The 115,343-nt window shown below is 45.6% G+C and carries 110 protein-coding genes, 8 tRNA genes and 1 riboswitch (1 of these 119 only partly in view); of the genes, 75 read left to right on the forward strand and 43 right to left on the reverse strand.

Annotated features, from left to right (window positions below; all coding sequences use genetic code 11):
* Positions 1-947: the 5' portion of a cupin domain-containing protein gene (locus B0G85_RS00325; protein ID WP_100378468.1), read on the reverse strand. Its footprint begins 307 nt before the window's first position; only the first 947 of its 1,254 coding nucleotides appear in the window; it begins with the start codon at positions 945-947; its stop codon lies beyond the left edge, outside the window.
* A 44-nt stretch (positions 948-991) separates the two neighbouring features.
* Here B0G85_RS00325 and B0G85_RS00330 point away from each other — a divergent pair, with 44 nt between their 5' ends.
* Positions 992-1,633 carry an FKBP-type peptidyl-prolyl cis-trans isomerase gene (locus B0G85_RS00330; RefSeq protein WP_232725875.1) on the forward strand — a complete coding sequence of 214 codons (642 nt, stop codon included), beginning with the start codon at positions 992-994 and terminating at the stop codon, positions 1,631-1,633.
* Positions 1,634-1,707: 74 nt separating this feature from the next.
* Here the strand turns inward: B0G85_RS00330 and cysE are convergent, their stop codons facing one another.
* Positions 1,708-2,472: a serine O-acetyltransferase gene (gene cysE / locus B0G85_RS00335; RefSeq protein WP_100378470.1), complete on the reverse strand. Its 765-nt coding sequence runs from the start codon at positions 2,470-2,472 to the stop codon at positions 1,708-1,710.
* 24 nt (positions 2,473-2,496) lie between these two features.
* Complete coding sequence (locus B0G85_RS00340) at positions 2,497-3,246, reverse strand: RNA methyltransferase (protein WP_100378471.1); 750 nt, start codon at positions 3,244-3,246, stop codon at positions 2,497-2,499.
* A gap of 129 nt (positions 3,247-3,375) precedes the next feature.
* Between B0G85_RS00340 and B0G85_RS00345 the strand changes: the two genes are divergently transcribed.
* Complete coding sequence (locus B0G85_RS00345; protein ID WP_100379117.1) at positions 3,376-4,164, forward strand: inositol monophosphatase family protein; 789 nt, start codon at positions 3,376-3,378, stop codon at positions 4,162-4,164.
* Between the two features lie 24 nt (positions 4,165-4,188).
* Here the strand turns inward: B0G85_RS00345 and B0G85_RS00350 are convergent, their stop codons facing one another.
* From B0G85_RS00350 to B0G85_RS00360, 3 genes are all read right to left on the reverse strand, one after another.
* On the reverse strand, positions 4,189-4,977 hold the full coding sequence (locus tag B0G85_RS00350) for a UDP-2,3-diacylglucosamine diphosphatase (protein WP_100378472.1): 789 nt from the start codon (positions 4,975-4,977) through the stop codon (positions 4,189-4,191).
* Positions 4,974-5,477 carry a peptidylprolyl isomerase gene (locus B0G85_RS00355; RefSeq protein ID WP_100378473.1) on the reverse strand — a complete coding sequence of 168 codons (504 nt, stop codon included), beginning with the start codon at positions 5,475-5,477 and terminating at the stop codon, positions 4,974-4,976. The genes B0G85_RS00350 and B0G85_RS00355 overlap by 4 nt, the downstream gene beginning before the upstream one ends.
* A 78-nt stretch (positions 5,478-5,555) precedes the next feature.
* Positions 5,556-6,338, reverse strand: coding sequence for a tetratricopeptide repeat protein (locus B0G85_RS00360; RefSeq protein WP_198508659.1), 783 nt, complete (start codon positions 6,336-6,338; stop codon positions 5,556-5,558).
* Positions 6,339-6,494: 156 nt separating this feature from the next.
* On the opposite strand from B0G85_RS00360, the gene cysS reads away from it, so the two are divergent.
* From cysS to B0G85_RS00425, 13 genes are all read left to right on the forward strand, one after another.
* On the forward strand, positions 6,495-7,919 hold the full coding sequence (gene cysS / locus B0G85_RS00365; RefSeq protein WP_100378475.1) for a cysteine--tRNA ligase: 1,425 nt from the start codon (positions 6,495-6,497) through the stop codon (positions 7,917-7,919).
* A 104-nt stretch (positions 7,920-8,023) separates the two neighbouring features.
* A complete protein-coding gene (locus B0G85_RS00370) occupies positions 8,024-8,698 on the forward strand; it encodes a DNA-3-methyladenine glycosylase family protein (protein WP_232725876.1) in 675 nt (224 codons plus the stop codon).
* 9 nt (positions 8,699-8,707) lie between these two features.
* A complete protein-coding gene (locus tag B0G85_RS00375; protein WP_100378476.1) occupies positions 8,708-9,679 on the forward strand; it encodes an acetyl-CoA carboxylase carboxyltransferase subunit alpha in 972 nt (323 codons plus the stop codon).
* Positions 9,645-10,970, forward strand: a complete 1,326-nt coding sequence (tilS, locus tag B0G85_RS00380) for a tRNA lysidine(34) synthetase TilS (RefSeq protein ID WP_100378477.1) — start codon at positions 9,645-9,647, stop codon at positions 10,968-10,970. Before B0G85_RS00375 ends, tilS begins: the two co-directional genes overlap by 35 nt.
* An 89-nt stretch (positions 10,971-11,059) precedes the next feature.
* The gene (locus B0G85_RS00385) at positions 11,060-12,310 is read left to right on the forward strand and encodes an aspartate kinase (RefSeq protein ID WP_100378478.1); all 1,251 of its coding nucleotides are present in this window, start codon (positions 11,060-11,062) and stop codon (positions 12,308-12,310) included.
* A gap of 76 nt (positions 12,311-12,386) precedes the next feature.
* Positions 12,387-12,479, forward strand: a tRNA-Ser gene (locus B0G85_RS00390).
* Positions 12,480-12,576: 97 nt separating this feature from the next.
* Positions 12,577-13,188, forward strand: a complete 612-nt coding sequence (locus B0G85_RS00395; RefSeq protein WP_100378479.1) for a glutathione S-transferase — start codon at positions 12,577-12,579, stop codon at positions 13,186-13,188.
* Between the two features lie 230 nt (positions 13,189-13,418).
* A complete protein-coding gene (locus B0G85_RS00400) occupies positions 13,419-14,570 on the forward strand; it encodes a branched-chain amino acid ABC transporter substrate-binding protein (protein WP_100378480.1) in 1,152 nt (383 codons plus the stop codon).
* A gap of 62 nt (positions 14,571-14,632) precedes the next feature.
* Complete coding sequence (locus B0G85_RS00405; RefSeq protein WP_100378481.1) at positions 14,633-15,565, forward strand: branched-chain amino acid ABC transporter permease; 933 nt, start codon at positions 14,633-14,635, stop codon at positions 15,563-15,565.
* A gap of 2 nt (positions 15,566-15,567) precedes the next feature.
* Positions 15,568-16,716: a branched-chain amino acid ABC transporter permease gene (locus B0G85_RS00410; RefSeq protein WP_100378482.1), complete on the forward strand. Its 1,149-nt coding sequence runs from the start codon at positions 15,568-15,570 to the stop codon at positions 16,714-16,716.
* Positions 16,713-17,498 carry an ABC transporter ATP-binding protein gene (locus B0G85_RS00415; RefSeq protein ID WP_100378483.1) on the forward strand — a complete coding sequence of 262 codons (786 nt, stop codon included), beginning with the start codon at positions 16,713-16,715 and terminating at the stop codon, positions 17,496-17,498. The genes B0G85_RS00410 and B0G85_RS00415 overlap by 4 nt, the downstream gene beginning before the upstream one ends.
* Before the next feature lie 2 nt (positions 17,499-17,500).
* The gene (locus B0G85_RS00420; protein ID WP_100378484.1) at positions 17,501-18,208 is read left to right on the forward strand and encodes an ABC transporter ATP-binding protein; all 708 of its coding nucleotides are present in this window, start codon (positions 17,501-17,503) and stop codon (positions 18,206-18,208) included.
* A 3-nt stretch (positions 18,209-18,211) separates the two neighbouring features.
* On the forward strand, positions 18,212-19,357 hold the full coding sequence (locus B0G85_RS00425) for a M20 family metallopeptidase (protein WP_100378485.1): 1,146 nt from the start codon (positions 18,212-18,214) through the stop codon (positions 19,355-19,357).
* Between the two features lies 1 nt (position 19,358).
* Here B0G85_RS00425 and B0G85_RS00430 read toward each other — a convergent pair whose 3' ends face one another.
* Positions 19,359-20,672, reverse strand: coding sequence for an amidase (locus B0G85_RS00430; protein ID WP_198508660.1), 1,314 nt, complete (start codon positions 20,670-20,672; stop codon positions 19,359-19,361).
* A 250-nt stretch (positions 20,673-20,922) separates the two neighbouring features.
* Between B0G85_RS00430 and B0G85_RS00435 the strand changes: the two genes are divergently transcribed.
* From B0G85_RS00435 to B0G85_RS00460, 6 genes are read left to right on the forward strand one after another with little or no spacing between them, the layout of a single operon-like run.
* Positions 20,923-21,102, forward strand: a complete 180-nt coding sequence (locus B0G85_RS00435; RefSeq protein ID WP_100378487.1) for a helix-turn-helix transcriptional regulator — start codon at positions 20,923-20,925, stop codon at positions 21,100-21,102.
* A 3-nt stretch (positions 21,103-21,105) separates the two neighbouring features.
* Positions 21,106-21,405 carry a hypothetical protein gene (locus B0G85_RS00440; RefSeq protein WP_100378488.1) on the forward strand — a complete coding sequence of 100 codons (300 nt, stop codon included), beginning with the start codon at positions 21,106-21,108 and terminating at the stop codon, positions 21,403-21,405.
* Positions 21,406-21,443: 38 nt separating this feature from the next.
* Positions 21,444-21,905, forward strand: a complete 462-nt coding sequence (locus B0G85_RS00445; protein ID WP_100378489.1) for a Smr/MutS family protein — start codon at positions 21,444-21,446, stop codon at positions 21,903-21,905.
* Between the two features lie 45 nt (positions 21,906-21,950).
* Positions 21,951-22,289 carry an ElaB/YgaM/YqjD family protein gene (locus B0G85_RS00450; protein ID WP_100378490.1) on the forward strand — a complete coding sequence of 113 codons (339 nt, stop codon included), beginning with the start codon at positions 21,951-21,953 and terminating at the stop codon, positions 22,287-22,289.
* A gap of 6 nt (positions 22,290-22,295) precedes the next feature.
* Complete coding sequence (locus B0G85_RS00455) at positions 22,296-22,664, forward strand: phage holin family protein (protein WP_100378491.1); 369 nt, start codon at positions 22,296-22,298, stop codon at positions 22,662-22,664.
* The gene (locus tag B0G85_RS00460; RefSeq protein WP_100378492.1) at positions 22,661-22,945 is read left to right on the forward strand and encodes a YqjK family protein; all 285 of its coding nucleotides are present in this window, start codon (positions 22,661-22,663) and stop codon (positions 22,943-22,945) included. Before B0G85_RS00455 ends, B0G85_RS00460 begins: the two co-directional genes overlap by 4 nt.
* Positions 22,946-22,964: 19 nt before the next feature.
* Here B0G85_RS00460 and B0G85_RS00465 read toward each other — a convergent pair whose 3' ends face one another.
* Entirely contained in the window at positions 22,965-23,483 is a 519-nt protein-coding gene (locus B0G85_RS00465; protein ID WP_100378493.1) for an adenine phosphoribosyltransferase, read from the reverse strand.
* Between the two features lie 11 nt (positions 23,484-23,494).
* Between B0G85_RS00465 and B0G85_RS00470 the strand changes: the two genes are divergently transcribed.
* Both B0G85_RS00470 and B0G85_RS00475 read left to right on the forward strand, forming a co-directional pair.
* On the forward strand, positions 23,495-24,052 hold the full coding sequence (locus B0G85_RS00470) for a 5'-methylthioadenosine/S-adenosylhomocysteine nucleosidase family protein (RefSeq protein ID WP_100379119.1): 558 nt from the start codon (positions 23,495-23,497) through the stop codon (positions 24,050-24,052).
* Positions 24,053-24,128: 76 nt separating this feature from the next.
* A complete protein-coding gene (locus tag B0G85_RS00475; protein WP_100379120.1) occupies positions 24,129-25,745 on the forward strand; it encodes an AMP-binding protein in 1,617 nt (538 codons plus the stop codon).
* Between the two features lie 13 nt (positions 25,746-25,758).
* Here the strand turns inward: B0G85_RS00475 and B0G85_RS00480 are convergent, their stop codons facing one another.
* A complete protein-coding gene (locus B0G85_RS00480; protein ID WP_198508661.1) occupies positions 25,759-26,649 on the reverse strand; it encodes a transporter in 891 nt (296 codons plus the stop codon).
* Positions 26,649-27,161: a hypothetical protein gene (locus B0G85_RS00485; protein WP_100378494.1), complete on the reverse strand. Its 513-nt coding sequence runs from the start codon at positions 27,159-27,161 to the stop codon at positions 26,649-26,651. Before B0G85_RS00485 ends, B0G85_RS00480 begins: the two co-directional genes overlap by 1 nt.
* Positions 27,162-27,515: 354 nt before the next feature.
* Here B0G85_RS00485 and B0G85_RS00490 point away from each other — a divergent pair, with 354 nt between their 5' ends.
* Positions 27,516-28,100 (forward strand): hypothetical protein, encoded by a 585-nt coding sequence (locus B0G85_RS00490; protein WP_100378495.1) that lies wholly within the window; start codon positions 27,516-27,518, stop codon positions 28,098-28,100.
* Positions 28,101-28,185: 85 nt separating this feature from the next.
* On the opposite strand, the gene B0G85_RS00495 is transcribed toward B0G85_RS00490, so the two are convergent.
* Positions 28,186-28,261: transfer RNA gene (locus B0G85_RS00495), tRNA-Asn, on the reverse strand.
* Positions 28,262-28,282: 21 nt separating this feature from the next.
* Between B0G85_RS00495 and thiD the strand changes: the two genes are divergently transcribed.
* Positions 28,283-29,167, forward strand: a complete 885-nt coding sequence (gene thiD, locus B0G85_RS00500; protein ID WP_100378496.1) for a bifunctional hydroxymethylpyrimidine kinase/phosphomethylpyrimidine kinase — start codon at positions 28,283-28,285, stop codon at positions 29,165-29,167.
* 22 nt (positions 29,168-29,189) lie between these two features.
* On the opposite strand, the gene B0G85_RS00505 is transcribed toward thiD, so the two are convergent.
* The 10 genes from B0G85_RS00505 to B0G85_RS00545 all read right to left on the reverse strand — a co-directional run bounded on the left by B0G85_RS00505 (position 29,190) and on the right by B0G85_RS00545 (position 38,315).
* Positions 29,190-30,122: a thiamine phosphate synthase gene (locus tag B0G85_RS00505; RefSeq protein WP_100378497.1), complete on the reverse strand. Its 933-nt coding sequence runs from the start codon at positions 30,120-30,122 to the stop codon at positions 29,190-29,192.
* A 10-nt stretch (positions 30,123-30,132) separates the two neighbouring features.
* Entirely contained in the window at positions 30,133-30,951 is an 819-nt protein-coding gene (locus B0G85_RS00510) for a thiazole synthase (RefSeq protein ID WP_100379121.1), read from the reverse strand.
* 32 nt (positions 30,952-30,983) lie between these two features.
* Entirely contained in the window at positions 30,984-31,181 is a 198-nt protein-coding gene (thiS, locus tag B0G85_RS00515; RefSeq protein ID WP_100378498.1) for a sulfur carrier protein ThiS, read from the reverse strand.
* The gene (locus B0G85_RS00520; RefSeq protein ID WP_100378499.1) at positions 31,172-32,335 is read right to left on the reverse strand and encodes an FAD-dependent oxidoreductase; all 1,164 of its coding nucleotides are present in this window, start codon (positions 32,333-32,335) and stop codon (positions 31,172-31,174) included. The genes thiS and B0G85_RS00520 overlap by 10 nt, the downstream gene beginning before the upstream one ends.
* 23 nt (positions 32,336-32,358) lie before the next feature.
* A complete protein-coding gene (gene thiC / locus B0G85_RS00525; protein WP_100379122.1) occupies positions 32,359-34,320 on the reverse strand; it encodes a phosphomethylpyrimidine synthase ThiC in 1,962 nt (653 codons plus the stop codon).
* A 39-nt stretch (positions 34,321-34,359) separates the two neighbouring features.
* A riboswitch (TPP riboswitch) is annotated at positions 34,360-34,466 on the reverse strand.
* Between the two features lie 55 nt (positions 34,467-34,521).
* Positions 34,522-35,358, reverse strand: a complete 837-nt coding sequence (locus tag B0G85_RS00530; RefSeq protein ID WP_100378500.1) for an NUDIX hydrolase — start codon at positions 35,356-35,358, stop codon at positions 34,522-34,524.
* A 168-nt stretch (positions 35,359-35,526) separates the two neighbouring features.
* A tRNA-Arg gene (locus tag B0G85_RS00535) sits at positions 35,527-35,601 on the reverse strand.
* Positions 35,602-35,712: 111 nt separating this feature from the next.
* Positions 35,713-35,850 carry a hypothetical protein gene (locus tag B0G85_RS10225; RefSeq protein ID WP_157799260.1) on the reverse strand — a complete coding sequence of 46 codons (138 nt, stop codon included), beginning with the start codon at positions 35,848-35,850 and terminating at the stop codon, positions 35,713-35,715.
* A 7-nt stretch (positions 35,851-35,857) separates the two neighbouring features.
* On the reverse strand, positions 35,858-37,090 hold the full coding sequence (locus tag B0G85_RS00540; RefSeq protein ID WP_100379123.1) for an MFS transporter: 1,233 nt from the start codon (positions 37,088-37,090) through the stop codon (positions 35,858-35,860).
* Positions 37,091-37,094: 4 nt separating this feature from the next.
* Complete coding sequence (locus B0G85_RS00545; protein ID WP_100378501.1) at positions 37,095-38,315, reverse strand: CaiB/BaiF CoA transferase family protein; 1,221 nt, start codon at positions 38,313-38,315, stop codon at positions 37,095-37,097.
* Between the two features lie 88 nt (positions 38,316-38,403).
* Here B0G85_RS00545 and B0G85_RS00550 point away from each other — a divergent pair, with 88 nt between their 5' ends.
* Positions 38,404-40,392 (forward strand): DNA topoisomerase IV subunit B, encoded by a 1,989-nt coding sequence (locus tag B0G85_RS00550; RefSeq protein WP_100378502.1) that lies wholly within the window; start codon positions 38,404-38,406, stop codon positions 40,390-40,392.
* A complete protein-coding gene (gene parC / locus B0G85_RS00555) occupies positions 40,392-42,854 on the forward strand; it encodes a DNA topoisomerase IV subunit A (RefSeq protein ID WP_100378503.1) in 2,463 nt (820 codons plus the stop codon). Before B0G85_RS00550 ends, parC begins: the two co-directional genes overlap by 1 nt.
* A gap of 66 nt (positions 42,855-42,920) precedes the next feature.
* Here the strand turns inward: parC and B0G85_RS00560 are convergent, their stop codons facing one another.
* Positions 42,921-43,886, reverse strand: coding sequence for an XdhC family protein (locus tag B0G85_RS00560; RefSeq protein WP_100378504.1), 966 nt, complete (start codon positions 43,884-43,886; stop codon positions 42,921-42,923).
* Between the two features lie 64 nt (positions 43,887-43,950).
* On the opposite strand from B0G85_RS00560, the gene B0G85_RS00565 reads away from it, so the two are divergent.
* On the forward strand, positions 43,951-44,601 hold the full coding sequence (locus B0G85_RS00565; protein WP_100378505.1) for a nucleotidyltransferase family protein: 651 nt from the start codon (positions 43,951-43,953) through the stop codon (positions 44,599-44,601).
* Positions 44,602-44,672: 71 nt separating this feature from the next.
* On the opposite strand, the gene B0G85_RS00570 is transcribed toward B0G85_RS00565, so the two are convergent.
* The 3 genes from B0G85_RS00570 to B0G85_RS00580 form a co-directional block, all read right to left on the reverse strand.
* A complete protein-coding gene (locus B0G85_RS00570) occupies positions 44,673-45,134 on the reverse strand; it encodes a RidA family protein (protein WP_100379124.1) in 462 nt (153 codons plus the stop codon).
* A gap of 94 nt (positions 45,135-45,228) precedes the next feature.
* Positions 45,229-46,404: a vWA domain-containing protein gene (locus B0G85_RS00575; RefSeq protein WP_100378506.1), complete on the reverse strand. Its 1,176-nt coding sequence runs from the start codon at positions 46,402-46,404 to the stop codon at positions 45,229-45,231.
* Between the two features lie 27 nt (positions 46,405-46,431).
* Positions 46,432-47,283 (reverse strand): AAA family ATPase, encoded by an 852-nt coding sequence (locus tag B0G85_RS00580; RefSeq protein WP_100378507.1) that lies wholly within the window; start codon positions 47,281-47,283, stop codon positions 46,432-46,434.
* A 168-nt stretch (positions 47,284-47,451) separates the two neighbouring features.
* On the opposite strand from B0G85_RS00580, the gene B0G85_RS00585 reads away from it, so the two are divergent.
* Together B0G85_RS00585 and B0G85_RS00590 are read left to right on the forward strand one after the other, a co-directional pair.
* Complete coding sequence (locus tag B0G85_RS00585) at positions 47,452-47,817, forward strand: c-type cytochrome (RefSeq protein ID WP_100378508.1); 366 nt, start codon at positions 47,452-47,454, stop codon at positions 47,815-47,817.
* Between the two features lie 17 nt (positions 47,818-47,834).
* Positions 47,835-48,188 (forward strand): c-type cytochrome, encoded by a 354-nt coding sequence (locus tag B0G85_RS00590; protein ID WP_100378509.1) that lies wholly within the window; start codon positions 47,835-47,837, stop codon positions 48,186-48,188.
* A gap of 83 nt (positions 48,189-48,271) precedes the next feature.
* Here the strand turns inward: B0G85_RS00590 and B0G85_RS00595 are convergent, their stop codons facing one another.
* The gene (locus B0G85_RS00595; protein WP_100378510.1) at positions 48,272-48,910 is read right to left on the reverse strand and encodes a GntR family transcriptional regulator; all 639 of its coding nucleotides are present in this window, start codon (positions 48,908-48,910) and stop codon (positions 48,272-48,274) included.
* Between the two features lie 103 nt (positions 48,911-49,013).
* On the opposite strand from B0G85_RS00595, the gene scpA reads away from it, so the two are divergent.
* From scpA to B0G85_RS00635, 8 genes are read left to right on the forward strand one after another with little or no spacing between them, the layout of a single operon-like run.
* Positions 49,014-51,227, forward strand: a complete 2,214-nt coding sequence (scpA, locus tag B0G85_RS00600) for a methylmalonyl-CoA mutase (protein WP_100378511.1) — start codon at positions 49,014-49,016, stop codon at positions 51,225-51,227.
* Between the two features lie 15 nt (positions 51,228-51,242).
* Complete coding sequence (gene meaB, locus B0G85_RS00605) at positions 51,243-52,268, forward strand: methylmalonyl Co-A mutase-associated GTPase MeaB (RefSeq protein WP_100378512.1); 1,026 nt, start codon at positions 51,243-51,245, stop codon at positions 52,266-52,268.
* 9 nt (positions 52,269-52,277) lie between these two features.
* On the forward strand, positions 52,278-53,810 hold the full coding sequence (locus tag B0G85_RS00610) for an acyl-CoA carboxylase subunit beta (RefSeq protein WP_100378513.1): 1,533 nt from the start codon (positions 52,278-52,280) through the stop codon (positions 53,808-53,810).
* A 25-nt stretch (positions 53,811-53,835) separates the two neighbouring features.
* The gene (accC, locus tag B0G85_RS00615) at positions 53,836-55,860 is read left to right on the forward strand and encodes an acetyl-CoA carboxylase biotin carboxylase subunit (RefSeq protein ID WP_198508698.1); all 2,025 of its coding nucleotides are present in this window, start codon (positions 53,836-53,838) and stop codon (positions 55,858-55,860) included.
* Positions 55,861-55,867: 7 nt separating this feature from the next.
* Positions 55,868-56,332: a VOC family protein gene (locus B0G85_RS00620; RefSeq protein WP_100378515.1), complete on the forward strand. Its 465-nt coding sequence runs from the start codon at positions 55,868-55,870 to the stop codon at positions 56,330-56,332.
* Positions 56,333-56,382: 50 nt separating this feature from the next.
* The gene (gene tsaB, locus B0G85_RS00625; RefSeq protein WP_100378516.1) at positions 56,383-57,123 is read left to right on the forward strand and encodes a tRNA (adenosine(37)-N6)-threonylcarbamoyltransferase complex dimerization subunit type 1 TsaB; all 741 of its coding nucleotides are present in this window, start codon (positions 56,383-56,385) and stop codon (positions 57,121-57,123) included.
* The gene (locus B0G85_RS00630; protein WP_100378517.1) at positions 57,120-57,635 is read left to right on the forward strand and encodes a GNAT family N-acetyltransferase; all 516 of its coding nucleotides are present in this window, start codon (positions 57,120-57,122) and stop codon (positions 57,633-57,635) included. Before tsaB ends, B0G85_RS00630 begins: the two co-directional genes overlap by 4 nt.
* Positions 57,632-58,171, forward strand: a complete 540-nt coding sequence (locus B0G85_RS00635) for a DNA polymerase III subunit psi (protein ID WP_100378518.1) — start codon at positions 57,632-57,634, stop codon at positions 58,169-58,171. Before B0G85_RS00630 ends, B0G85_RS00635 begins: the two co-directional genes overlap by 4 nt.
* On the opposite strand, the gene lplT is transcribed toward B0G85_RS00635, so the two are convergent.
* Positions 58,168-59,487, reverse strand: a complete 1,320-nt coding sequence (gene lplT / locus B0G85_RS00640; RefSeq protein WP_100378519.1) for a lysophospholipid transporter LplT — start codon at positions 59,485-59,487, stop codon at positions 58,168-58,170. The genes B0G85_RS00635 and lplT overlap by 4 nt on opposite strands.
* Positions 59,488-59,562: 75 nt before the next feature.
* Here lplT and alr point away from each other — a divergent pair, with 75 nt between their 5' ends.
* Positions 59,563-60,660 (forward strand): alanine racemase, encoded by a 1,098-nt coding sequence (gene alr, locus B0G85_RS00645; protein ID WP_100379125.1) that lies wholly within the window; start codon positions 59,563-59,565, stop codon positions 60,658-60,660.
* A gap of 23 nt (positions 60,661-60,683) precedes the next feature.
* Here alr and B0G85_RS00650 read toward each other — a convergent pair whose 3' ends face one another.
* On the reverse strand, positions 60,684-61,577 hold the full coding sequence (locus tag B0G85_RS00650) for an outer membrane protein assembly factor BamD (protein WP_100378520.1): 894 nt from the start codon (positions 61,575-61,577) through the stop codon (positions 60,684-60,686).
* Between the two features lie 20 nt (positions 61,578-61,597).
* Here B0G85_RS00650 and B0G85_RS00655 point away from each other — a divergent pair, with 20 nt between their 5' ends.
* The 7 genes from B0G85_RS00655 to B0G85_RS00685 all read left to right on the forward strand — a co-directional run bounded on the left by B0G85_RS00655 (position 61,598) and on the right by B0G85_RS00685 (position 69,201).
* Entirely contained in the window at positions 61,598-62,638 is a 1,041-nt protein-coding gene (locus tag B0G85_RS00655; protein WP_100378521.1) for an RluA family pseudouridine synthase, read from the forward strand.
* A complete protein-coding gene (gene pgeF / locus B0G85_RS00660) occupies positions 62,625-63,410 on the forward strand; it encodes a peptidoglycan editing factor PgeF (protein ID WP_100378522.1) in 786 nt (261 codons plus the stop codon). The genes B0G85_RS00655 and pgeF overlap by 14 nt, the downstream gene beginning before the upstream one ends.
* Before the next feature lie 100 nt (positions 63,411-63,510).
* The gene (gene phaC, locus B0G85_RS00665; RefSeq protein ID WP_100378523.1) at positions 63,511-65,142 is read left to right on the forward strand and encodes a class I poly(R)-hydroxyalkanoic acid synthase; all 1,632 of its coding nucleotides are present in this window, start codon (positions 63,511-63,513) and stop codon (positions 65,140-65,142) included.
* A gap of 22 nt (positions 65,143-65,164) precedes the next feature.
* On the forward strand, positions 65,165-65,905 hold the full coding sequence (locus tag B0G85_RS00670; RefSeq protein ID WP_100378524.1) for a 3-ketoacyl-ACP reductase: 741 nt from the start codon (positions 65,165-65,167) through the stop codon (positions 65,903-65,905).
* Positions 65,906-66,013: 108 nt separating this feature from the next.
* The gene (gene phaR, locus B0G85_RS00675) at positions 66,014-66,574 is read left to right on the forward strand and encodes a polyhydroxyalkanoate synthesis repressor PhaR (protein ID WP_100378525.1); all 561 of its coding nucleotides are present in this window, start codon (positions 66,014-66,016) and stop codon (positions 66,572-66,574) included.
* Between the two features lie 2 nt (positions 66,575-66,576).
* Positions 66,577-67,935 (forward strand): 30S ribosomal protein S12 methylthiotransferase RimO, encoded by a 1,359-nt coding sequence (gene rimO, locus B0G85_RS00680; protein WP_100378526.1) that lies wholly within the window; start codon positions 66,577-66,579, stop codon positions 67,933-67,935.
* Between the two features lie 81 nt (positions 67,936-68,016).
* A complete protein-coding gene (locus tag B0G85_RS00685) occupies positions 68,017-69,201 on the forward strand; it encodes an acetyl-CoA C-acyltransferase family protein (protein WP_100378527.1) in 1,185 nt (394 codons plus the stop codon).
* A 37-nt stretch (positions 69,202-69,238) separates the two neighbouring features.
* On the opposite strand, the gene serB is transcribed toward B0G85_RS00685, so the two are convergent.
* On the reverse strand, positions 69,239-70,129 hold the full coding sequence (serB, locus tag B0G85_RS00690; protein ID WP_100378528.1) for a phosphoserine phosphatase SerB: 891 nt from the start codon (positions 70,127-70,129) through the stop codon (positions 69,239-69,241).
* 5 nt (positions 70,130-70,134) lie between these two features.
* Entirely contained in the window at positions 70,135-73,692 is a 3,558-nt protein-coding gene (gene mfd / locus B0G85_RS00695; protein WP_100378529.1) for a transcription-repair coupling factor, read from the reverse strand.
* Between the two features lie 23 nt (positions 73,693-73,715).
* Between mfd and ispD the strand changes: the two genes are divergently transcribed.
* The 9 genes from ispD (at position 73,716) to B0G85_RS00740 (ending at position 83,038) form a co-directional block, all read left to right on the forward strand.
* The gene (gene ispD / locus B0G85_RS00700; RefSeq protein WP_198508662.1) at positions 73,716-74,468 is read left to right on the forward strand and encodes a 2-C-methyl-D-erythritol 4-phosphate cytidylyltransferase; all 753 of its coding nucleotides are present in this window, start codon (positions 73,716-73,718) and stop codon (positions 74,466-74,468) included.
* A gap of 19 nt (positions 74,469-74,487) precedes the next feature.
* Positions 74,488-74,991, forward strand: a complete 504-nt coding sequence (gene ispF, locus B0G85_RS00705) for a 2-C-methyl-D-erythritol 2,4-cyclodiphosphate synthase (RefSeq protein WP_100378531.1) — start codon at positions 74,488-74,490, stop codon at positions 74,989-74,991.
* Positions 74,992-75,073: 82 nt separating this feature from the next.
* Positions 75,074-75,160 (forward strand) — tRNA-Leu (locus tag B0G85_RS00710).
* Between the two features lie 56 nt (positions 75,161-75,216).
* The gene (gene tig / locus B0G85_RS00715) at positions 75,217-76,554 is read left to right on the forward strand and encodes a trigger factor (RefSeq protein WP_100378532.1); all 1,338 of its coding nucleotides are present in this window, start codon (positions 75,217-75,219) and stop codon (positions 76,552-76,554) included.
* Positions 76,555-76,612: 58 nt separating this feature from the next.
* Complete coding sequence (gene clpP / locus B0G85_RS00720) at positions 76,613-77,242, forward strand: ATP-dependent Clp endopeptidase proteolytic subunit ClpP (RefSeq protein WP_100378533.1); 630 nt, start codon at positions 76,613-76,615, stop codon at positions 77,240-77,242.
* A 61-nt stretch (positions 77,243-77,303) separates the two neighbouring features.
* A complete protein-coding gene (clpX, locus tag B0G85_RS00725; RefSeq protein WP_100378534.1) occupies positions 77,304-78,665 on the forward strand; it encodes an ATP-dependent Clp protease ATP-binding subunit ClpX in 1,362 nt (453 codons plus the stop codon).
* Positions 78,666-78,843: 178 nt separating this feature from the next.
* Positions 78,844-81,276 carry an endopeptidase La gene (lon, locus tag B0G85_RS00730; protein ID WP_100378535.1) on the forward strand — a complete coding sequence of 811 codons (2,433 nt, stop codon included), beginning with the start codon at positions 78,844-78,846 and terminating at the stop codon, positions 81,274-81,276.
* A 106-nt stretch (positions 81,277-81,382) separates the two neighbouring features.
* Positions 81,383-81,458 (forward strand) — tRNA-Val (locus tag B0G85_RS00735).
* Positions 81,459-81,571: 113 nt separating this feature from the next.
* On the forward strand, positions 81,572-83,038 hold the full coding sequence (locus B0G85_RS00740; RefSeq protein WP_100378536.1) for a peptidylprolyl isomerase: 1,467 nt from the start codon (positions 81,572-81,574) through the stop codon (positions 83,036-83,038).
* Here the strand turns inward: B0G85_RS00740 and B0G85_RS00745 are convergent.
* The gene (locus B0G85_RS00745) at positions 83,035-83,637 is read right to left on the reverse strand and encodes an arylesterase (protein WP_232725877.1); all 603 of its coding nucleotides are present in this window, start codon (positions 83,635-83,637) and stop codon (positions 83,035-83,037) included. The genes B0G85_RS00740 and B0G85_RS00745 overlap by 4 nt on opposite strands.
* A gap of 77 nt (positions 83,638-83,714) precedes the next feature.
* Between B0G85_RS00745 and B0G85_RS00750 the strand changes: the two genes are divergently transcribed.
* From B0G85_RS00750 to B0G85_RS00760, 3 genes are read left to right on the forward strand one after another with little or no spacing between them, the layout of a single operon-like run.
* Positions 83,715-84,395 (forward strand): ABC transporter ATP-binding protein, encoded by a 681-nt coding sequence (locus B0G85_RS00750; protein ID WP_100378538.1) that lies wholly within the window; start codon positions 83,715-83,717, stop codon positions 84,393-84,395.
* Between the two features lie 21 nt (positions 84,396-84,416).
* Positions 84,417-88,451 carry a phosphoribosylformylglycinamidine synthase gene (purL, locus tag B0G85_RS00755; RefSeq protein WP_100378539.1) on the forward strand — a complete coding sequence of 1,345 codons (4,035 nt, stop codon included), beginning with the start codon at positions 84,417-84,419 and terminating at the stop codon, positions 88,449-88,451.
* A 12-nt stretch (positions 88,452-88,463) separates the two neighbouring features.
* Positions 88,464-89,219: a spermine/spermidine synthase domain-containing protein gene (locus tag B0G85_RS00760; RefSeq protein WP_198508663.1), complete on the forward strand. Its 756-nt coding sequence runs from the start codon at positions 88,464-88,466 to the stop codon at positions 89,217-89,219.
* A gap of 80 nt (positions 89,220-89,299) precedes the next feature.
* Here B0G85_RS00760 and B0G85_RS00765 read toward each other — a convergent pair whose 3' ends face one another.
* On the reverse strand, positions 89,300-91,885 hold the full coding sequence (locus B0G85_RS00765) for a bifunctional aconitate hydratase 2/2-methylisocitrate dehydratase (protein WP_100378541.1): 2,586 nt from the start codon (positions 91,883-91,885) through the stop codon (positions 89,300-89,302).
* A 302-nt stretch (positions 91,886-92,187) separates the two neighbouring features.
* On the opposite strand from B0G85_RS00765, the gene pyrG reads away from it, so the two are divergent.
* From pyrG to ftsB, 4 genes are read left to right on the forward strand one after another with little or no spacing between them, the layout of a single operon-like run.
* Positions 92,188-93,849, forward strand: coding sequence for a CTP synthase (gene pyrG, locus B0G85_RS00775; RefSeq protein WP_100378543.1), 1,662 nt, complete (start codon positions 92,188-92,190; stop codon positions 93,847-93,849).
* A 23-nt stretch (positions 93,850-93,872) separates the two neighbouring features.
* Entirely contained in the window at positions 93,873-94,736 is an 864-nt protein-coding gene (kdsA, locus tag B0G85_RS00780) for a 3-deoxy-8-phosphooctulonate synthase (RefSeq protein WP_100378544.1), read from the forward strand.
* Between the two features lie 56 nt (positions 94,737-94,792).
* A complete protein-coding gene (gene eno, locus B0G85_RS00785) occupies positions 94,793-96,079 on the forward strand; it encodes a phosphopyruvate hydratase (RefSeq protein ID WP_100378545.1) in 1,287 nt (428 codons plus the stop codon).
* A 37-nt stretch (positions 96,080-96,116) separates the two neighbouring features.
* Positions 96,117-96,440 (forward strand): cell division protein FtsB, encoded by a 324-nt coding sequence (ftsB, locus tag B0G85_RS00790; protein ID WP_100378546.1) that lies wholly within the window; start codon positions 96,117-96,119, stop codon positions 96,438-96,440.
* 14 nt (positions 96,441-96,454) lie between these two features.
* Here ftsB and hslO read toward each other — a convergent pair whose 3' ends face one another.
* Positions 96,455-97,420, reverse strand: a complete 966-nt coding sequence (gene hslO / locus B0G85_RS00795) for an Hsp33 family molecular chaperone HslO (protein ID WP_100378547.1) — start codon at positions 97,418-97,420, stop codon at positions 96,455-96,457.
* A gap of 90 nt (positions 97,421-97,510) precedes the next feature.
* On the opposite strand from hslO, the gene gltX reads away from it, so the two are divergent.
* From gltX to B0G85_RS00820, 5 genes are all read left to right on the forward strand, one after another.
* Positions 97,511-98,905, forward strand: a complete 1,395-nt coding sequence (gltX, locus tag B0G85_RS00800) for a glutamate--tRNA ligase (protein WP_100378548.1) — start codon at positions 97,511-97,513, stop codon at positions 98,903-98,905.
* Between the two features lie 81 nt (positions 98,906-98,986).
* Positions 98,987-99,062: transfer RNA gene (locus tag B0G85_RS00805), tRNA-Ala, on the forward strand.
* Between the two features lie 41 nt (positions 99,063-99,103).
* Positions 99,104-99,179 (forward strand) — tRNA-Glu (locus B0G85_RS00810).
* A gap of 76 nt (positions 99,180-99,255) precedes the next feature.
* A tRNA-Asp gene (locus tag B0G85_RS00815) sits at positions 99,256-99,332 on the forward strand.
* 425 nt (positions 99,333-99,757) lie between these two features.
* Positions 99,758-100,291 carry a hypothetical protein gene (locus B0G85_RS00820; protein ID WP_100378549.1) on the forward strand — a complete coding sequence of 178 codons (534 nt, stop codon included), beginning with the start codon at positions 99,758-99,760 and terminating at the stop codon, positions 100,289-100,291.
* Here B0G85_RS00820 and B0G85_RS00825 read toward each other — a convergent pair.
* A protein-coding gene (locus B0G85_RS00825; RefSeq protein ID WP_100378550.1) for an IS3 family transposase occupies positions 100,288-101,375 on the reverse strand; the annotation gives its coding sequence in 2 pieces (ribosomal slippage) (positions 100,288-101,123 and positions 101,123-101,375; 1,089 coding nt in all). The genes B0G85_RS00820 and B0G85_RS00825 overlap by 4 nt on opposite strands.
* Positions 101,376-101,398: 23 nt before the next feature.
* On the opposite strand from B0G85_RS00825, the gene B0G85_RS00830 reads away from it, so the two are divergent.
* Together B0G85_RS00830 and B0G85_RS00835 are read left to right on the forward strand one after the other, a co-directional pair.
* Entirely contained in the window at positions 101,399-102,265 is an 867-nt protein-coding gene (locus tag B0G85_RS00830) for an anthranilate synthase component I family protein (protein ID WP_100378551.1), read from the forward strand.
* Positions 102,250-102,861, forward strand: a complete 612-nt coding sequence (locus tag B0G85_RS00835; RefSeq protein WP_100378552.1) for an anthranilate synthase component II — start codon at positions 102,250-102,252, stop codon at positions 102,859-102,861. The genes B0G85_RS00830 and B0G85_RS00835 overlap by 16 nt, the downstream gene beginning before the upstream one ends.
* 88 nt (positions 102,862-102,949) lie before the next feature.
* Here the strand turns inward: B0G85_RS00835 and B0G85_RS00840 are convergent, their stop codons facing one another.
* Positions 102,950-103,795 carry a M48 family metallopeptidase gene (locus B0G85_RS00840; RefSeq protein ID WP_232725878.1) on the reverse strand — a complete coding sequence of 282 codons (846 nt, stop codon included), beginning with the start codon at positions 103,793-103,795 and terminating at the stop codon, positions 102,950-102,952.
* Between the two features lies 1 nt (position 103,796).
* The gene (locus B0G85_RS00845) at positions 103,797-104,396 is read right to left on the reverse strand and encodes a hypothetical protein (protein ID WP_100378553.1); all 600 of its coding nucleotides are present in this window, start codon (positions 104,394-104,396) and stop codon (positions 103,797-103,799) included.
* A gap of 153 nt (positions 104,397-104,549) precedes the next feature.
* Between B0G85_RS00845 and hyi the strand changes: the two genes are divergently transcribed.
* From hyi to B0G85_RS00865, 4 genes are all read left to right on the forward strand, one after another.
* On the forward strand, positions 104,550-105,326 hold the full coding sequence (hyi, locus tag B0G85_RS00850) for a hydroxypyruvate isomerase (protein WP_100378554.1): 777 nt from the start codon (positions 104,550-104,552) through the stop codon (positions 105,324-105,326).
* Between the two features lie 62 nt (positions 105,327-105,388).
* Positions 105,389-106,291, forward strand: coding sequence for a 2-hydroxy-3-oxopropionate reductase (locus tag B0G85_RS00855; RefSeq protein WP_198508705.1), 903 nt, complete (start codon positions 105,389-105,391; stop codon positions 106,289-106,291).
* 14 nt (positions 106,292-106,305) lie between these two features.
* A complete protein-coding gene (locus B0G85_RS00860) occupies positions 106,306-106,896 on the forward strand; it encodes a YqiA/YcfP family alpha/beta fold hydrolase (protein ID WP_100378556.1) in 591 nt (196 codons plus the stop codon).
* 40 nt (positions 106,897-106,936) lie between these two features.
* Positions 106,937-107,905: a DUF3108 domain-containing protein gene (locus B0G85_RS00865; RefSeq protein WP_100378557.1), complete on the forward strand. Its 969-nt coding sequence runs from the start codon at positions 106,937-106,939 to the stop codon at positions 107,903-107,905.
* Here B0G85_RS00865 and B0G85_RS00870 read toward each other — a convergent pair.
* From B0G85_RS00870 to mltG, 6 genes are read right to left on the reverse strand one after another with little or no spacing between them, the layout of a single operon-like run.
* Positions 107,902-108,414: an ion channel gene (locus B0G85_RS00870; protein WP_100378558.1), complete on the reverse strand. Its 513-nt coding sequence runs from the start codon at positions 108,412-108,414 to the stop codon at positions 107,902-107,904. The two genes, B0G85_RS00865 and B0G85_RS00870, sit on opposite strands and share 4 nt — an antisense overlap.
* A 54-nt stretch (positions 108,415-108,468) precedes the next feature.
* Positions 108,469-109,170 carry an ankyrin repeat domain-containing protein gene (locus B0G85_RS00875; protein WP_100378559.1) on the reverse strand — a complete coding sequence of 234 codons (702 nt, stop codon included), beginning with the start codon at positions 109,168-109,170 and terminating at the stop codon, positions 108,469-108,471.
* Entirely contained in the window at positions 109,170-109,955 is a 786-nt protein-coding gene (locus B0G85_RS00880; RefSeq protein ID WP_100378560.1) for a TatD family hydrolase, read from the reverse strand. Before B0G85_RS00880 ends, B0G85_RS00875 begins: the two co-directional genes overlap by 1 nt.
* A gap of 10 nt (positions 109,956-109,965) precedes the next feature.
* Positions 109,966-111,114: a DNA polymerase III delta subunit-related protein gene (locus tag B0G85_RS00885; RefSeq protein WP_100378561.1), complete on the reverse strand. Its 1,149-nt coding sequence runs from the start codon at positions 111,112-111,114 to the stop codon at positions 109,966-109,968.
* Positions 111,115-111,753: a dTMP kinase gene (tmk, locus tag B0G85_RS00890; RefSeq protein ID WP_100379127.1), complete on the reverse strand. Its 639-nt coding sequence runs from the start codon at positions 111,751-111,753 to the stop codon at positions 111,115-111,117. It lies immediately after the preceding gene.
* Between the two features lie 3 nt (positions 111,754-111,756).
* A complete protein-coding gene (gene mltG / locus B0G85_RS00895) occupies positions 111,757-112,824 on the reverse strand; it encodes an endolytic transglycosylase MltG (RefSeq protein ID WP_232725879.1) in 1,068 nt (355 codons plus the stop codon).
* A gap of 70 nt (positions 112,825-112,894) precedes the next feature.
* On the opposite strand from mltG, the gene ygfZ reads away from it, so the two are divergent.
* Positions 112,895-113,899 (forward strand): CAF17-like 4Fe-4S cluster assembly/insertion protein YgfZ, encoded by a 1,005-nt coding sequence (ygfZ, locus tag B0G85_RS00900; protein ID WP_100378562.1) that lies wholly within the window; start codon positions 112,895-112,897, stop codon positions 113,897-113,899.
* Positions 113,900-113,962: 63 nt separating this feature from the next.
* The gene (locus B0G85_RS00905; RefSeq protein WP_100378563.1) at positions 113,963-114,820 is read left to right on the forward strand and encodes an NRDE family protein; all 858 of its coding nucleotides are present in this window, start codon (positions 113,963-113,965) and stop codon (positions 114,818-114,820) included.
* A 35-nt stretch (positions 114,821-114,855) separates the two neighbouring features.
* Here the strand turns inward: B0G85_RS00905 and B0G85_RS00910 are convergent, their stop codons facing one another.
* Positions 114,856-115,338 carry a PaaI family thioesterase gene (locus tag B0G85_RS00910; RefSeq protein ID WP_100378564.1) on the reverse strand — a complete coding sequence of 161 codons (483 nt, stop codon included), beginning with the start codon at positions 115,336-115,338 and terminating at the stop codon, positions 114,856-114,858.
* Positions 115,339-115,343 lie beyond the last annotated feature (5 nt).

A 115,343-nucleotide genomic window follows, 5' to 3' on the forward strand; every position in this document is an offset into this window, starting at 1 on the left:
GGTTTTGGTTCGCTTAAGTAGGCAGTGATTCCGGGTAGGAATGTATCAATCTGATCTAACCGTAACTCTTTAAGTTTGCGCCCGAGTTGCTCTGTCATTTCATGGGGAAGCTCCTGGGCTTTATTGCTTGCCGCTTGTTTTGGATCGGCAAAGTGTTTAGCTAGCCCAGGGATCTCTTCGAGTGACTCCGCAAGACGCCACAAGCCCTCTTGTAAGAGCTCTTTATAACTTGGTGAGCGGAACCCCACCGACCAGGTTTGACATCCTGCGTCTAACGCGATGCCATCGTGGGCAACTTGAGGCGGAAGATACAGCATGTCTCCCGGCTCTAAATCCCATTCTTGCTGAGCCTGAAAGTTTTGTAATATTTTAAGGGGCATTTTTGGCTTGAGGCTCAAGTCAGATTGATCTGAGATGCGCCAGCGCCTTCGTCCAGACATTTGAATTAAAAATACATCGTAAGAGTCGAAGTGTGGGCCAACGCCACCGCCTATGCTGGCAAGACTAATCATGAGATCGTCTAAACGGGCATCTGGGATAAATCGAAACCATGACAAGACTGTTGCAGCGGCAGGATGCTGTGCCTCCATGCCCTGAAGTAGGAGGGTCCAGTGACGCGCCTTCGAAGTGGGGATATCTTTTTTCTTAAATGGGCCCTCAATAAAGCGCCAGGGTTTAGCTTGGATTAGCCTGGATTGGACGGCATCATCGCCCGCCAATTTAATGAGTGTCTCAGCTGAAATGGGGCTTTGCAGCGGATTACCAGCTATGTTGGCTAGCTTGAAAGCGGGGATGGCGCCACGAACCAGCAAGGGCTTTTTATGCCAGTGGGTTTTCATGAACTGTACTGGGCTCATATTGCCCAATAAAGCCCAGGGCAGCTCTAGCGGAAGGGTTTGTGGTGCCTGAGGCGGCTGATAGGGATTGCTCAAGTAAAATGCAGTCATAAATGTAAAAAGCTATCTAAAACACTATGTTGAATGAATTGCGCATGAAGATCGAAAAAAACACTGTTGTATCTCTACGTTATAAATTAACGGATGCCCAGAATAATGTTATCGAGGAGCCGGACTCCCCGATGGTATACCTGCACGGCGGTTACGAGGGTACTTTTCCGAAGATTGAGTCCTTGTTGGATGGTCAGGATATTGGATATGAAGCCAGTATTCAGTTGGAGCCTAGTGAAGCCTTTGGTGAATACGACCCTGAATTACTCAAGATTGAACCCCGCGGCCGCTTCCCTGAGCCACTCGAGGTGGGCATGCAATTTGAGGGCGTTCCCGACGCTCAAGAGGGGGATGCGGACGAAGACGGGGAGAGGCAAGAGAGCACTCTGGATGATGATGCCTTGATTTACACCGTAACGGATGTTGCTGATAGCCAAGTGATTTTGGATGGCAACCATCCACTCGCAGGCATGGCCTTACGCTTCTGGGTGCAGGTAGAAGATATCCGTGCGGCAACAGAAGAAGAGATTGAAAATCGCTATCCCGAAAGTGGCCAGGGGTTTGCGTTTGGTATGCCTCATCTCGATGATGATGATGATGGTGATGGTGACGAGGGTGATGAAGTTGGTGGAGATAGCTGTGCTCATCAAACGCATTTAGGTGGCGCTAACCCAACATTGCATTGAATTGGTCTGTAGAGCTAACTATAGATCGATTTCTTTATTCCTTGATTATTTTTTGTAATCCCTAGTAATTCTCATCATTCCTTAAGCCATTCCTTCAAGGCGCCCAGATCACGTTGGGTGTCGCTGGTAACCCCTATATTTTGTGGTGTATTGCTTAATCTAGCCAACGCTTTTTCAAGTGCTACGATCTTTGCCTCTTGCTCGAGGGTGGCATCAATCAAACCTTTCAGAGCCATCGATACTGGGTCATCTACATTGGGCGTCACACCATAAGCAGAGAAATATTCTTTTGCCTTGCTATCAGCGCTGGCAATCTGCGGTAAATCTGGGTGCAAGACACGGGCTGGTATTCCAACAGCAGTAGCCCCAGCAGGGATTTCTTTGAGCACGACTGCATTGGATCCAACCCTGGCACCATCGCCGACAGTAAATCCACCTAATACTTTTGCACCAGCGCTGATCACAACACCTTTGCCTAATGTGGGGTGACGTTTGACGCCTTTGTAAAGGGAGGTTCCGCCCAGCGTAACGCCCTGATAGATGGTGCAGTCATCACCGATTTCAGTGGTTTCACCAATGACGATACCTAAGCCATGATCTAAAAAAACGCGACGACCGATGATCGCACCTGGATGAATTTCAATGCCTGTAATAAAGCGGGCCAGCATTGACAGTAAACGAGCAATCCATTTAAGACCGGCATTCCAAAGGGCATGTGAAATCCGGTGAATCCAAACAGCATGTAAACCTGGGTAGCAGGTAATGACCTCAAGACGATTGCGGGCCGCAGGATCACGAACAATGATGGAGTCGACTTGGTCGAAAAGTGAATTAAACATATACCCAATTTTAACGGCAAACGTCTAGGCAGATTTCTTAAGGAGCATTTGCTTGGCAATACCGCGTAGTAGGTCAATCTCTTCCTTATGAAGACGACTTCTAGCGAATAGGGCTTGCAGGCGTGGCATGAGCTTTTTAGGGTTGGCAGGGTCAAGATAGCCAATGGACTCAAGACCCTCTTTCAGGTGATCTAGCATCGCAGCTACAGCTGCAGGGTCTGCATAACCCTTTAAATCTACGCTGATATCGCTTTCAGTGAGTTTATTGCCCAAGGTCTCCCTTAGGGTGTAGGCGCAGACCATGACCGCTTGAGCGAGATTTAAAGAGGGGTAGAGCGGATTGGCATCTAGCCAAACTCTGTGCGTGCACAGCGATAAATGCTGGTTGTCTAGCCCAGTCCGCTCTGGGCCAAATAGTAAGGCTACCTTTTGCCCACCCTGAATTGCGGCCCCGACCAACAGGCGTGCTGCATTCCAGTCTAGGGCGGGCGGACCAAATTCACGATCACGGCTAGTAAGCCCCAATACTAGGGAGCATTCTTGAACACTGGATTCCAGTGATAGAGATTCTTGACAGGCCCCTAAAACATCGCCTGCACCACTGGCAAGCGCAATTGCTTCTGCTTGATGGGCAACACCCGGTATCTTGGGGTCAACTAGACGTAGATCACCAAATCCCATTGTTTTTAATGCACGCGCTGCTGAACCCACATTTCCGGGATGACTAGTCTGGACAAGGACCCAGCGTAAGAGTTGAGCTTGGTTTGCATTCATAGAGGGCGAGCTTATCGTATTTAGTGAGGACTTGGGAGACGATCGTTTAGAATCAGGGTGTTAGCTCCATATTGTCACGCAGTTCGCAATCTGGTGAGCTTGTTCTTATTTAATTTGTCCATCAAAACTATGCATCCCATGTTAAATGTGGCCGTTAAGGCTGCCCGTCGTGCCGGAACCGTGATTAATAGAGCTTCTCTTAATTTAGAGCGCCTTCAGGTTGACCGTAAACAACATAATGATTTCGTAACTGAGGTGGACAGACAGGCTGAAGCAGCCATCATCGAGACGTTGAGCGAAGCTTATCCTACGCACGGATTTTTAGCAGAAGAGACGGGCGCTCAAAACATTGAGGCGGAGAATGTTTGGATTATTGATCCGCTAGATGGCACCACCAACTTCATTCATGGCTTTCCGCAGTATGCAGTGTCCATTGCACTGTCCGTTAATGGCGTAACTCAACAGGCAGTTGTTTACGATCCAACCCGTGATGAGTTGTTTACAGCCACTCGTGGTGCTGGCGCCTACTTAGATCGTCGGCGTTTACGTGTAGCCACTCAAGACCGTTTATTTAATTGCTTGCTTGGCACAGGCTTCCCCTATCGTGAAGATCAAGACTTAGAGAAATATTTAGAGATCTTCGCCGATATGTCGCGCCAGTGTGCTGGCTTACGCCGCCCTGGTGCAGCATCTTTGGACTTAGCCTATGTTGCGGCTGGTCGCTACGATGGATTTTTTGAGAGTGATCTTAAGCCATGGGATATGGCGGCGGGCGCGCTGTTGCTCACGGAAGCTGGCGGATTGATTGGCAACTACCGCGGCGAAGAGGGGTTCTTGCAAAGCGGCGAAGTGATGTGCGCTAATCCGCGTATTTTTGCTCAGATGGTGCAATGCCTATCCAAATACTCTAATTGCTAGAGATTCATTAGACCCTAAACTAGATTAGGCTTTGACAAGGCTCACGTAGCGCAAACCTGCCTTGTCAATCTGCAGAGCACTTGCTCTAGGGAGCGTACTTTCTGGGTGATCTAGATCCCAATCCGATAATACCCAACGTTGCCACGTTTGGGCATCTAGGTTTTCTTGATGATGCGCAGGTAAGTGGGTATGGCCATGTATCAACCGGTCTGTATTTTGGTCTCTCAAAACCGCAGCGCAGGCCGCGAGCGTTACATTAGTTTTCATTCGCGCAAACTCTGAAGACTGTTGAGCGCTACGTTGGTACTGTATGCCGCTATTACTGCGTAAGTGATTGGCGATTGAGCGACGCCAATTCAGTGGCATTGCTAAAAATAACTTCTGAACCCATGGCTTACGAACCCAGGTTCTAAATACTTGATAGCCTACATCCGCAGTGCACAGAGAGTCCCCATGACACAAAACGTAGTCATGTCCAGCAATCTTTACCTTGCTAGGGTCTGATAGTAGAGTCAAACCCGTTCTACTGAGAAATTGCTTACCAATCAAAAAGTCACGGTTGCCGTGGAGGTAATACGTTTTCACTTTAGTCGAAAGCGTTGCGAGCGCACGCTGCACCTCTAATTGAAACGGAGAGTGCAACGCTGCATCATCGCCAACCCAATACTCAAATAAATCACCCATAATAAACACCGCCTCTACTTTTGGCGCCTCTTTTTCACAAAAGTCGAAAAAGCGTTGCGCCGTTAAAGGCATCGATGGAGTGAGGTGTAGATCAGAGATGAGCAGAGCGCTCGCGTATTGCGCGATCATTCTTCGAGAACAGTTGCCTTCTCAATCAGTACATCTTCCGCTGGAACATCCTGATGAAAACCAGAGCTAGCAGTTTTTACTTTGCGGATCTTATCAACGATGTCCAAGCCATCAGTTACTTTGCCAAAAACAGCATAGCCCCAACCCTGGGCATTTGGTGCCGTATGGTTTAGAAAGTCATTGTCATTGACGTTAATAAAGAACTGAGCTGTTGCTGAATGCGGGTCGCTAGTACGTGCCATTGCTACTGTACCGCGCTCATTTTTGAGGCCATTGTTAGCCTCATTTTCAATAGAGGCGCCAGAAGATTTTTCTTTCATACCTGGGCTCATACCGCCACCCTGAATCATAAAATTATCAATAACGCGATGGAAGATAGTCCCATCATAGTGGCCACTTTTAACGTACTGTAAAAAATTAGCAACACTTTTAGGTGCTTTGACAGCATCTAAAGTAAGGGTGATATCACCATGATTGGTTTTGAGTAAGACTTTAGCCATGATTGAATTTACTTTCTGATTGGTTGGGAGTTGGTGAGTAGTTAGCAGTAAGTGCTGTATGGAGTTTAGTTTCAATATTTATTTTGCAATAGGGGCAATATTCGTTTGCACAGGCTTCTTAGGAGGCTTGAGAATTTCCAATAGGGCTTTTGCTTTGTTGCTGTATTGGCGTTGATTAATTGGCGCGTCTTTTGCAGCATTGTCATATGCCTGTGCACCAAGGCGTATGTACACCTCACCTAAATTTGCAGACGCAATTACATAGCTGGGCCTTAATTTGAGGGCAAGCTCTAAATAGTCTCGTGCCTCAATCCAATTCTTTTGATTTGCGGCCAAAGCCGCTAAATTGTTGTAAGGCTCTGGTAATTCAGGAAATTGCTGAGTAATTTCAATTAATGTTTTTTTCGCTGGTTCCCACTGCTGCATTTCAATTTGCATGCGGGCTTTTACATAGCGTAACTGCACATTACCAGGAGTCTTTTTAAGGCGTTGATTGATGAGCTCTATAGCCTCAGGGTATTGCTTGGCTTTGACTAGCCTTTCAATGTCTGCTGGAACGCCATTCTTGGTCACTGGATCAGGTTCTATGATCAAAAAGGACAAAAAGGGGACGCCAATAGAGTCCGAAAGCTCGGAGTTGAATGGGTCATACCCAGAGCTATTTGACGTCATTCTGGGCGGGTCATTCGGTCCATATGAGCCAATATAGGGAGCTGGGCGCTCCACTTGTGCCCCAGCAGTGCTGGAAGTATTGGCTGCAGAAGTTGCAGAAGCCACATTCATACTATTGAGCGCCTTAATTTCCGCATCCGCCAGCTGCTGGCCTGGAGTACTGCAAGCACCAAGTAGAAAAGTCAGCATGGCGTAGCTTAAGACCCTCAATAGGGTGGTACGGCTAGTTAGAGTCTTAGCAAGGGGGTTGGCTGGCATAGGAGATGGGGTAAGAAACGGACTCATTAGATATACTCAGCGCTCAGTCTAACAAATTAGCAACACTTGCCCCTTTAAAGCCCCCCTATGCTGCAAATCTATAACACTCTGAGTCGTTCAAAACAGGTCTTTAAGCCTATCGAGCCTGGCAAGGTCAAGATTTACGTCTGTGGCATGACGGTTTATGACTTTTGTCACATAGGTCACGCCCGGGTGATGATCGTATTTGATATGGTGGTACGGTGGCTTAGGGCTACCGGCTTTGAGGTAACGTATGTTCGCAACATTACGGATATAGACGATAAGATCATTAAGCGGGCAATTGAAAATGGGGAGCCCATTGCCGCCCTAACGCAGCGTTTTATTGATGCCATGCATGCCGATTCAGATGCGTTAGGCCTCATCTACCCCGATGAGGAGCCTCGGGCTACTGACTTTATTGCGCAAATGCAGGGCATGATTGGCAAGCTCATCGAAAAAGAGCTGGCCTACCAAGCGGAGGATGGCGATGTGAACTTTGCCGTGCGTTTATTTCCAGAATATGGTCGTCTGTCTGGTAAATCGATTGATGAGTTAAATGCCGGTGAGCGGGTTGCGGTTGGTGGTGTCAAAAGAGACCCGCTGGACTTTGTTCTTTGGAAAAGTGCCAAGCCAGAAGAGCCAGCAGATACGCGCTGGAATTCTCCTTGGGGTGAGGGTCGCCCGGGCTGGCATATTGAGTGTTCTGCGATGTCATGTGACTTGCTTGGTAAGCATTTTGATATTCATGGCGGTGGCGCTGATTTACAGTTCCCTCATCACGAAAATGAAATTGCGCAAAGCGAAGGTGCCCTATATGGTCAACAACATACTGCTGCGGACCAGCCCTTTGTAAATTACTGGATGCACAACGGCCACATCCGAGTCAATGAAGAAAAGATGTCCAAATCATTGGGTAATTTTTTCTTAATTCGGGATGTTTTAACGCGCTTTGATCCAGAGGTACTCCGCTTTTTTATATTGCGCGCCCATTATCGCAGCCCTATTAACTATAGCGATGTACAGTTAGAAGAAGCGCGTGCCGGCTTAGTTCGCTTGTATACCGCTTTGCTACAAGCTTCACCAGCTCAGGTTATCCTTTTGGATCCTAACTCTGCCTTAGTAAAACGTTTTTCTAGTGCGATGAATGATGACTTCAATACTTCTGAAGCCATTGCAGCCTTGTTTGACCTTGCTACTGAAGTGAATCGTGCAGAGGGTGCGGAAAAAATTCAACTAGCAAGTACCTTAAAAACATTAGCAGCGACCTTAAATTTTCTTCAGCGAGACCCAACATCGTTTTTACAATCTACCGTTCCCAGCCACGAGAGTGGCCTAACAAATGAATTGATTGAAGAGCAGATTGCAGCACGGTTAGCGGCTAAGCAAGCGAAAGATTTTTCGAAGTCAGACCTCATTCGAAAGACTTTGCTAGAGCAGGGTGTAGTACTGGAGGATAAGCCTGGTGGCGTCACTGAGTGGCGCAGAAGCTAATAAATCGCTATGGGTGGTGAGTAATAAATGAAAAGACAATAACAAACAATAAACAATAAACAACAAACAAAAACAAACGACTAACGACAAACAATGAATTTATTTTGACTCAAGTAGCAATCATCGATATTGGGGCAGCTACTGCATTCTTGGAGGAAATCGCCCCAGAATATTGGGAGCAGGCCTGTACTGAGCTAATGAAGCAAGACCGCATCCTTAAAAAGTTAATTCCTAAAATTGGCCCTGGATTTTTGAGGACTCGTGGCGACGCTTTTTTGACATTAGCCAGATCTATTGTTGGACAGCAAATTTCAGTGGTGGCGGCTCAATCGGTTTGGAATAAAGTGCTCATTGCCCTGAAAAACAAAGTCAGCCCCAAGACGATTCTTGCATTGCCTATTGAGAATTTGCGTGCCTGTGGTCTGTCTGGCCGTAAGGTGGAATACATACGTGATTTGGCTGCGCATTTTGATTCTGGCCAGTTGCATGCCGGTCAATGGAAGGGCATGGAGGACGAGGCCATCATTAAGGAGTTAAGCGCCATTCGGGGGGTAGGTCGCTGGACAGCAGAAATGTTCCTCATTTTTAATCTAGTACGGCCCAATATTCTCCCTTTAGATGATGCGGGCTTAATTAAGGCTATTTCTCTCAATTACTTCAGTGGGGAGCCTGTTAGTAGGCATGAGGCTCGTGAAGTAGCGGCAAATTGGGCTCCTTGGCGCACGGTTGCCACATGGTATATGTGGAGAAGTCTCGACCCCGTGCCCGTAGACCATTAAAATCAAGCAATGAAAACGACTTTCCTGGATTTTGAGCAATCAATCGCTGAATTAGAGGCAAAGATTGAAGAGCTACAGTTTGTACAAGATGAATCATCCGTGGATATTTCAGATGAAATTAAAACGCTGTCTGAAAAAAGTCAGCAACTGACTAAGGATGTCTATGCCAATCTGACTCCTTGGCAAGTCTCCCAAGTGGCTCGTCATCCGCAACGACCTTACACCCTAGACTACATTAATGCACTCTTTACTGATTTCCATGAATTGCATGGCGATCGTAATTTTGCCGATGACCAATCTATTGTGGCCGGCCTAGCCCGATTCGATGCCAAGCCTTGTATTGTCATTGGGCATCAAAAAGGCCGTGATACTAAAGAGCGTGCTCTTAGAAATTTTGGTATGAGTCGTCCCGAGGGCTATCGCAAGGCGATGCGCTTAATGCGTTTGGCGGAGAAATTCACAATACCGGTATTTACATTTGTGGATACACCGGGAGCATTTCCTGGAATTGATGCGGAAGAGCGCAATCAATCTGAGGCGATTGGCCATAACCTGTATGTTCAGGCAGAATTAGAGGTTCCCATTATTGCCACCATCATTGGTGAAGGTGGCTCGGGTGGTGCATTAGCGATTGCCATGGGTGATGTAGTGCTGATGCTGCAAAATTCCACCTACTCGGTCATCTCCCCTGAAGGCTGCGCCTCCATTCTTTGGAAAACAGCTGAAAAAGCGCCTGAAGCAGCAGAGCAACTTGGCTTAACTGCGCAACGCCTAAAGACACTAGGCTTAATTGACAAGATTGTGGCCGAACCTACTGGTGGAGCACACCGGGACTACGAAGTGATGATGAGTAACCTGCGTAAGGCTTTAGCGGACTCTCTAAAGACTTTTGAAGGCATGAGGGTGGAAGCATTACTCGAGCGACGTCACGAGCGCCTGATGGGCTATGGTAAGTTCAAGGAAATCGAAGCCAAGTCCTGAGGCGGGCAAACGAATTGCAGTTGCCTTAAGTGGCGGCCTCGATTCGGTTGTTCTTCTCGACACCGTCTGTAGGGCCAGCAGAAATACGGGTATTCAAAACACCGCTATTGCCCCTGAAATCTGGGTATTTCACATCCACCATGGTCTGCAAAAGCAAGCCGACCAATGGCTAGTCTTTTGTGAAAAAATAGCTAAAAAATATCAAGTGCATTTTGATTTTCGTCTGCTGCATTTTCAAAAAGCCAACGAGGGTAATGTTGAGGCGAGAGCCAGAGCAGGGCGTTATGAGGCATTGACTGAGCTATGTCTTGAGTATGGTATTGAGGATTTGCTTTTAGCGCATCATCAAAACGATCAAGCAGAAACAGTATTGCTGCAGTTATTACGTGGCGCTGGTGTTGCAGGCCTATCGGCCATGCCTGATAAGCGCCCTCTCAATGGGTCCAACAAGGTGAAGACGGTTACTTTAAAGCGCCCACTACTGAATCAAACCAGGGCCGAGCTTGAAGCGTACGCAAAAAAATATCGGCTTCAATGGATTGAGGACCCTAGTAATCAAAGTAGGCGTTTTAGACGTAACGCAATTCGTCAGGAAATCATTCCCCGGCTTGCTAAAATACAGCCTGAGGCTATTGCTAATTTAGCGCGTAGTGCAGAGCTCCTGGCTCAATCCCAACAATTATTAGATCGCTTGGCTGTTCAGGACGGTAAGTCAGTCTTGCAAAAAGAGAATTTAAAGCTGGCACCACTTTTAGCTCTAGCAAAAAAAGACTTACCAGCAGCCAACAATCTGATGCGCTATTGGCTAAAAAATAACTGCTTATCAATGCCCTCACAAGAGCGTTTGGATTCTTGGTGGCGTGACTTAATAAAGGTCGGGCTTGATGCCTCTTTGGAGTGGCAGCACGATGAAGCCAGCATTTACCTTTGGCGTGGTCTTTTGCGGGTGGCTAGAGTGGAGTCTGGTAGATGGATTTTTAAAACAATTCCGATAAAAAGTAAAAAACAGGGGTTCGCATTTGCCTGGGTAGATGAGGCGAGACAAAAAGGCCTTATTCAACAAGTCGATCGTAAGGGTGCCGAGAAGATTCAAATCAAGGCGAATACCCCGCGTAAAACGCTTAAAAACCTCTTCCAAGAATCTAACGTGCCTCCTTGGGAGAGAAATGCCCCCTTACTCTTTATTGATGACCAACTTGTTGCTGTTGCTGGTGTGGGCGTCAGTTATCCACATCTAACGGCTATGGGAATGCGGGTGCTTCCAGAGTGGTCAGTGTACAAAAACCTGTAAAATAAGCTCCTTTGAGGGTCTGGTAGCTTCCTTTGCCGCATCATCGATAGAAAAATCAAAATAATCAGAATAAATAGAAGATTGCTCGTATGGCTTTAATCGTTCATAAATATGGCGGCACCTCAATGGGCTCAGTAGAGCGCATTCAAAATGTGGCCAAACGCGTCGCTAAGTGGATGCGTGCTGGCCATCAAGTTGTTGTCGTTCCGTCAGCGATGTCTGGAGAGACCAATCGATTACTCGGCTTAGCTAAAGAAATTAATCCTGACGCTAATCCGCGAGAGCTTGACCAAATTGCCTCAACAGGTGAGCAAGTGAGCTCTGGATTGTTGGCTTTGGCTTTACTCCGCGAAGGAATTGATGCTGTGAGTTACGCTGGGTGGCAGGTCACGGTGCATACCGATTCTGCATTCACCAAAGCCCGGATTAAGAGTATTGATGATCAGAAAATTCTGGCGGATCTTAACGCTGGCCGTGCTGTAGTAGTAACTGGTTTTCAAGGGGTCGACCCCAATGGAAATATTACAACCTTAGGCCGTGGTGGCTCAGATACTTCAGCAGTGGCTATGGCTGCGGCCCTCAAGGCGGATGAGTGCCTAATTTATACCGACGTAGATGGTGTTTACACCACGGATCCCCGTGTCTGTGAGGATGCCCGCCGCTTGGACAAGATTACCTTTGAAGAAATGCTGGAAATGGCTAGCTTGGGTTCTAAGGTATTACAGATTCGCTCGGTTGAGTTTGCCGGGAAGTACAAAGTTAAAACCCGTGTTCTGTCATCCTTGACAGATCCACTGATGCCCCTCGACGTTGAGATGAAGTCGGGCACCTTGATTACATTTGAAGAGGACAGCACCATGGAAGCCGCCGTTATTTCCGGTATCGCCTTTGCGCGCGATGAAGCCAAAATTACCGTATTGGGTGTTCCTGATCGCCCTGGAATCGCTTATCAAATTCTGGGTCCGATTGCTGATGCCAATATTGATGTTGACATCATTATCCAGAATCAATCTTTTGAAGGCAAGACAGACTTTACCTTTACAGTGCCACGGGCTGACTATCAGAAAGCACTAGATTTACTGAAAAAGAATGTGCAGACCCACATAGAGGCAAAAGAGATTACTGGTGATCCAAAGGTTTCTAAAGTCTCTGTTGTTGGTGTTGGCATGCGCTCTCACGTTGGCGTTGCTAGCAAAATGTTCCGCACCTTATCAGAGGAGGGCATCAATATCTTGATGATCTCCACTAGTGAAATTAAGATTTCAGTCGTGATTGACGAGAAATATATGGAATTGGCTGTACGTGCCCTGCACAAGGCCTTTGAGCTAGACCAGAAGTAAATACCGCTTTATATGCCCCCATCAAACGGAATCCGTTAAACTGTGGGTCGTAGTTTGTAATACAAAGAATGAATACGGAGACGTGGCCGAGTGGTCGAAGGCACTCCCCTGCTAAGGGAGCATTTGCTCAAAAAGCGAATCGGAGGTTCGAATCCTCTCGTCTTCGCCAGGAAATACCTAAAATAAGGGTTTGTAGAGATACAAACCCTTATTGCTTAGTTTTTCTGGCATAGTTTTTTGCACCTTCAGCCCTAGCAAGAAAATCCATGTCTCTGCCCATCTTGTACTCTTATCGTAGATGCCCCTTCGCTATGCGGGCTCGCATGGCTTTGCAGTATGCAGGTATTGCAGTTGAGCATCGAGAGATTTCATTAAGGGATAAGCCACAGTCTATGCTCCTGGTTTCTCCAAAAGGAACGGTTCCAGTGCTGTGGATTGACGACATAGTCTTGGATCAAAGTCTGGACATCATGCAGTGGGCACTCGAAAAATCAGATCCAGATGACTGGAATATGGTTGATCAACTAATATCGCAAAGCTGGATTGAAAAGAATGACGGGCCTTTTAAAAAGATTCTGGATCAGTACAAATACCCCAATCGATATCCAGACTTTAGCCATGCAGAAGTTTTGAGAGCTGCAATGGAGTTGATGTTACGGCCAATGGAGTTAACGCTTCAGTCCAGTCAGTTTCTATTGGGAAATAAAACATCCTGGGTAGATATCGCCATATTCCCATTTATTCGGCAGTTTTCGATGGTGAACCCATCAGAGTTTTCAGGCTTGCCATTATCAAGAACTAAAGAATGGCTTGCTCATTTTTTGCAATCCGAACTTTTTGGCTTGGTGATGCATCAACATCCTGTCTGGGTAGAGTAGTAATCTTTCCAGGAGTGATGGAATTTTTAGCTTCAATTTAGTGCATATTTGTAGATAAATAGTACTTACGTACAAATTACTGGATTTTTGTTGAAAATAATGGGCAATCTTCCTTCGACACCATATTTTTTACAGCATCGTTGTGAGTGATCTAAATCAACATTCTCTAAATGAAATATTGCTACACTGTTTTCAGGTAGTAGTTTAGATAACGTAACGGGAGATTAGTCATGAAATTCATTGTTTCCGCTTTAGCCCTTGTTTTATGTTCAGGCATATCTGTAGGCGTATCCGCTAAAGATACTGTCAAAATTGCTTATATCGGGCCTTTGACTGGTGGAGTTTCTGCCAACGGTATCGGCGGTCGAAATTCTGCAGATCTTGCAGTCCGGCTTAAAAATCAAGATCCGAATGCAAAATATAAGTATGAATTAGTGTCTGCTGATGATGAGTGCAAGCCTAACGTTGGCGTGCAGGTAGCTACAAAGATAGCTGCTGACAGCTCTATTATCGCTGGTGTTACTCATTACTGTTCAGCAGTGGCTATGAGTACTGTTGATGTTTATCACAAGTTTGGCTTGCCAGTAATGGTGTGGGGTGCTGTTTTGCCTGAGATTACTTATGGCAATGACTATAAAGAGGTGCATAGAGTGAATGGCACCATGATTAATCAAAACGAAGTTGCTGCTAAATTTTTGACTGGTTTAGGTTACAAGAAGTGGGTGATTATTCACGACACAACTGACTACGGCAAGGGACACAACAAGTACTTTACTCAATACCTAACCAAGAATGGCGGCCAAATTTTGGGCACATTCGGAGTAACGGCGGATCAGCAAGACTTTACTGCTGAGCTGACTAAGATTAAGGAGCTTAAGCCTGAGGTTGTTTACTTTGGCGGACTAACTCCTATTGGTATCCGTATTCGCACGCAAATGGATCGTTTAGGCATCAAAGCGGTTTTCGAAGGTACGTCTGGTATTAAGTCTGACGCTTACATTGAGGGCCTCGGTAAATTATCAGAGGGGTCTTTGTCTTTTATTGAGGGCGCTCCATGGGAGAAGTTGCCAGGCGGCTTAGCATTTACAGCTAAATACAGTCAGCAAAAATATCCTGATGCACCTGAGGCATATGGTCCATTTGCCTATGCTGCTGCCAATCTTATTATGGATGCGATTGAAAAGGCGGGGCCTAATCGCAAGAAGGTCATGGAAGTGTTAAATAAAACGAATAACGTTGAAACAATTATTGGTACCGTAACCTTTGATGATCGTCGCCAAAACATCGTTCCTTTGATCTCTAAATATGTTGCCCAGGATGGAAAATGGGTTGTCTGGGAAGATAGCCTGTATGCCAAAAAACAGCGTAAATTAGGTCAATAAATAGCGTAGCTTGTACCCATTTATTAATTTATTTTTAACTAAAGTAATGAGAGTGATAGTGCATGTCGTTTGATATCCTTTTGCAGTATCTGCTTAACGGTTTGATGTTGGGCGTTATCTACGCGATTGTTGCGGTAGGTTTCACTCTCTACTTTGGTGTGTTAGATGTCATCAAGTTCTCTCATGGCGATATTTTGATGGTGGGGGCCTTTGCTGGCCTCACTGCTTATATCGGCATTGCTGAGACATTTCAATCTCCCTGGTTGCAGCTTTTGATGATTGTCATCATTAGTCTTTCTGTTGCAGCTTTTTTGGGCGCCGTTATAGCGCGCTATTTAATTCTCCCATTACAAAAAGCGCCGCCGATCAACACATTGTTGGTTACGTTAATGCTTGGATTAGCATTGCGAGAGGCGGTACGCCTGTTTTATCCTAATGGCTCAAATCCAAAGCCTTTTCCAAGGTTGTTACCAACTGAGGGTATTACCCTAGGCGATTTTATATTGAGGGCGGATAGCTTAATTTTGTTGTTAACCGGGATTATTAGTATTGTTGCCGTTCAACGTTTAATTACTCGCACCAAAATTGGCTTGGCCATCAGAGCGGTCGCTCAAGACAGTGAAACCGCTCGCATTATGGGCATTAATTTTCAGAAAATTGTATTGATCACCTTTATGTTGGGCTCAGCGTTGGCAGCTTTGGCCGGAGTTATGAATGGCCTCTACTACAACGAAGTGAACTTTGGTATGGGTTTGTTGCTCGGTGTTATTGGATTTTCTGCTGCGGTAGTTGGTGGCCTAGGGAACTTCTACGGCGCTATTGTGGGCGGCTTTCTATTTGCGGCCCTGCAAACAATTGGTGCAGTGTTATTGCCCGCAATTTTGCCCAGTGTTCCCAGTGCATACAAAGACGTATTTGCATTTGCAGTGATTATTATCATTATGGGATTAAAGCCAACAGGCTTAATTTCTGAAAAATCTAGCGAACGGGTGTAATCATGAAGTTACTATTAACAACGTTTGCTGTGTGTTTAATTTATAGCAACTTATTGCTGGGCTCTGAAAATCAGATCGAAGTAGGAGCTTTGGTTGTCTTGGCGTTTGTAATTAGTATCATCGGGAAAAAGATGGGGTTAATGGAGCGTCTTGCAGCTGCGGTGCGACAGCATCCCCAGTTTCCAGCTTACGCCTCTATTGCTGGGGTATTAATTACCATGGTGGTATTTCATGATGCACATTTTGCGTTACTAATGCTCGCAACCGTATTGATTTATTCCATAGTATGTCTTGGCTTAAACATCCAATTTGGTTACGTCGGTATCGTGAACTTTGCTGGGGCTGCATTTTTTGGTATTGGTAGTTATACGGCTGCAGTGTTGGCAATGCATACTAATGTGCCCCACATAGCGATCTTATTTTTGGCTGCCGGTATCTCAGCTTTGATTGGTTGTATTGTTATTTATCCTGTCCTCAGGACTCGGGGTCACTATGCCGCTTTAGTGACGATTGCTTTTGGTATCTTATTCAGGAATTTTCTTGAGGTAAACGATACTCTCGGCGGTCCTCAAGGCTTAAAGATTCCTGCTTTTAATCTTTTTGGTTGGAATTTATCCGACGGATTTGATATTGGTGGATTTGAGTTTTCATTCTATATTCCATATTTATTGATTGCCTTAGTCTTGCTGATCTTTAGTTTCAAAATTACCCGAAATTTAGAGCGCTCTTGGGTTGGCTTAAGCATGGACATGGTTCGTACTGATGAGATTGCAGCCTCAACCTTTGGGGTCAACATTGCACGTTGGAAGATAGTGGCGTTTACTTTGGGTAATTTTATGGCTGGAATGGCCGGAGCGTTATACGGAATGATGACGGCTTACGTTGCCCCTAATAATTTCACCTTTGCCGATTCACTAATTCTAGTTTCCATCGTCATTTTGGGTGGCATTGGTAATCCCTGGGGGATTATTCCTGCAGCTGCGATTGTGGTGATCCTTCCGGAAAAATTGCAATTTATACAAGAATATCGTTTTCTACTTTACGCAATTGTTGTTATTCTCATTTTGCTATTCCGCCCTGATGGCTTGCTACCTCGCCGTATCCGCGCATATTTTCCAGATAAAAATAAGAGTGTGGGGGGTTCAAAATGAACCATCCTGCAAAAAAGATTTTAGAGGCTCATAACCTGACAATGCGTTTTGGTGGAGTCACTGCATTAGATTCTCTGAACCTGCATGTGAATGAAGGTGAGATTCTTGGTTTACTAGGTCCGAATGGCTCAGGTAAAACAACCTTTTTTAACGTGATAACAGGCCTTTATCGCCCCAGTTCTGGATCAGCTATATTTCGAGGCAAGGATATTACTGGTGCCTCTGCTCAGGATGTTTATCGCGAGGCAATAACGCGTACTTTTCAGCGCTCACGATTATCTTTACCATTAACGGTCTTTGATAATATTGCCATTGGAGACAACCGTCGTTTGGATACGGGTTTGTTTTTTAATCTTTTTCAACGCAAGCAATTTAAGTCAGAATATGACCAGGTTGTTGAGCAAGTAAATCAACTCCTACTGACTTTCAATCCAAACTTAGCTGCAAAAATATTTGAACCTGTTGCTAGTCTTCCTATGATTGATCGTCGTCGTATTGAGATATGTCGCGCCTTAATCAGTGAACCAGATCTCCTATTGCTCGATGAGCCATCGGCGGGCATGACTCATGACGAAACTGCTGAGGTTATGAACGATATCTTGCAGGTGCGAAGCAAAGTAAAGCCTTTTACGATTGTCTTAATTGAGCATGAAATGGGCCTAATTCAGCGCATGACTGAGCGCTGTATTGTTCTTAATTACGGTAAAAAAATTGCCGAGGGCACTTATGATGAGATTGTCAATAATCCTGAGGTACAAGTTGCTTATTTGGGCCAGGAATAATCATGAATTTATTAAAAATCCAGCACCTTTACACGGCCTATGATCGTATTGATGTTTTAGAGGATGTCTCTATTGAAGTTAGGCAAGGTGAAATTACCTGTATCTTAGGCGCGAATGGTGCTGGTAAGTCCACTTTAATTCGCTCAATATTAGGTTTAACGCCTGCAAATCGTGGGGAGATTCTTTTTAAAGATGAGGATATCTGCCGCCTTCCCTCGCACCAAATCATTGAGCGTGGAATTGCTTGTGTTCCTGAGGGGCGTAAAGTATTTCCGCGCATGACGGTCGATGAAAATTTATCGGCTGGCGCTTATCTTGTGAAAGATAAGCGGATTATTGAAGAGAGGCGTGCTCACGTTAAAGCTCTTTTTCCGAGAATGGCAGAGCGATCGACCCAGCTAGCCGGAACTCTATCTGGGGGAGAGCAAGCCATGCTTGCTATTAGCCGTAGCCTGATGAGCTCTCCTGATTTATTGATCTTTGATGAACCTTCTTTGGGGTTATCCCCCCTCTTTGTAAAAGAGAATTTTAAAATTATTAAAGAGATTAATCAGATGGGGACTACCGTTTTATTGGTCGAACAGAACGTTCGTCAAACGCTCGCTATTGCTCATCGTGGCTATGTTATTTCTAAGGGCTCTGTAGTGGCGCAAGGAAATGCTGAAGAGTTGATAGCAAATGCCGAAGTACAGGCCGCTTATTTTGGATAATTTATGCTGACATCAAGATTAAATCCCGTCGAACTTACTCAAGAGTTAGTTCGGTTCAACACAATTAATCCTCCTGGTAACGAAGATCAGATTTGTGAATATCTGCAGGGTATCTTGGAGACTGCTGGATTTGAATGCAAGAAAATTGAATTTGCCCCGCGCCGCACAAGTTTGGTAGCCAGAATTGGGGCCTGCAGCTCATCCAGCCCCAGCATTTGTTTTACTGGTCACGTTGATGTCGTTCCCTTAGGGGCTCGTGCATGGCAGTTTGAACCATTTGCTGGTTTGATTGAAGACGGTAAGTTATATGGTCGCGGCTCTAGTGATATGAAAAGTGGTGTTGCTGCCTTTGTTGTAGCAGCCGTTCAAACTGCTCAAATGACAAAATCAGGCGCTGGTGTCACTATGATCATTACTGCTGGTGAAGAGACTGGTTGCGAGGGCGCTTTTCATTTAGCCGCCAGTAAAGAGATTGTGGATTTTCTTGGTCCAGCAGGGTGCTTTGTTGTAGCTGAGCCGACGGCGAATGAACCGCTTTTGGGTCATAAAGGCGCTTACTGGCTCAAAGCTAAAACGGAAGGCATTACCGCTCATGGCTCGATGCCCGAAAGAGGTGATAACGCTTTTTATAAATTAGCCAAAGCAGCGCTGACTCTTGAGAAATTTACTTTTGATACTCCAGTTCACCCCTTAATGGGTCAGGGTACGTTAAATATAGGTACAGCAAAATCAGGAATTAATATTAATTCTGTTCCCGATGCTGCGGAAATGACGCTGGATATTAGGACGGTTGCAGGCCAAAGCCATTCCCATATTTATGGATGTCTATGCAAAGCTTTAGGATCGGCGGTGCAGCTCGATACGATTATTGATATCGAGGGCGTGTTCACGCCGGCCAATGATCCATGGATGGAAAAGGTTTTTGAGTGCTGCACTGCTATTAATGGGGTTCGACCAACAGAAAAGACCGTTTCATACTTTACTGATGCATCTGCTCTGAAGTCCGCTATTGGTAATCCACCAACAGTCATTCTTGGCCCTGGTCAGCCCGAGATGGCTCATCAAACTGACGAATTTTGCTATGTCAATAAAATTGAAGACGCTACAAAGCTGTTCAGTAATTTAATTTTAGATTGGCAGCAGTCTTAACTTAATTGCTCCTCTTTTCAATAGAGGCCTCCACAAAGGCGGCGATATTTAATAGCTTTTCATCATCCCGGTAATTTCCGATCAACTGAATGCCTAATGGTAGCCCTTTAGCGGATTTAGTAACGGGCAATGCAATAGCTGGCGTACCTATAAAAGACCATAAGGCGCAAAAGATAGGATTGCCAGTGAAATCTAAGCCCTTAGGGGCCTCGCCAGTTGCGGGCGCAGAGAGAATTACATCAAAGCGCTCAAAAATTTCACCAATAGATTGTCGTAATCGTTGTTGTAGTTTTTTTGCTTTGATATATTCGCTGGCGGTGTGATTATTTCCTTTTTGGGCTAACTCTTTCATATGAGTACTCATTAGCTCGGGGTATTTTTCAAAATGATGCTCGTGGATGACTGCAGCCTCACATGCCATTAATATATGTAGCGCTTGAATTCCATCCCAATAACCATCGGGCAAAGTGTAATCCTCAACAGATGCCCCCTCCGACTTCAGATTGCTTGCGACTGATTGAAGAACATCACTTTGCTCTTGGCTTAGTAAATCATCAAACGGTGTTTTCAATAAAGCAATGCGAAGCCTTCTGTTATCAGTATATTTCTCAAGTGGTTTTAGTGAGACATCCTCAATGACGATGGCATCCTCCTCACTAGGAGATATATTTTTTAATAGATTAAATGCGTAAACAATATCCTTAACGGATCGAGTAAAAAATCCGATATGGTCTAGCGAGCCTGATACAGGGTGTGCTCCGGCACGAGGTACGGCCCCAAAGCTAGCTTTAAATCCGACCACGCCACAAAATGATGCGGGTCGCACTATGGACCCTACGGTTTGAGAGCCGATTGCCAATGGAACAATTCCGCTTGCTACTGCCGCTGCAGAGCCACTAGATGAGCCCCCGGGTGTGTGTCCTCTGTTCCAAGGGTTGGTAGTTGCACCCGGGTGCTTCCAAGCAAACTCTGTTGTGACTGTCTTTCCAAAAACAACGCCACCAAGTGCCCGAATCTTTTGAACGATAGGGGCATCTTCCATAGGTATGTAGTTGCCGTAAATAGGCGAGCCATTCGTCGTTACAAAATCCTTTGTAGCAAGAATATCCTTTATTGCTACTGGTATACCCTTCAATGGGCCAGCGCCAGATTCATGAAGCATTTTTAGCAGGGGGCTGCGTACAGTAAATGCCTTGAGCGTTGACTCTAAGTCATCCGCGCGTCCCACGCACTGAGACAGATATGTTTGGATCGTAAGCTGTTTCCGCTCAATGAGTTCACAGGCCTCTACTAGTCCAATAAAAGGTTTCTTCATGAGAGTCATTGGTAGATATAAGTTTATAGAGTCTTCACTTTATCACTTTTAGTGCATCCGAAGTAGTTCGGCGTTGAGAGCGTGAGCTACCTATTTCCCACTGTGATTCTGGCGCAAAACGGAACTTTTTAATAATTTATAGATTTTATATCGCTAACTAGTAGATTTCCCTAGTATTCTATTTAACTATAAAGTTCACAACCTCACAACTTCACAACTTGTGTAGTATAGTAATGCCATGGGAGGTGAAATGAGAAAAGTAATACCAAAAACGCATCAAGCTTTGGATTGGATAGGGAAGGGTATGTCAGCTGCACAAGCTGCTAGAAAGATGGAAATATCAGAATCTAGCGTCTATGCCGCCCTAAGAAAGATGAAGGCAAAAGATTTAGGTTGCTGTCCAACATGTGGTCATAAAGTGAAGAGATAAAAAATGAAAAAGATTCTATTAGCCCTAGTTACTGCCTCAGTAGCTGCATTTGCGTATGCCAACAGTGCTTCTGATTCCTCGGAGTTATTAAGCCAGCAATGCAAGATTTCAGCCCAGGCCGTATCTTCCTTGAAAGAACTGCGCTATGGCAACACCTCAATCCGAAAAGATGTAACTGGGTTGATTAATATGAGTTTAAAAGTGCAGGAAAATAGAGATGCTGCTCAACAAACCCTCAATAAAATGGTGGACGATCGCATCAATACCATTTCCGCTTTAGAAGAAAAGTATTGCTCGGTTTAATTATTAGCAATTCAGCAATCAAATAATTAAGCGATCTAATGCCCAATTCATTTGAGTGCTCTGAGTGCGGTAATCCAAGGGTGATGTTAGATGACTGCCAGCACTGTGGCAGCAGCACACTTCCGGCAGTATTGATGGATACCCTCGTGCTTAACCTCAAGTTTGGTAGCCCCAGTGCCGAGGAGGCATTGGAGCGCTTGACTATTAGCTTAAGAAGAGCATCGGAAGTCGGTGTCAAAGTGATTATGTTGATACATGGCTATGGCGCCAGTGGAGAGGGTGGCTTTATCAAGCATGCCGTACATGCTGCGCTGGAGAGCAACTATTTCTCTGATCGTGTGAGCGAATACCATTATGGTGAAGAGACGGCATTTGGAAGTGAGGCCTATCACGCACTACTCAAGAGAAGACCTTCACTAAAGGGGTATCTGAAGCACTTTAAGCAGGGTAATGCCGGTATGACTGTACTCATATTAGGTATGTATGCGATCAATGCTTAGAATAGAGTAGTTAAATCCTTTTAATATAGGCTTTGGGAGAGAAAAATGACTACCAAAAAAGCAGCATTAGAGTCACACAAAGATATTGATCAAAGTTCTGAGCATTTAGTAGATGACTTTAAGGCCTTGATGGCTGATGCGGAAGCGTTGATTAAAGCAACTGCGCAACACGAAGAGGGGCCATTAAATGCTATTCGGGCTCGGGCGATCGAGACCTTATCAAGTGCTAAACAGAATTTAGCAACGCTGGAAGATGGCTTAATGGATAAAGCTAAGGTAGCTGCTGAAGGTGCAGATGATTTTGTTCATCACAAGCCATGGCAAGCTGTTGGTATTGCTGCTGGTGTTGGTGTTTTGATCGGCTTACTCATGAGTCGTCGATAGCTCGCCATGTCACAAGAAAATATGCTTTCTGCAGTCAAAAATCTGGTCTCCACTGCAGCCGCTATCACCCAGACCCGTTTAGAGCTTCTCTCAATCGATGTGCAGATTGCCCGTTCTCAATTTATGCGGCTGCTGGTTTTTATTAGCCTAGCCTTATTCTTTCTGTTTTTTGGCCTAGTCATGCTTGCCTTACTCATTGTGATTTATAGTTGGGAAACGAATCGTATGATGGCCCTAGGCCTTCTCAGTGGTGGATTTTTATCAGTGGGTTTAATCTTGGCTTTAGTAGTACTGCGCTCTTTAAAGACTATGCCCAAATTGTTTGAGTCATCTATTGCCGAGCTTGCTAAAGATCGCCAGGCGCTATCGAAATGAAGCATCCATCCTTAGCTGAGCTCACAGCTCGTCAACAATTGCTGCAGGCAAGGGCCGCCCAAGAACGCTCTGATTTTGCGCTACACTTTGAGCCTCTTGAGATGCCACTTTCTTGGGCGGATAAAGGGGTTGATGCCTTTCATTTCATTTCAAGCAATCCTTTTTTATGGAGCAGTGCATTTGCAGTGCTCGCGCACTACCGACCCAAATTAGCCACTAAGGCACTAGCAGTCGGTTGGGGCGCTATCAAATTATTCAAAACTGCCAAAAATCTCATCTAGATTTTTTCGTTGCTTTTATTTAGGCAATTAGTAGCGAGCGATTCACAATCCCATTTTTACTTAAAGTAGCACTGCCATCTAAACCAGCAATCTCTAAGAGCGTTAAAGCCCCGGCTAATGTAAAGCCTGCTTTTTTAAGTAGTAGGCTGGCCGCAACAATAGTGCCCCCCGTAGCCAGTACGTCATCCACGATCAGGACGCGGGCATCAGTAGGTAGGCTGGATTGCTGCAATTCGAGGCTGTCAGACCCGTATTCCAGGCCATAAAACTCCCGATGACTTACGAGTGGGAGTTTGTTGGGCTTTCTGGCTAAAGCAAGGCCTCTATGGGCATGATGCGCCAAGGCTGACCCAAAGATAAAGCCGCGTGATTCGATGCCCAGAATGTGGGTGTAATCCAATTGCTGTGCAAGGGTATTGAGCTGAGTAATTGCAGCCTGAAATGCCAGAGGATTGGCTAATAGCGGTGAAATATCCCTAAATAAAATACCGGGCTTGGGGAAGTCTGGGACTCCGGGTAGATAATCTAATAAATTCATTATTGGCCATCATGAAATCGAACCTACTTATTATCACCGCTTTAGAATCCGAACTCAGCCGTGCAGTATTGCCGCCAGGGGTAGGCATTATCTATTCTGGTATTGGTAAGGTGAATGCTGCCCTGATGACTTATCAGGCTATCGAGGAGTTTGAGCCAAAAAGAATCATCAATTTTGGCACGGCAGGTAAGGTGAATCTCGACCTTCATGGTTTATTAGAAATTGGCCAGGTCATTCAGCGGGATATGCAAACTGAGCCTTTGGCACCAAGAGGTCAGACACCATTTTGCCCAAGACCCCAGGTCTATCGATCTCCAGGAGGCATTCATATGTGTGGCACGGGCGATAGCTTTGTTACTGCTCATGATCCCTGGCTACAAGAGCAGGGGGTTGATGTTGTTGATATGGAGCTCTTTGCCATTGCAGCGACTGCCTATCAGTTTCAGATTCCGTGGCAATCGTTTAAATATATAACAGATGATGCCAATACCCAATCTGGCAATGATTGGCAGGAAAAGGTGAATGACGGCCAAGACGCTTTTCTTCTGAAGCTAAAAGAATTACTCTGAGCCTATTGTGACCAATCCCTTATTTCCTTGGCTTGATCATTATCCTGATGGCATTCCCCATCAGATTGATCGCGCTATGGAGTCGCTGGGATGCCATTCTTTGGTTGATCTATTTGAAGAATCCTTTTCCAGGCACCCACAGCGTACTGCCCTGGAATTTATGGGTGTATCTATGTCCTATGGGCAATTAGATAAATTATCCCAACACTTTGCGACTTATTTGCAGACTCTAAAATTAGAGCCCGGCGCACGTGTTGCCATCATGCTTCCTAATGTGCCGCAATATCTAATTGCCATGTTGGGTACGCTGCGTGCAGCATATGTTGTTGTTAACGTTAACCCCCTTTATACCTCTCGTGAGTTAGAGCATCAATTGCGCGATAGTGGCTCTGAAGCCCTTATTATTTTAGAAAACTTTGCCGCTACTTATGACGCAATTGCTGATCAGCATTTAGTTAAACAAGTCATCGTTACCAGCGTAGGTGATGCTATTGGAGCCAAAGGTAGGGTAGTCAACTTTGTAGCGCGTTATGTGAAGAAAATGATTCCACCCTGGAAGTTTTCTCATATACGGTTTAATGCAGCAATCAAGACGGGTAAGCACCACGAATTTCATCGGCCACAAGTGAGTATGGATGATGTGGCCTTTTTACAATATACGGGTGGCACTACGGGCGTATCTAAAGGTGCTGTACTGTTGCATCGCAACGTTCTGGCAAATATCGTTCAGATTGAGCTGTGGCTAAGTCCTGCGCTTGAGCGTAAAGGAGACGAGCAGTTAGTTTTTTTGTGCGCATTGCCTATGACCCATATCTTTGCCCTAACTGCATGTGCTTTTTTAGGCATTCGTAAGGGTGGGCTCTTATTGCTTGTAGCTAATCCACGTGACATAGATGGGTTTATTCAATTTCTAATTAATCATCCTGGCATTCACATTTTTCCGGGTGTCAATACCCTTTTTCATGCGTTGATTCATCGACCTGAATTTCTTAAAGTAAAGCTACCGCATTTATTAGTCACTATTGGTGGTGGTATGGCTGTACAAAAAAAGACTGCCGACCTCTGGCATCAGCTAACAGGAGTGCCGATTGCTCAGGGTTACGGCTTATCCGAAACTTCACCTGTAGTGTGCGTTAATACCCCCATCATTACTCAATTTACTGGTTCGATTGGTATGCCGCTTCCCGCTACTGATGTCCGCATCTTGGATGACGAGGGTGCTGAGTTGCCTTTTGGTCAGGCCGGAGAAATCGCTATCAAAGGTCCTCAGGTCATGGCAGGGTATTGGAATCAAGCCCAAGAAACACTGCAATGCATGACTGCTGATGGCTATTTTAAATCGGGTGATATTGGCATCATGACCCCTGAAGGGCATGTTCACATTGTTGATCGCAAAAAAGACATGATTGTCGTGGCAGGTTTTAAAGTATTTCCAAACGAAATTGAAGAAATGATTTCTCAATTGGCTGGAGTACGAGAGTGCGCAGTCATCGGCATGCCACATCGAAAGCTTGGAGAGGTGGTCATTGTTTATATCGTTAAAGATCACCCTGAGCTGTCGCAAGCGCAAGTAATTGAATACTGCAAATTACACATGACTAACTATAAGCGACCTAGAAAAGTGATGTTTATAGATGAAATGCCTAAATCTAACGTTGGCAAAATACTAAGACGCCATCTGCGAGATTTATAAATTCTCCTCAGATTCAGAGTCCACCCCCGAAACGATATTGCCAAGATATGCCGATGAGATCATGACTGTTATTGGTTTTAGAGTATGCCCCAGTGCTCCCTGTAAGCCGGATAGAGTTGTGCTTGCTTAATGGATAGGAAAGGGTGCTACCATAGCGCCAATTTTCCTGACTGCCGCTCACTGGATTTCCATTTAGTAAGGTCTGCCCTCCAATAAAGTAGGTGGCATCGAGAGAGAGCCAGGCAGTATTCTCAAAATAGTAAATAGCATGGGTTTGAGTCGAATAGATTGGACTCTGAGAAAGTGTATTTCCTCCTAAATAGTTGGTATTTTTACTGTAAAAAATACCTTCCCCCGCTAATTCAAATCTCCAGGGGCCGATGGCTTTAGACGCGCCTACCCCAGGCTGAATAAACCAACGATTGGCGCCAATATTGACCATTTGCTGGTCGCTATAAGTTCCCCAGGGAATAGAAGCCGCAACACTAAGGCCAATAATCAAATCTTGTTGGTAGCTCTTAAACTGATCTAGGGTGAGCGCAGGTGCCCCGTAAAGATTAACGGATGCTTTGATTACCGGATCTGATAAGCCCTGCGCACTGGCATTCAATTGATAACCGTTAATAGTAGCTTTTTTGCTGAGCTCCCCATAAGGAATCACAATACCCAACTTCCCTGATTGACCGGCTACATCCAAAATATGTGTAAAGCCCATCACCTCACTAGTGAGTTTGTAATTATTACCCTTCAATTGCACAAGGCCAGCGCTTAAAAAATTGATGCCAATGGGCGCGTTGGAGTATGTCCGTGCTACGATCTCTTGAGCGAAGCTCATGCGCATGAGGCCAATAATGAGGGTTAAAAAAGCCCATACTTGGTTGGACTTATTACTACGCCTGCACATTATTTTTTCGGAATCTCTGGTGCATCAAAAAACAATGCATCAGTAGTCTCTTTTCCAAGGGCTAGGCGCATACCAGAAAATATCAAATAGGGCCAAACGATCAACCAATACACGAACGAAATGGAAAGAAGATGTATTGGGTCAGATGCTACGAAATCGAGTAGGGCGCCCGTAAAGGAGCGCCCATGAATCAATGCTTCTAGGCCAGATTCGCATGCACTCAAACAAAGCACCACTAGTAAGTAAAAGACAGATGCACTTAATAGAGGGCGCATCATCCCTCGCCCCTGTTTGATATTGATTGGGTATACAGTTTGAGCAAGCATCATAAACTTGGCACAAATCCCAGCCTTTAGTAGTGCAAACCCAAATACTGACAGCGGAATAGGGCGTTCACGTAAAGTCGTTGCCGCTAAAAAAGCCAGAGCACAAAACCATAGGGCGAAGTAGAGGGCTAGCAGAGCTGCCTTCATTGCCTCATTTTTTAGCTTTACTTTGAGTGTTGTTGACATGGGTTCTGACTTATTGTTTTAAGCATAATTTAAAGCACTATATTTAAATTATTATTAGTTTGATCAACATTATTGCTTAGATAAAAAATTAAAAGCGATAAGTGGCATTCTTGCCAAAAAGCTCAGCACATCCTGGCATGATTCAAGCTAAGGGAACGTGGACCGATATCCATCGTGATAGCGGTAATGAAGGGCTAAATGAGTCAGTTTTCAGTATGGATAAGCGCTTTGGCAGATGTTTTTTGATTATTTAGCGTATTCTTCAGGTTCTATTGGTAGCGCATACAGTGATTTCATCACTGAACGGCTCTTTTGCTGCCTATCACCAATTAAATGCATCCCCGAAAGTATGTAATGACAAAACCAAGCTCCGTAGCGCTACTAAAAAAAGCCAGCCTTATTTTGACGCAGGGATTTGCAAGCCCTAAAGATATTGCTTGGGCATGGGTTACCTTGCTGCTCTCGCAAGAGGAGCCTAAGCGCGATAGTGAAGATAAGCGCCATAGTCGGATTGCAGAATTCGAGGCTTGGATAGTTGGATTGGGTCTTCCCGGTGATCCTAAGAATGTCTCCGTAGTTACTGTGAGCCCAGAAGCAGTAAAAAATTCAGCCAGGAATGTATTCGAGTGGCCTCACGAATATATTCTTCCAGCGACGCCAGCACCAAAGCATCCAGACTCAAAAGTAACCTACAGCGACACGATTACCAAACCGATTTTAGATGCTATCAAGGATGTTGGCGGGTTCGAAGATCGCCCGGCCTTAATGACCGCATTAGAAGGCTATGCAAAAGAAGGCAAGGCGCCATTTGCTAACATCACTGCAGAGGGAATTGAATGGATGGGCAGTGCCTGGTCCGAAGGCGATAAATTTAACCTACTGACAATCAAAACATTAAACAATCGTTTGGCTAATTTAAGAAAAAAAGGCTTGATTTAGTTACAGCGCTTTAGATGAGCTCAATACCTGATCTCAATAAATAAAAAAACCCCGTAGTGCATCAGCATTACGGGGTTTTACTTTCTGGCTCCTCGACCTGGGCTCGAACCAGGGACCTACGGATTAACAGTCCGGCGCTCTACCAACTGAGCTATCGAGGAATAAGCGAATATTATAGCAAGATGAAATCATCTCTTCCCACTTCTGTAAAGATTGCCAAAATATTGACCATTGCCGGGTCTGATAGTGGCGGTGGCGCCGGCTTGCAGGCCGACCTTAAGGTCATCACAGCCCTTGGTGGATATGGCATGTCGGTCGTTACTGCGATTACTGCCCAAAATACCTTGGGTGTCAGCTGTATTCAAGATGTCAATCTGGACGTCATCGAGGCGCAAATAGACGCCATATTTTTAGATATTGGTGTGGATATTGTCAAAATTGGGATGTTGGCTAGCCCTGAGATTGTTCGTACGGTAGCATCTGCACTGAAGCGCCACGGGGCAAAAAGGATTGTTCTGGATCCTGTTCTTAGGGCAACCTCTGGGGCCAGTTTGGGTGGTGACGATACAGCCCAAGCCATGATGACGTATTTATTTCCGATGGCCAGTTTAATTACACCGAATTTAGATGAGGCATCTTTGCTACTGGGCCGAGAAATCACTACGGTCGCAGACTTTGCATTAGCCGCGCAAGAATTACTTGATATGGGTCCGCAAGCAGTATTAATTAAAGGTGGGCACCTAGATGCAACGCATACTCAGTTAACGGATTTTTTAATGTGGCGGACATTGGAGGACAACCTAGAAATAGTCCAGTCTAAGGAGTTTAAGCACTACCGGGTTAATACAGTCAATACCCATGGCACTGGCTGCTCTCTATCATCCGCTGTGGCGACGTATTTAGCCGATGGCCATGATCTTGCGCACTCAGTAGCTAAAGCAATTGCTTATGTAGAGGCTGGCTTAGAAGCTGGTAGATTCTTAAGTATTGGGGAGGGTCCAGGACCCTTGTGGCACATGCACGCTTTCTATCCAACGGCTTTGCCTGAGGAAGAGGGGAAGTATTAGACTGCAGTAAAGCGCTAATGCTCTAAGTTTTCATTAACTCTTGCAATCGTTTAACAACCGCCTTGGGATCACTTGATTCGCTAATGGCTCTGACTACTGCCACAGAGCCAACGCCACTTTGCGCTACTGCATGAATACTGCTTTCATCAATTCCACCGATCGCTACGAGTGGATAGTGATTCATGAGTTTAGTGTATTGGTAGAGGCGACCTAGACCTTGTGGAGCAGTAGGCATCTTTTTGAGTTGCGTCGGAAATACGGCACCCATTGCTATATAGCTTGGACAATAGCGATCGGCGTAAACCATTTCAGCATAACCATGGGTGCTTAAGCCAAGGCGAAGGCCCGCAGATCTAATATCCTCTAAATCTGCAAAGTCGAGATCCTCTTGGCCAAGATGAACGCCATAGGCACCAGCCTCAATTGCTTCTCGCCAAAAATCATTAATAAATAGCAAGGTTTTGCTGCCTGCAACGGCTTGAACCGATTGGGCGATTTGTTTGCGCAGCTCGCTTGTATCGTGTACGTCAGACTTAAAGCGCAGCTGTACTGTTGGCACCTCTGCTTCAACCATCCTCTTAACCCAATCAGCATCTGGCATGACGGCATATAAACCTAAATGCTTAGGGCAGGGTGCAAAGGCATTGGAATTCATATCCCTAGTCCACGGCAAAAGATCAAAATACTCTGGTCTGGAGGGCCATCTTTTAGGATCAAAGCGACCGTCTTGATGCACCATGCGTGACCAGGCCTTACCCAACACCTTGGCATCTTGCTCAATAAAGCCCATGGTGATTGCTGCTAAGGTGCCAGCTAATTCGTAATGATCTGCAGCATGCTCGTTATCAATTTTAGGGGGCGGTGAGGCGATACTAAATTGAGCAATAGCAATACACAAGTCATCATGTTGATGGGCTGCAACAATTTGATCGGCTAGGTCGCGAACTAAACTCATCGTATGAACTTTATTCTTGGTGCCAGAAAGGGGTACCCACTAAAGGTGTACTTGCTTGCGCAGAAACTTGCGCTTTCATGGCCCCAGATAGATGAGCTGACCGACCGGCTTGTACAGCCATTGCAAAGGCGTTCGCCATGGCAATCGGATCATCAGCGAGAGCAACAGCCGTATTTAATAAAACACCGTCATACCCCCATTCCATCACTGTACAAGCATGTGAAGGTAGGCCCAATCCAGCATCTACTAATAGTGGCACTTTCAGACGATCTCGCAACAGTTGAAGTGCATAGGGGTTTAATGGCCCCTGACCTGTTCCAATCGGTGCGGCCCAAGGCATCACTGCTTGGCAACCCACATCGACTAAACGTTGGCACAAAATTAAATCTTCAGTGCAGTAGGGAAGCACCTTAAATCCATCTCGAATCAAGGTCTCTGCTGTTGCTACTAGCCTCAGCGTGTCAGGTTGAAGGGTGTAATCATCGCCAATCAGTTCTAACTTAATCCAGTCTGTTTCAAACACTTCCCGAGCCATCTTTGCTGTGGCAATTACTTCTTGTGGGCTATGGCAGCCTGCTGTGTTGGGTAAGACTGGTACAGCCATCTTTTTCAGGAGATCCCAGAATCCCGAGTGAGCCTCAGTAGTAGCACTACCTTGTCTGCGCAAACTTACTGTAATCATGCCGGGGTTAGCAGATCTAACAGCGTTTTCTAATACTTGTGGGGAGGGATAGCGTGAGGTACCCAGCAACAACCTGCTGGCAAATGTTTCGCCATAGAGCACGAGAGTATCGGCAGAATGAAGCTTATTTTGTAGGGGTATGGTCATAGCAGAATTTTGATAACAATCAACGGCATTCATTAACCACCGGTGACGGGAGAAATGATTTCTAGTTGATCGCCTTCATTCAGAATATGTTCAGAATGGGTTGACTTGGGTACAAATTCAAAATTGACAGCTACCGCAAATGGCGGGGTGGCTTTAATCATTTCTAGTACATCGTCAATCGTGCTGTGATCAGGCAGTTCTTGCTCAATTTGATTGACAATCAGACGCATGTCGTTACCTCGGTCTCTATAAGATGGTGCTGGTGAATTTTTATCTGTAAGCCTAGTTCAACAGCCGTTTGACTATTACCGACACTCAGTATTTCAAGTGCGCAATCTAAGATAGCCGGCGAAATCAGATAACCATGACGGTATAAACCGTTAATCATCATCAGGCCTGCTGTACTAGATTGCTGATGAATATGAATTTGAGGTAAATTATCTTTTAAAGTGGGTCGGCACTGCGTAGCCATCTCTAAAATACGGGCTTCGGCAAAGCCGCTGTGAACCGTATACACCGCACTAAGTAACTCCATTGCAGAGCGCACACTCATGGGTGATCTGTCTTCAGACTCAATTTCTGTGGCACCCACAACATAGACATCATCTTCTTTTGGGGCAATATAAATAGGATATCGCGGATGGATCAAGCGAGTAGGGCGCTGCAGTTTGACTTCTGGCGCATGCAAGCGAATGACTTCACCCCGCACTCCACGTAAATTTTCTTTAGATGCTTCCTGTGTATTCCAGCTATCTTTTGCACCTAAGCCGCGACAATCAATCACCCAATCAAAAGCATTGTGTTTTGCTCTCAATAGCTCGGGATTAATGGACTCGTGCCAATGACATGACACCTTCATGAGAGTTAGCTCAACTAATAAGGCCTCTAAGAGTTGGCGGTTATCTAGCTGGCCCTCATTAGGCAAATAGAGTCCTTGCGTAAATTGTGCTTGAATACTAGGCTCTATCGCCTGAAGAGCGTCACGATCTAGTTTCTGCGGTGCACTTAAAGCCGTATTGTTGCCACTATTTTTTTCAAGGTGCTTAGTAAAACGCGCTGCTTCACTAGCATCTTGGTGATGCCACAAAATTAAAGTACCTTCCTGCTGAAAAAAAACAGGTTTAGCGAGTTCATTAATAATTTGTTTCCAGCGTGGCAAGCTATGGATGCCCATGCGGACTACGTTATCTTCTGTGATAGCAGATTCTGCAAGCGGGGCTAACATGGCAGCAGCAACTCGAGCAGCCGAATCTAGGGCCTCGGGCCCCCCTTTTTCATAAAGGGATACTTTGGCTCCGCGTTTCGCAAGCGCAACCGCCAGCAACCGACCGATTAGGCCGGCGCCAACGATGGCGTACTTGCGATTCGCGAAAGAACTACTCATGATTCACTTTAATCAATGCTGGCTTACTGATAAATCTCACTACCGCGCTTACGAAATTCAGCGGACATCTCTTCCATGCCTGCAGCCGCTTTACTGGCTGCTTCTTGGGTTGCTTGATCGGCATCCGCAATGATCGGTATCACCTTAGATACCTTTGGATTGCCATCCGCATCTAACGTTGCAGCGTATTCACGTACTTCTTGCGTGATTTTCATCGAGCAGAACTTCGGGCCACACATAGAGCAGAAGTGGGCAATTTTTGCACCCTCAGCCGGTAAAGTCGCATCGTGATATTCACGGGCTCGCTCAGGATCTAGACCCAAATTAAATTGGTCTTCCCAGCGGAACTCAAAGCGCGCTTTTGACAAGGCGTTATCCCGTAATTGAGCACCAGGTAGCCCTTTAGCAAGGTCTGCGCCATGGGCTGCAATTTTGTAGGTAATGATGCCGGTGCGCACGTCTTCTTTATCTGGCAAGCCTAAATGCTCTTTAGGCGTCACATAGCAAAGCATTGCTGTGCCGTACCAACCAATTTGCGCAGCACCAATACCGCTAGTGATGTGATCATAGCCAGGAGCGATATCAGTAATCAATGGGCCGAGAGTATAAAAAGGCGCCTCTAAGCAATGCTTGAGTTCCTCAGTCATGTTTTCTTCAATGCGTTGCATAGGAACATGGCCAGGACCTTCAATCATGACTTGCACATCATGCTTCCATGCTTTGGCTGTCAGTTCACCCAGTGTATGCAGCTCTCCAAATTGCGCCGCATCATTCGAGTCTGCAATACAGCCTGGACGCAGACCATCACCCAAACTAAATGACACGTCATAGGCTTTCATGATCTCGCAAATTTCGTCAAAGCGGGTGTACAGGAAGTTTTCTTTGTGGTGGGCTAAACACCACTTGGCCATGATAGATCCACCGCGAGACACAATGCCCGTAATGCGATCTGCGGTTAATGGAACGTAGCGTAGCAATACTCCTGCATGAATGGTGAAGTAATCCACACCTTGCTCAGCTTGTTCAACCAGAGTGTCACGAAACATTTCCCAGGTGAGGTCTTCAGCAACGCCACCTGTTTTATCAAGCGCCTGATAAATAGGTACGGTACCAATAGGTACTGGAGAATTACGAATGATCCACTCACGCGTTTCATGAATATGCTTACCGGTGGAAAGATCCATGATGGTGTCTGCACCCCAACGAATAGACCAGACCATCTTTTCTACTTCCTCATTGATTGAGGAGGTAACAGCCGAGTTACCCAGATTGCCATTGATCTTGACACGGAAATTACGGCCAATAATCATTGGCTCTAATTCAGGGTGATTAATATTCGCAGGAATAATCGCGCGACCTGCGGCGATTTCAGAGCGCACAAATTCACCGGTGACGATTTCGGGTAGGTTAGCGCCATAGCTCTTACCAGGATGTTGCTTAAGTAGTTGCTTGTATTCTGGGTTCTTGCGTAACTGCTCTAGGCCCATGGACTCACGTAGTGCAACGTATTCCATCTCTGGGGTGATGATGCCTTTGCGCGCGTAATACATTTGACTGACATTACTACCCACCTTAGCAACTCGTGGTGCGCCGATATGGGCAAAACGTAGATGCGCAGTTTCAGTATCTTGAGATCTAGCTACGCCGTAATCTGATGAAGGCCCAGCGAGCTGCTCAGTATCATTACGCTCTTCAATCCAATTCTTGCGCAATAAAGGCAGGCCTTTTTCTAAATTGATCACAATTTCCGGATCGCTGTATGGACCCGAAGTGTCATAGACCGGTACTGGCGGATTAGCAACCATCTCTTCACCAACACGAGTAGATAGCTGCTCGATCATACGGATCGGCGCTTTAATATCGGGGCGGGAACCTTCTAGGTAAGTTTTAGTAGAGGCTGGGTAGGCAAATTTTTGCCCAAAGTCACGCTCTAAGCTCTTTAAACTTGGGATTTCGGCTTTTGATTTCTTATTGGTATCACTCATATCCATCTCCTGGCTGTCATTAGATGGACGAAACCGGGTGACGGCTGATTGAAAACTCCCCACGCCAGCATTACCTGGATCGGGTTATAGGGTCTTTCTCAGCACTTTAAAGTCAACAACCCTAAAGAGCACCCCTGTTTCATCCTTGTGTGTATTTAACCACGAAATAGCTTTCAAATAAATGGGGGTAATGCACACCCATTAAGCTTTGGTATTTCGTAAGATGAAATCCGCAGTAACAATGGCGGCATCACTGGTAAATTCATCGGCTAAGATACGGGCTGCAGCCTCTGAAAGGGTGATTTCAATAAAACCACTGACTTCACCATCGTGATTAGTAGGTACAAAATTTTCAGCTAAGGCTAAATCATAGATATAAAGAAGCTCATCATGAAAACCTCTGTTTTGGATAGGTCTTCGTAGGTGAATACGTCCTACAGGTTCAATAAAGTCAGATATTTGCGGGGGAACACCTGCTTCCTCCCATAGTTCACGTCGCACGTTTACCCAAGGGGTCTCATCCGCTTTTATACCACCTGCGGCTAGGTTATCTAAGCGGCCTGGGTCCGCTGCTTTACTTTCACTGCGGCGACCAAACCATAGATTTCCTGTCTTGGTATAGCCATTGACATGACTTGCCATGCTTCGAAAGCCAAAGGTACGAAAAGCAGAGCGCTCCATACGGAAGTATTCATGACCATTTTGGTCAATCCAGGCAAATTCTTCATGGCGCCAGCCGGGAATAAATCCTCCTTGCTGCATTCTGTCGGCTATCTGCGCTAGGCTCCCCGAAAGCACAGTGGGTATGGCGCTTTGAATAATCAAACTGTCATGATTCATTTGAATGTGAGCGATTGGCTGTTTGCGAAGCGAATCTTGCAAAAAAGGGATGAATTCTGGGTTGAGATGCCCAATTACCTTTCCAGGGTTTAGGCCTCCGGCGAAATGAATGGGTAAGAAATCTTGAGGTGCTGATCTGGCTGTATTTTGAAGCATTTCCTCTAGGGCGGCTAGAGTGCTTGTGGAGATTTTCGTCATGGCTTTAGTGTAAGAGAATTCCAAAAGTCAATCGTTCTTTACTTAAATTTGAGCTATAAATGGATGCTTATTATTTAGGCAAGTAAGGTCAGTCTATACAAATCTAGGACTTACGAAAACTTTCGCCGATTTATCCACACAAGTTGTGGATAACTATTGTGAAGGAGGTGGTCCCGCCGACAGGAATCGAACCTGTATCCCACGCTTAGGAGGCATGTGCACTATCCATTGTGCTACGGCAAGAATTGATGAATAAACTAAAACAACAATCAGAACTAGAGTAAATATCAGAATACAAAATACAATTTGCGTGCTTGACAAATTCTATTATCCACCGAACTAAAGTCGCAGTAATTAACTACACCACGCCCAAACATGATTAGCAATGGCGATCATGACATTGGGCGCAAAGTAGGCGCTAAAAACAATCATCAACACTAAAACAGCGCCGCCCAGTATCAACCATTGCGATGGAACATGCTTTTTTTTCATCGATTACTTATGCTGCTATCAGTCGATGAATGGACTGTTCTTTTACTGGCAGATTGGCTAAAAAAGCAATAAATCCTAGGGCAATCGCAATATTCCAAACAACTGCATATGAGCCCGTTTGATCAAATAGATACCCTCCAAAATAGGCGCCACAAAAGCTGCCTAATTGATGTGATAAAAAGACAAGGCCCGATAGCATTGATAGATGTTTAACGCCAAAGATCTGCGCCACAATAGCATTGGTCAAAGGGATGGTAGAAAGCCATAGGAAGCCCATGATGGCGGCAAAGACGTAGGTAGTCACTGGGCTTAAAGGTAGCCAAACAAAGGCCATAATTGCAAAAGAACGGGTGATGTAGATGCCGGATAATAAGTAACGTTTTGGAAAACGCTGGCCTAGCACTCCAGCGCTGTAGGTACCCAAGATATTAAATAGGCCGATGAGTGCCAAGGCAGTAGTAGCGACCATGGGCGCTCCCACATCTGGATAGATCTTTGATAAGTCCTTCAGATAGGGTGCAAGATGCACGGCAATAAATACTACCTGAAAGCCACAAACAAAATAACCTAGAGTGAGATAGCCAAAACTAGGATTGCGCATCGCTTCAGTTAAAGCCTCTCGAATAGTCTGATCGCCACGTTGATGTTGATGCTGCATTTGCGGTTCACGCAACATCCATGCAATAGGAATTATTAAGCTAGCCATCATTGCTAATGCAAGTAATGCATCGCTTGCACCAAATTGACTGAGCAAGCCTTGCTCAACTGGGATCATTAAAAATTGCCCAAATGACCCTGCAGCTGCAGTAATACCCATAGCCCAAACCCGTTTTTCTGGAGCAACATTGCGGCCGAGTATTCCGTAGATGACGCTATAGGTTGTTGCAGTTTGAGCCAGCCCAATCAGTAAACCACCCGCCACATAAAAATTCAAAGTATCTGTAGAAATGGCCATACCTACTAAGCCCAATGCGTAGAGTACGCCACCAGCAATCATGATTTTTAGTGCGCCATAACGATCGGCGACTGCACCGGTAATAGGTTGGACAATGCCCCATACTAAGTTTTGTAATGCGATGGTTAGGGCAAAGGTTTCTCTGCCCCAGCCATTAGCCGAAGTGATGGGTAAATTAAAGAGGCCAAATCCATGGCGTATACCCATGGATAGCGTCACCATGAGTCCAGCGAAAATGAGTAATTGCTTGAGTGACAGTTTTTGGCCTGCTACCAAATGACGCATAGCTTTAAACAATGCCCTTGGCGTGCAGTGCTGCTATACCAGCCTCATCTAACTGGAGGCGCTCACGCAGAATCTCGTCAGTATGTTGGCCTAAAGTGGGGGGTGCTAAGCGAACTTCTACCGGAGTCTCGGACAGCCGCATCGGGCTAGCCACCAATCTCATGGTGCCGGCTGTGGGGTGAGGCACATCAATTTGTACGCCCCGTGCCAAGACTTGTTCGTTTTCAAATACCTCTTTAAAGTTGTTGATAGGACCACAGGGGACGCTGACAGCCTCTAACAGCGCAATCCACTCGGCCTTTGTCTTCTTGCGCGTCATTACCTCTAAAAGCGGAACAAGTACCTTGCGGTGCTCCACACGTAGAGGGTTGGTGCAGTAATCTGGGTGATTTGCTAAGTGGGCTTGGCCACCTGCAGTGACAAAGTGCTTAAATTGTCCATCATTACCCACGCCAACGATCATCCAGCCGTCAGCTGTAGGGAAGGTTTGGTAAGGAACAATAATGGGCGAAGCATTGCCCCAGCGTTGCGGGACCTGATCAGAGCATAAATAGGCGCTAGAAACGTTGGCCATGACTGCAATTTGTGTATCCAGCAAAGCCATATCAATGTATTGCCCATCACCTGTTCGATCTCTGTGGATAACAGCGGCCAAAATTGCTGTGCTGGCGTACATTCCGGTAAAAATATCTGCAATGGCTACACCAGCCTTTTGTGGCGAGGCCCCCGGAACATCGTCTGCCTCCCCTGTGACGCTCATAAAGCCACCCATTCCTTGGACAATAAAGTCATAACCAGGGCGCTGGGCATAGGGGCCATTTTGACCAAAACCAGTGATAGAACAGTAAATTAAATCTTTTTTGACCTTTTTGAGACTTTCGTAGTCGAGTCCATATTTTGCTAAATCACCTACTTTGTAGTTCTCAATGACGACATCAGAGTCTTTGGTCAACTGGCGAATGATTTCTTGGCCATCTGGTTTGCTGATATCGACCGTGATTGAGCGTTTATTGCGGTTAATGCAAATAAAATAGGCTGATTCTTTGGTGTCTGCTCCGTTGGCGTCTTTTGCAAAGGGAGGACCCCAATGCCGTGTATCGTCACCAGCGCCAGGCCGCTCGACTTTAATGACATCTGCACCCAAATCCGCTAGATTTTGAGCGCACCAAGGACCTGCAAGCACACGGCTGAGGTCTAAAACGCGAATATGACTTAAGGCTCCCATTCCTCAATTTTGGCATGAATAGAGGGGTATTACCGGAAAAAATACGAAAATTTTGGTTTCGATTCAGACATGACTACAATTTGCGCGCATGGCTACCCGTAAAACATCCGAATACAGCGAATCATCTATTCAGGTCCTAAAAGGACTTGAACCCGTCCGTCAGCGGCCGGGAATGTACACCCGCACTGATAATCCCTTGCACATCATTCAAGAGGTGCTTGATAACGCATCGGATGAGGCTTTAGGGGGTTTCGGTAAGCAAATTATTGTCACTTTACATGCCGACAGCAGCGTCAGTATTGAGGATGACGGGCGCGGTATTCCAGTAGGCATGCATCCTACGGAAAAATTACCTGTTGTAGAAATCGTCTTTACGCAACTCCATGCCGGCGGTAAGTTCGAAAAAGGCAGTGGTGGCGCCTATGCCTTTTCTGGTGGTTTGCATGGGGTTGGTGTTTCTGTCACGAATGCCTTATCTAAACGGCTGGAAGTCACTGTTTGGCGTGAGGGCAAAGTATCTACCTTGACCTTTGCTGATGGCCAGGTTGTCGAGAAGCTGAAGACAGTTACCGCCGCGAAAGAAGATAAATCACATGGCACGCGCGTTCGTGCTTGGCCTGATGGAAAATATTTCGATAGCCCTGCAATTCCGATGCCGGAGCTGATTCGTTTATTGCGCTCTAAGGCAGTCCTATTGCCGGGCGTTAAAGTGACCTTAATTCAAGAGAAGTCTGGTGAGAGCCAGACCTGGCAATATGCGCAAGGCTTGCGCGGTTATCTGAATGAGGCGATGGCTCAAGCGGGCCATGGTGCAGAAGTGATTCCACCGTTTGAGGCCGAGCAATACGCAACGGGTAACAGTGAAGATGATTCATTTGCAGAAGGGGAGGGTGCGGCATGGGTCGTTACCTGGACTGAAGACGGTCCACCAGTACGCGAAAGCTATGTGAACTTAATTCCAACTCCGGCAGGCGGAACTCATGAGAGTGGTCTGCGAGAAGGTTTATTTAATGCAGTTAAAGGTTTTATTGAAATGCATGCGTTGCAACCTAAAGGTGTGAAGTTAATGCCTGAAGACGTCTTTGCTCGTGCTTCCTTTATTTTGTCGGCTAAAGTGTTGGACCCACAGTTTCAGGGGCAAATTAAAGAGCGTCTCAACTCAAGGGATGCTGTACGCCTCGTTTCGGGCTACGCTAAATCTGCCTTAGAGCTTTGGCTCAATGAGCATGTCGACTACGGACGAAAATTAGCTGAGCTTGTGATTAAGCAGGCTCAAGCGAGAACGCGTGCCGGTCAAAAAGTAGAAAAGAAAAAATCTTCGGGTGTGGCTGTTTTGCCTGGAAAACTCACCGATTGCGAGAGTGAAGATATCAGTCTGAATGAGATCTTTTTAGTTGAGGGAGATTCCGCTGGTGGATCTGCCAAGATGGGACGTAATAAAGAGTATCAAGCGATCTTACCTCTGCGTGGAAAGGTCCTCAATACTTGGGAGGCAGAGCGCGACCGCCTTTTTGCCAATAATGAAGTTCACGATATCGCGGTAGCCATCGGGGTTGACCCTCACGGCGCTAATGACAGCCCAGATTTAACAAACTTACGTTATGGAAAAGTCTGCATCTTGTCTGATGCTGATGTGGATGGTGCGCATATTCAAGTTTTACTATTAACCTTGTTTTATAAGCATTTTCCGAAGCTGATCGAGCTGGGTCATATTCATATTTCTAGGCCACCCTTGTTCAGGGTGGATGCACCAGCACGGGGTAAGAAGCCTGCGCAAAAAATCTACGCTTTAGACATCAATGAACTGCAGGCTATCGAGGATAAATTACGTAAAGATGGTGTCAAAGAATCCGCTTGGCAGATATCACGCTTTAAAGGCTTGGGTGAGATGAGTGCCGAGCAGCTGTGGGATACCACTTTAAATCCAGATACTCGCCGTTTGTTACCGGTGACCTTAGGTACCTGGACTGAAGATGAAACAATTAAAACAATGGATATGTTGATGGGTAAATCCGAATCGGGTGCTCGCCGCGATTGGCTAGAAGAGCGTGGCAATGAAGTCGAGGCAGATATTTAATGGCTACTAAAAAACCTTCCGCAGATACCTCTGCAATTGAGCAAGTAGATTTATTTTCAAATATTGCAGATGGTTCTGAATCTACCGAACTAGATATTGTGCAATTAGATCTCAGCAAAGTACCATCATCAGGCGGACCTAATGACCCGCATGATCCAAAAGTAGTAGAGCTAAACGAAGACGATAAAGATAGCCTAACTTTAGCGGTTTATGCCGAGCGAGCCTATCTAGATTACGCTATTAGCGTAGTTAAAGGGCGCGCACTACCTGATGTGTCTGATGGTCAAAAGCCGGTTCAGCGTCGCATCTTGTTTTCTATGAGTGAGATGGGTTTGCGCGCAGATGCCAAACCCGTGAAGAGTGCCCGTGTGGTGGGTGATGTACTTGGTAAGTTTCACCCTCACGGCGATCAGTCTGCTTACGATGCTTTAGTGCGTTTAGCGCAGAGCTTTTCGCTACGCTACCCGTTAATTGATGGCCAGGGAAACTTTGGTTCTCGCGATGGGGATGGCGCTGCGGCAATGCGTTATACCGAGGCGCGCCTAACAAAAATTGCCGGATTATTACTCAGTGAAATTGATGAAGGCACTGTTGATTTTGCTCCCAACTACGATGGTTCCTTTCAGGAGCCGAAGTTACTTCCTGCTCGACTACCATTTGTACTATTAAATGGCGCCTCAGGAATTGCGGTCGGCATGGCAACAGAGATTCCTTCGCACAATCTGAGAGAAGTAGCTGCCGCTGCCATTGCATTGATGAAGTCTCCGAAGATGACTACGCATCAGATTTTAGAGATTATTCCTGGCCCAGATTATCCTGGCGGCGGTCAAATTATTTCCTCAACGGCTGAGATTGCGCAGATTTATGAAGTGGGTCGGGGCAGTTTAAAAGTACGTGCCCGCTGGTCAGTAGAAGAATTGGCGCGTGGACAATGGCAAATTGTAGTTAATGAGTTGCCTCCTTCGAGCTCTTCTCAGAAAGTCTTGCAAGAGATTGAAGAGATTACCAATCCTAAAGTAAAGATTGGCAAAAAGACGCTTACACCAGAACAAAGCAATCTTAAATCTACCATTCTTAATGTATTAGATGGTGTTCGTGATGAATCAAGTAAGGATGCTGCCGTACGCCTGGTATTCGAGCCAAAAAGTAAAAATATTGATGTCAACGAGTTTGTAAATTTATTACTTGCGCACACATCCCTTGAGTCCAATGCGCCAATGAATTTAGTCATGATTGGTACAGATGGTAGGCCGCGCCAAAAAGGCTTGAGAGAAATTATTTCAGAATGGATTTCATTCAGATTCGCAACAGTGACTCGCCGAACGCAATATCGCTTAGGTAAAGTCAAAGATCGTATGCATATTTTAGAGGGGCGTTTAACCGTTCTTTTAAATATCGATCAAGTCATCAGAATCATTCGTAACAGTGATGAGCCTAAAGCAGACTTAATTAAAGAATTTAAATTGAGTGATCGTCAAGCTGAGGATATCTTAGATATTCGATTGCGACAGCTGGCAAGACTTGAAGGCATCAAGATCGAGCAAGAGCTCAAATCACTTGCAGTTGAACGCGATGATTTGGATGGCTTATTGCAAAGTGATTCCGTATTAAGCAAGCGCATTATCAAAGAAATTGAATCGGATATGAAAGAGTTTGGCGATGATCGTCGTACTTTGATCTTGGAAGATAAGCGTGCTGTTGCCGAGGCAAAAGTGCTTGATGAGCCAGTGACCGTCATTGTTTCTCAAAAAGGGTGGGTACGAGTGCGTCAGGGTCATGAGCACGATGCTACTCAGTTTGCCTTTAAATCAGGCGATGCCCTCTACAGTACCTTCGAGTGTCGAACAGTGGATGTCATGCAAGGCTTTGGTAGTGATGGGCGTGTCTACACTGTGCCCGTCAGTGATTTACCGGGTGCGCGCGGTGATGGCTCGCCATTAACTAGCTTTGTCAATTTGGCGGCTGGATCACAAATGGTTGCCTACTATGCGGGCCAATCAGATGATTTGGTATTGATTTCCACTAGAGCGGGTAATGGATTCTTAGCCAATGTTTCTGACATGACAACACGCAACAAGGCTGGAAAGTCTTTTGTGGGCATTGATAGTAAATTCCCAGGTGGTGATGCTCCTCTAGGCGCGGCTAAAGTTACTGCCGGTATGAAGCAGGTGGCTTGCCTTTCTGAAGGCGCTAAACTGCTTGTTTTTGGATTGGATGAGCTCAAGCGCTTACCAACGGGTGGTAAAGGCGTCATTCTGATGGGTCTAGACGATAAAGAGAAATTGTCCTCAGCTATTGCAGTGGGCGCTGATGGAGCCACTTATTCTGGTGCAGGGCGAGCTGGAAAGCCAACGGAGTTAAATCTAGACGCCAAGACCCTAAAGTCGTTTGCTGGTAATCGAGCCCGCAAAGGGCACTTTGTTGAGCCTCGCCTCAAGGACGGTAAGCTTAAGGCTAATTAATTAATGGCCTCGCAGTAGAATAAAAGCCTGATTACCGTTTGCATCTGGCTTTTTTCTTTCAGAAAATTATGTGAACTTTTTTGCTGGAGTGGGAATGGCATATTTCACGGCTATTACTTCAGCTAAGATGGCAATGGCAATTTCAGGAGGGGTGAGAGCGCCAATATACAGACCAATTGGCCCATAGAGCTTATCCAACTGCGCTTGGGTTAAATCAAACTCCAGTAGGCGAGCTTTGCGTTTTACTGTATTGGTATGGCTACCCAAGGCGCCAACATAAAAGGCGGGGGATTTTAAAGCTTCCATTAAAGCCATGTCATCTAATTTGGGGTCATGCGTTAGCGCCACAACTGCAGTATGCGAGTCTACGCCAATCTCAAGCAATACATCGTCCGGCATACCGCGCATAAACTGAATATGCTCACGATCAATGCCTTCTGCGTATTCCTCGCGTGGGTCAATGACGATCACTTCAAAGTCGGATGCCAGAGCAAAATCAGCGGTGTATAGAGAAAGTTGTCCAGCGCCAATAATCACCATGCGCCAGCGGGGGCCATAGCTGGTTTTCATGATGCTTTTATTGCAGATGAAAGTATCGTTGCGACCTCCATCGGACAAAGTTGACTTGCCGCTACTTAAATCAATCGTACGACAAGTAATGGCGTGATTTGAAATAGATTGCAGAATTTGCTCAAGCACTAGGAGCTCTGGCCTGGGCTCAACGAGTAATCTTAACGTTCCTCCGCAGGGTAAGCCAAAGCGTGATGCTTCTTGTTGGCTGACGCCATAAATTACCATCTCGGGTAAGTCTCGACTCAGAATTTCTGTTTGCACTCTACGAATCAGATCATCCTCAACGCAACCACCAGAAACTGAGCCCATGACTTGCCCATCACTACGAATCGCCAGCCATGATCCAACAGGCCTTGGAGCAGAGCCCCACGTTTGGACTACTGTGGCAATGGCGACCCGATGCCCTTCTTTAAGCCAATGTACGGCAGCCTTAAGTACGCTTAGATCCGTGCTATTCATTTGTGGTCTTTTTCTTTAATTTACTTTTGCTGCATTTTTACTGAATCGTTTTATTATCACGCTAATGACTAATCTGAGCATTCAAAGTGGGACTCCTACAACACGCGTTGCTGTTTTATTGCTTGCGGCAGGCGAGGGCAGTCGTTTAGGCGGTTATCCCAAGGCTTTATTGAAGAAAGATGACCAAACCTTATTAGAGCATTTGGTGATCTCGACTAAGTCTATGGCGCCCATAGAGTTTGTAGCAGTTACGGGATTTTATGCGGAGGCAATTGAGGGTGAAATCGATCGCCTTAATAGGGCGCATGACCTGAATATCAAAACTTGCTTGAACCCATATCCCGAAAAAGGCCAATCCTCTTCCATTCGCCTGGGTCTAGAGTCGCTCCAAAGTGCATTTGACGTTCTATTCGTGGCTCTTTCTGATCAACCAGAAATAGGCTGTATGGAGATCAGTGAATTATTGGAGGGATTTACTAATCGACCTCCTGGAACTCAAATTGTTTTGCCTATGGTGGGCAAGCAACGGGGTAATCCAGTGTTATTTTCTAAGGGGGCAGTCGATGAAATCTTGGCGATTAGCCAAATGGTTTGCCGATCATATATGGATGCAAATCCAGCGTTAATTTATCGTCTAGACACAAATCGCCAGGCTTTCATACAAGACGTTGACACGCCAAAAGATATCAGCAAATATCAATTATCAAAAAGCTAGTAGCGACTTTGCCACCATAAAATTACTTAGGCTACCTAGGTAACTTAGGTAACTTAGGTAACTTAGGTAACTTAGGCAATCTCGGCAATTAACTCGATTTCTACGCAAGCACCCAGCGGAATTTGGGCAACACCAAATGCACTGCGGGCATGTTTGCCGACTTCTCCAAAGACCTCAAGCAAAAGCTCTGAGCAACCATTGATCACTAAGTGTTGCTCTGTGTATTGCTCTGTGGAATTTACAAGCCCCATTACCTTAACGATGCGCTTTACTTTATCTAAAGAGCCTAAGTGCTCTTGCAGTGTTGCAATCAAATCAATAGCAATCGTTTTTGCGGCAGCTTTACCTGTTTCAGTGTCCATATCTAAACCCAATTTTCCGGCCCATGCCTTACCGTCTCTTTTGGCGATATGACCAGAGAGAAATACCGTATTGCCGGTAGTAACGGCCATTACATAAGCTGCTGCAGGCGGTCCAGGTGGGGGTAGGTTGATACCGAGAGTTTTGATTCTATCGCTAATGAAATTGGTCATGGGTTCTGTGTGGGTAGAAATAAAATTTAAGAAGTAAAAAGTAGAAAATCGGGAAATAAAAAAGCCACAAGTAAAAAAAGCTGATAGATCAATATTACTTCGAAAGTTGTCGCATGGCACTCTCTAGGCCCTGTAATGTGACTGGATACATACGATTTTTCATGAGGCCCTGCAAGATGTCAATCGATTGCCGATATTGCCAAACAGACTCAGGCTCTGGGTTTAACCAAGCAAAATTAGGAAAATGATCAATTAGTCGATGAATCCAATTTGCACCAGGTTCTGAATTATTATTTTCAACTGAGCCATTCACGCTCAGTATTTCATATGGGGACATGGTGGCATCGCCAATAAAAATAAGTTTGTAGTCTGAGCTGTATTTATTAATGATGTCCTGAGTTAGCAGGATCTGATCCCTTCTGCGGCGGTTACTCTGCCACAGATGCTCATAGACGCAATTATGAAAATAGTAATATTCAAGATGCTTAAATTCGGTTCTTACAGCTGTAAATAATTCAGAGATGCGCTGTATGTGGTCGTCCATTGATCCACCAACATCCATTAGCAGTAAAACTTTGACTTGGTTATGTCGCTCTGGCCGCATCTGAATATCTAGTATCCCAGCATTAGCTGCTGTTGAGTGGATGGTTTTGTCCAAGTCTAATTCAAGATTAGAGCCTTCTCTTGCAAAACGTCGTAAGCGACGCAGTGCCATTTTGAGATTACGCGTTCCAAGACTGACATTGCTGTCATAGTCTTTGAACTCACGCGCCTCCCATACCTTAATAGCAGTTCTATTTCCAGCGCTCTCGCCGCCAATACGGATGCCCTCGGGGTGGTATCCGCTGTGACCAAAAGGAGAAGAGCCTCCAGCGCCTATCCATTTATTACCGCCGCCATGCCATTCTTTTTGCTCTTTTAACAGCTCCTGTAAGCGCTTCTGTAGCGCTTCTAGTCCACCTAACTTCTTAAGGGCTGATTTTTCTTGAGCACTTAATACGCGCTGCAGTTTCTGTTCGAGCCAATCTAGGGGAATCTCTGGTGCCAGAGAGATGATGCGCTCTATTCCTTTAAAATACGCGCCAAAAACTTGGTCAAATCGATCAAAATATTGCTCATCTTTGACTAGAGTCATTCGGGCAAGTTGATAAAACTCATCAATCGAGGGGTTGATGACGTTCTGCTTTAAGGCATCTAACAGCGTGAGAAATTCTCGGACGGATACCGGTATCTTGGCTTCTTTTAAATTAAGAAAAAATTGAATAAGCATCAAATGCTAACGTTTTGATTTTAAATATTAGCGATGATTGCGATTCATGGTGATTAAACGCTCAAACAAATGAACGTCTTGCTCATTCTTCAGTAGTGCCCCATGCAAGGGCGGTACTGAAATCTTTTCCTCCGAGCTATAAAGGGCCTCAGCAGGAATATCTTCAGCAAGTAAAAGCTTTAACCAATCGATTAATTCAGAAGTGGATGGTTTCTTTTTTAGTCCTGGAAGGGATCTGATTTGATAAAAGGATTTGAGCGCCGCTTCTAAAAGATCGTGTTTTATGTGGGGATGATGCACATCCACAATGCTTTGCATGGTTTGCGCGTTGGGAAAGGAGATGTAATGAAAAAAGCAGCGACGCAAAAAAGCGTCAGGAAGCTCTTTTTCATTATTCGATGTAATGATTACTAAAGGACGGTGTTTTGCTTGAATGAGTTCACGGGTCTCATAGACATAAAATTCCATACGATCGATTTCTCGTAAAAGGTCGTTTGGAAACTCAATATCTGCTTTATCAATTTCATCAATTAGAAGGACGACTGGTTCATCCGCTTCGAACGCCTGCCATAACACCCCTTTAATGATGTAGTTCGCAATATCTTTCACCTTTGCATCGCCCAACTGCGAGTCACGCAAACGGCTCACGGCATCATATTCATACAAGCCCTGTTGTGCTTTTGTAGTGGATTTAATGTGCCATTGCATCAGCGGCATATTGAGAGCTTGAGCTACTTCTTCCGCCAGCATTGTTTTGCCCGTTCCCGGCTCGCCTTTAATGAGAAGAGGGCGTCCAAGCGTGATGGCCGCATTGACGGCTAATTTAAGATCTTCCGTTGCTACATAGCTCTGGGATCCATCAAAGCGGGATTTGTTCACAGTGATCTTTCGGTATTTAATTCGGTGTCGGCAAGGCTAAAGTATAGGGAATGAAGCTCAAATTTTGATACTTTTGTTGATTTAAGAGCTTTGGATGCAGGTTGAATTGCGCTCTCCGCTATAATCGTGGGCAATTGATCCATATCGAACTCGTTAATGATGATTTCCATGAAAAAACACTTACTTCTTACTCAATTAGCCCTTTGTGCTGGTTTTGCTTTAGCTAGCTTGTCTGTTCAAGCTGCCGATGTTCAGGGCTCGGCTAAAGCAGGTCAAGGCAAAGTGTGGCTTTGCGTCGGCTGCCATGCAATCCCTGACTATCGCGCTGACTATCCTTTTGTATACAAGGTTCCCATGATTGGCGGTCAAAATGCTGCCTATATTGCAAGTGCACTAAGCGCCTACAAAAAAGGCGAAAGAAAGCATCCAACGATGCGTGCAATTGCGGGTAGCTTGTCGGATCAAGATATGGCCGATATTGGCGAGTACTACGCTGCACAAACTGCCGCCACACCACCCAACCCATTGAAGTGATATTCAGAGACATATTTATGAAATTCGCCCTAATTACTACTTTGTTGATCTCAAGTCTTGGCTTGGCTACTGTTTCTAATGCTGCTAGCGTTGAAAAAGGCAAGGCTCTTTCTGAAACGGGCAATTGCGCATCTTGCCATGGGGCAGGTTTAAATGCGCCAATTTTGCCCGCTTATCCTAAGCTTGCTGGCCAATACTCTGAATATGTTTATTACGCGCTTCGGGCTTACAAGGTCGGCAATAGCAATCCTCAATTTGGTCGCAATAATGCCATTATGACTAGTCAGGTTCAACCTTATTCAGACCAAGATCTGCATGATTTAGCTGCTTATGTTGGCTCTTTGCCTGGGAATTTCGTTATTAAGAAGTAATGCAAGCTTACTTCAGCCCCTAGGCTGAGGATACTCAAAAGCTTAGCCTGTTGGTTTGCCCAATAGCTAAGCTTTTTTCTTTTCTATTTTGTGGCTTCGAGCCCATAAGCAAGGTGATTTCGCATCGCTGCCTCGGCGGCAATAGGGTCTCTTTTTAAGATCGCTTCCAAAATAGCCCGGTGCTCTACTAGCGAGCTAAGCAATCGCCCTGATCTACTCAGCGAATCTCGGCGCTGGAGTTTGAGCACCTTTCTAAGGTCGTTAATGACGCCATTCATCCAGGTATTTCCGGCTATTTCTTGTATTAGCTCATGAAATTTGACATTTATTTCAAAGAATTGCTCTAAATTTCGGTCTGCAGCAGCTGTTTCTAAGCGTTGGTGCAAGTCATCAAGTTGGGTAAGCTCATTCTCAGTGGCTTTTAAAGCGGTTTCTTTAGCTGCCTGACCCTCAAGTAAGGACAGGACAGTAAAGATTTGCTCTAAGTCACTGCGCTCAACCTCGGTTACATAGGCCCCACGATTCATTTTGGTAGTAACAAGGCCTTCCGAGGCCAACACCTTTATTGCTTCTCGCATTGGTGTGCGACTAATGCCAAATTCTATGGCCAGGCTTTGTTCATCCAACCAACTTCCTGGCGTGATTTCATGGGCGAAGATTTGCGCCCTTAGCCGTTCCGCTACCTCTTCATATAAAGGCCTGTTTAGTAACTTTGTATTCATAATTATGTATACATTATGTAGACAAACATCAATAAGTCAAGCAAAATAGATCAACTATTGAATAAATTTATATAAGTGCAGTAAAGCCAACTAGGAGTGCTTTATGAGTAGTAGCGACAACACATCTAACAAGAAGTCCGATAAATCTCATTTTCAGAATAGTGTTTGGCCGGACGTTCCAGAAAGCAATTTAGAAGACTGGGTGAAGTCAGCTCAAAAATCAGCACCCAATGGCGACGTCAGTCAGCTGGGATGGGAGACGCCAGATGGCATCCATCTCAAAGCGCTTTATACCTCTGAGGATATTGAGGGCCTGCAATATGCCAATTCCTTACCGGGATTTGAGCCATTCGTGCGCGGCCCGCAGGCTACTATGTACTCGGTTCGCCCCTGGACTATTCGTCAGTACGCTGGATTTTCGACAGCAGAAGAATCTAATGCTTTCTATCGTAAAGCTTTGGCCGCAGGCGGACAAGGGGTTTCCGTTGCATTTGACTTGGCGACCCATCGGGGTTATGACTCTGATCATCCGCGTGTTACTGGAGACGTAGGGAAGGCCGGTGTTGCTATAGATTCTGTGGAGGATATGAAAATATTGTTTAACGGCATTCCGTTAGACAAAGTATCTGTTTCTATGACTATGAATGGTGCAGTACTGCCAGTCTTGGCGGGCTACATCGTTGCTGGTGAGGAACAAGGCGTAAAGCAAGAGCTACTCTCAGGAACAATTCAGAACGATATTCTGAAAGAGTTCATGGTGCGCAATACTTATATTTATCCACCAGAGCCTTCAATTCGCATCATTGGCGACATTATTGAGTACACCGCAAAGCATATGCCGAAATTTAATTCCATTTCAATTTCGGGTTACCACATGCAAGAGGCTGGCGCAAATCAAGTACTCGAGCTCGCATTTACTTTGGCTGATGGTAAGGAGTATGTCAAGACAGCGCTAGAAAAAGGTTTAGATATTGATGGCTTTGCCGGCAGACTATCGTTCTTCTTTGCGATTGGAATGAATTTCTACCTTGAGGTTGCCAAGCTTCGCGCGGCGCGTTTGTTATGGTGGCGCATGATGAAATCCTTCGAACCAAAAAATCCAAAGTCTCTCATGTTGCGCACACACTGCCAAACTTCTGGTTGGTCATTAACAGAGCAGGATCCCTACAACAATGTGGTTCGGACTACGGTAGAGGCAATGGCGGCAGTCTTTGGCGGAACACAATCACTGCACACCAACTCTTTTGATGAGGCGATTGCATTGCCTTCTCAAACTTCTAGTCGCATCGCCCGCAATACTCAACTGATCTTGCAAGAAGAGACCCATATTACTAGCGTGATTGATCCATGGGCTGGCTCATACATGATGGAAAATCTTACCCAAGAAATGGCCGACAAAGCCTGGGAAATTATTCAGGAAGTCGAGGCCATGGGTGGTATGACCAAGGCCGTACAAAGTGGTTGGGCTAAGTTAAAAATTGAAGCTGCTGCTGCTGAAAAACAAGCCAAGATTGATTCTGGATCGGATGTGATCGTTGGCGTAAATAAATACAAGTTGGAAAAAGAGGATCTTGTTGATGTATTGATGATTGATAACGATCGTGTTCGTGAAAGTCAGATTGCGCGTTTAAAGGATATTCGCGCCAAACGAGATCCTAAAAAAGTAGAGGCTGCATTAGAGGCCATCACGCAGGCTGCACAATCAGGTACTGGTAACTTATTAGAATTATCGGTACAGGCAATTCGTTTACGGGCAACAGTTGGTGAGGTATCGGATGCTTTAGAAAAAGTATACGGGCGTCATCGTGCCGATACTCAAAAGGTGACAGGTGTGTATGCAGCCGCTTATGACTCAGCAGAAGGCTGGGATAAATTGAAGGTTGAGATTGCTGACTTTGCCAAAGACTTCGGTCGGCGCCCACGTGTGATGATTGCTAAATTAGGTCAGGATGGTCATGATCGCGGCGCCAAAGTGGTTGCTACTGCTTTTGCTGACTTGGGTTTTGATGTGGATATTGGACCGTTGTTTCAGACGCCTGAGGAGTGTGCGCGTCAAGCGATTGAAAATGACGTGCATGCATTGGGCGTCTCTACCTTAGCCGCTGGGCATAAAACTTTAGTTCCGGCCATTATTGCTGAGCTCCGGAAACAGGGTGCAGATGACATCATCGTTTTCGTTGGCGGAGTAATTCCTAAGCAGGATTATGAATTCTTATATGAATCTGGCGTGAAAGGAATCTACGGCCCCGGTACTCCGATACCTGCCTCAGCCAAGGATGTTCTTGAGCAAATTCGTAAATCAGCAAAACCAATCTGAGTTTGATAGGTGATCATGCTTAGCAATGTTGACCGAACATTAGTGGATGACTTGACTGGAGGTCCTTCGTACGCCCAACGTAGAGCCTTAGCCAAAATCATCACCTTATTGGAGTCGACACGCTTAGACCATCGCCATCGTGCGGATGATGTCTTAAACACCTTGTTACCTAAAACTGGGAATTCCTTTAGGTTGGGTATCTCTGGTGTGCCTGGTGTTGGTAAATCTACTTTGATTGAAACGCTTGGACTTTATCTGATTGAGCAAGGTCATCGGGTTGCTGTGTTAGCAATCGATCCATCGTCAAGCCTATCTGGCGGCTCTATTTTGGGTGACAAAACTCGGATGGAAAGACTTTCTGTTTTAGATAACGCCTTTATTCGGCCTAGCCCATCCTCTGGGACTTTAGGCGGCGTTGCCGAAAAGACCCGTGAGGCAATGTTAGTTGCCGAAGCTGCAGGTTTTGACGTAATCATTGTTGAGACGGTAGGTGTAGGGCAAAGCGAAATTGCTGTTGCTGGAATGACTGATCTGTTTTTATTGTTACAACTACCGAATGCTGGCGACGATCTTCAAGCAATAAAAAAAGGCGTGATGGAGTTGGCTGATCTGATCGTGATTAATAAAGCAGATATCGATATGGATGCTGCTATGCGTGCGCAGTTATTTATATCTAGTTCTTTACGGTTATTAGGATTTCAAGGTAACCCTGATCACGCTTCTCATGATCAAGCATTTTGGCACCCCACAGTGATGACGATGAGCGCATTACAGGGTCAAGGTATCCCTGAATTATGGGAAAAAATATGCCACTTTCAAACCATACAACAGGCCAATGGCCAATTGCAATCTCGTCGCCAACAACAATCTGGCGCCTGGATGTGGGACAGAATTGATGCAGGGCTGAAAAACGCCTTTCGTAATCACCCTGAAGTACAAAAACTCTTACCTAGCTTTATTGCTCAGGTCAATCAAGGAACGATGGCTTCATCTGTCGCTGCGCGACGTTTGCTGGAAGCCATGGGGCACGAATTTTTCTAAGGAATCGACATGAAAGAAATTATTGAGCAGCTAGCAGCAAAGCGCGAGTTAGCTCGCCTAGGTGGTGGGCAAAAACGGATTCAGGCTCAGCACTCTAAGGGCAAGCTCACGGCACGCGAACGCATTGAGTTACTGCTTGATGCTGGCACCTTTGAAGAGTGGGATATGTTCGTTGAGCATCGCTGCCATGACTTCGGTATGGATGATCAAACTATCCCTGGAGATGGTGTAGTTACTGGCTATGGCATGATTAATGGTCGCTTGGTCTTTGTTTTCTCGCAAGACTTTACGGTACTAGGCGGCTCTCTCTCTGAGGCCCATGCCGAGAAGATTTGCAAAATTATGGATCAGGCCCTAAAAGTAGGCGCCCCGGTCATTGGTTTAAATGATTCTGGAGGCGCGCGTATTCAAGAGGGTGTCGCCTCTTTAGGTGGTTATGCGGAAATTTTCCAGCGTAACGTTACTGCGTCTGGTGTGATTCCACAGATCTCTCTCATTATGGGCCCCTGTGCCGGTGGCGCTGTGTATTCGCCTGCGTTGACTGACTTTATTTTTATGGTTAAAGATAGTTCGTATATGTTTGTTACGGGTCCTGAGGTAGTCAAGACGGTGACCCATGAAGAAGTGACTGCTGAGGAATTGGGGGGTGCTATTACCCATTCCACTGTATCTGGCGTTTGCGATTTAGCCTTTGATAATGATGTTGATGCCATCATGATGCTGCGTCGCTTTTTTAACTATTTGCCTTTATCGAATCGAGAGAAGCCGCCGATGATTAAAGGGGCAATGCGATCTGTAGAACCTGATTTTTCTTTAGATACATTGGTTCCTAGCAACCCAAATCAGCCATACGATATGAAGGAATTAATCAAAAAAATAGTCGATGATGGCGAGTTTTTTGAACTTCAACCTGACTATGCGAAAAATATTCTGATTGGTTTTGCTCGCATTGAAGGACGATCGATTGGTATTGTTGCCAATCAGCCTTTGGTATTGGCTGGTTGTTTGGATATCAAGGCCTCTATTAAAGCTGCGCGTTTTGTCCGGTTTTGTGACGCTTTTAATATTCCGGTAATCACCTTGGTGGATGTTCCTGGATTTATGCCCGGTACTGCACAAGAGTACGGTGGCATCATTAAACATGGCGCTAAGTTACTGTATGCCTATGCTGACTGCACCGTACCAAAGGTAACTTTAATTACACGTAAGGCTTATGGCGGTGCTTATGATGTGATGGCCTCAAAGCATTTACGAGGTGATGTGAATTTTGCTTGGCCTTCTGCGGAAATTGCAGTGATGGGCTCAAAAGGTGCTGTAGAGATTATTTTCCGAGAAGAAAAGACGGATCCTGCAAAAATTGCTGCCCGCGAGGCGGAGTACAAGGCAAAATTTGCCAATCCATTTGTGGCAGGTCGTCGTGGTTACATCGATGACGTGATCTTGCCTCACGAGACTCGCAAACGTATTGCCCGCTCTTTAGCCATGCTCAAAGATAAAGAATTATTAAATCCTGTGCGTAAGCACGGCAACATCCCCCTGTAAGGCGAGAGTAAATATGAAAACAAATATGTTTAAGAAAATACTCATAGCGAATCGCGGTGAAATTGCTTGCCGCGTAATCAAAACCGCCCAAAAAATGGGAATTAAAACGGTTGCCGTTTATTCAGAGGCGGATAAAGAAGCGCTGCATGTTCAAATGGCAGATGAATCTGTCTGCATTGGCCCAGCGCCTTCGCGTGAATCCTATCTTGTAATGGATCGAATCATTCGAGCCTGCAAAGACACGGGTGCCCAAGCGGTGCATCCTGGTTATGGATTTCTTTCTGAGAACGAAGAGTTTGCCCGCCGTTGTGAGGAAGAGGGCATTGTATTTATAGGACCCAAACATCAGTCGATTGCTGCAATGGGCGATAAGATTGCTTCTAAGAAATTAGCCCTTGCAGCTAAAGTCAATACGATTCCTGGTTTTAATGAAGCAATCGCAAGCACCGAAGAGGCGGTGAAGATCGCTCAAGATATTGGCTACCCTGTCATGATTAAAGCATCGGCGGGTGGTGGTGGTAAGGGGCTACGCGTTGCTGCAAATGACAAGGAGGCAGCTGAAGGCTTCGTTGCTTGTAAAACAGAAGCAATGAACAGTTTTGGCGATGACCGAATTTTTATTGAAAAGTTTGTTGAGGGGCCGCGTCATATTGAAATTCAGGTGCTAGGCGATGCCCATGGAAATGTAGTCTACCTAGGTGAGCGAGATTGCTCAATTCAACGTCGTCATCAAAAGGTGATTGAAGAAGCGCCTTCTCCTTTTATTGATCCAGTAACTCGCAAAGCCATGGGTGAGCAGGCTGTCGCTTTGGCGCAAGCGGTTAATTATCAATCTGCCGGTACAGTCGAGTTTGTTGTCGGAAAGGATAAGTCTTTCTACTTTCTGGAGATGAATACTCGCTTGCAAGTAGAGCACCCTGTTACCGAAAATATTACTGGACTCGATTTAGTAGAGCAAATGATTCGGGTAGCCGCTGGTGAAAAGTTAGCATTTAAGCAGGAAGATATTAAGCTCAATGGCTGGTCTATGGAGTGTCGCATCAATGCTGATGATCCATTTCGAAACTTTTTGCCCTCCACAGGCCGCTTAGTCAAGTATCAACCACCTCAAGAGGGAAATGGCGTCAGAGTGGACACTGGTGTCTACGAAGGTGGAGAAATTCCGATGTATTACGACTCCATGATTGCAAAGTTAATTGTGCATGGGAAAGATCGTACTGAAGCGATTGAAAAAATGCGTGCAGCCCTCAATGATTTTGTGATTCGGGGAATTCATTCCAATATTCCTTTTCAGGCCGCACTGCTTCAGCATCCCCGTTTTGTATCAGGAGATTTCACGACAGGCTTTATTGCGGAAGAATATCCCGATGGTTTTAAATTAGATTCAGTGCAGCCAGCAGACCCTAAACTGCTTGCTGCTCTAGCTGCTTTTATTCGCTATCGTTATTTAGAGCACATTCAAATGATTGATGGTCAACTGGCCGGTCATGAAATGCTGATTGCGAAAAAGTTTGTCGTTGTGACAGGTACCCGCGTTGGCTCAAATGAGACGATGCAAGAGATAGCGATGCGAGTAGAGCTTAAGGAAGGTATTTACTCGGTCTATATTGAAGAGGCCCATGATATTAGTCGTTATGACATCGTGAGTCATTGGCGCCCGGGTCAGCTTTGCCTGCGTGCAACAATTAATGGAACTCAGCAAATCACTGCGCAAGTTGAGCGGCGCGGTGTGAAGTATCACCTTGTCTTAGATGGTGCTCATTTTGAATGTATGGTGTTAAGTTCACTTGGTGCGGAGCTTCAACGCCGTATGCCAGTCAAACTTCCTCCGGATACCTCAAAGTTAATTATGTCGCCTATGCCAGGCTTGCTCACGAATATTTCTGTTCAAGTTGGTGAAGCAGTGATTGCCGGTCAAAAGTTAGCTGCTATTGAAGCGATGAAGATGGAGAATGTATTGTTAGCAGCCCAAGATGGTGTTGTGGTAGAAATCTGCGCTACTGTTGGTGAGAGTTTGGCCGTCGATCAATTGATCATTCGCTTGGAGTAGATAAAAAATGACTAAGCCATTTAAGATATTGGGTATTCAGCAGATCGCTATTGGCGGTGAGCATAAAACTCGCTTGCGTAAGTTATGGGTCGATTTATTGGGCTTTGAATATAAAAGTACCTTTGTATCAGAGCGTGAAAACGTAGATGAAGATATATGCGCAATTGGCCAAGGCATTTATGAAATTGAGGTAGATCTCATGCAGCCATTGGACGTCGATAAAAAACCTGCAGTGCATCAAACCCCTTTAAACCACATCGGCCTTTGGGTTGATGACCTTCCTAAAGCAGTTGAGTGGTTATCGGCACAAGGTCTACGCTTTGCTCCTGGCGGCATCCGTAAGGGGGCTGCAGGGCATGATATTACCTTTGTGCACCCTAAAGGGAATGCAGAGTTTCCCTTATGCGGGGAGGGCGTATTGATTGAGTTAGTACAGGCAACACCCGATATCATTCAGGGGTTGGGTTCGTAGCCTCAACCCCCCTAATAGCAATAAGAAAAAAAGAAAAAAGAGAAGCGCAGTTGACCCGAATTTTAGCGATTGATACTTCATCTGCCTGGTGTTCTGTGGCTTTATCTATGGATGATGCCCCAAACCTGGTTCGTCATCAAAAAGTCTCAGCTGGCGCTAGCCAATTCCTTTTGCCGTGGATAGACGGGCTTCTGATGGAGGCTAATATCAAACTGGCATCTCTGGACGCAATCGCTGTTGGGGTGGGTCCTGGTGCCTTTACCGGTGTTAGATTGGGGGTTGCTGCTGTCCAAGGTTTAGCATTTGCTGCTGGTCTGCCTGTAATTCCGGTTGCTAGTTTGGATGCAATTGCCGCTCAATTGCTCTTAAAGCCCACATTTTTGCAAGTCGCCCCCTCAACCTTTCTCATTGCCATGGATGCCAGAATGGGCGAAGCCTATTGGGCTAAATATCGCGTCTTACGGGGCCAATCGCTAGCGTGGGCCGAGCGTATCGGAGAAATTCAGTTATCCGCTCCCGAGGCAGTTGATTTGGATGGTGTTCAATACATAGCTGGAAGTGCTATCGGAGAATTTGGTGATCGTCTATTGGCTTCTCAAAGTACATTCTTGCAAGGAAAAACTTTCTTGGATAGTCATTTAGATGCAGAAATCGGTATTGAGTCACTTGGCGTTTTAATCTGCGCCCAGAAGTTATGGGCTCAAGGGCTGCACCAAGATGTGCGCTTATTAGAGCCGCTCTATGTGCGTAATAAGGTGGCATATACGGCTGCAGAGCGAGCATTACAATGAATGAAGGTATTGCTGAGCTATCGTTTATGCCGATGGTTTCTGCTGATCTAGGGGCAGTTCTTGCGATTGAATCTGTGTCACATTTACACCCTTGGACCAGGGGAAATTTTTCTGACTCTCTTGCTGCTGGGCATTGGGCTTATTGTGTTCGCCCCCAAATCGAAGATCCTGTGAAGGGTAGTTATTTAGACCCAGACATTCTCTGGGCTTACTGCATTCTGTTTCCCGCGGTTGATGAATTACATTTATTAAATATTACTGTAGCTCCAAAGCTGCGTAATCTGGGTATCGGCGTCAAAATGATGGGCGCTATTGAGGGGGTAGCAGTACAGCAAAAGATGCCCCGCATCATTTTGGAAGTCAGGCCCAGCAATGTTTCGGCACTCAAGCTCTATGATCGTTTAGCTTATGAGCAGATTGGCTTACGAAAAAATTACTATCCGGCTGATTCTTTAACCGGATCACGGGAAGATGCTCTGGTTATGGCTAAATCGATTAAGCTAGGGGAATGAATATGCATTCCAACACAGCCTTCCTAAAAGAAATGGGTATTACCGAATGGACTTCGCGTGATACAAAAGCTGACATGACATCCGAGGCTCCTGAAATTGCCAAAGCCATCACTGCACCACCAGCCTCAGCCATAGCCATCGATCGGTCCCCGGCGGCTTTATGGTGGTTTTTTGGTAATCCACCGCAAGGCGATACTGAGTTACTGTTTCAGGGCATTGTTCGTGCTTTGGGCTTATCTCCACAAGAATGGCTTTGGAAAAATCCAAGTGATGCAGTAGAGGTTGAGGCATTAATGCAAACCGGTATTCCGATGGTTGCTTTGGCTTTTGGTGGCTCAGTGGCACAAAAATTGTCTGGTGAGCGAGATGCGTTGCCACAGCTGCGTGAGACAGTACTGGCATTTATGGAAGAGGGGGCCCAAGAGCTACCCTTGATAGCGACTTTTGAATTAAATCACCTTGTTTCGAGACCAAAAGATAAGGCATTATTTTGGCAGGATGTATTGCTTGCCAAATCAGTTCTACAAAATACTTAGTGTTTATGTTCGCCAATCAGATGCATTGAGTCACGCTCAGCCTGATTTGCTTTGTGTCTTTTGATGACAAGCCACATGATGATGCTGACAAACACGCCAAAACCAATAATCACATACTGAATGGGAATATCAAGCCAGATTAAACCTGAATACAGTAGGAGCATGATCAGAACGGATATATTTTCATTGAAGTTCTGAACTGCAATCGAGTGGCCAGCAGACATCAGGACGTGTCCACGATGCTGTAGTAGGGCATTCATAGGCACTACAAAATACCCGGCTAACCAGCCAACTAAAATAAGTAAAAAGTAGGCGGGTACTAGATTGAGGGAAACCTCAAGTTTGCCGATGCTGAACAGCGCAACATTAGGCAACATGTCTGAGTTATAAATGGCCATGACACAAACAACTAGGCCCATTGCGATGCCATAAGGCAGCACCTTTAAGGAGCTACGCAAGGGAATACGCCATGCAGCCCAGACAGCCCCGCCAGCAACCCCAAATGCAGAGATAGCCTGCAGAATTGCGCCTTGAGATAGCGTCATATGCAGTGCGACTTGTGCCCACTTGATGACGATGAACTGCAGTGTTGCACCAGCACCCCAGAATAACGTAGTGACCGCCAGTGAAATCTGACCAAGACGATCATCCCACAAGGTTCTGAAACAAATAGAAAAATCTTTAATAAGCTCGATTGGATTTGTTTTTTGAGAAACGTAGCGAGCACCCGTATCAGGAATGCGTAAGTTAATTAATGCAGCTATGACATAAATTATCATAATGATAAGAATGGCTGATTCTGAAGCGGTATCAATACCGGTTTCTAGTAAAGGGATATCAAAGCTCAGTAGACTTTGCGAGACCGAGGCGCTGATTAACACGCCCCCAAGGACTGTGCCTAGGATGATTGAACCTACCGTGAGACCCTCAATCCAGCCGTTGGCCGCTACCAATTTTTCTGGGGGTAATAATTCAGTCAAAATGCCATACTTAGCAGGAGAATAGGCCGCTGCGCCTAAACCCACTATGGCATAAGCGAGCAAAGGATGGCTGCCAAAGAGCATTACTACGCAGCCTACAAACTTAATAGTATTGGTGATGAACATGACATTGCCCTTGGGGCGGGAGTCTGCAAAGGCCCCCACAAAAGCAGCCAGTACTACATACGAGAGAACAAAGAATAATTTGAGTAAAGGTGTCATCCAAGCCGGAGCTTCTAGCTGGACCAATAGGGCTATAGCCGCAATGAGCAATGCATTGTCGGCAAGCGACGAAAAAAATTGCGCCGCCATAATGGTGTAAAAACTACGGTTCATTCGTACAATCTAGTCATATGCGTCAATTAAAACATGAAAGGGAGGTTAGATATGGTGTCCATGGCTATTCCATCTATTAATAGACCAATTTCGGCAGTTATTGATACTAAAGCCTTCCGCCACAATTTAAACCGCATTCGGGAGTTGGCACCAGAATCTAAAGTCTGGTCTGTTATCAAAGCTAAGGGTTATGGGCACACCCTAGAGGCAGCCTTGCAGGGATTAGGGGCGACAGACGGCTTTGCATTACTCGATATTGCTGATGCGCAATGGCTGAGAGACCATGATTGGAATGGGCGTATTTTGCTATTAGAGGGATTGTTTCATCAAGCCGAGCTTGAGCGGGCGGTTGCTTTAGGTTGCGATATGGTGGTTCATAGTGAAAAACAAGTGGCCTGGTTAGAGTCCTACGCCAACCATGCTGGGCATTCCATCAATATTTTTTTGAAGCTCAATTCTGGAATGAATCGCCTGGGCTTTAGGCCGGAGCAATATCGCAATGCTTTTCATGTGCTGCATTCAGCGGGGTATCGCCTGCATCATATGACCCATTTTGCGAATGCTGACCAAGTAGATCGTTACCCCAGTGTTGGCGAGCAAGTAGATTGTTTTGAGCAAGCCATTCAGGGCTTAGAGGCGGCCACCTCTTTAGGTAATTCAGCAGCTATTTTGTGGCATCGAAATTACTTGGGTGACTGGATCCGCCCTGGAATCATGTTGTATGGAGTCTCGCCAACCGGTGTGTTTGCAGATATTGTTCGATCTGATCTTCAGGCAGTAATGACGCTTAATAGTGAAATCATTGATATTCAGCATTTAAAAAAAGGTGAGCACGTAGGATATGGTGGTCGTTTTGAGGCGCCAGAAGATATGAAAATTGGTGTAATTGCCTGTGGTTATGCAGATGGCTATCCTAGGCAGGCCTCCGATGGAACGCCAGTTTGGGTGCAGAGTGCCGGTGGTGATGGCGGAGTCATCTGTCCAGTCGCTGGTCAAGTTTCAATGGACATGATTACCATCGACTTAAGAGGGGCTCCCCAGGCGATGATTGGTAGCAAGGTAGAGCTTTGGGGGAATGAAGTTCCGGTGGATGATGTCGCGCACATGAGTGGCACCATTGGCTATGAACTAATTTGCGCTCTTACTGCCAGGGTCCCTGTGGCTGTTACCTAAATTCCGATAGCGAACACCAGCACTTATTTATTCCAGATCTGCCACCACTTACGCTCTTTAATAACGCGTTGACCGGTCGTCATCATTTGGCTATCAGGGAAATTAAGTTTGTAGACGCGCAAAGAATCATTGGCTAAATCTGTCATGCCTAATTTTTCATAAGACTTCACTAGGATATACAAAGCTTCCTCTACGGCAGGAGCTCTGTCATAGTCACGAATAACCAGTTGCGCGCGGTTCGCCGAGGCAAGGTAGGCGCCACGCTGAAAGTAGAAGCGAGCAACAATGACATCGGCTTCGGCCAAAGAGTTCACGATGTAGCGCATTCTGTCTAAAGAGTCAGGCGCATATTTACTATCGGGAAATCGTTCTACAACTACTTTGAATGATTCAAAAGCCTCTTTTGCTGCCTTTGGGTCACGCTCGCTTAAGTCTTGACCAGTAAATTTCCCGAGCCATCCTAAATCATCGTTGAAGCTAATAATCCCCTTAAGGTAGTAGCCATAATCTAAATTGGGACTGCCTTGGTGCAACTTGATAAAACGATCAATAGCAATCTGAGCTAGAGCGGTTTCTTGTGCTTTCCAGTAGCAGTAAGCAGCGTTAATTTGTGCCTGCTGAGAGTAGGGGCCAAAAGGGAAGCGACCCTCTAACTTGTCAAAATATTTTCCACATTTAGCAAAATCACCGTCATTTAGCTTTTCATTTGCTTCGGAGTACAGTTTGGTTTCCGACCAAATATCAGTGTCATCTTTTTGGCCGTCACTACCAGCGCACCCACTGAGTAGGAGACATGCTGAGACTGCAGCAATCAAAAGGGCGGATAGTGAAGCTCTGCGAATCGACATTAATTTTCCAGTGGGCGCTTCAATAATCCCAGCAAGCCTTAAACTGGTAGTTGTATTTACTTCTGACATAACTAAAAGGCTCTCTAAGCGTGGCATTGCTGAAAACTCCGGATTCGAATCCCATTGATTATATCGATGAAGAGGATTTCATTACCTTAGAAATTCCCCATGAGGTGGATGGGGAGCGTTTAGACAAGTTTCTGGGGGGTGCTTTGCCTGATTACTCCCGTGCCCGCCTTAAGACATGGGTCGAAGAGGGCGCTGTTATGGTTGACGGCGTTGTGGTGACAAAATCCCGCCACTTGCTGCGTGGCGGTGAGAATATTAAGGTATTTCCGCAAGAAATGCCCGAGCAATACGCTTTTGCGCCTGAAAACATCCCTTTAGATATCGTCTATGAGGATGAGGCAATCATCGTGGTGAATAAGCCGGCGGGTCTTGTAGTCCATCCAGCCGTAGGTAATTGGACAGGAACCTTGCTAAATGCGCTGTTATTTCACTTTCCCGAGCTTAAACACTTGCCAAGGGCCGGAATTGTTCATCGCCTAGATAAAGATACCTCCGGATTAATGGTGGTTGCCCGCACAGATGTGGCTCAGACTGCCCTGGTTAGGCAGTTACAGGAGCGAACTGTAGGGCGACGATATTTGGCTTGGGTTTGGGGTGAGGCTCCTACGCAGGGTAAGGTGTTGGCCTCAGTTGGTCGAGATCAGCGTGATCGACTGAAGATGGCTGCAGGCTCTGCACAGGGTAAACCGGCTGCTACATTGTTTCGTCGCCTCGCTAAAGGCGAGTTTGCTGCTAGTCCGGTTACGCTTTTGGAGTGCAGGCTTGAGACGGGAAGAACACATCAAATACGGGTGCATCTAGAGTCTTTGGGTCTGCCTTTATTGGGTGATCCGGTGTATCGCAAGAGAACCCCCGGCGTTGCTAAATCCCTCCCATTTGAGCGTCAAGCACTTCACGCTTATGCTTTAAGTTTGCAGCACCCCACGTCACTGGAAATCATGACCTGGTTTAGGTTGCCGCCAGAAGATTTAATTCAACTGCAATCACTTACCGGCATGAATGAGGAAGATCTTCCCAAAGAGGCTGCTTTAATGGCTTCAATTAAAAATGATCAGCGTTAGCAGCCTGCCAGGGCATTATCTTTTACCTGACTGGCAACCCCCAGTTACTATCCACTCTTTTTGTACAACCCGTTTTGGTGGGGTTAGTAAACCCCCATTTGACCAAATGAATCTGGGGTTAAATGCTGGTGACGAACCGCAAGCAGTCTTGAAAAACAGAGCCATTCTTACTCGGCAGCTTTCGTCCCAACCCACTTGGTTAAAGCAAGTCCATGGCACAGAGGTAAGTACGCCCATACTCAGAGATGCTCTGCCTTTAGAGCCCATTGTGGCCGACGCTATTGTTAGCGATAGGCCCGGCGAGGTCTTGGCTATTTTGACGGCGGATTGTATGCCAGTATTGTTTACTACTGTTGCGGGTGACGTTATTGCTGCCGCTCATGCTGGCTGGAAAGGTCTGAGTGGCGGCGTTTTAGAAAATACTGTACAAGCAATGCTTTCCTTAAAGCCTTCCTTAACTCCTGAAGCAATTTTAGTTTGGATGGGGCCTGCCATTGGGCCAACAGCATTTGAAGTGGGGTCGGATGTTTTGGATGCTTTCTCCAATCAATCCGAATCCGTCTTATGCGATGCTTTTATACCGATTCCAGGCAGACGCGGTAAATATTTGGCCAGCTTAGAGGTGTTGGCCGCGGACCGTCTTCGGTCTTTGGGCATTCTATCTATCGCAAGAAGTGGCCTATGTACCTACACCGACCCACAACGCTTTTACTCTTATCGTCGCGAGGGTGTGACTGGGCGCTTTGCCTCATTAATATGGATTGCCCCATAGATTTTGCAGCTTCACTAAGGGCTACAGGGCTAGGGTTAGTGCGTATAACCATCTACAGCATATAAAGGCAGAATAGGATTATTCAATTAATGGGATAACTATGTTTGCTGGCATGAATTCTGGAGTAGCTCCATCTTTAGCACCCCAACACATGGCATTAATCCCATCAGAGCGTTTAGCAGAAATTCAGAAAGAATATTTTACGCAGTGGGCGCACCTCGCTGCGAATCCTCAGGCCATTGAGCTAAAAGATCGGCGCTTTGCGGGCAATGCATGGCAAGCATCCTGGAGCAAGTTTATTGCTGCGAGCTATCTCTTGAATTCCAGGCATTTGTTGGCTCTTGCTAAAGCAGTTGATGCCGATGAAAAAACAAAGGTCAAAATTTTGTTCACAACAGAGCAAATGATTGACGCATTATCGCCATCTAATTTCATCGCAACAAATCCTGAAGTTTTAGAAAATATTATTAGCTCGCAAGGGCAGTCCATTCAAAACGGGATCGTTAATTTATTGGGCGATTTGAAAAAAGGCAAGGTTTCTCAGACGGATGAAAGCGCCTTTGAGCTTGGTAAAAATATTGCGATGACAGAGGGTCAGGTGGTGTTTCGCAATGCCCTCTTTGAGCTCATTCAATACAAGCCCTTGACCGAGACAGTCTTCGAGCGTCCTTACTTGATGGTTCCACCATGTATCAACAAATATTACATCTTAGATTTACAGCCAGATAATTCAGTTGTACGGTACATGGTCGAGCAAGGCCATACGATTTTTTTAGTTTCCTGGAAAAATCCTGATGAAGCTATGGCTCAAGTGACATGGGACGATTATGTTGGCGAGGGTGTTATTAAGGCTATTGAAGTTGCCAAAGAAATTGGGACCACAGAGCAAATTAATGTTTTAGGTTTTTGTGTTGGCGGTACGCTTGTTTCTACTGCCTTGGCGGTTCTCGCTGCACGCAAAAAGGACTGGGTTGCCAGCTTAACTTTACTAACCACTTTATTGGATTTTAGTGACAGCGGCATCTTAGATGTATTCATTGATGACAGTATGGTGAAGTTGCGCGAAGAGAGCATTGGCGGCCAAGCTGGAAAATTCGGCATGATGTCAGGATTAGAACTTGGTAATACTTTCTCCTTTTTGCGCCCTAATGATCTTGTTTGGAATTACGTTGTAGAAAATTATCTCAAAGGAAAGTCTCCGCCTCCTTTTGATCTCCTCTATTGGAATGGCGACTCTACTAATTTACCGGGCGCTATGTATTGCTGGTATTTACGCCACACTTACCTTCAAAACGAATTGATTGAGCCGGGTAAGCTCACTGTTTGTGGTGAAAAAATTCATCTTGAGAAAATCACCATACCCGCCTATATATATGCATCACATGATGATCATATTGTTCCGTGGAAATCAGCTTATGAGTCCACGCGAATTCTGAAGGGTAAAAACCGATTTGTTCTTGGTGCTTCAGGCCATATTGCTGGAGTGATTAACCCCCCAGCTAAAAATAAACGACATTATTTTGAAAACAATGCATTGGCTAAAACTGCCGATGCATGGCTGTCAGCAGCGAAAGATATTAAGGGCAGTTGGTGGCCTAATTATGCGGCTTGGTTAAAGCCGTTTGGGGGTAAAAAGGTTAAAGCGAGCAAGCTCTTTGGCAATAAAAAATATAAGGCGCTGGAGGCTGCTCCGGGTATGTATGTAAAAGAAAAAATAACAACAGCGGTTTAATTCGATTTACAAGGGGATATAAATGACTCAAAAGATTGCATATGTAACTGGTGGTATGGGCGGCATTGGTACTGCTATCTGCCAGCGTTTGGCAAAAGATGGCTACAAAGTCATTGCAGGTTGCGGTCCTAATTCCCCAAGAAAAGATCGATGGCTGGGTGAGCAAAAAGCCCTGGGCTATGATTTTATTGCTTCGGAGGGCAATGTCTCAGATTGGGATAGCACCGTTCTTGCATTTGATAAAGTCAAAGCGGAAGTAGGCCGTGTTGATATTTTGGTGAATAATGCCGGCATAACCCGAGATAGCGTATTTCGTAAAATGACTCCAGAAGCCTGGAAGGCTGTTATTGATACCAATTTAAATTCCCTCTTTAATGTCACTAAGCAAGTTGTCGATGCAATGGCTGATAACGGTTGGGGGCGCATTATCAATATCTCCTCTGTAAATGGTCAAAAAGGGCAGTTTGGTCAATCGAACTACTCGACTGCAAAAGCAGGCTTACATGGATTTACCATGGCTTTGTCGCATGAATTGGCATCTAAGGGCGTGACCGTTAACACGGTTTCCCCAGGCTATATCGGCACAGATATGGTCAAGGCTATCCGAGATGATGTTTTAGAGAAGATCGTTGCCGGCGTTCCCGTTAAGCGTTTGGGCACCCCAGAAGAGATTGCATCCATTATTTGCTGGATTGCGTCTGAAGACGGTGGATATGCCACTGGGGCTGATTTTTCCTTAAATGGCGGTCTGCATACAGGTTAAAAAAATCCATATTTTTACAGCTTTAAGGTCGGCATATTTACTCTTGGTCAAAAACTAGGAATAAACTATGCCGATGTTGTTTTGCAGTGATGATCGCAAGGAAAAACCATGGCTACACGTGCTAAAAAATCCGGTGAAAGCCGTTTAATCAAGAAATACCCCAATCGCCGTTTATACGACACGCAAACCAGCACCTATGTGACATTAGCCGATATTAAAAATTTAGTGATGTCTAGCCATCCATTTACTGTTGTCGATGCAAAAACAGACGATGATCTAACGCGAAATATCTTGCTGCAAATTATCCTAGAAGAAGAAGCTGCTGGATCACCTGTTTTTTCTTCTCAGATGCTGTCACAGATTATTCGCTTTTACGGAAATTCAATGCAAGGGCTCATGGGGAATTATTTAGAAAAGACCATGCAATCGTTTGTAGATATTCATAGTAAGTTAGGTGATCAGACGCAAGGCTTAGGTGCTGCGAGCACCCCTGAGGCATGGGCTAACATGCTCAATCTCCAAAATCCAATGATGCAAGGATTGATGGGGAGCTTCATGGATCAAAGTAAAGACCTATTTGTTAAAATGCAAGAGCAAGTGCAGGGTACACCGTCCGTGTTCAGCGGTTTCCCATTTGTGCAGCAAACAAATAAAACAGAGAAAGAATAGTCGTGGTCGGAAAAGTTGGTTTTGTATCCTTGGGATGCCCCAAGGCATTAGTAGATTCTGAACTCATATTGACGCAGTTAAGTGCTGAGGGTTATGAGACATCAAATGATTATTCAGGCGCAGATTTGGTGGTGGTCAATACCTGCGGCTTTATCGATTCTGCGGTTGAGGAGAGTCTTAATGCCATTGGTGAGGCTTTGGCAGAAAACGGTAAAGTGATTGTGACGGGATGCTTGGGTGCGCGTAAGAACGCCGACGGTAGTGATCTTATACAAAGCATTCATCCTAAAGTTCTTGCTGTGACAGGCCCGCATGCCACTGCAGAGGTGATGCAGGCAATTCATCTACATCTACCTAAGCCACATGATCCTTTTATCGATCTGTTGCCACCCATTGGAATAAAGCTTACCCCTAAGCACTATGCTTACCTGAAAATTTCTGAAGGCTGTAATCACCGTTGCACTTTTTGCATCATTCCCAGCATGCGGGGAGACCTCGTATCTCGCCCGATCGGTGAGGTGTTGCTCGAAGCAAAACGATTGTTGGAGTCTGGTGTTAAAGAGCTATTGGTTGTTTCGCAAGATACCAGCGCCTACGGTGTGGACATTCAATACCGAACGGGATTTTGGGATGGTAAACCGGTCAAAACCAAGATGTATGACTTGGTCAATGCGCTCAATCAAATTGCTCGTGAACACCAAGCTTGGGTACGCCTGCATTATGTTTATCCATATCCCCATGTCGATGATGTTTTGCCGCTAATGGCTGAATTTTCCGATCATGGTTATGGTGTGTTGCCTTATCTAGATATTCCTTTGCAGCATTCTCACCCAGACGTTCTTAAACGCATGAAGCGTCCGGCAAGTGGTGAAAAGAATTTGGAGCGTATTCAGGCTTGGCGTGCTGCTTGCCCGGACTTGGTCATTCGCAGTACCTTTATCGCCGGCTTTCCGGGAGAGACAGAGGCAGAATTTGAGCACTTACTGCATTTTCTTGATGAAGCACAGATCGATAGGGCGGGTTGCTTTGCCTATTCGCCAGTAGATGGCGCAACCGCTAATGTCCTTGATAATCCGGTGCCTGAGTTGGTTCGCGAGGAACGTCGGGCTCGGTTTATGGCTAAAGCAGAAGAAATTTCTATTAAGCGCCTAAGCAAAAAAACAGGTAAGCGGATACAGGTTCTTATTGATCGCGTAGACGAGTCAGGTGGAATTGGTCGTAGTATTGGTGATGCCCCTGAAATTGATGGTTTGGTTCGGGTTTTACCAGCCAATAAGCCTTCCAAGCGCTATCGTGCTGGTGAGATTATTAAGGTAACGGTTATTAGCACCCAAGGGCATGACCTAATAGCTGAAACTTGATTATTCGAATAAAAACGTTATGAAGAGTAGCTTTCAAGATGAACTAATTTAGCCAGAAATGGCTTTGCTAAGGGGATTAATATGAGTCGTGAAGTCGTTGTTTTAAGTGCTGTTCGCTCTGCCATTGGTAGCTTTGGAGGCGCCCTTAGCTCTATGGAACCCTGTGAGCTTGGCGGTATTGTGATGAAGGAGGCGGTTTCTCGCTCTGGTGTCGATCCGGCATTGATTAACTACATTACTGTAGGTAATACGATTCCTACAGATAACCGTTATGCCTATGTCGCCCGCGTAGCTTCGATCCAGGCTGGGTTGCCGATGGAGTCGGTTGCCATGGGGCTCAATCGTTTATGCAGCTCTGGCTTGCAAGCAATTGTCACTACAGCCCAAGCCATCATGCTGGGTGATTGTGATTATGGTATCGGTGGCGGCGTTGAGGTAATGTCCCGCGGCATGTATGGCTCCCCAGCAATGCGTAGTGGTGCTCGTATGGGCGACACCAAAATGCTCGATTTGATGGTTTCTGTTTTGACGGATCCATTTGGCGTTGGTCATATGGGTGTTACTGCAGAAAATTTGGTTGAAAAGTGGAAGTTGACCCGTGAAGAGCAAGATGCGTTTGCCATGGAATCACATCGTCGTGCTGCACACGCCATTAAAGAAGGTCGCTTCAAATCCCAGATCGTTCCTATCACCATCAAATCCCGTAAAGGTGATGTGGTATTTGATACTGATGAGCACTGCAAGCCTGATACCACGATGGAAACCTTAGGCAAGATGAAGGCCGTCTTTAAAAAGGAAGGCGGTAGCGTTACTGCAGGTAATGCTTCTGGTATTAATGATGGCGCTGCTTTTTTTGTATTGGCAGAAGCGCAAGCTGCGCAGAAAGCCGGCTATAAGCCGATTGCTCGCCTTGTATCCTATGCTATTGCCGGTGTTCCAAACCACATCATGGGCGAAGGTCCGATTCCTGCGACTAAAATCGCGCTTGAGCGTGCCGGTTTAACGTTAGATCAAATTGACGTTATTGAATCTAATGAAGCGTTTGCTGCTCAAGCTTTGGCAGTGACTAAAGGCTTGGGATTAGACCCAGCTAAGACAAACGTGAATGGTGGCGCTATTGCATTGGGTCATCCAATTGGTTGCTCAGGCGCTGCGATTGCAACAAAGGCCATTCATGAATTACAGCGGGTGCAGGGCAAATACGCGCTAGTAACTATGTGCATTGGTGGCGGTCAAGGCATTGCGACGATCTTTGAGCGCCTCTAATGGCGTTGTGTAATTCCCAAAGTAGTTACAGGCAGACTTAGGTAATTAGCATTAGCACAGCATCTAAGCCGACTCGGTCAAAAGCCGCGTCGGCTTTTTCTTTGACAATTGTTTTTGCTCTATAGGCAACACTAACACCAGAGCCGTGCATCATCAGTAAATCATTAGAGCCGTCACCCATGGTGATTGCATTGTATTTATGGCAATCCATTGCAACGCAGACTTGATCCAGATAGCTTGCTTTGGCAGCGCCATCCACTATTTCACCGAGCACTTTGCCAGTGAGCTTTCCATCAATTATTTCCAAGGTGTTGGCTTGGGTTTGCTTAAAGCCAAACTTGCGTTGTAACTTTTCGGTAAAAAACGTAAAGCCACCTGAAACCAAAAGGGTATAAAGCCCTTGTTCATTGGCGCCAGCAAGTAATTCTGTGGCACCTGGATTGGGTTGGAGGCGCTCTAAATAGACTGATTCAAGTACATTAGCAGATACACCAGCAAGTAGTGCTACACGCCTACGTAGACTCTCTTTAAAATCTTTGATCTCACCACGCATAGTGGCTTCAGTAATTTCAGAGACGGCTGCCTTCTTACCGGCGAAGTCTGCAATTTCATCGATACACTCAATATTAATCAAGGTCGAGTCCATATCCATTGCTAAGACTTTGATATCAGAAGGCTGAAAGTGGGGCGGTAAAAAAGCAAGATCGGTATTGTGACTAGCCGCCAGCTCACGCATTGCCAAGCGCGTTTCAGAAGATAGTTGGTGACTAATAGTCCAGCGAGCAGAAAAATAACGACCTGACTTATCGCTGATTTCTAGGGGCTCAATTTTTATCCCAAGTGCCTGCGCATGATGTTCAAGAGCCACATTTAGATCCTGCGGGATCGGCTTATTTGATAGACCTACGAGCGTATGGAGATTGGTCATCTGATTTATGAGGTGACGTTTGCCGTATTGAGCATAGCCGATTCATTTAATCCTCGAAGGATACGGCGTATATGCTCCAAGCGTTGTTCTAATTTCTCAAAGTCCTTATCCTTTTGCGGAAGCACTTTTAACTTATCTTGGCCATTAAGTTGGATGTACTTTGATGACTGAATCAATCGAATGATTTTCATGGGGTCAATGGGTGGGTTGGGGATGAACTGAATCTGAATAGAGCTTGGTGTGGCATCTATTTTTTTGATTCCAAAGCCGGTCATCTCTAGACGTAAACGATGGGTCTCGTAAAACGATTTGGCCTGATCAGGTAAATCTCCGAAGCGGTCAACTAGCTCTTCACGCAGGCCCATGAGGTCAGAAAAATCGCTTGTACTAGCAAAACGTTTATACATTGAAAGACGCTCATGGACGTCTGGGCAATAGTCACTTGGTAGTAGGGCGGGTAATCCTAAATTGACGTCAGTAGTAACTTGCAGCGGCGAAAGCAGATCTGGCTCTTTGCCACTGCGCAATGATTTGACAGCGCGATTGAGCATTTCTGTATAAAGCTGGAAACCAATTTCATGAATTTCACCAGACTGTTTATCGCCAAGCACCTCACCTGCCCCCCGAATTTCTAAATCATGCATAGCTAAATAAAAGCCTGAACCCAATTCCTCCATCGCTTGAATGGCGTTTAGCCTTAGTTGGGCTTGCTTACTAAGTGCCTCAGGATCAGGTACCAATAAATAGGCGTAGGCTTGATGGTGCGATCGTCCCACACGACCTCGCAGTTGATGCAGTTGGGCTAGACCAAATTTATCGGCCCTATGCATGATGATAGTGTTGGCTGTTGGAACATCGATGCCAGTTTCGATGATAGTTGTGCAGAGCAAAATATTCGTACGCTGCGTAACAAACTCTCGCATCACGGATTCTAATTCGCGTTCATGCATTTGGCCGTGGGCGACGCTAATGCTAGCTTCGGGAATTAATTCCTGCAAAGCGTGTTTACGATTTTGAATAGTCTCTACTTCGTTATGCAGAAAGTAGACTTGCCCACCTCGTTTGATCTCGCGTAAGACGGCTTCCCGAATAATGCTATCGCCTTCGCGACGCACAAATGTTTTGATGGCCAAGCGTTTTTGTGGGGCAGTAGCAATAATGGAAAGCTCTCTTAGGCCCTCCATTGCCATACCCAGTGTTCTGGGTATGGGCGTCGCAGTTAGAGTCAAAATATCAACCTCTGCTCTTAAGGCCTTTAACGCTTCTTTTTGACGAACACCAAAACGATGCTCTTCATCCACAATGACTAGGCCTAAATTAGCAAACTTAGTTTCTTTGGACAGTAACTTATGGGTACCGATAATAATGTCAGCATCACCCTTCGCAATAGCCTCTAAAGCGGCGTTAATTTCTTTAGTGGTTTTAAAGCGCGATAACTCTACAATTTTTACAGGCCAATCGGCAAAGCGATCTTTCCAGGTTGTGACATGCTGCTCTGCTAATAAGGTAGTCGGCGCAAGAATAGCCACTTGCTTGCCACCCATTACAGAGACGAAGCTGGCTCGTAAAGCCACTTCCGTCTTACCAAAGCCAACATCGCCGCACACCAGTCGATCCATTGGCGCACCACTAGTCATATCCGCAATCACGGCAGCGATAGCGTTGGCCTGATCTGGCGTTTCTTCAAATCCAAAACTTTCAGCGAATGCAGCATAGTCATGTGCAGAGAACTCAAAAGCATGGCCTTTACGAATTGCTCTTGCTGCGTAGAGACTCAACAGCTCTGCTGCCGTATCTCGGATTTGTTGTGCTGCTTTTCGTTTAGCTTTATCCCACTGACCTGAGCCTAGTTGATGCAGCGGAGCAGAATCGGGATCAGATCCAGCGTAGCGGGTTACCATCTGCAATTGCTGAACCGGAACATAAAGCGTTGCTTCTTTTGCGTACACTAAATGAAGGAATTCCTCAAAGACAGGCTCCTCTTTTGCCTGTGCTAAATTTAAAAGCACGAGACCCTGATAGCGACCGATACCATGATCAGAATGCACTACGGGGTCGCCAATATTTAATTCAGAGAGGTCCTTAAAGAGCATCTCAGGATCCGAACTCTCGCTGACTTTCCCTTTACGGCGTTGTCGCGCAGTAGCTGTGAATAGCTCTGCTTCGGTAACCACAATGAGATTTTCGGAGGGCCAGGTAAAGCCGTTAAACAATGGCGCTGTTACAAGTCCAAATAGCAGATCACTTTTAATAAAGTCAGCGATTCCCTCAAATTCCTGTGGCTTCAGTGGAAAGAGAAATTTGCCATTTACTCCGGATACGGCATTACTCTGCTCAAACAGCTCTCGAATGGATTCTTTGCGCCCCGCACTATCACTGCAAATGAGCACACGCGTTTTTTCTTTTGAGATCAACGAGCGCAATCGATTGATAGGATCGGTATCCCTGCGATGCACAGCAAGATCCGGCACTGCTAAAAATTGGCTTGCACCCTTATCGTCTTTTTCAAGAACCAGACGAGCATTTGGTTTTGCTGAAGAAAAGAACTGATCAACATCAAGAAATAATTCTTTTGGCGGAAGTATTGGCCGATCTAAATCATGCTTTAAGAATTCATACCGAGCTAATGTATCTTTCCAGAAGCTTTTAATGGATACCTCAATATCACCAGCACTCACAATCCATACGGGATCGCCAGAGCGTGGGAAGTAATCAAATACGCTGGAGGACTCTTCAAAAAAAAGCGGTAAATAAGATTCAATTCCGGCACTCGGAATACCTAGGTTGGCATCTTTATAAATAGAGCACCTTGTGGGGTCACCCTCGAATACCTCCCGCCAGCGTCCACGAAATGCGGTGCGCGACGCATCATCAAATGGAAATTCATGTCCTGGCAGTAGGCGTATTTCTTTGACTGGGTAGAGGCTGCGCTGTGTGTCTGGATCGAATGCTCTAATCTGTTCGATTTCATCACCAAATAAATCCAGCCGATAAGGCAGTGGTGATCCCATTGGGAAAAGGTCAATTAAGCCGCCTCGAATGCTGTATTCACCAGGACGCATGACAGCGCTAACTGGGTCATAGCCCGCCTGTTGCAGTTGTAGCCTTAGCGCCGCATCATCGAGTTTGTCCCCCTGTCTGAAAAAGAAGGTATGCCCAGACAAAAAGTTTGGTGGGCCCAGCTTTTGCAGGGCGGTAGTGACGGGGATTAGAACAATGTCACAGCTTCCATTCAGTAGTTCATACAAGGTAGCTAAGCGCTCAGACACCAAATCTTGATGTGGCGAAAAATGGTCGTAAGGAAGTATTTCCCAATCTGGTAAAAGCCGGGTTTTAAGCTGAGGTGCGAAGGCGGGAATTTCTTCTAGCAACCTTTGAGCTTCTTGAGCTTGAGCACAGAAAACAATCATGACTGAGAATTCAGAGCGGTAGCGTAGGGCGGATTGGGCAATTAATGCGGCATCTGCGGAGCCAATCAGCCCGGAATAGGTAAAGCGCTGCCCAGCCCGAGGAGCCGGGATAGGGGATAAGGTAGTGATTGTTGGTGTTAATGCATCGGACATCTTCACTCATTATAGAATTAGTTATGCCTATCGGAATTCAATCCACGCCAGCTTCACCTCGATGTCATGCTTTGTTGCCAACAGCGGGCTCTGGCTCTCGCCTTGGTGGCGACTTACCAAAGCAGTTTCAAATGCTTGCCGGCAAGCCAATGCTTTCCTATGCCTTAGATGCCTTTAATAGCACCCCTGAAATTGCTTCTATCTGGGTTGGGATTAGCCCAGCCTTTATTGAGGATCCAATACTCAAGTCTCTCTCGAGTATGACAAAGCCAACCCATTTTTTGCCAACTGGAGGTCTGACTAGGCAAGAAACGGTAATTAATACCTTAGTAGCCATGCTGCAATCAGCAATTCCAGAGAATGATTGGGTGCTTGTTCATGATGCCGCTCGGCCCGGCATAAGGCCTGCTTTGATTCAAAAACTCATTCACAGCGTTACTGTGACAGGCGAGGGTGGTCTACTTGCAATGCCACTAGCTGACACGCTAAAGATGGTGGAAACCTATTCCCCTCAAGATGGAAGCTCTGTCCGCGTTCAAAAAACGATCTCTCGAGATCATCTCTGGCAAGCGCAAACCCCACAAATGTTTGGTCTTCAGGATTTGCACGATGCCATAAAGGCAGCCATGCTTATTAATGCGGATATGACGGATGAGGCGAGCGCTATGGAGCTGGCGGGCTCAAAACCTCTATTGATTCATGGGGAAACTCGCAACTTTAAGGTGACGCACCCAGCTGACTGGGAGTTAATCCAAACTATTTTGAAAACTTCATAAACTGACGCACCCCCCCTCTATGACCCAAAACACTCACCATTCACCGCCTTTCCGAATTGGCCAGGGCTATGACGTTCACGCCCTAGTTGTCGGTAGAAAATTGATTTTAGGTGGGGTCCATGTTCCCAGCGTCAAGGGCCTACTGGGCCACTCCGATGCAGACGCCTTGCTCCATGCCTTGACCGATGCATTATTGGGCGCTGCGGGGTTAAATGACATAGGTCAACTTTTCCCCGATACAGATCCACAATTTAAAGACATGGATAGCCGAATCTTGCTCAGAACCGCACTACAAAAGGTGCAATCAGCTGGATTTCAGGTGGGCAATATCGATGCCACAATTATTTGTCAGGCCCCTAAATTGGCCTCTTTTTTGCCTAAAATGATCCAAAACATTGCGGCTGATCTATTTGTCACCCCCGGCTGTATCAACCTCAAAGCCAAAACAAATGAATCATTAGGGCATTTGGGTCGGGGTGAGGGCATTGCAGTTCATGTAGTAGCTTTGCTCTATAGACCGTAAAAGATCCTCCAAAACTACTAAGCATTGTAGAATTACGGTCTTTAGAGTGAAGCTGAAGCCCCAGAATTTTTGGGATGTTAGCGCGAGGATGGCGGAATTGGTAGACGCACCAGGTTTAGGTCCTGGCGCCAGAAATGGTGTGGGGGTTCGAGTCCCCCTTCTCGCACCACAAGTTTGATGTTTGGCTTGGGCTTCACATATCCCGATTTTAATGAAGAGACGAGAATGGCTGCGCAAATAGAAAATTTAGGTCTGTTGGACCGCAAAGTAACTTTAGAGTTTGCTCGTGCCGATTTGGTAAAAGCAAGAGATGAGCGTTTAGCTAAGCTTGGCAAGACCATGAAGGCTCCCGGCTTTCGCCCCGGAAAAGTGCCCAAGAATATGGTCGAAAAGCAATTCGGTATGCAGGTTGATTTCGAGCTGCAGTACGACAAAGCTACTGAACTCTTTTATGGCGTTGCTCAAGAAGATAAAATTTTATTAGCCGGTCAACCTCGCCTTGATCCAAAAAGCGAACTAGACGCGGACAAGATCGTTTTTGACGTGTACTTCGAAGTACTGCCTGAAGTCAAAATCGGTGATTTTACAAAAGCAGAAGTTACTCAATACACAACTGACATTTCTGATGCGGAAATTGATCGTGCCCTGGATGTACTTCGTAAGCAGCAGGTTCATTACCATCCTCGTGGCGAAGCTGGGCACCATGGAGATGGCGGCGCTGATACTGCCGCTCAAGCTGGTGACCAGGCGGTAATTGATTTCGTTGGTAAGATTGACGGTGTAGAGTTCGCAGGCGGTAAGGCAGAAAACTTCGAATACGTTCTTGGCGAAGGTCGTATGCTCCCTGAGTTTGAAGCCGCAACCCTAGGCTTGAAAGCTGGGGAGAGCAAAACTTTCCCATTAAGCTTTCCAGCGGATTACCACGGTAAAGATGTAGCTGGTAAGACGGCTGACTTTACGATCACGGTGAAGTCTGTAAATTGGGCGCACCTCCCGGCAATTGATGATGCATTTGCATTGTCTCTTGGTGTTACTGAAGGCGGCGTTGCTAAGATGCGCGCAGAAGTAAAAGAAAATCTTGATCGTGAAACCAAGCGTCGCATTACTTCTTTGTTAAAAGGCGAGGTAATGGATAAGCTCAATGGTCTATGTGAGCTAGATGTGCCAAAAACTTTAGTCGCACAAGAGCAAGAGCGTTTAGTAGACTCTGCACGCCAAGATCTCATCCAGCGCGGCATTCCAAACGCGAAAGATGCACCTATTCCTGCTGAGATGTTTGCTGAACAGGCACTGAAACGTGTTCGTCTTGGACTCATTTTGAGTGAGCTTGTGAAGCAGCAGGGCTTAGCAGCTACTGCAGATCAAATTAAAGCCGAGATTGATGAGCAAGCGGCAACTTATGAAGATCCTAAAGAGGTGGTTCGCTGGTTCTATAGCAACCCTAGCCGCCTCAAAGATATGGAAAACTTGGTGCTTGAAGATAATGTCATTAAGTACTTTACTTCGAAGGCAAAGGTTGTTGACAAAGCAGTAACCTTTGAAGAATTAAGTAAGCTTAATTAATGCTTGTTGATTTATCGTTAAATTGTCTCTCTGTCACTATCAATAAAGGCTTGTCCATATGAACCAGAATCAATTCCAATCTGATTATTTAGAGCCCCAAGGTTTGGGTCTGGTTCCCATGGTGATCGAAACCTCTGGAAGAGGCGAGCGTGCTTACGACATCTATTCCCGCCTCCTGCGAGAGCGTGTCGTGTTTTTGGTTGGTGAAGTCAACGATCAAACTGCCAATCTGGTTATCGCTCAGCTATTATTTCTAGAGAGTGAAAATCCCGACAAAGAGATTTCTCTGTATATCAATTCTCCTGGTGGCTCTGTTTCTGCTGGCCTAGCTATTTACGACACAATGCAATTCATCAAGCCCCATGTCAGTACCTTATGCATGGGTATGGCTGCCAGTATGGGGGCGTTCTTGTTGTGCGCTGGTGAAAAGGGTAAGCGCTATGCATTGCCCAATTCTCGAGTCATGATTCACCAGCCATTAGGTGGCGCCCGTGGTCAGGCCTCTGATATTGAAATTCAAGCACGAGAGATTTTGTATTTACGTGAACGTTTGAATAAAATCCTGTCAGATCGTACCGGTCAATCTATTGAAACAATTGCCAAGGATACCGATCGCGATAATTTTATGTCTGCTGAGCAAGCTGAGTCATATGGCCTGATCGATAAAGTGATCGACAAGCGTCCTTAATTATTCTTTAGCGCCCCTCATCACATTATATTTTCTGCACTTCATTATTTAGGTTAACTACTTGAGCGATACAAATATCACTAGCAGCACGGACAAGATTCTGTATTGCTCTTTTTGCGGTAAAAGTCAGCATGAAGTTAAAAAACTGATCGCAGGCCCATCTGTTTTTATTTGTGATGAATGTATTGATCTGTGCACCGATATTATTCAAGAAGAGTTAGCGAATCTTCCTAAAGAAGATGGAAATGCGTCTTTACCAACGCCCCATCAAATTCGTGAGAATTTAGATCAGTATGTGATAGGGCAAGATCACGCCAAGAAAACCCTTGCGGTCGCGGTTTATAACCACTACAAGCGTTTGCAGTATTTGCCTAAGCCTAAAAAAGAAAAGTTAGATAAAGACGGCAAGCCAACTGAAGCGGCCGACAAGAAGCAGTCTAAAGTTCCAGCTAAAGCAATGGTTGATGGTGTTGAGTTAGCCAAGAGTAATATTTTATTGATCGGGCCAACAGGTTCTGGCAAAACATTATTAGCCCAGACTTTAGCTCGCATGCTCGACGTGCCTTTTGTAATGGCTGATGCAACCACCTTAACTGAGGCTGGTTATGTTGGTGAAGATGTTGAGAATATCATTCAAAAATTACTGCAAGCTTGTGACTACAACGTAGAAAAAGCCCAGCGCGGTATCGTCTACATTGATGAAATCGATAAGATTTCTCGTAAATCAGACAATCCATCCATCACTCGCGATGTATCGGGTGAGGGTGTACAGCAAGCCTTGCTAAAGCTGGTTGAGGGCACTATGGCATCAGTTCCCCCTCAGGGCGGCCGCAAGCATCCCAATCAAGACTTCTTGCAAGTAGATACCACCAACATTCTGTTTATTTGCGGTGGTGCATTTGATGGTCTTGAGAAGGTCATTCAGCAGCGCTCTGCAAAGACCGGCATCGGCTTCAATGCAACCGTACCCGGCAAAGATGATCGTGGAATCAGCGATCTTTTGGTTGAGGTTGAGCCAGAAGATTTAATTAAATTTGGCTTAATACCTGAACTCATTGGCCGTTTACCAGTTGTAGCGACTTTGGCTCAGCTAGATGAAGCAGCCTTAATTCAGATTTTGACTGAGCCGAAAAATGCTTTGATTAAACAATATCAAGCGCTTTTGACAATGGAAGGCTCAGATCTTGAGGTGCGCACTACCGCCTTATCCGCCATTGCTAAGAAGGCAATTGCTCGCAAGACGGGTGCCCGTGGTTTACGCTCCATTCTTGAAGGCTCTTTGATGGACGTCATGTATGACCTTCCTTCATTGAAGAATGTCCAGAAGGTAGTGATAGACGAATCTTCCATCCAAGACGGTGGAAAACCAATCCTAGTCTACAAACAGGATTCTGAAACTGCTGAATTGGTTAAAAAAGCTTAATTTTTTCACTTTTTTGGCAGTTTAGTACGATTTTTAATCGTTTTTGCTGTATTTCCCCCTTGTTTTCTTATTCTGGGTACCCATATAGGTAGTATCCTGTTTGCTATTAATGTCCGTATCTAGTGGTGCGGAATTTTTAGAGAATTTCATGGATTGACCATTTTGGAGGAATTGCCTTATGCCTGGCCACTTATTACTACCCTCTGAACCGATTCAATTGCCATTACTTCCCTTAAGGGATGTGGTGGTTTTCCCCCATATGGTGATCCCTTTATTTGTGGGGCGCCCAAAATCGATCAAAGCACTCGAAGCGGCTATGGAAACCGGCAAAAATATTCTGTTGGTAGCCCAAAAGGCAGCTGCGGAAGATGAGCCTAGCGTTGATGATCTTTATGATGTTGGCTGCATTGCCAATGTCCTTCAGATGTTAAAGCTGCCTGATGGCACTGTAAAAGTATTAGTTGAGGGTATTCAGCGTGCTCAAGTAAGCCAGGTTGAAGACAGTTTAGGCTACTTTGCATGTGAGGCCACACCCACAATCGCTAGCGCGATGGATGCACACGAGACCGAGGCCTTGCGCCGCGCCATCATGGCTCAGTTTGATCAGTACGTAAAACTCAATAAGAAAGTGCCTCAAGAGATTCTGGCTTCGCTTGGTGGCATTGATGATCCTAGTCGATTGGCTGATACCATTTGCGCTCATCTGCCAGTGAAGCTAGAGCAGAAGCAGCGCTTATTGGAAATGATTGATGTAGTAAAGCGCCTCGAGAGTCTTTTGGCCGATCTTGAAAGTGAAATTGACATCCTGCAAGTAGAGAAGCGTATTCGTGGCCGTGTAAAACGCCAGATGGAGAAGAGTCAACGCGAATACTACTTAAATGAGCAAGTGAAAGCCATACAGAAAGAATTGGGTGAAGGCGAAGAGGGCGCTGATTTAGAGGAACTTGAGAAGCGCATTAAAGCAGCCCGTATGCCAAAGGAAGCCCTTAAAAAAGCAGAATCTGAGTTAAAAAAACTCAAACTCATGTCGCCCATGTCAGCAGAAGCAACAGTCATTCGTAATTTCATTGATACGTTAGTAAATCTGCCTTGGAAGAAAAAAACCAAGATTAATAACGACCTTACTAATGCTGAAAAAGTGCTAGATGAAGATCACTACGGTCTTGATAAAGTTAAAGAGCGTATTTTGGAGTATCTCGCGGTTCAACAGCGGGTTGATCGGGTAAAGGCGCCTATTCTCTGTTTAGTTGGTCCTCCTGGCGTTGGTAAGACCTCTTTAGGTCAATCGATTGCCAGGGCCACTAATCGAAAATTTGTCCGTATGGCTTTAGGTGGCGTTCGTGATGAATCTGAAATTCGTGGTCATCGACGCACTTATATTGGATCAATGCCCGGAAAGATTTTGTCGAGCTTGACTAAAGTGGGTGTGCGCAATCCTTTATTTCTGCTCGATGAAGTAGATAAGATGGGTATGGATTTCCGCGGTGACCCGGCGAGTGCATTGCTTGAGGTCCTTGATCCAGAGCAAAACCATACCTTTCAAGATCACTATGTCGAAGTAGATTTTGATTTGTCAGACGTGATGTTTGTAGCAACCTCAAATTCCTTGAATATCCCAGGCCCACTATTGGATCGCCTGGAAATTATTCGTCTTGCGGGCTATACAGAGGATGAAAAAACTAGTATCGCCACCAATTATTTAATCCCCAAGCAGATTAAAAATAATGGCCTGAAAAAAGGCGAACTACATATCGAGGAAAGTGCAGTACGCAGCATGATCCGCTACTACACTCGTGAGGCTGGTGTTCGATCTTTAGAGCGTGAAATCAACAAGATCTGTCGTAAGGTTGTGAAGCTTTTGCTCTTGAAAAAAGAGTCTGCACCGATCACGGTAAATGCAGATAATCTTGAGAAATTCTTATCTGTGCGCATTTATGACTTTGGTTTAGCTGCCAAGGAAAATCAAATTGGTCAGGTTACGGGCTTAGCCTGGACTGAGGTGGGTGGTGATCTTCTTACTATTGAGGCGGCGGTAATGCCCGGTAAAGGCGTCATTACACGTACAGGCTCTATTGGCGATGTAATGAAGGAATCTGTTGAGGCTGCTCGTACCGTGGTTCGCTCCAGAGCACGCAGTCTTGGTATCGCCGATGAGTCATTTGAGAAAAAAGATATTCACATTCACTTTCCTGATGGAGCTACTCCTAAAGATGGTCCTTCAGCGGGTATCGCTATTACTACCGCTCTGGTATCGGTCTTAGCAGGCATCCCCATTCGATCTGATGTAGCAATGACTGGTGAGATTACCTTGCGTGGTGAAGTCTTGCCCATTGGTGGCTTAAAAGAAAAGCTCTTGGCAGCCCACCGCGGTGGTATCAAGCTAGCTTTGATCCCGGAAGAAAACGTCAAGGATTTAATTGATATTCCTGACAATGTTAAGAATGCGATTGAGATTGTTCCAGTGCGATGGATTGATAAGGTGCTTGAGCTAGCTTTGGAGCGAAAACCAGTCGCCTTGCCCGATCCAACGCCGGAGGAGCTGGCCAGAAAAGCTAGTGAAGCTAGCAAGGCCAATGAAAAAGTTGTTACTGGAGAGATCCGTAAGCATTAGGGCTTGAGGGGTTTTTGATCGGTATGGCTTCGTATCTAATGAGGTCGCAGATCAAGAACCCTTCACTTGCCTTTCCACTAGGTTACAATATCGTTTGTATTAATTGGGGCGCTTAGCTCAGATGGTAGAGCGTCTGCCTTACACGCAGAATGTCGGCGGTTCGATCCCGTCAGCGCCCACCAGTTTCCCAATCGTTTTCTACCCGTACGTGAATCTCTTTCAGGCTTTCTAGTTCACCTAGACTCTTATGCCCAGTACAGTCATACTATTAACTTCATTACTTAGCGATTAATTTATGTTTGATGCCGTACGTAAACACCAAAAAATTCTCCAGTTCATATTGATGCTCTTTATTGTTCCGTCATTTGCATTGTTTGGCATTTCTAGTTACTCAAGCTTTATGGACAAGGAAACCGACATTGTTAAGGTGAATGGAAAGCCTATAACCGCTCAGGAAGTCGATGGCGCCGCTAAGCGCCAAGCCGAGCGAGTAGGGGGTAGTGCCCAAATTGCCCAAAGCCTCCCTTTTCGGCAGGCGATCTTAAACGAGCTACTGCAACAAAGAATTTTGGGTTATGCAGTAAGTGACTTACGTCTTCAAGTTGGCAAGCAGGAGTTGGTAAGTAGCCTACAAAAAATCCCGCAGATACGCGCCTTATACCGCCAAGATGGCAGCTTTGATGATGCGCGTTTTAAGCAATTATTAGCTGGCAACGGCATGAATGAAGAGCAATTTTATGCAGGTCAAAGTTTTGATTTAAAAATTCAGCAATTAGTGAACTCGGTTGCACGAACAGAATTAGGCAGCCCTAAGCTAGCTGAAGTAATTTCTTCACTCTATGAGACTGAGAGAGAAGTTCAGGCAATGGAATTTAATGTCAAAGACTATTTAAGCAAGGTTAATCCTAGCCCGGAAGATTTGCAGACTTTCTATCAAGCCAATGCAAAGCTTTTTGAGCGTCCTGAATATGTAGATGTGGAATATCTTGTACTTAAAGCAGAGCCAAAAGAGGATGCTAAGTCCTTTAGTGAAAAAGCCGATCAGTTTGCCAATATCACTTACGATCAGGCGGATAGCTTAAAGCCAGCTGCCGATAAGCTTAAGCTTAGTATTCAATCTCAAAAGGGGGTCACGCGTGCTGGTGCTGCCGGTGTATCCAGGGATCATCCTCTTGCCAATCCCAAGGTGCTGCAATCCTTATTTGGTGATGAGGCCCTAAAAAATAAACGCAACACTGAAGCCGTTCAAATATCACCCGGAGTATTTGTATCGGCTCGAGTGGTGATATTGCATCCAGCACAAATCCTACCTTTGAGCGAGGTTTCCGCTGAAGTTAAGCGTCAAGTTAGCCTGCGTATGGCTGAAAAGTTAGCCTTGGCCGCAGCCTCAGAAAAATTATCGTCTTTGGAAAAATCCCCTAAGAGTTCCACAGGATTCGCCTCATCAGTATGGATTTCTCGTAACAAGCCAGGTAGTTTAGTAGGTCAAGCTATTGATGATGTGATGTCTGTTAATCCCGGTACTTTGCCAGCGGTAATCTCTGTTTCCAATCCGGGTGTTGGGGCAACTCTTTATCGAATTGATGGTATTCGTCAGCCGGCTAGTATTGATGCTAAGGCGCGCAAAGCCCAGGCCCAACAAATCCAGGCGCTGGCAGCGCAATCCGAGTTTGCCGGTTTTATGGCCTACTGGCGGAACAGTGCTGGGGTCAAAGTAATTAATCCTCTGAAGCAGGCTAATGCCGGTGGTGCGGGTAGTTAATTTACCCCAGTTGATTTCTTGAGCAGATTTAAATATGGGGCCATTGCGCCCCATACGTTTTTATAGAGAATGGTCTGAGCTTCTACATTCGGATGTAATCGATCCGCCTGAAACAGCCCAGGATTAGTGGCAACTCCATTTAAAAAGAAGGGTAAAAGCTCTACTTTTTGCTCTTGTGCAAGTGTAGTGTAGAGATCTTTAAATTGCTTTGTATAAGCTTGGCCATAGTTCGGCGGTATCTGCATTCCAAAAAGCAAAACCTTTGCGCCGGCTTGTTTGCTATCAAGAATCATCTTGCGTAGATTTTTTTCCGTTTGGGCAATCGGTAAACCACGAAGGGCATCGTTTGCGCCCAACTCAATCATCATAATTCCTGGTTTTTTTTGCACGAGAAGTGTTGGCAGTCGTGATACGCCGCCTGAAGTCGTTTCGCCACTGATGCTGGCATTGAAAAGTGACCAAGGGCTAGCATCCTGCTGCAGTTTTTTTTCCAATTGATGAGTCCACCCTGTTCCTCGCGGAATACCGTACTCTGCAGAGAGGCTATCTCCTAGAACCAAAATAACTGGATTTGTTTGTGCCCAACAGTGAATGCTCATAAACAGGCAAAATAGACTGGCTAGCCATGTTGTAAAGTTAAAGGCTGGATTACGCATTCTTACTTGAAAATCTTTCTATGAATAAAGCATTTAAATCCATCATTGCCGATCATCTGTCAAAGACGGTGAAAACAAGCGATGGTGACCTCAGCATTTTGCACGACATTTGCTTTGAGATTTTTTCCGGGGAAAGCGTGGCTATCGTTGGCGCATCTGGGTCTGGTAAAAGTACCTTATTAAGCCTTTTAGCGGGCTTAGATCTTCCATCTTCTGGGGGTGTCAGCCTAATGGGTAACAGCTTAAACGGATTGGATGAGGATGGCCGCGCCCAATTGCGGGGGCAGCATATCGGGTTTGTTTTCCAATCTTTTCAATTACTACCGCACTTAAATGCAATGGAAAACGTGATGTTGCCCATGGAATTGGCAGGAGTCAAGCAGTCTGAGGCTAAAGAGTCGGCCCAGATGTGGCTAGAAAAGGTGGGTTTAGGAGATCGGCTGCACCACTTTCCCAGAACCCTTTCAGGGGGTGAGCAACAGCGTGTCGCATTGGCTCGGGCTTTTATTAATGAGCCGGCAATTCTGTTTGCTGACGAGCCAACGGGCAGTTTGGACGAAGCTAGCGGTAAGCGGGTAATTGAGCTCCTTTTTGAGCTAAATCTTGTGAATTTATCAACTTTAGTTTTGGTCACCCATGACCAGACTTTGGCCGTACGGTGCGAACGCCAATTACAACTTCAAGGTGGTCGATTGATTTAATCAAAACCTTATAATCTAGGGATGTTTTCATACACTTGCTTGCCAGGGGCTAATGCCCTTTCCGCCTTTCGCCAACAGCGACTTGTAGCCACACTTGTGGCACAAGGTATCGATCTTGAGTCTATTGAGGCGCAATATCTCCATTTCATTTGGACTGAGGTGGAGCTTAGCCCTCAAGATAAAACGATACTCGAAAGCTTACTTACTTACGGCCAGCCTTTTAAGGCCAATCCAAAGTCTGGAACCACGCTTTTTGGTAAGCCTAATGCGAGAAACAGTTCGATCTCGATTCCCCGCTTTGGAACTGTTTCACCGTGGGCAAGTAAAGCAACCGACATTGCTCGTCAATGCGGACTAAATATTTTGCGTATTGAGCGGGGTATTGAATACACCTTCCAGTCCAAAAAGAACCTCAGCGCAGAACAAGAGCAGCAAGTTTTCACTGCGTTATACGATCGTATGACCGAAACACTCATCACGCATATAGATCAAGCTAGCGCCTTGTATCAAACTTTAGCTGATCGCCCGTTTAAGCGTATTTTGATACTCAGCGAAGGTAAGTCAGCTTTAGACAAGGCAAATCAAGAGTTAGGGCTAGCACTATCAGATGATGAAATTATTTACTTGACTGAGAATTTTATTCGTCTCGAGCGCAATCCAACAGATGTCGAGCTCATCATGTTTGCGCAGGCTAATAGCGAGCATTGTCGTCATAAGATTTTTAATTCCACCTGGACAATTGATGGCGATGATCAAGAGAAATCATTATTTGCAATGATTCGTAATACGCATCAACTGCAGCCTGAGGGCACAATTGTTGCTTACTCTGATAACTCTGCCGTGATGGTTGGTTGTGAATCTGAGACATGGTCCGCGAAAGGCGTAGACCACCATTATGAAAAAGATACTCGTCTTGTTCATACCCTAATGAAAGTAGAAACTCATAATCATCCTACGGCTATAGCGCCTTTTCCAGGGGCCTCTACTGGTGCCGGCGGTGAGATTCGTGATGAGGGTGCCACTGGCATTGGTGGTCGCCCAAAAGCAGGCTTAACGGGTTTTACAGTATCAAACTTAAATATTCCTGGCACCGATTTTCCTTGGGAAGCAGAGCGCTATGGAAAGCCAGATCGAATTGCAGCACCTTTGCAAATTATGATTGATGGCCCCTTAGGTGGAGCTGCTTTTAATAATGAATTTGGACGTCCAATACTAGGTGGCTATTTTCGCGTATTTGAGCAAACACTAGAGGGTGTTCGTCGCGGCTATCATAAGCCGATCATGATTGCGGGTGGTATTGGCAGTATTGATTCGATCCATACGGCTAAAAAAGAAATTAAAGCAGGGCATCTATTTATTCAGCTAGGCGGCCCTGGTATGCGTATTGGTATGGGCGGGGCAACTGGAAGCTCTGTCGCTACGGGCACCAATACCGCAGACTTGGATTTTGATTCTGTTCAGCGAGGTAACCCTGAGATGGAGCGTCGAGCGCAAGAAGTGATTAACGCCTGCTGTGCAATGGGAGAAGGTAATCCCATAGTTTCTATTCATGATGTTGGAGCGGGTGGTTTATCCAATGCCTTTCCTGAGTTGGCAGACGGTGCAGGCCTAGGGGCACAATTTAAGTTGCGCAATGTTCCTCTTGAAGAGAGCGGCATGAGCCCTGCTGAGATTTGGTGTAATGAATCTCAAGAACGATATGTCTTAGCTATTGACTCAAAAGATCTTGATTTATTAACTGCTCTATGCGAACGTGAGCGTTGCCCATTTGCCGTGGTTGGTGAAGCTACAACTGAGCGTCAACTGCAGTTAAGCGATAGCAAAGAGGCTACTGGAACTGATGCAGCGATGCCAATTGATATGCCAATGGAAGTGCTTCTGGGGAAGCCTCCGCGAATGCATCGTGATGTTCAACGAGTAGAGCAGAATTTTGATGAGCTTAATGTCACTGATGCTGACTTGGCTCAGTGTATTGCCTGGGTCTTGCAACAGCCAACGGTTGCTAGTAAGTCTTTCTTAATCACGATCGGCGATCGTACGGTTGGCGGCTTAAATGCCCGCGATCCTTTTGTTGGCCCATGGCAAGTTCCTGTAGCGGATTGCGCTGTAACGTTGATGGATTACAAAGGCTATCGTGGTGAAGCGATGTCAATGGGTGAGCGTACTCCTTTGGCTGTTATTAATGCACCAGCAGCAGCAAAAATGGCGGTTGGAGAAGCTATTACTAATTTGCTAGCTGCGGATATTCGTCGTCTAGAAGATGTAAAGCTCTCTGCTAATTGGATGGCTGCATGTGGTAGCCCTGGTGAAGATGCTAAGTTGTATGACTCTGTTGCCGCTATTGGCATGGAATTATGCCCCGCATTAGGTATTTCTATACCAGTAGGCAAAGATTCCCTATCGATGGCAACGGCCTGGAAAGAGGGGGGTCAATCTAAGGCTGTAGTTTCACCAGTCTCGCTGATTATTTCTGCATTTGCTTCTGTTCAGGATGTGCGAAAAACATCCACCCCCTTATTGGTGCTGAAGGATGCTGCGGGACAGCCTATTGAAACGGAGTTGATCTTAATTGACCTAGGCCGAAGTCAGAATCGGATGGCTGGTAGCATCTTGGCTCAAGTACTCAACCAATCTGGTAGGTCTGCACCTAACGTTGATCAGCCGCAGGATCTCAAATCCTTGGCTGCAGCAATCATTGAATTACGTCAGCAACAAATGCTGTTGGCCTATCACGATCGTTCTGATGGCGGCTTACTAGCCTGTATTGCTGAAATGGCATTTGCCTCTCATTGTGGGATCTCCATCAATGTTGATATGATCGCGGTCGACCTCGGTCAAGAGCAAGACTGGGGAGACGCCAAAAACTGGGCTGACCAAGTTTCTGGTCGACGCCACGAGCAAACACTGCGCGCGCTGTTTAACGAAGAGTTGGGCGCTGTTATTCAGATACGCAAAGCAGACCGTGATGCTGTATTTGCGACGCTTCGAAAGTTAGACTTAAGTGCCTGCAGTCACGTTATTGCAAAACCCAATGCGAATGGACGAATTGAAATTTGGCGTGATGCAAAAAATATTTTTGCTGAGCCCCGTGTGGTTTTGCAAAAGATGTGGGGCAATACCAGCTATCAAATCGCACGTTTGCGTGACAACCCAGATTGTGCGGATAGTGAGTTTGCCTTACTGGACAATCTTGCTGATGCTGGTATGTCCCCTAAGCTGACATTCGATCCTAGGGATGACCTTGCTGCACCATTCATTAATAAGAACGTTAGACCTAAGCTAGCGATTTTACGTGAGCAGGGCGTTAACTCTCATGTTGAAATGGCCTATGCCATGAGTTGGGCTGGTTTTGATAGCTATGATGTCCATATGTCTGACCTGCTTTCCGGGAAAGCCAACTTAGCTGATTTCCGTGGTTTGGTTGCTTGCGGTGGCTTCAGTTACGGCGATGTATTGGGCGCTGGTGAAGGGTGGGCCAAAACCATCCTATTTAATAACCAATTGCGTGACCAGTTTTCCACTTTCTTCAATCGCGAGGAAAGTTTTGCTTTGGGGGTCTGTAACGGTTGCCAAATGATGAGTAATCTTTCTGGAATCATTCCTGGCGCACAAGCCTGGCCTAAATTTACCCGCAATCAATCTGAGCAATACGAAGCGCGCTTTGTGATGGCAGAGGTGATGTCCTCACCCTCTATATTTACTCAGGGGATGGAAGGCAGCCATCTGCCGATTGCTATCGCCCATGGTGAGGGATTTGCCAACTTTAGCTTGCAAGGAAATTTAGATTCAATTAAGCAGCAGGGATTAAGTACTTTACGTTTTGTGGATCATCAGGGTATGCCGACTGAAACTTATCCCATGAATCCCAATGGATCACCTGGTGGGTTGACTGGCGTAACTACGGCTGATGGCCGCTTTACTGTAATGATGCCGCACCCTGAGCGTGTTTTCCGTGCAGCGCAAATGAGTTGGTGCCCACCAGCTTGGCTTGATGTTCCTGATGGAGCAAGCCCTTGGATGCGCTTGTTCCGCAATGCGCGTAGTTGGGCTAAGTAACTCATTATGCTAATGGAGCCAGTAACCTTTTCTGAAAGTGGGGGAATTCGTTATCTACATTTTGGCAGCGAGTTAATTCAAGGTGCGATGCGCATTCGGGATCCGGATGAAATTTATCTTGAATATAACCAGCAGATGATGGCCTGGTTACTTTTTTTAGAGACAAAGCCAGGAATGCGAGTTGCTCAACTTGGCCTTGGCACCGGAGCATTAACCAAATTTACTCATCGATATTGTCCGGCTGTAAAAAATACGGTTGTCGAGATGAATCCTTCGGTGATTATTGCGGCTAGGAGCATGTTCTCTACGCCAAGTGACGATCGCCGTCTGCAAACGATCATGATGGATGCCAAGCAATTTGTTCGCTACGATGATTATCAGAATCATTATGATGCAATTCAGGTAGATCTATATGATGCGATTTGCGATGGACCTAGCGCAAGCTCTTTGGATTTTTACCAAGGCTGCTATAACGCCTTGAAGTCTCCCGGCATTCTTACAGTGAATCTCTTTTCGCGTCACCCAAGCCTTGATTTAAATTTAAATCATATCGGTGATGCTTTCGATAACAGGGTACTCTTATTTCCAGAGTCACATGACTGCAACGTAGTGGCAATTGCTTTTAAAGGGCCCATGTTAAGTGTTGAGTGGCAGGACGTATCAAGGCGTGCGAAGTTAATAATGGAAAAGACTGGCTTACCAACCAATACTTGGGTATCAGGTTTGAATCGAGAGAATGCTCATCAAGAAAATAAGCTGTCCATCTAAATAATTTAAGTTTTCAGGGGATCAAAAAAGGCGATCATTTGATCGCCTTTTTATTTTCCCAGAAACAGGAAATCAATAATTTAAACGACGACAGTATCAGCAACATCGCTGAATGACTTGATCTTGTCAAAATTCATATACTGATAAACCTCAGTTGCTTTTGCGTTTAACGACTCTACTTGCTCGAAATACTCCTGTGGCGTTGGTAGACGACCTAGCAGGGCAGCAACAGAAGCTAATTCTGCTGAAGCTAAATATACCTGGGTATCAATTCCTAAACGGTTTGGAAAGTTACGGGTTGAAGTAGAGACCGCAGTAGAGCCCTTTCGAATCTGCGCTTGATTGCCCATACATAATGAACAGCCTGGACTTTCCATGCGTGCACCAGTAGCCCCCAAAATGCCGTAGTAACCTTCTTCCATCAACATCATGGCATCCATTTTGGTTGGCGGTGCAATCCATAGGCGGGTAGGCATGTCTTTTTTGCCCTGAAGTACTTGCCCAGCAGCACGGAAGTGGCCGATATTAGTCATGCACGAGCCAATAAAGACCTCATCAATTTTTGCACCAGAAACCTCTGATAAGAATTTCACATCATCTGGATCGTTAGGGCAGGCCAAGATAGGTTCTTTGATATCGTTCATATCGATTTCAATAATCTCTGCGTAGTCAGCATTTGCGTCTGCCTTAAGCAACTCTGGCTTAGCAATCCATGCTTCCATTGCTTTAATGCGGCGCCCTAAAGTACGCTTATCCTCATAGCCATTTGCAATCATCCACTTCATCAGGGTGATGTTGGAGCGCATATATTCAATAATGGGTTCTTTATTTAGCTGAACCGCACAGCCGCCAGCAGAGCGCTCTGCAGAAGCGTCTGATAGTTCAAAAGCTTGCTCAACTTTTAGCTCTGGTAAGCCTTCGATTTCTAAGATGCGACCTGAGAAAATATTTTTCTTGCCTTGCTTAGCAACCGTTAATAAGCCCTTCTTGATGGCATACAAAGGAATTGCGTTTACCAGATCACGCAAGGTGATGCCAGGCTGCATCTTGCCCTTAAAGCGAATTAAGACTGACTCTGGCATATCTAGGGGCATAACACCCGTTGCAGCCGCAAAGGCCACTAAACCTGAGCCGGCCGGAAAGGAAATGCCAATTGGAAAGCGGGTGTGGCTATCACCACCAGTACCGCAAGTATCTGGTAACAGCAGGCGATTGAGCCAACTATGAATAACACCATCACCCGGGCGCAATGAAACGCCACCACGATTGGTCATAAAAGCGGGCAGCTCATGTTGAGTACGAATATCTACTGGCTTTGGATAGGCAGATGTATGACAGAAAGATTGCATGACTAAATCAGAGGAGAAACCTAAACAAGCTAGATCTTTCAACTCATCACGCGTCATTGGACCAGTAGTATCCTGAGAGCCGACAGTAGTCATATGAGGCTCGCAATAAGTCCCTGGGCGAATTCCTTGGCCCTCAGGTAAGCCACATGCACGGCCGACCATTTTCTGGGCTAAGGTGAAGCCTTTTTTGTTGTCAGGCGGACTTACTGGCACACGGAATTCAGTAGAAGCAGGTAAGCCAAGTGCTGCTCGCGCTTTCGCCGTCAATCCACGTCCAATGATCAGTGGGATACGCCCACCGGCACGCACTTCATCCAAAATTACAGGAGACTTGAGTGAAAATGCGGCAATTTCTTGACCATTTTTAAATGCTTTACCTGCATAGGGTTGCAATTCAATCTCGTCGCCCATATTCATTTGAGAGACATCGAGTTCGATTGGCAGGGCGCCAGAATCCTCCATGGTATTAAAGAAGATCGGGGCAATATTGCCACCAAGACAAACACCTCCAAATCGCTTGTTAGGAACGAAGGGGATATCTTGACCGGTCCACCACAACACCGAGTTAGTGGCAGATTTTCGCGACGATCCAGTTCCAACCACATCGCCTACATAAGCAATCTGATTCCCTTTTTTCTGCAGGGCTTCAATTTGCCTCATTGGTCCACGCACACCGACCTCATCTGGATCAATACCAGGCCGAGGATTCTTTAGCATGATAGTGGCATGCAGGGGGATATCAGGGCGACTCCAAGCATCCGGAGCAGGGGACAAATCATCTGTATTAGTTTCACCAGTGACTTTGAATACGGTGAGCTTCATGCTCTCTGGTACGGGGGCTCGGTTTGTAAACCACTCAGCATCTGCCCAGCTTTGCATCACTTCCTTAGCGTAGACATTACCTTTTTCAGCAAGCTCTTGAACATCATGGAAGTAGTCAAACATCAACAGGGTTTTCTTGAGGGCAGCTGCCGCCGTGGCTGAGCATTCTGAATCGGATAGCAGCTCAACTAGTGGCTTGATGTTGTAACCCCCAAGCATCGTACCCAATAATTGCGTAGCTTGAATACGGGAAATGAGCGGTGATTTTTCAGTGCCTTTTGCAAGCGCATCCAAAAATTCAGCTTTTACTTTAGCCGCCTCGTCTACTCCAGCAGGTACACGGTTGGTAATGAGATCTAACAATTCATTTTCTTTGCCTGCTGGTGGGTTCTTCAACAAACCAATCAGCTCCGCTGTTTGATCCTTTGTCAAAGGAAGTGCAGGTATACCAAGGGCCGTGCGTTCGGCAAGTTTGACGTTGTAGGCTTCTAGCATCGTGTTTCCTATTGGGTAAGAGTGATCAACAGTAAAAACAGGCCTTGAATTGCACCCGATTTATCTATTGTAGATCTATTTTTCAGTCTTATATAAGACTTAATAAGGAAAATTGATGAATATTAATAAAAAAATGAAAAATATGAAATTTAAAGCTTAAAAATTCACTATAAATTAGCAAATAACATCCGGATATCAGACGAAAGGTTTTTTGTAAATCCAATAAAAGCAGCTTATGGATAGAAAAAGGGCGGGTTTTTAAAGCTGTCGCTATAATTACCATTTCCAACAGAGCATAAGCGATGACCAAATACGTTTTCGTCACTGGTGGTGTGGTTTCATCCTTAGGGAAAGGAATCGCAGCTGCCTCGCTTGCCGCGATTCTCGAATCCCGCGGCCTGAAAGTCACCCTCCTTAAGTTAGACCCCTACATTAACGTTGACCCTGGGACAATGAGCCCGCTTCAGCACGGCGAAGTTTTCGTAACAGAGGATGGGGCTGAGACCGATCTTGATCTGGGCCACTACGAACGCTTTATTTCAGCAAAAATGCGTAAAAGCAATAACTTTACGACTGGTCAGATTTATGAGTCCGTTATCAGCAAAGAGCGTCGTGGTGAATATCTTGGAAAAACAGTACAAGTTATTCCCCACATTACGAATGAGATTCAGGCCTTCGTTGAACGCGGTGCTCTTGCCAGTCATGATGGTCATGCTGATGTAACTATTTGTGAGATTGGTGGAACTGTAGGCGATATTGAATCACTGCCATTTCTTGAGGCAGCTCGTCAGATGAGTATTCGGATGCCAAAGCATAGTTGTGCTTTTGTACATCTCACTTTGGTTCCCTATATTGCAAGTGCAGGAGAGTTGAAAACAAAGCCTACGCAGCATTCAGTACAAAAGCTACGCGAAATTGGCATCATGCCAACCGCTTTACTTTGTCGAGCGGACCGCCCAATTCCTGCGGACGAAAGAGCCAAAATTTCTTTATTCTCAAATGTAAGAGAAGAGGCAGTGATTTCGGTTTGGGATGTAGACACCATTTATAAAATACCTGAAATGCTGCAAGCGCAGGGCATGGATGATCTTATTTGTCGTGAACTTGAAATCCAAGCTAAGCCTGCAGATCTGTCTGTTTGGGCAAAGCTTGTTTATGAGCTAGCAAACCCACAGCATGAAGTCATCATTGGTATGGTTGGGAAGTATGTTGAGCTTACTGAATCCTATAAGTCTTTGATTGAAGCTTTACGACATGCAGGCATCCATAATCACACACGCGTTAATATCAACTACATTGACTCTGAGGTGATTGAGAAAAATGGAATTGATTGCCTTAAGGGCCTTGATGCCATATTGGTTCCAGGCGGATTTGGTAAGCGCGGCACAGAAGGAAAGATTGCAGCTATCCAATATGCGCGTGAACACAATGTCCCATACCTAGGCATTTGCCTGGGTATGCAATTGGCCGTTATCGAATTTGCACGTCACGTAGCCTCTATCACTAACGCCAATAGTACTGAATTTGACCCTGAGACAGAGAGTCCCGTTGTTGCTCTCATTACAGAATGGATTGATCGAGAAGGTCGTGTTGAGAAGCGTAGCAACGATTCAGACCTTGGCGGTACGATGCGCTTAGGCTCTCAGCGATGCCCCGTAAAAGACGGCACACTAGCCCATGATATTTATGGAGCGGAGGTTAATGAGCGTCACCGTCACCGCTATGAAGTAAATAATGCCTATGTACCTCGCTTAGAAAAATCGGGCCTTATTATTTCTGCAAGAACGCCTAATGAGTCTCTGCCTGAGATGATGGAATTGCCTAAGGCGATGCACCCCTGGTTCTTTGGTGTGCAGTTTCATCCTGAATTTACTTCGACACCACGTGATGGCCACCCTTTGTTTTCTGCATTTATTCGTGCAGCATTGGCTCAGCACAACATCACATTTAAACAGCCAGCCTAACCCGCGCAAGAATTAGGAAATTTATGAGCTCATTTAAGTTATGTGGATTTGATGTTGGGTTAACCCAGCGCTTTTTCTTGATTGCCGGTCCTTGTGTTATTGAGTCAGAACAGTCTGCCATGGATATTGCCGGCCAACTCAAAGAGATCACCAGCGCTTTGGGTATTCCCTTTATTTATAAATCTTCATTTGATAAGGCCAATCGATCTTCCGGGACATCCTTTCGCGGACTGGGAATGGAAAAGGGCCTTGAAATTTTGGCTAGAGTAAAGCGGGAAATTGGTGTCCCGATACTGACGGATATTCATGACATCAGTGAAATCGAACCAGTATCAAAAGTAGTTGATGTTCTTCAAACCCCGGCTTTTCTTTGTCGTCAAACGGATTTCATTAGGGCTTGCGCTCAAAGTGGTAAGCCGGTGAACTTTAAGAAGGGTCAGTTCTTATCCCCTCATGAAATGCTCAATGTGATTGATAAAGCGCGTGATGCCGCAGTTCAAGCAAAGCTTGCCGATCAATTCATGGTTTGTGAACGGGGCGCTTCTTTTGGCTATAACAACTTAGTATCTGATATGCGTAGCTTAGTGATTTTGCGCGATACAAAAGCCCCAGTAGTGTTTGATGCAACCCATTCAGTTCAGCTGCCAGGAGGTCAAGGGCAATCCAGTGGCGGTCAACGTGAATTTGTCCCCGTATTGGCTCGTGCTGCAGTCGCGGTTGGCATTAGTGGTCTTTTTATGGAGACCCATCCCGATCCATCAAAAGCATTATCAGACGGCCCCAACGCAGTGCCACTGAACCGAATGAAGGACTTGCTTGAATCATTGGTGGCAATTGATCTCGTTGTAAAAAAACCTGGGGTATTTCTGGAGGACAGTTTTAAGTAGGGCTGCTTTAAAGGTTTGTCCTGTTACGAACATATTTATTTCATTTAGGAGGCTGCATGAGCGCCATTGTTGACATCATCGGTAGAGAAATTTTAGATTCACGCGGTAACCCCACTGTAGAGTGCGACGTATTACTTGAATCTGGCGTAATGGGCAGAGCCGCCGTTCCTTCTGGCGCCTCTACAGGCTCACGCGAAGCGATTGAGTTGCGAGACGGCAATCAAGAACGTTACTTAGGTAAAGGCGTTCTTAAGGCAGTTCAAAACATCAACATAGAAATAGCGGAGTCTATTCTAGGTTTAGATGCTAGCGAGCAGGCTTTTCTTGACCATACTTTGATCGAGCTTGACGGTACTCATAATAAGGCTCGCTTAGGTGCTAATGCTACATTGGCGGTCTCAATGGCAGTAGCCAGGGCAGCTGCTGAAGAAGCAGGATTACCTCTGTATCGCTATTTCGGTGGATCAGGCGGAATGCAATTGCCTGTACCAATGATGAATATTGTGAATGGCGGTGCGCATGCTAACAATAGTTTAGATATTCAAGAGTTCATGATCATGCCCGTTGGGGCACAGAATTTTCGTGAAGCACTACGCTGTGGAGCAGAGATTTTTCATGAGCTTAAAAAGATATTGGGTGCCCAAGGAATGCCCACTACAGTTGGTGATGAAGGTGGCTTTGCTCCGAACTTTAAAAGTAATCAAGAATGCCTGCAAACCATTATGAAGGCCATTGAAGGCGCTGGATATCAAGCTGGCGAAGATGTCTTGTTGGCGCTTGATTGTGCAGCCAGTGAATTTTATAAAGACGGTAAGTACCAATTGTCTGGCGAAGGCTTGCAACTGACTTCTAGTGAATTTTCAGACTACTTAGGAAACCTTGCTGACCAATTTCCAATTGTCTCTATTGAAGACGGTATGCATGAGAGTGATTGGGATGGATGGGCTGACATTACACAAAAATTAGGTAAAAAAATTCAACTTGTTGGGGATGATTTATTTGTAACCAATACGCGCATTCTTAAAGAGGGGATTGAAAAGGGAATTGCGAATTCTATTTTGATCAAGATCAACCAGATAGGTACCCTGACTGAAACTTTTGCTGCGATTGAGATGGCCAAACGGGCTAATTACACTGCTGTGATTTCGCATCGCTCTGGTGAAACGGAAGATAGCACTATTGCAGATATTGCCGTTGGTACGAATGCCGGTCAAATCAAGACTGGTTCTCTATCGCGCTCTGACCGTATTGCAAAGTACAACCAACTCTTGCGTATTGAAGAGGGTCTAGGTGATGTAGCTACCTATCCTGGTAAATCTGTTTTTTATAATCTCAAGCGCTAATTCTCTAACTACTTAGGCTGATTGAATTTTTTAGATTATGCGCATAATCATCTACTCTATGGTGTTGCTGCTTCTGGCAATCCAATACCCACTGTGGTTAGGTAAGGGTGGGTGGCTGAAGGTGTACGACATGGAAAAACAAGTTGAACTACAGCAGGCTAAAAATAGCCTGCTCAGTTTGCGTAATGCGAAGTTAACCGGTGATGTCAAAGACTTAAAAGAGGGTACGCGCGCCATTGAAGAGCGAGCCCGCGTAGAGCATGGCATGATTAAAGAAGGTGAATTTTTCGTCCAAATTTTGCCAGCTGAAAAATCATCTAAAAATACTGCTACTGGTGAAAAATCGGCTATTACCAATTAGTAAGCTGATAGCCATTAATGGCCGCTAGATGGCGGTCTTGTTGCATCCTCTAGTAGATCTGTTTTAAAAACTTGTCGGCAATCTACCGCATCAAAGCGGTATATTTTTGTGCAAAAATCACACTCAGTTTCTACTGCACCTTGCTCTGCAAGAATGCTCTCTACCTCTGCCTCTCCCAACATTCTCAATACATAAGCGACCTTTATGCGCGAACAGCGGCATGAAAACCGAATTGCCCTAGAGGGAAAGCTTCGCACACCATTTTCTGCGGATTCCTCTAAAAAGAGTCTTCGTAATATTACTTCGGGTGGCAGCGAGAGAAGTTCATCGTCGGTAATAGTCTCCCCCAAGGTCTGGATGCGAGCCCAGCCTTCTGCCGCCACTTGGGGGTCTAGGTGCACATGACCTCCAGAATTGGGTAGGCGCTGTAACAGAAGCCCGCCAACATGAGTTTCATTTGATGCCAACCAAATGCGTGTATCCAACTGCTCAGAGTTTTGCATGTATAGAGCAATGGCTTCTGCTGCACTGGTGACCGGCTTGATGACAGTGCCACGATGCTCTTGAAGCGCAACAATCCCTTGATAAGGTGGTTGACCTGGCTGGCGGTCTGCCGGATCGAGCGTAATGACCAGGCGGCCTGTATTGTCAGCATCCAATAGTTCACCCAAGGTAGCATTGGGGCTTATTGTGTCTGCATCTACAGAAAGCTTCACCGTTGCCCGCATACTCAAATCAGACTTACATTCCACCACTAAGAGCTGAATAGGGCCCTTACTTTGGGCTTGAATAATCAAGGTTCCATCAAATTTGAGGCTAGCGCTTAAAAGGGTGGCTGCACCCACAAAATCGCCCAATAAACGCCTAACGACAGGGGGGTCATTACGACGCTCTAGCACAGCCTGCCAGGCCGTACTAATTGACACAATTTCCCCGCGCACTGGGGCGCCATCACACAAAAAGACTAGTAGTTCGTTCATAGCGCAAAGTATCCACTTTTTTTTCTGATTGAGTGAAGAAAACAGCAAAAACGGTAATCAGGCTGTGGTTGACCTGAGATAATATGGCTTATGCATATACGTACACGCTTTGCCCCTAGTCCGACGGGCTTTATTCACTTAGGAAACCTTCGCAGCGCACTTTATCCTTGGGCGTTTGCGCGACACAATCAGGGTGATTTTATTTTGCGCATCGAGGACACGGATCTCGAACGTTCCAGTCAAGAGGCGGTCGATGTCATCATTGAAGGCATGGCTTGGCTTGGCCTAGATTTAGATGAAGGGCCCATTTACCAAATGCAACGCATCGATCGTTATCGTGCTGTAGTCAAGCAGATGCTAGATTCAGATTTGGCTTATCCCTGCTATATGAGCGAAGAAGAGCTTAACCAAATACGCGATCAGCAAATGCTTGATAAAGAAAAACCCCGCTATAACGGACGTTGGCGTCCTGAGCCTGGCAAAACGCTGCCACCCATACCGACAGATGTTTTGCCAGTGATTCGTTTTAAGAATCCGATTGGAGGCTCTGTCATTTGGGAGGATGCCGTGAAGGGTAAAATCGAAATCAGCAATGATGAGCTAGATGATTTAGTTATCGCTCGACCTGACGGTACTCCAACCTATAACTTTTGTGTTGTGGTTGATGATCTTGATATGAAGATTACGCATGTAATCAGGGGGGATGATCACGTAAACAATACGCCCCGACAAATTAACATTATGAAAGCCCTTGGTGGTGAACTGCCGGTCTATGCGCATCTACCAACAGTCTTGAACGATTCTGGTGAGAAAATGAGTAAGCGTAACGGTGCTATGAGTGTTCGTGACTACCAAAAGGCGGGATACTTACCAGAAGCTATTCTGAACTATTTAGCGCGTTTAGGCTGGTCGCATGGTGATGCTGAGGTATTTACTAAAGAGCAATTTGTTCAGTGGTTTGATTTAGCAAGCTTGGGTCGCTCACCAGCACAACATAACCCTGAAAAACTACTTTGGCTTAACCATCAATACATACAAAACGCTGATTCTAAGCAATTAGCAGAGCTCACAAAGCCATTTGCGCATGTACTTGGTATTGATACAGAAAATGGCCCAGACTTTGCTCAGGTCGTAGACTTGCTTAAAGATCGCGCTAATACGTTGATTGAAATTGCGGAAGGGGCTAAGCTTTTTTATCTGCCAGCGCCTGCCCACACCTCGGATCAGATTGCGGCAAATATTCCTAAGGAGATTGTTCCAGCACTTCAAGATTTAATCAAAGCAATCGAAGCTGCTCAACCAAGTAAAGAGGCGTACGGGTCAATATTTAAGCAAGTTTTGACCCATCATCAGATAAAAATGCCAGCTCTGGCGATGCCAGTGCGCTATGCGCTTTTTTCGACCACGCAGACCCCGGCTATTGATTCTGTCCTAGTTGTTTTGGGCAAGCAAGAAGTATTAAATAGGCTTTCTAAGGTTGTCTGATAGATAATTTGCGCAGCGACACAAAAATAGGATAAAATCTTGGATTGTTTTGAGTGTCTTGAAGTTTGATTACGAGATTACGGGGGTATAGCTCAGCTGGGAGAGCGCTTGCATGGCATGCAAGAGGTCAGCGGTTCGATCCCGCTTATCTCCACCAAGCATTTGAAATTGTAAGATTCAGTTGTAATGTTGGTCCAGGTCCCCATCGTCTAGAGGCCTAGGACATCACCCTTTCACGGTGAGTACGGGGGTTCGAATCCCCCTGGGGACGCCAGAATTTTTGGCTGCAGTAACAGGTAGTGTTGTAAGTTTTGCAGTCAGTAGTATGTGATGTTTTACTCGATGTATTTGGAGCGGTAGTTCAGTTGGTTAGAATATCGGCCTGTCACGCCGAGGGTCGCGGGTTCGAGTCCCGTCCGCTCCGCCAAGTATCCTCTAAGAGCCCCTATCCATGGGGCTCTTTTTTTTAGCGATCTCTGTCCGCCACCATTGGCCCTAGCCTTGGACCATACATCTGTTATCAGTAGTAATAACTCTGTTGCCTCAACTTCTATTAGCTGCAGCTTACTATTAAAGTATTCGTAGGCTACATCCCACATCCTGTATCTACATTTTGGATTGACGCGTTTACCCCTGCTTTGTATTGTTGTACCGACACATCAATACAAAGACAATTTAATGATAAGCAGAAAAATAATATACCCCATAGATCATGGAGGGGATTGCAAGAGAAATGTCGACCATAGATCCACGGCATTTCAAATTTACCAAAACCTATTAACCTACTATAAAAGTAAGGACCTTTTTCTACTGGAGTCTTTAGGGCCCAATACTGTTGATTCGCGAGTTTCAATGATCGGTATTAATCCAGTAATTACTATCACCGTCAGTGATTGTGAGGTGATATTTAAAGCGAATCCAGAGCTCATTGAGGTGATACAGGAGATTTATGGCTCAAAACAATTTTTTCTAAAGGCGTCCGGCTGCATTTACTATCAGATTTCAAATAGAAGAGCAATTTGGGATTTCTTAAGACAAATTGATCTTTACTGCTCTGGCATTGAGGACAGTTTCATGGCATTTATTACGATGGCATACAACACAATCCACTTTGCAGAGGAATTGCCTGGATATGAAGTTGGATCTACTCCCGATATCTATATTTGCTGCTACTCAAACTATATTGAATTTAGCGAACACCAGATTCAAGTCTATCAGTATGACTATCCCGGCGCAGCATCAATTGACCGGGCAACTATAGAAAAGTATTTGCGCACACCAACTATGGCAGAGGTGGCCTCAGAACATAGCCTAAGTAACTTTACAGCTCACTATGAAACGGTAATCCTCCCCTTTTTAACTGCCCTCAGAGGTAGAGTTAGTTAAGCAACCATGGCCAGTCGCTGTTTTGGGGTAATGCCGCCCAATGCCATATTTGGACGCTCGTAATTGTATTTATACATCCATTGCGTTGCGAATTCTTGAACTTCGTTAATGCTATCCCAGTAATGCTGGGATAACCATTCATATCTCACTGTTCGGTTGTAGCGTTCCACATACGCATTTTGCTGTGGTTTACCAGGTTGGATATGCTGTATGTGGATCTGATGCTTTGCTGCCCATTCCATTAGTCTACCGCTCACAAGTTCCGGCCCATTGTCCGCTCGAATAATGCTGGGTTTACCTCGCCAAGCAATGATGTGATCTAAAGATCGGATTACCCGTTCTGATGGCAGCGAGAAGTCCACTTCAATACCGAGAGCTTCCCGATTAAAGTCGTCAATCACATTAAACAACCTAATGCTTCTGCCGTCAGCTAATTGATCGTGCATGAAGTCCATGGACCACACTTGGTTGGCACTGAGCGGAACCACCAAGGCATCGGGCTTATCGCGTACCAAACGCTTACGGGGTTTGATACGCAAGTTGAGCTCTAACTCCTTGTAAATACGATAGATCCGCTTGTGGTTCCACTTAAAGTTCTTCACATTACGCAAGTACAAATAGCACAGCCCAAAGCCCCAGATCCGATTGTTATCGGTTAAACGGATTAGCCAATCCGCAATCTGCTCGTTCTCTGCGTTATGTTTAGCCTCATAGCGATAGCAGGTCTCGCTCACTGCAAAAGCCTCACAGGCCAATCTAATCGATATGCCTTTGTCTTGAACCGCCTGCTTGGCCATCTCGCGTCTGCGAGACGGCCTCACCACTTTTTTGCGAGGGCTTCGGTGACGATCTCCGCTTTGAGTTTTTCTTCGATGTACATCTTCTTAAGTCGAGCGTTCTCGGCCTCTAGCTCCTTCATGCGGGCCATCATCGAGGTATCCATGCCACCGTATTTAGAGCGCCATTTGTAAAAGGTGGCAGTACTAATGGCCAACTCACGGCAAATATCAGGGACTGCTAGGCCAGCATCAACCCGTTTTAGGGCTTCCATGATCTGACTATCAGTAAATTTGGAACGCTTCATGTAGAACTCCTCTAATTGAGAAAATTCTACCTTTAAGGACGGTTAACCTAGGGGACGATTACCAAACTACTAAACCAAACTATCTTAAGAAAGTAGAGGCAGCACTCAATCACGTACGCAGAGGCGACGTATACCAAGTGCAAATTGGACAAAAAATAACCTTGACTAGCGAAATAACACCAATCAACGTGTATGCCAATTTAAGAGTCATGAACCCATCCCCTTATATGTACTTATTTTCGATCGAGGGGACGACAATAGTTGGCGCTAGTCCAGAGTTATTTATCAAAATTGAAGATGGCGAAGTGCTTATGAGGCCCATCGCTGGCACCATTGGAAAGGCGTTTGGCATTAATAAGGCCCTGGCGACTGAACAATTACATAGCAATAAAAAAGAATTGGCTGAACATCTCATGCTAATTGATCTATGTCGCAATGACCTGCACCGAATTGCGGACTCAGAAAGTGTCGTTGTCAGTGACATGCTTGAGATTGAAGAATATTCGCATGTGTACCACATGGTGACTACTACACGGGCGCTGATAAAAAAGGGGAAGGATAAATATGATGTTCTGCTGGCAACTTTTCCTGCTGGAACAATGACCGGTACGCCAAAAATTCGAGCGATGGAAATCATCTCAGATTTAGAGGACAGCAGCAGAGGCCTGTACGCTGGATGTTTAGGCCTCATTAGTTTTGGCAGTGATTTTATTAATACTGCGCTTTGTATCAGAACCGCAACATTTAAGGATGGATGCTATTGCTTAAGAGCTTCTGCCGGAATTGTTTCAGACTCCAACCCAGATAAAGAACTTGCCGAAACGATGCAGAAGATGGGGTCTATGTTTAGGGCTATTACGGGGAGAGAGCTTTTATGTCCTGCCGCGTAATTGTTGTAGATGCTTACGATAGCTTTGTCCACATATTGGTTGCCTATTTAGAGAATATAGGATGTTGTATTAGCCTATTTAGAAAAGATGACCCTGGTCTTGAATTGGCGATTCAGAATCATGAATTTGACATGCTCTTGTTGGGCCCTGGACCTGGCCATCCGAGTGAATCAGGATATGGTCGGCTATTGGATATAAACCAAGGAAGGTTACCGGTTTTGGGTGTCTGTTTGGGCCATCAGGCAATTGGCCTTTATTACGGTTGCAATATTAAATACGCAAGCCGTCTCATGCATGGCAAAACAAGTAATATTTCCCATGATGGCTTGGGCTGCTTTTCTTCTTATGGTACTCAGGACTTTTGTGCAATGCGCTATCACTCAATTATCGTTTCTGAGGACCATTTGCCATCCCATCTAACAGTTTCAGCTAAGTCTACAGACGATCACTATGTCATGGGAATAAGGCATAGAACACTACCGATAGAGGGGGTTCAGTTTCACCCGGAAAGTATCGGCACTGAGGACGGAGATCGCATATTAAAAAATTTTATTAATACTTATATTGTTAATGAAAGCGGGCTTTGTAATGGATAAATAAACTTATAAATAATTTTTCAAAATCTAGTCTAGATCGTCGTCACTACTCATCTTAGTTAGTATATCTAGCAACATTTTTTGGCGATTATTTTTCATATGCCTTAGGCTTTAGCGCCACCTTATACAGTGGCTCCACCGTAGGCATCAGTGCGGTAAGTTGATCAATTCGGGTTTCCCCAGAAGGGTGGGTGGATAAGAATTCAGGTGAGCTCTGATCTTTCGTAGCTTTTAACATCTTTTTCCAAACGCTAATTGCACCTGCGGGGTTATAGCCTGCTCTTGCCGCTAACTCCAGTCCAATGGCATCAGCCTCTGTTTCATTTTCCCTTGAGTTTGGCAAAACAATTGCATATTGAGCTGCTTGGTTGGCTACGCTGATCGCTGATCCGTAAGGACCTGCTACTGCCATAGCAATATTAACTAAGATGCTTTGTGCTGCCGCCTGAGAAACGCGTTCCCTACCATGCTCACGGACTGCATGAGCGATTTCATGACCCATGATGGCGGCAATCTCATCATCATTAAGATTAAGTTGCTCAATGATCCCCGTATAAAAAGTAATTTTCCCACCCGGTGCGCAGGTCGCATTGAGTGCCGGAGCATCAATTAAAGTGAGGCGCCAGTCCCATTGCTTGGTGTCATCGCGAAATGCCTCTGTCTGTGGAATCAGTCGATTGGCAATTGCCTTGAGGCGATCGTAGGTAGGCCCTGAGTTCACCAATATATTTTTATCTTTAGCTTTTTGATTTTGCTCGTTGTAACTAGAAGCAGATAGACGGTTGACGTCATCAGATGAGGCCATCATAAACTGAGAGCGGGTAATGCCAACAGCACCAGGGCGGGTAGTATTAGCGCACGCTGCCAAGAGCAGGGTGCAGGCAAGGCCTAAACAAAAACGCATATCTAATTTAGACCATTGCCCTTGCAGCAAATTACTTCTTTTTTGGTGTAGTAATAGACGCAGCCATTGCATCAAAATAAATCACCTTAACTTGCTCGCCAACATTTACATCTGCCAAAAGCTGAGCATTCTTGACAGTCACTACTGTGACCTTACCGCTTGGGCCCTTGACAGAAACTAACCTCTTGGCGCGATCAACCCCAATAATGTCAGCAATGATAGTGGTGGTATTTGAGATAGTGCGTGATGGCTTTTCTCCAGCCTTGGATGTGGCTTCAGTAGATGTCTCCACTTTGCTGCGAATTCCGTCACTCTTTGTTTTGATTAGCTCAATAGCTACGGCTAATTCATAGGACACATTTAAGCGATCGCCTTTTTTTATTTGATCCAGACTCTTAATTTCTGGGCCAGCAACAAACTTAGATTCACCTTCTGCATTTTTAAAGTAGATGGTGCGATTTTTTTTATCAATCTTAGTAACTACACCTTCATAGAGCTGATATATATTGTCGGTTACTGCGGCATCTATGACCGTTGGCGCAGAGGCTGCCGGAGCTTGAGCCATCACCACGGCTGGACCTGTTAATAAAGCGGCTGCAATTAAGGTGATTAATGTGAGGTGAGTTTGCATATTTATCCTTAGAGATCAGTGGTTATCTATTGATATTATCGTATTTCTAGCCTGTTTTTCACTTTATTGTGCGGTCCAGCAATATCTAGGAAATTTGGGTGTCTAATTTGATAGTATCGAAGTTTAAATATTGTCTATTACCAAAGGATTGCTATGCCCCGTTTTGCCGCTAACCTCACTATGTTGTTTACTGAAGTACCGTTTATGGAGCGCTTTGCGCTAGCGAAGACAGGGGGCTTTACAGCCGTAGAATTCCTTTTTCCCTATGCCTTTGACCAAAAAGAAATAAGAAGTGCCCTAGATAACAACGCTCTGAAGCTAGTGCTTCACAATTTGCCAGCAGGGGACTGGGATGCTGGCGAGCGGGGAATTGCCTGCCACCCAGACCGGGTTGAGGAATTTCGTGCTGGCGTAGCCAAGGCGATTGAATATGCAACAGCACTTGGCGTACCGCAACTGAACTGCCTTGCTGGAAAAGCGCCCTCAGACGTTCATCCCAAAGTACTGCGAGATACCTTCGTTGCTAATCTTCAATATGCTGCCTCAGAACTCAAGAGTGCAGGACTGAAGTTGCTCATTGAGCCCATTAACACCTTCGATATTCCAGGCTTCTATCTATCACGCACAGAACAGGGCATTGAAATACTAGATGCAGTAGGGGCTGAGAACGCCTATCTTCAGTATGATATTTATCACGCACAGCGGATGGAGGGTGAGTTGGCAAATACTATACAAAAATACTTTAGCCGTATTGGACATATTCAGCTTGCCGATAATCCTGGCCGTAATGAGCCTGGATCTGGCGAAATTCATTATGATTTTTTATTCGGATTGCTCGACAAACTAGGATACGCCGGTTATATCGGCTGCGAGTATAAGCCCCTCAAAACGACTGAAGCAGGACTTGGATGGATATCGAAATACGAATAATCACCATTGTTTAAGTCAATTGATTATTACAACAAACTATTAGCGAATAATGCAAAAAGGAAATTCTCATGAGTAAATTGAAATTAGGTTTTGTGGGCTTGGGAATCATGGGAGCCCCCATGGCTGGGCATTTAGTGAACGCAGGACATGAAGTATTCATTCATACCCGTAGCAAGGTACCGGAAGAACTCATCAAAAGCACCGCGATTGTCTGTGAAAGTCCTGCCGCTGTCGCTTCAAAAGCGGACATCATTATTACAATGGTGCCCGACACTCCTGATGTAGAAAAAGTGCTTTTTGGTGACAACGGTATTGCATCAGGTTTATCTAAAGGAAAGATCGTCATTGATATGAGCTCGATCTCACCTATCGCAACCAAAGAGATTGCTAAAAAAATTAATGCCTTAGGTTGTGAGTACTTAGATGCACCAGTATCGGGCGGTCAGTTAGGCGCCAAGGGTGCAACACTCACCATTATGGTGGGGGGTAATCAGGCTACTTTTGATCATGTAAAGCCTATCTTCGAATTGATGGGTAAAAATATTACCTTGGTGGGCGACAACGGAGCTGGTCAAATCACTAAGGTGGCCAATCAAATTATCGTAGCGCTTAATATTGAGGCTGTTGCAGAGGCGCTTGTTTTTGCAGCAAAAGCAGGGGCTGATCCCGCTAAAGTGCGAGAAGCCTTAATGGGTGGATTCGCTAGCTCGAAGATCTTAGAGGTGCATGGCGATCGAATGATAAAAAGAACATTTGATCCTGGATTTCGGATTGAGTTACATCAGAAGGATCTGAATCTGGCTTTGAGCAGTGCTAAGGCAATCGGCGTCTCACTCCCCAATACAGCGACAGCGCAGGAATTATTCAATTCTTGTAGCGCTCATGGTGGTAGGGCTTGGGATCATTCAGCAATGGTGAGAGCCCTGGAGAAGATGGCTAATTTCGAGATCGGTCAAAAATCCTGATTTGGGCTGGCAATATGAAATCTACGCTATTAGTTTATCTACACGGCTTTCGCTCATCACCAAGATCAAGCAAGGCGATGATGACTGGCGATGCTATCAAGGCTATTCGTAATCCAGATCAAGTGTATGAATGGTATTGCCCTCAACTGCTAGCTTCTCCACAAGAAAGCATGGCAATGGTTACTGCTCATATCGAGCAATCCTCGGCGGATAGGCTGGTGGTGGTTGGATCATCTCTTGGGGGGTTTTACACCAACTACCTTGCTGAAAAATACCATTGCAAGGGTGTTGTCTTAAATCCAGCTGTGTTCGCAGCAAGGGAGCTTGAACCGCATGTAGGCATGATGACTACTTACGACAGCGAAGAACCTTTTGATTTTAAGTATGAATACATCAGTGAATTGAAAGACTTGCAGGTTTCCAAAATAAGCGATCCTGAGCGCTACTTTTTAATAGCAGCTAAAGGAGATGAGTTGCTCGATTGGAAAGAAATGGTTGCCTTTTATGAGGGTGCGCAACAGTTGGTGCTCGAAGGAAGCGATCATGGCATTGCAGACTACTTAGATCATTTGCCACAAGTGGTTGCTTTTATCACCTCCGAATAGCTTCATTACCCATTTCATTTCGGATTTGTTTTCTGAGCTAATGCATTTCATCCCCAAAAAATCATTTTGGCTTTTGCTTGCAGCCATTGCCATCTCTATTTCAGGGCATCTTATTTTCTTCTTTGGCGTTCCTTTTTTCTCATTCAGTCGCACTCCACCCATCTCTGAGGATCTCATCATTAAAACGGATCTACGGGTAGAGCCTCCGAAAAAGATTCAGATGAATAGCAGGCCGAAGATTAGATCTGCTCCAAAACAAACAAACGCTGTCGCATCAGATACATCCGCAACAGCAGACGAAGCGGGCAAGGGTGCAGCAGGAAATCAATCCGGACAATCTTTTCAACTCCCTGAATCAAGCACCTTATATTTTGATGCTTATCTTGATGGCCAGCTTTTGCAAACTGCCAGCCTAGAGTGGATCGTCAATGGCAGTCAATATCGCCTGTACATCAATATTCCTTATGCTGTAGTGGGGCCATTTATATTTGAATCTCGTGGGAGCGTAGATGCCTATGGAATTGCTCCTGCTATTTATTGGACTCAACGTGGAACAAAAGATCCAAGATACTCTCGCTTTGATCGAGACCAAAACGGAGCAGGGAAGATGTACTTTTCCGAGAAACCAGAATTTACACCTGACTTATTGCCAGGCACTCAAGATCGATTCAGCTTGATGTTTCAGTTAGCGTCACTCCTGAACGGTAGCGATAAGATTGATGAAGCTGGAACCATTAGATCCATCCCAGTAGTCGACTTCAACACCCTTGAGATGTGGCAATTTAAAAGCTATGGTGAGGCTATATCAGATGACATTCCAAGCTTGGGTCAGACGATTAACCGACACTATGCTTTGATGCAACGTGAGAAGGACCCATTCAAACGCCAAGTCGATATCTGGTTAGCCAGAGATCTGGATTGGCTGCCCGGACGAATAAGGTCGTTAGAGGCTAGCGGCCGTACTTTAGAGCTAATATTCAAGCAAAAAGGTCCGCCACCTAGCAATTAAATCTGGGCTGTTGATCTCTCTTTTTTACCGCCAATGAAGCTACCCATCATGGTGTACAACGCGGCACCCGACATTGAAACAGCAAATACACCAGTAAAAGCGATCAGTATTGGCAAGATTTTCCATTGACTAGGCAGCGTCCATGTACCGTAACCAACGGTTGTGTACATTTCACCAGCAAAGTAAAAGGTTTGAGGATTAGAAGGAAACACTTTTAAGCCAACGCAAATATAAGACCAAATCACAATCTCAATGAGGTGAATCAAAATGATCAAATTAATGGCGATAAAGTAGGAAACAAAGCTTGCGCCAAAAATATGCCTGTCGACCATAAACCCATTGATCTTATGAAATGCCGTTGCAACACCAAGAACAGCAATGGCATGGCTGGCCAGCATCAAGCAAGATCCTACGACAACAATCCAAATTTGGCTGTTTCCCATATCGGCGATGATCTGCGCGTAAAGGGAGTGCAGACTGGGAAGTGTATTGAGAAGGCTTAAATCCATATTAATTTCTTATTTGACATAATAATGATTATGCGCAGTTATTAATGCTATATTTCAAGAGGATAATTTCTTGGGCCCGCCTGGATATGGCTGTTTATAAAGCTTCTCCCAGCGTGATGCCAATCCGTCACGGATATCCGTTTTGCCGAATAGCTCAGCAACATCAATTGCTGAATAACCCTCGTGATTGCGCAATCGAAGATCTGCACCCTGATCAAGCAGATATTTAATCAAACTATCATTGCCGGAACCCACTGCCATCATCAACGGCGTTGTTTCACTTTGACTAAGGGCATTAATCTTTGCGCCATGACTGAGTAAAAACTTAGCAACATCAAGCTTCCCAGTGGTACAGGCGTAATGCAATGGTGTCCAACCCGTTTTATTAACATCCGCCTTGTTTTTGAGCACCATACTTTCGACAACAGTTAACTCACCCTCGATCGAGGCAATCATGAGCGGGTTTTCACCACTTTTATTACTTAGGTTGATGTCAATGGATTTTTCACCTAACAATAGGTCGACTACCTTGCTTGATTTATCCCTGATCGCCACAATCAGCATTGGGTTGCCCTTTGGATCAAGCGTATTAGGATTCACTCCAGATTTAATCAGAGATTTGACCTCAGATACGTCATCAAACTTTGCGGCTTTTGTAAAGTCAGCTATTTGATCGGCCGTTTGACCGAAAGCAAGCCCCGAAAGTAGCATTAAAGCTATGTTGAAGCTTAGAATTAATTTAAACGAATACTTCATTAATCATCTCTATTTATTTGAAAACATTGAAAAAAATTATTTGAGGTTTGCTTAGCTAAGACTTCTAGCGGCAACCCTTTTAAGTCAGCAACAAACTCGCCAACCTTACTAACCCATGCAGGCTCATTGGTTTTTCCTCTGTAAGGAATGGGTGCCAAATAAGGAGAATCCGTTTCGATCAGCATTCTATCTAGAGGGACTTGTTTGCAGGTCTCCTGCAGGTCTTTAGCGCTTTTAAAGGTCACAATGCCAGAAAACGAGATGTAAAAGCCCATTTCAATCGCTTTTTTAGCTACTTCAGTGCTTTCGGTAAAGCAATGCATGACGCCACCAATTTGATCGGCACCCTCCTCCTTCAAAATTCTAAGAGTGTCCTCAGAAGAAGATCTCGTATGAATAATCAAAGGCTTTTTAGAGGCAATAGCAGCTCTAATATGCGTTCTAAAGCGTTCGCGTTGCCATTCCATAGATTCATAAGTACGATCGCCCATACGGAAGTAATCTAAGCCCGTCTCTCCGATGGCAATAATCTTGGGATGCTGTGCTTCAGATACCAAGAAATCAAAGCTAGGTTCAAGCGTATCTTCATAATCTGGGTGAACCCCAACAGAGGCATATAGGTGAAGATGATCTTCGGCTAGCTTGCGAACCTTTGGATAGTCAGGAATATCAACAGATACACATAGGGCATGGGTAACCTTGCAAGCAGCCATATTGGCTAGAACCTCTGGGAGGCGAGCTTGAAATTCTGGGAAATCGAGGTGGCAATGTGAGTCTATAAACATAGCTCACATTTTAATCTTCAAAAATCTGTTGGTATTGAGAAAGCAATGCCTCTAGCTGAATTCGGGTTGCCAAGGGATGATTTTCATGACGACGAGCTGCAACCAACGACTTCCAAAAGCGGAGTAGCTTGGGTAACCTTGCCTGCTGGGCAAGCTTGTGAATATTAGCCTCATGTTTTGGGTAGTAGCGCGGATGACCATTTTGAGCGCAGCTCTGCACATCTGCAATCCATCGTTGCATCGTAGCTAGTAAGACAGCGTAGCGGGCTTTCTGAATCTTTTCGGCCGTATCGAGCCAATGAATTCGAGCTCCCTGAGACAGGGCCTGTAATAAATTGCGAGAAGCCTGAATCGAAATAGTCAATTCGTCTTTTTCATCTTGGTGGTGTCGAGCTAATAAGGAGGCTAAAACAGCATGGGGTGCCCCACCCTGTTCATCGTAAATTGACTGAACTTCATCGCTACCCATTTTTAGTCCTGGCACATGGCTCAGTTGCTGCTGCAGCCATGAAAGCCCTGTTGAGCGATCTGGTCTAGGGGCAGTAATTAAGCGGCAGCGAGAGCGGATAGTGGGTAGCACTCTATCCACTCGATCTGCAAGAAGAATGAAAATAGTATTGGAGGGTGGCTCTTCAAGGGACTTAAGTAAAGTATTGGCTGAATCCGCTCGGAGCATTTCCAGGGGGTAAATTAAGATGACGCGATTACCACCACGATGCGTCCCAATGGACAGCCCCTCAATGGCGGAACGCGTTTCCTCAATAGAAATATTTTTCTTTTCTTTCTTCTCTATAGTCTCTCCGTCACCATCAGATAGCCCGGCTTTTGATTTTTTAGGGGAATCCATCTCCGCATCAAAGTGTCCGCGTGGCAATAGTTTGCGGTGGGTTTCAGGGACCAGGGGGATGAAGTCAGGATGATTCCCAGAATCAAACCAATGACATGCCTCGCAGGTATTGCAGGGTTTTGAGATCCCCAATGCACCTTCACACAAAAGCGCTTTAGCCAACTTCACGGAGAACTCAAATTTTCCAATACCGGCTTGGCCATGAATGAGTAAAGCGCTGGGGAGCGCTTCTAGATTTAAGCTATCCCAAATTGGCTGTAGCCAAGGTGCAATTTTACTAGACCCTAAGTCGGAATAAATAGGCTCCGCCATTTAGAGCGCTATTTCCAGCTGCTGTAAACCACTCCAAATAACTTCTGGTGTTTGGGTTGCATCAATTAAATGAAAGCGCAATGGATCTGCTTTTGCTCTACGAAGGTACTCTTGGCGGACCTTTTCGAAAAATACTAAGTCCATCTTTTCAAATTTATCGGGCAACCTTACTTTCGATCTTCTTGCCTGTGCTATTGACCCAGGCAAATCAAACAGAAAAGTTAGATTAGGCTGCAGTAATCCTCCATCGGCACGAGTCTGCACCCATTGTTCCAGTGCATTTAACTTATCAATACTTAGGCCACGACCACCGCCCTGATAGGCGAAGCTCGCATCTGTAAAGCGATCTGAAATCACAATCTTTCCGGCTAGCAATGCTGGCTCTATGACCTGAGCTATATGTTCACGCCTTGCCGCGAACATGAGTAAAGCCTCCGTCTCTAGGTGCATTGGCGCATCTAACAGCAGTGAGCGCAACTGCTCACCCAATACTGTTCCGCCCGGCTCCCGAGTCAAAACAACCTCATACTGCGGATAACGGCTTTTAATTAATTTACTAAAGGATTCAATATGGGTGCTTTTACCGGCGCCATCGATGCCCTCAAAACTAATAAAGAAACCAGGAAGTGGATTGCTCATCATCTAGTGTTGTGAAGTAGTTTGAGAGGAAGTTTTGCGCTTGCGCTGGAATTGATCAACCGCATTTTCATGATCTCGAAGATTCTTTGAGAATTGGCTTGAACCATCACCCCGGGCTACAAAGTAAATGGCGTCATTTTTAGCCGGATTGACTGCTGCCAGCAGGGATTCTTTGCTGGGCATTGCAATAGGGGTGGGCGGCAATCCTTTGTTCATGTAAGTATTGTAGGGATTGTATTTACGAAGGTCTGATTTTCGAAGATTTCCATCAAAGTGGGGTCCTACACCATAAATAACGGTTGGATCGGTTTGTAACGGCATCTTGAGATTAAGTCGATTGCTAAACACTGCAGAAATCAAAGTTCTATCACTTGAGCGCCCTGTTTCTTTCTCAATAATAGATGCCAGGGTAAGTAGTTGATAGGGGCTTTGTAAGGGCGTTTTTGCCTCTCTTTGCTCCCAAGCATTGCTAAGCTGTTTTTGCATCGCCTGGGCAGCGCGACGATAGATCGACAGGTCTGTATCTTCAGGGTCAAATACATACGTATCCGGAAAGAAAAGGCCCTCAACACTGTCATAGTTCAAGTTTAGGGCCTGAAGTAGCTCCTGAGCGCTCATCAATTCTGTCTGATGGGTTAGCCATGGGTTGGTATCCAGTAGCGCGCGAACTTGCCAAATAGTCATCCCTGGAATGATAGCTACACTAGCCCGAATACGATCACCCCGCGCAATTTGTAAAAGAATTTTTCCTAAGCTTGCTTTTTGGGGCAGCAAATAAGTTCCCGGCTTTAGTTGAGAGCCTACCAAGATGGCTCTTGCGGAGAGCATGATGGCAAATGGATATGCCTGTACACCCTGTTGCGCCAATTGCTGCGCTATCGAGAAGAGCCCAGATTGAGGTGATATCCTGATTTGAAAGGTAGTGCCGACTGTTACTTTATCGGCAGCCTTGGCTAAACTATTCGCAGTACTTAAATTAGGTACGCTTGGCACCACAGGCCAAATAAAGATGGCGCAATAGAAGAGGGCAAGCGTCAGCGCGAATCCCATGCCATAAAATTTCCAGGGCATCTTTTGGGGATAACGACTAAATAACGCTCTTTTTTGAAATTTTCCACTCATCAAGCTATGATAAAAGCTCATGACTACTTCCTCCAAAATTACCTCTCTATCACCTCCCCATTTAACAGCTGGATCAACCTTGCTTTCTGATTGGGGCTTGATTATGGTTGAGGGGCCCGATGCGGCTACCCTACTTCAAAGTCAGCTAAGCAACTCAGTGCTAAGTCTTCAGCGATGTTATCCGGGATCTATTGCCAGTGGATTGGAAGCTGTAAGGCTTGTTGGTTACTGCAGTCCTAAGGGGCGCCTATTGGCCAGCGCCTGGGTCTACTTGTGCCCCAAAAACGAATCTGATGAAGATCGATTCGTAATGTTCATATCAAAAGACCTTGCCGTCAGCATTGCTAAGAGACTCTCGATGTACGTTTTGCGCTCCAAAGTAAGGGTGAGCAATGCATCGGATGAGTGGGATATAGATGGCGCGTATGCGTTAACTCAAGATCATCCCGTCCATTCCATTGCAACTGACGCATTTGCATTAAGACTTCCTGATGTTGTGGATGGGCAACAGACCTTTTCGAGAGTGTTAACAGCAAAACCCAAATTAAGTAATGCCTTTGCTCAGGAAAGCCGTTTCGAGCTAGAGCAGTGGAATAATTTAGAGGTACTGAGCGCTATTCCTCGAATTGTTTTAGCGACGCAAGAGCAATTTGTACCTCAAATGATTAATTTTGAGTCTGTACTGGGAGTTGACTTTAAAAAAGGTTGCTATCCAGGACAAGAAATAGTCGCCCGTAGCCAATATCGCGGTGCCGTTAAGCGCCGCCTGCAGCTAGCCCACTTTGATACAGATTTGGCAAGTACCTATTTAAGCAAGCCCGGGGATGAACTCTTCCACTCTAGAGATGTTACGCAGCCCTGTGGCATGGTCGTATTAAGCTCTCCTAGCCCAAGTCAGCCCGGCCGGGTAAACCTTCAGGTAGAGTGCAAACTTGACGCTTTAGAAGCTGGAGAAATTTGCTTGGGGCTCGATGGGCCCTTGTTAGCAATAGATCCTATTCCCTACCCCTTACTAGAAATTTAGCCCTAGTCTCTGCCCCTCGTTCTCGTTCTCGTACTTCATCACACTCCTTTTTTAATTATCTTTATGTGCCTCATACTTTTTGCCTGGAAATCGCACCCAGACTATCCGCTAGTAGTAGCGGCAAATCGAGATGAATTTTATGCTCGTGATACGGAGCCTATGGCTTGGTGGCCTGAGCACCCACAAATGCTGGCGGGACGAGATAAGGCTGATGTGATTGGTAGCCCTGGCACTTGGTTGGGTTTTACTAAAACCGGTCGATTTGCTGCCCTAACCAATGTAAGGGCTCCTAGTGAAAAAAGCCCGGATGCTAGAACTCGTGGAGAGCTCCCTGTGCAGTATCTTGCTGGAAACAATAAACCACAAGACTACGTTCAAGAAAATGCCAAACGATTTCATCTCTACAATGGCTTTAACTTATTGATGGCAGATTTGAGCGATCCAACAAATGCAGAAATGCATTGGGTTAGTAATCGACTGATGATGGGGGCAAGTATTCGCCCTAGAAAAGTATTTCCTGATCAGGCTTTAGAGGCCGGAATATATGGCTTATCCAATGCAATGCTCGACACGCCCTGGCCAAAAGTAAACCACCGCGTCGCAGCTTTTGCGCAAGCCGTAGCTATGGATGATGGCAAACTTAAAAATGCAGAACGCTACTTACAGTTACTCGCGGATACTCGCGAGGCAAATACGCAAGAGTTACCTAATACGGGTGTAAGTACAGATTGGGAGAAGGCGCTATCAGCCGCCTTTATTCAGACGCCATCATATGGAACGTGCGCAAGCACTGTTTTGCGAGTTCGCAAGGATGGTCATTTTGAAATAATAGAGCGGCGTTTTGATGCAAGCGGCACCGTCGGTCATGAGATGATTTCGGGAACGTTGGCGAAAGCCGAGGACTCAAACTTGTCTGCCTGATTGAGCTGTAAGGCCCATCTATCTTGTAATAGAGCCTACTGTTGACGTAGGTCGTCGTTTATAACTCTCTCTCCATCTGCATTTTTGCTCGCTAGGCGCTTCAAAAACTTAAAGGTGCCCGTAGACATACAACAAATTTCACCTTGATCGTTATAAAGCTTTGCCTCACAAAATGCCATCGTAGCAGTGGTACGTACAGTATCTGCTCTTACCCGTAAGATACCGGTTGCCGCCTGCATAAAGTTGTTTTTCATTTCGATAGTGACCACGCTGCGATCGCCAGGATCAGCAGATCGGGCAGCCACTGCCATAGCAACATCCATCAGGGTTAATAAAACCCCACCATGAGCCACATCCCACGTATTGGTATGCTCTGGCTTTAATGCTAACAAGATCTCACCCTTCCCCATTTCAGCACTGAGGCAGCGTACACCCAGTAATTTTAAAAAAGGAACGTTGAGCTCCTCACCTAGATGGGCAAGCTGAGTAGCTGCATTATTTTGTACTTTATTCGTCATATAGC

Source organism: Polynucleobacter brandtiae, assembly GCF_002797575.1.
Classification (GTDB): Bacteria; Pseudomonadota; Gammaproteobacteria; order Burkholderiales; family Burkholderiaceae; genus Polynucleobacter; species Polynucleobacter brandtiae.

Coding starts and splice junctions, on each gene's coding strand:
- B0G85_RS00330 (WP_232725875.1), top strand. CDS start 992: ATGAAGATCGAAAAAAACACTGTTGTATCTCTACGTTATAAATTAACG.
- B0G85_RS00560 (WP_100378504.1), bottom strand. CDS start 43,886: ATGAATAGCACGGATCTAAGCGTACTTAAGGCTGCCGTACATTGGCTT.
- B0G85_RS00880 (WP_100378560.1), bottom strand. CDS start 109,955: ATGTTTATAGACTCACATTGCCACCTCGATTTCCCAGAATTTCAAGCT.
- B0G85_RS00415 (WP_100378483.1), top strand. CDS start 16,713: ATGAACCATCCTGCAAAAAAGATTTTAGAGGCTCATAACCTGACAATG.
- B0G85_RS00405 (WP_100378481.1), top strand. CDS start 14,633: ATGTCGTTTGATATCCTTTTGCAGTATCTGCTTAACGGTTTGATGTTG.
- B0G85_RS00885 (WP_100378561.1), bottom strand. CDS start 111,114: ATGGCGGAGCCTATTTATTCCGACTTAGGGTCTAGTAAAATTGCACCT.
- lon (WP_100378535.1), top strand. CDS start 78,844: ATGCCTGGCCACTTATTACTACCCTCTGAACCGATTCAATTGCCATTA.
- B0G85_RS00340 (WP_100378471.1), bottom strand. CDS start 3,246: ATGAATGCAAACCAAGCTCAACTCTTACGCTGGGTCCTTGTCCAGACT.
- meaB (WP_100378512.1), top strand. CDS start 51,243: ATGCTTAGCAATGTTGACCGAACATTAGTGGATGACTTGACTGGAGGT.
- B0G85_RS00480 (WP_198508661.1), bottom strand. CDS start 26,649: ATGTGCAGGCGTAGTAATAAGTCCAACCAAGTATGGGCTTTTTTAACC.
- B0G85_RS00400 (WP_100378480.1), top strand. CDS start 13,419: ATGAAATTCATTGTTTCCGCTTTAGCCCTTGTTTTATGTTCAGGCATA.
- B0G85_RS00820 (WP_100378549.1), top strand. CDS start 99,758: ATGATCGGTATTAATCCAGTAATTACTATCACCGTCAGTGATTGTGAG.
- B0G85_RS00420 (WP_100378484.1), top strand. CDS start 17,501: ATGAATTTATTAAAAATCCAGCACCTTTACACGGCCTATGATCGTATT.
- thiS (WP_100378498.1), bottom strand. CDS start 31,181: ATGCGTCTGATTGTCAATCAAATTGAGCAAGAACTGCCTGATCACAGC.
- B0G85_RS00595 (WP_100378510.1), bottom strand. CDS start 48,910: ATGAATACAAAGTTACTAAACAGGCCTTTATATGAAGAGGTAGCGGAA.
- B0G85_RS00740 (WP_100378536.1), top strand. CDS start 81,572: ATGTTTGATGCCGTACGTAAACACCAAAAAATTCTCCAGTTCATATTG.
- B0G85_RS00650 (WP_100378520.1), bottom strand. CDS start 61,577: ATGTCAGAAGTAAATACAACTACCAGTTTAAGGCTTGCTGGGATTATT.
- B0G85_RS00485 (WP_100378494.1), bottom strand. CDS start 27,161: ATGTCAACAACACTCAAAGTAAAGCTAAAAAATGAGGCAATGAAGGCA.
- hslO (WP_100378547.1), bottom strand. CDS start 97,420: ATGAACGAACTACTAGTCTTTTTGTGTGATGGCGCCCCAGTGCGCGGG.
- phaC (WP_100378523.1), top strand. CDS start 63,511: ATGTTTGCTGGCATGAATTCTGGAGTAGCTCCATCTTTAGCACCCCAA.
- thiC (WP_100379122.1), bottom strand. CDS start 34,320: ATGAGTGATACCAATAAGAAATCAAAAGCCGAAATCCCAAGTTTAAAG.
- B0G85_RS00575 (WP_100378506.1), bottom strand. CDS start 46,404: ATGCTTATTCAATTTTTTCTTAATTTAAAAGAAGCCAAGATACCGGTA.
- B0G85_RS00590 (WP_100378509.1), top strand. CDS start 47,835: ATGAAATTCGCCCTAATTACTACTTTGTTGATCTCAAGTCTTGGCTTG.
- B0G85_RS00395 (WP_100378479.1), top strand. CDS start 12,577: ATGTCTCTGCCCATCTTGTACTCTTATCGTAGATGCCCCTTCGCTATG.
- kdsA (WP_100378544.1), top strand. CDS start 93,873: ATGAGCTCATTTAAGTTATGTGGATTTGATGTTGGGTTAACCCAGCGC.
- B0G85_RS00530 (WP_100378500.1), bottom strand. CDS start 35,358: ATGACGAAAATCTCCACAAGCACTCTAGCCGCCCTAGAGGAAATGCTT.
- gltX (WP_100378548.1), top strand. CDS start 97,511: ATGCATATACGTACACGCTTTGCCCCTAGTCCGACGGGCTTTATTCAC.
- accC (WP_198508698.1), top strand. CDS start 53,836: ATGTTTAAGAAAATACTCATAGCGAATCGCGGTGAAATTGCTTGCCGC.
- B0G85_RS00350 (WP_100378472.1), bottom strand. CDS start 4,977: ATGATCGCGCAATACGCGAGCGCTCTGCTCATCTCTGATCTACACCTC.
- clpP (WP_100378533.1), top strand. CDS start 76,613: ATGAACCAGAATCAATTCCAATCTGATTATTTAGAGCCCCAAGGTTTG.
- tilS (WP_100378477.1), top strand. CDS start 9,645: ATGGTAAGTTCAAGGAAATCGAAGCCAAGTCCTGAGGCGGGCAAACGA.
- B0G85_RS00685 (WP_100378527.1), top strand. CDS start 68,017: ATGAGTCGTGAAGTCGTTGTTTTAAGTGCTGTTCGCTCTGCCATTGGT.
- parC (WP_100378503.1), top strand. CDS start 40,392: ATGGCTACTAAAAAACCTTCCGCAGATACCTCTGCAATTGAGCAAGTA.
- B0G85_RS00870 (WP_100378558.1), bottom strand. CDS start 108,414: ATGGATTTAAGCCTTCTCAATACACTTCCCAGTCTGCACTCCCTTTAC.
- B0G85_RS00610 (WP_100378513.1), top strand. CDS start 52,278: ATGAAAGAAATTATTGAGCAGCTAGCAGCAAAGCGCGAGTTAGCTCGC.
- B0G85_RS00565 (WP_100378505.1), top strand. CDS start 43,951: ATGACTAATCTGAGCATTCAAAGTGGGACTCCTACAACACGCGTTGCT.
- B0G85_RS00750 (WP_100378538.1), top strand. CDS start 83,715: ATGAATAAAGCATTTAAATCCATCATTGCCGATCATCTGTCAAAGACG.
- B0G85_RS00490 (WP_100378495.1), top strand. CDS start 27,516: ATGACAAAACCAAGCTCCGTAGCGCTACTAAAAAAAGCCAGCCTTATT.
- B0G85_RS00550 (WP_100378502.1), top strand. CDS start 38,404: ATGGCTACCCGTAAAACATCCGAATACAGCGAATCATCTATTCAGGTC.
- B0G85_RS00630 (WP_100378517.1), top strand. CDS start 57,120: ATGAATGAAGGTATTGCTGAGCTATCGTTTATGCCGATGGTTTCTGCT.
- ispD (WP_198508662.1), top strand. CDS start 73,716: ATGCCTATCGGAATTCAATCCACGCCAGCTTCACCTCGATGTCATGCT.
- phaR (WP_100378525.1), top strand. CDS start 66,014: ATGGCTACACGTGCTAAAAAATCCGGTGAAAGCCGTTTAATCAAGAAA.
- eno (WP_100378545.1), top strand. CDS start 94,793: ATGAGCGCCATTGTTGACATCATCGGTAGAGAAATTTTAGATTCACGC.
- B0G85_RS00860 (WP_100378556.1), top strand. CDS start 106,306: ATGAAATCTACGCTATTAGTTTATCTACACGGCTTTCGCTCATCACCA.
- hyi (WP_100378554.1), top strand. CDS start 104,550: ATGCCCCGTTTTGCCGCTAACCTCACTATGTTGTTTACTGAAGTACCG.
- B0G85_RS00875 (WP_100378559.1), bottom strand. CDS start 109,170: ATGAAGTATTCGTTTAAATTAATTCTAAGCTTCAACATAGCTTTAATG.
- B0G85_RS00345 (WP_100379117.1), top strand. CDS start 3,376: ATGCATCCCATGTTAAATGTGGCCGTTAAGGCTGCCCGTCGTGCCGGA.
- B0G85_RS00510 (WP_100379121.1), bottom strand. CDS start 30,951: ATGACCATACCCCTACAAAATAAGCTTCATTCTGCCGATACTCTCGTG.
- B0G85_RS00425 (WP_100378485.1), top strand. CDS start 18,212: ATGCTGACATCAAGATTAAATCCCGTCGAACTTACTCAAGAGTTAGTT.
- B0G85_RS00355 (WP_100378473.1), bottom strand. CDS start 5,477: ATGGCTAAAGTCTTACTCAAAACCAATCATGGTGATATCACCCTTACT.
- tig (WP_100378532.1), top strand. CDS start 75,217: ATGGCTGCGCAAATAGAAAATTTAGGTCTGTTGGACCGCAAAGTAACT.
- B0G85_RS00670 (WP_100378524.1), top strand. CDS start 65,165: ATGACTCAAAAGATTGCATATGTAACTGGTGGTATGGGCGGCATTGGT.
- pgeF (WP_100378522.1), top strand. CDS start 62,625: ATGATCAGCGTTAGCAGCCTGCCAGGGCATTATCTTTTACCTGACTGG.
- ispF (WP_100378531.1), top strand. CDS start 74,488: ATGACCCAAAACACTCACCATTCACCGCCTTTCCGAATTGGCCAGGGC.
- mltG (WP_232725879.1), bottom strand. CDS start 112,824: ATGCCCTGGAAATTTTATGGCATGGGATTCGCGCTGACGCTTGCCCTC.
- B0G85_RS00470 (WP_100379119.1), top strand. CDS start 23,495: ATGAAATCGAACCTACTTATTATCACCGCTTTAGAATCCGAACTCAGC.
- B0G85_RS00410 (WP_100378482.1), top strand. CDS start 15,568: ATGAAGTTACTATTAACAACGTTTGCTGTGTGTTTAATTTATAGCAAC.
- B0G85_RS00905 (WP_100378563.1), top strand. CDS start 113,963: ATGTGCCTCATACTTTTTGCCTGGAAATCGCACCCAGACTATCCGCTA.
- B0G85_RS00520 (WP_100378499.1), bottom strand. CDS start 32,335: ATGAGTAGTTCTTTCGCGAATCGCAAGTACGCCATCGTTGGCGCCGGC.
- serB (WP_100378528.1), bottom strand. CDS start 70,129: ATGACCAATCTCCATACGCTCGTAGGTCTATCAAATAAGCCGATCCCG.
- B0G85_RS00375 (WP_100378476.1), top strand. CDS start 8,708: ATGAAAACGACTTTCCTGGATTTTGAGCAATCAATCGCTGAATTAGAG.
- B0G85_RS00460 (WP_100378492.1), top strand. CDS start 22,661: ATGAAGCATCCATCCTTAGCTGAGCTCACAGCTCGTCAACAATTGCTG.
- lplT (WP_100378519.1), bottom strand. CDS start 59,487: ATGAACCGTAGTTTTTACACCATTATGGCGGCGCAATTTTTTTCGTCG.
- B0G85_RS00455 (WP_100378491.1), top strand. CDS start 22,296: ATGTCACAAGAAAATATGCTTTCTGCAGTCAAAAATCTGGTCTCCACT.
- B0G85_RS00745 (WP_232725877.1), bottom strand. CDS start 83,637: ATGAGCATTCACTGTTGGGCACAAACAAATCCAGTTATTTTGGTTCTA.
- B0G85_RS00865 (WP_100378557.1), top strand. CDS start 106,937: ATGCATTTCATCCCCAAAAAATCATTTTGGCTTTTGCTTGCAGCCATT.
- B0G85_RS00570 (WP_100379124.1), bottom strand. CDS start 45,134: ATGACCAATTTCATTAGCGATAGAATCAAAACTCTCGGTATCAACCTA.
- B0G85_RS00545 (WP_100378501.1), bottom strand. CDS start 38,315: ATGGGAGCCTTAAGTCATATTCGCGTTTTAGACCTCAGCCGTGTGCTT.
- cysE (WP_100378470.1), bottom strand. CDS start 2,472: ATGTTTAATTCACTTTTCGACCAAGTCGACTCCATCATTGTTCGTGAT.
- B0G85_RS00760 (WP_198508663.1), top strand. CDS start 88,464: ATGGAGCCAGTAACCTTTTCTGAAAGTGGGGGAATTCGTTATCTACAT.
- cysS (WP_100378475.1), top strand. CDS start 6,495: ATGCTGCAAATCTATAACACTCTGAGTCGTTCAAAACAGGTCTTTAAG.
- scpA (WP_100378511.1), top strand. CDS start 49,014: ATGAGTAGTAGCGACAACACATCTAACAAGAAGTCCGATAAATCTCAT.
- B0G85_RS00450 (WP_100378490.1), top strand. CDS start 21,951: ATGACTACCAAAAAAGCAGCATTAGAGTCACACAAAGATATTGATCAA.
- mfd (WP_100378529.1), bottom strand. CDS start 73,692: ATGTCCGATGCATTAACACCAACAATCACTACCTTATCCCCTATCCCG.
- B0G85_RS10225 (WP_157799260.1), bottom strand. CDS start 35,850: ATGAAAAAAAAGCATGTTCCATCGCAATGGTTGATACTGGGCGGCGCT.
- B0G85_RS00765 (WP_100378541.1), bottom strand. CDS start 91,885: ATGCTAGAAGCCTACAACGTCAAACTTGCCGAACGCACGGCCCTTGGT.
- ftsB (WP_100378546.1), top strand. CDS start 96,117: ATGCGCATAATCATCTACTCTATGGTGTTGCTGCTTCTGGCAATCCAA.
- B0G85_RS00910 (WP_100378564.1), bottom strand. CDS start 115,338: ATGACGAATAAAGTACAAAATAATGCAGCTACTCAGCTTGCCCATCTA.
- B0G85_RS00385 (WP_100378478.1), top strand. CDS start 11,060: ATGGCTTTAATCGTTCATAAATATGGCGGCACCTCAATGGGCTCAGTA.
- B0G85_RS00465 (WP_100378493.1), bottom strand. CDS start 23,483: ATGAATTTATTAGATTATCTACCCGGAGTCCCAGACTTCCCCAAGCCC.
- pyrG (WP_100378543.1), top strand. CDS start 92,188: ATGACCAAATACGTTTTCGTCACTGGTGGTGTGGTTTCATCCTTAGGG.
- B0G85_RS00435 (WP_100378487.1), top strand. CDS start 20,923: ATGAGAAAAGTAATACCAAAAACGCATCAAGCTTTGGATTGGATAGGG.
- B0G85_RS00440 (WP_100378488.1), top strand. CDS start 21,106: ATGAAAAAGATTCTATTAGCCCTAGTTACTGCCTCAGTAGCTGCATTT.
- B0G85_RS00430 (WP_198508660.1), bottom strand. CDS start 20,672: ATGAAGAAACCTTTTATTGGACTAGTAGAGGCCTGTGAACTCATTGAG.
- B0G85_RS00835 (WP_100378552.1), top strand. CDS start 102,250: ATGTCCTGCCGCGTAATTGTTGTAGATGCTTACGATAGCTTTGTCCAC.
- B0G85_RS00635 (WP_100378518.1), top strand. CDS start 57,632: ATGAATATGCATTCCAACACAGCCTTCCTAAAAGAAATGGGTATTACC.
- B0G85_RS00620 (WP_100378515.1), top strand. CDS start 55,868: ATGACTAAGCCATTTAAGATATTGGGTATTCAGCAGATCGCTATTGGC.
- B0G85_RS00585 (WP_100378508.1), top strand. CDS start 47,452: ATGAAAAAACACTTACTTCTTACTCAATTAGCCCTTTGTGCTGGTTTT.
- B0G85_RS00360 (WP_198508659.1), bottom strand. CDS start 6,338: ATGCTGACTTTTCTACTTGGTGCTTGCAGTACTCCAGGCCAGCAGCTG.
- B0G85_RS00540 (WP_100379123.1), bottom strand. CDS start 37,090: ATGCGTCATTTGGTAGCAGGCCAAAAACTGTCACTCAAGCAATTACTC.
- B0G85_RS00505 (WP_100378497.1), bottom strand. CDS start 30,122: ATGAGTTTAGTTCGCGACCTAGCCGATCAAATTGTTGCAGCCCATCAA.
- B0G85_RS00475 (WP_100379120.1), top strand. CDS start 24,129: ATGGAGTCGCTGGGATGCCATTCTTTGGTTGATCTATTTGAAGAATCC.
- ygfZ (WP_100378562.1), top strand. CDS start 112,895: ATGACTACTTCCTCCAAAATTACCTCTCTATCACCTCCCCATTTAACA.
- B0G85_RS00445 (WP_100378489.1), top strand. CDS start 21,444: ATGCCCAATTCATTTGAGTGCTCTGAGTGCGGTAATCCAAGGGTGATG.
- tmk (WP_100379127.1), bottom strand. CDS start 111,753: ATGAGCAATCCACTTCCTGGTTTCTTTATTAGTTTTGAGGGCATCGAT.
- B0G85_RS00845 (WP_100378553.1), bottom strand. CDS start 104,396: ATGCAAACTCACCTCACATTAATCACCTTAATTGCAGCCGCTTTATTA.
- purL (WP_100378539.1), top strand. CDS start 84,417: ATGTTTTCATACACTTGCTTGCCAGGGGCTAATGCCCTTTCCGCCTTT.
- thiD (WP_100378496.1), top strand. CDS start 28,283: ATGAAATCATCTCTTCCCACTTCTGTAAAGATTGCCAAAATATTGACC.